This is a genomic window from Burkholderia sp. JP2-270 (assembly GCF_003233675.1).
GTDB classification, from domain to species: Bacteria; Pseudomonadota; Gammaproteobacteria; order Burkholderiales; family Burkholderiaceae; genus Burkholderia; species Burkholderia pyrrocinia_C.
Map to the genome: position 1 here is coordinate 625,418 of NZ_CP029824.1, position 115,343 is coordinate 740,760.

General features: G+C 67.4%; 94 protein-coding genes, 1 tRNA gene, 1 pseudogene and 2 riboswitches (2 of these 98 running past the window's edge). Of the genes and pseudogenes, 37 read left to right on the forward strand and 59 right to left on the reverse strand.

Features of this window, described 5'->3' with window-relative positions:
- The 8 genes from DM992_RS02995 to flhD form a co-directional block, all read right to left on the reverse strand.
- A protein-coding gene (locus DM992_RS02995) for a methyl-accepting chemotaxis protein (protein WP_111015583.1) crosses the window boundary here: on the reverse strand, window positions 1–370 show its start. It extends 1,613 nt beyond the left edge of the window; 370 of the gene's 1,983 nt are visible here — the first part of the coding sequence; the start codon lies at window positions 368–370; its stop codon lies beyond the left edge, outside the window.
- A gap of 37 nt (window positions 371–407) precedes the next feature.
- On the reverse strand, window positions 408–923 hold the full coding sequence (gene cheW / locus DM992_RS03000) for a chemotaxis protein CheW (RefSeq protein ID WP_072443103.1): 516 nt from the start codon (window positions 921–923) through the stop codon (window positions 408–410).
- 48 nt (window positions 924–971) lie between these two features.
- Window positions 972–3,224 carry a chemotaxis protein CheA gene (gene cheA / locus DM992_RS03005; protein WP_111015584.1) on the reverse strand — a complete coding sequence of 751 codons (2,253 nt, stop codon included), beginning with the start codon at window positions 3,222–3,224 and terminating at the stop codon, window positions 972–974.
- 33 nt (window positions 3,225–3,257) lie between these two features.
- Entirely contained in the window at window positions 3,258–3,635 is a 378-nt protein-coding gene (locus DM992_RS03010) for a response regulator (protein WP_111015585.1), read from the reverse strand.
- Between the two features lie 24 nt (window positions 3,636–3,659).
- Window positions 3,660–4,679, reverse strand: coding sequence for a flagellar motor protein MotB (gene motB, locus DM992_RS03015; RefSeq protein ID WP_111015586.1), 1,020 nt, complete (start codon window positions 4,677–4,679; stop codon window positions 3,660–3,662).
- A gap of 13 nt (window positions 4,680–4,692) precedes the next feature.
- Window positions 4,693–5,553 carry a flagellar motor stator protein MotA gene (gene motA / locus DM992_RS03020; RefSeq protein ID WP_072443097.1) on the reverse strand — a complete coding sequence of 287 codons (861 nt, stop codon included), beginning with the start codon at window positions 5,551–5,553 and terminating at the stop codon, window positions 4,693–4,695.
- A 170-nt stretch (window positions 5,554–5,723) separates the two neighbouring features.
- Window positions 5,724–6,278, reverse strand: a complete 555-nt coding sequence (gene flhC, locus DM992_RS03025; protein ID WP_111015587.1) for a flagellar transcriptional regulator FlhC — start codon at window positions 6,276–6,278, stop codon at window positions 5,724–5,726.
- A 92-nt stretch (window positions 6,279–6,370) separates the two neighbouring features.
- Window positions 6,371–6,691 carry a flagellar transcriptional regulator FlhD gene (gene flhD, locus DM992_RS03030; protein WP_111015588.1) on the reverse strand — a complete coding sequence of 107 codons (321 nt, stop codon included), beginning with the start codon at window positions 6,689–6,691 and terminating at the stop codon, window positions 6,371–6,373.
- A gap of 668 nt (window positions 6,692–7,359) precedes the next feature.
- Between flhD and DM992_RS03040 the strand changes: the two genes are divergently transcribed.
- Complete coding sequence (locus DM992_RS03040) at window positions 7,360–8,424, forward strand: glycosyltransferase family 4 protein (protein ID WP_034183895.1); 1,065 nt, start codon at window positions 7,360–7,362, stop codon at window positions 8,422–8,424.
- Window positions 8,425–8,535: 111 nt separating this feature from the next.
- Here the strand turns inward: DM992_RS03040 and DM992_RS03045 are convergent, their stop codons facing one another.
- On the reverse strand, window positions 8,536–8,832 hold the full coding sequence (locus DM992_RS03045; RefSeq protein WP_006489320.1) for an H-NS histone family protein: 297 nt from the start codon (window positions 8,830–8,832) through the stop codon (window positions 8,536–8,538).
- Between the two features lie 300 nt (window positions 8,833–9,132).
- Here DM992_RS03045 and aqpZ point away from each other — a divergent pair, with 300 nt between their 5' ends.
- Window positions 9,133–9,873 (forward strand): aquaporin Z, encoded by a 741-nt coding sequence (gene aqpZ / locus DM992_RS03050; protein WP_111015589.1) that lies wholly within the window; start codon window positions 9,133–9,135, stop codon window positions 9,871–9,873.
- A gap of 131 nt (window positions 9,874–10,004) precedes the next feature.
- Here aqpZ and DM992_RS03055 read toward each other — a convergent pair whose 3' ends face one another.
- On the reverse strand, window positions 10,005–10,829 hold the full coding sequence (locus tag DM992_RS03055; RefSeq protein WP_096472190.1) for a Cof-type HAD-IIB family hydrolase: 825 nt from the start codon (window positions 10,827–10,829) through the stop codon (window positions 10,005–10,007).
- 126 nt (window positions 10,830–10,955) lie between these two features.
- Window positions 10,956–11,837 (reverse strand): BadF/BadG/BcrA/BcrD ATPase family protein, encoded by an 882-nt coding sequence (locus tag DM992_RS03060; protein WP_111015590.1) that lies wholly within the window; start codon window positions 11,835–11,837, stop codon window positions 10,956–10,958.
- Between the two features lie 142 nt (window positions 11,838–11,979).
- Between DM992_RS03060 and DM992_RS03065 the strand changes: the two genes are divergently transcribed.
- Entirely contained in the window at window positions 11,980–12,582 is a 603-nt protein-coding gene (locus DM992_RS03065; RefSeq protein ID WP_111015591.1) for a DNA-3-methyladenine glycosylase I, read from the forward strand.
- 331 nt (window positions 12,583–12,913) lie between these two features.
- Here DM992_RS03065 and rpsU read toward each other — a convergent pair whose 3' ends face one another.
- On the reverse strand, window positions 12,914–13,126 hold the full coding sequence (rpsU, locus tag DM992_RS03070; RefSeq protein ID WP_006401410.1) for a 30S ribosomal protein S21: 213 nt from the start codon (window positions 13,124–13,126) through the stop codon (window positions 12,914–12,916).
- A gap of 547 nt (window positions 13,127–13,673) precedes the next feature.
- On the opposite strand from rpsU, the gene DM992_RS03075 reads away from it, so the two are divergent.
- The 3 genes from DM992_RS03075 (at window position 13,674) to DM992_RS03085 (ending at window position 16,422) form a co-directional block, all read left to right on the forward strand.
- Window positions 13,674–14,492 (forward strand): flagellin domain-containing protein, encoded by an 819-nt coding sequence (locus DM992_RS03075; protein ID WP_111015592.1) that lies wholly within the window; start codon window positions 13,674–13,676, stop codon window positions 14,490–14,492.
- 183 nt (window positions 14,493–14,675) lie between these two features.
- On the forward strand, window positions 14,676–16,094 hold the full coding sequence (gene fliD / locus DM992_RS03080) for a flagellar filament capping protein FliD (RefSeq protein WP_111015593.1): 1,419 nt from the start codon (window positions 14,676–14,678) through the stop codon (window positions 16,092–16,094).
- Between the two features lie 31 nt (window positions 16,095–16,125).
- Entirely contained in the window at window positions 16,126–16,422 is a 297-nt protein-coding gene (locus DM992_RS03085; protein WP_111015594.1) for a flagellar protein FliT, read from the forward strand.
- A gap of 242 nt (window positions 16,423–16,664) precedes the next feature.
- Here DM992_RS03085 and DM992_RS03090 read toward each other — a convergent pair whose 3' ends face one another.
- From DM992_RS03090 to DM992_RS03105, 3 genes are all read right to left on the reverse strand, one after another.
- Window positions 16,665–19,151: a tetratricopeptide repeat protein gene (locus DM992_RS03090; RefSeq protein WP_111015595.1), complete on the reverse strand. Its 2,487-nt coding sequence runs from the start codon at window positions 19,149–19,151 to the stop codon at window positions 16,665–16,667.
- Window positions 19,148–21,346, reverse strand: coding sequence for a glycosyltransferase family 41 protein (locus DM992_RS03095; protein WP_111015596.1), 2,199 nt, complete (start codon window positions 21,344–21,346; stop codon window positions 19,148–19,150). Before DM992_RS03095 ends, DM992_RS03090 begins: the two co-directional genes overlap by 4 nt.
- Before the next feature lie 240 nt (window positions 21,347–21,586).
- A complete protein-coding gene (locus DM992_RS03105) occupies window positions 21,587–23,374 on the reverse strand; it encodes a tetratricopeptide repeat protein (protein ID WP_111015597.1) in 1,788 nt (595 codons plus the stop codon).
- On the opposite strand from DM992_RS03105, the gene DM992_RS41455 reads away from it, so the two are divergent.
- From DM992_RS41455 to DM992_RS03135, 7 genes are all read left to right on the forward strand, one after another.
- Window positions 23,373–23,636 carry a hypothetical protein gene (locus DM992_RS41455; RefSeq protein ID WP_162631578.1) on the forward strand — a complete coding sequence of 88 codons (264 nt, stop codon included), beginning with the start codon at window positions 23,373–23,375 and terminating at the stop codon, window positions 23,634–23,636. The genes DM992_RS03105 and DM992_RS41455 overlap by 2 nt on opposite strands.
- A 144-nt stretch (window positions 23,637–23,780) precedes the next feature.
- Window positions 23,781–24,566, forward strand: coding sequence for a class I SAM-dependent methyltransferase (locus tag DM992_RS03110; RefSeq protein WP_111015598.1), 786 nt, complete (start codon window positions 23,781–23,783; stop codon window positions 24,564–24,566).
- Window positions 24,563–25,948, forward strand: a complete 1,386-nt coding sequence (locus DM992_RS03115; protein WP_111015599.1) for an FAD-binding oxidoreductase — start codon at window positions 24,563–24,565, stop codon at window positions 25,946–25,948. The genes DM992_RS03110 and DM992_RS03115 overlap by 4 nt, the downstream gene beginning before the upstream one ends.
- Entirely contained in the window at window positions 25,945–26,667 is a 723-nt protein-coding gene (locus tag DM992_RS03120; protein WP_089434369.1) for a WbqC family protein, read from the forward strand. Before DM992_RS03115 ends, DM992_RS03120 begins: the two co-directional genes overlap by 4 nt.
- 10 nt (window positions 26,668–26,677) lie before the next feature.
- Window positions 26,678–27,325: a class I SAM-dependent methyltransferase gene (locus tag DM992_RS03125; RefSeq protein WP_111015600.1), complete on the forward strand. Its 648-nt coding sequence runs from the start codon at window positions 26,678–26,680 to the stop codon at window positions 27,323–27,325.
- Window positions 27,326–27,382: 57 nt separating this feature from the next.
- Window positions 27,383–28,540 carry a dTDP-4-amino-4,6-dideoxygalactose transaminase gene (gene rffA, locus DM992_RS03130; protein ID WP_111015601.1) on the forward strand — a complete coding sequence of 386 codons (1,158 nt, stop codon included), beginning with the start codon at window positions 27,383–27,385 and terminating at the stop codon, window positions 28,538–28,540.
- Between the two features lie 119 nt (window positions 28,541–28,659).
- Window positions 28,660–31,911, forward strand: coding sequence for a glycosyltransferase (locus tag DM992_RS03135; RefSeq protein ID WP_239511305.1), 3,252 nt, complete (start codon window positions 28,660–28,662; stop codon window positions 31,909–31,911).
- A gap of 70 nt (window positions 31,912–31,981) precedes the next feature.
- Here DM992_RS03135 and DM992_RS03140 read toward each other — a convergent pair whose 3' ends face one another.
- Complete coding sequence (locus tag DM992_RS03140) at window positions 31,982–33,529, reverse strand: TIGR04222 domain-containing membrane protein (protein WP_111017776.1); 1,548 nt, start codon at window positions 33,527–33,529, stop codon at window positions 31,982–31,984.
- Between the two features lie 178 nt (window positions 33,530–33,707).
- Here DM992_RS03140 and DM992_RS03145 point away from each other — a divergent pair.
- Window positions 33,708–34,240 (forward strand): annotated as a pseudogene (locus DM992_RS03145) (DUF523 domain-containing protein).
- Between the two features lie 328 nt (window positions 34,241–34,568).
- Here the strand turns inward: DM992_RS03145 and DM992_RS03150 are convergent.
- Window positions 34,569–34,644 (reverse strand) — tRNA-Arg (locus DM992_RS03150).
- A gap of 252 nt (window positions 34,645–34,896) precedes the next feature.
- Between DM992_RS03150 and DM992_RS03155 the strand changes: the two genes are divergently transcribed.
- Window positions 34,897–35,790 carry a c-type cytochrome gene (locus tag DM992_RS03155; RefSeq protein WP_111015603.1) on the forward strand — a complete coding sequence of 298 codons (894 nt, stop codon included), beginning with the start codon at window positions 34,897–34,899 and terminating at the stop codon, window positions 35,788–35,790.
- A 99-nt stretch (window positions 35,791–35,889) separates the two neighbouring features.
- Here DM992_RS03155 and DM992_RS03160 read toward each other — a convergent pair whose 3' ends face one another.
- Window positions 35,890–37,977, reverse strand: a complete 2,088-nt coding sequence (locus DM992_RS03160) for a UvrD-helicase domain-containing protein (protein WP_047899495.1) — start codon at window positions 37,975–37,977, stop codon at window positions 35,890–35,892.
- A gap of 287 nt (window positions 37,978–38,264) precedes the next feature.
- Here DM992_RS03160 and DM992_RS03165 point away from each other — a divergent pair, with 287 nt between their 5' ends.
- The 10 genes from DM992_RS03165 to DM992_RS03215 all read left to right on the forward strand — a co-directional run bounded on the left by DM992_RS03165 (window position 38,265) and on the right by DM992_RS03215 (window position 51,551).
- Window positions 38,265–38,972, forward strand: coding sequence for an SGNH/GDSL hydrolase family protein (locus tag DM992_RS03165; RefSeq protein ID WP_111017777.1), 708 nt, complete (start codon window positions 38,265–38,267; stop codon window positions 38,970–38,972).
- A gap of 232 nt (window positions 38,973–39,204) precedes the next feature.
- Entirely contained in the window at window positions 39,205–40,257 is a 1,053-nt protein-coding gene (locus tag DM992_RS03170) for an oxidoreductase (RefSeq protein WP_111015604.1), read from the forward strand.
- A gap of 204 nt (window positions 40,258–40,461) precedes the next feature.
- Window positions 40,462–40,830, forward strand: a complete 369-nt coding sequence (locus DM992_RS03175) for a hypothetical protein (RefSeq protein WP_111015605.1) — start codon at window positions 40,462–40,464, stop codon at window positions 40,828–40,830.
- Window positions 40,831–40,952: 122 nt separating this feature from the next.
- A riboswitch (glycine riboswitch) is annotated at window positions 40,953–41,056 on the forward strand.
- A gap of 31 nt (window positions 41,057–41,087) precedes the next feature.
- A riboswitch (glycine riboswitch) is annotated at window positions 41,088–41,221 on the forward strand.
- A gap of 84 nt (window positions 41,222–41,305) precedes the next feature.
- The gene (gene gcvT, locus DM992_RS03180; protein ID WP_111015606.1) at window positions 41,306–42,424 is read left to right on the forward strand and encodes a glycine cleavage system aminomethyltransferase GcvT; all 1,119 of its coding nucleotides are present in this window, start codon (window positions 41,306–41,308) and stop codon (window positions 42,422–42,424) included.
- Window positions 42,425–42,541: 117 nt separating this feature from the next.
- Entirely contained in the window at window positions 42,542–42,922 is a 381-nt protein-coding gene (gene gcvH, locus DM992_RS03185) for a glycine cleavage system protein GcvH (protein ID WP_111015607.1), read from the forward strand.
- A 65-nt stretch (window positions 42,923–42,987) separates the two neighbouring features.
- Complete coding sequence (gene gcvP / locus DM992_RS03190) at window positions 42,988–45,915, forward strand: aminomethyl-transferring glycine dehydrogenase (protein WP_111015608.1); 2,928 nt, start codon at window positions 42,988–42,990, stop codon at window positions 45,913–45,915.
- A 151-nt stretch (window positions 45,916–46,066) separates the two neighbouring features.
- A complete protein-coding gene (locus DM992_RS03195) occupies window positions 46,067–47,203 on the forward strand; it encodes an alginate lyase family protein (protein WP_111017778.1) in 1,137 nt (378 codons plus the stop codon).
- 31 nt (window positions 47,204–47,234) lie between these two features.
- Entirely contained in the window at window positions 47,235–48,623 is a 1,389-nt protein-coding gene (locus DM992_RS03200; protein ID WP_111015609.1) for an L-serine ammonia-lyase, read from the forward strand.
- Between the two features lie 133 nt (window positions 48,624–48,756).
- Window positions 48,757–50,460: a thiamine pyrophosphate-binding protein gene (locus DM992_RS03210; RefSeq protein WP_111015611.1), complete on the forward strand. Its 1,704-nt coding sequence runs from the start codon at window positions 48,757–48,759 to the stop codon at window positions 50,458–50,460.
- A complete protein-coding gene (locus tag DM992_RS03215; protein WP_111015612.1) occupies window positions 50,457–51,551 on the forward strand; it encodes an ADP-heptose--LPS heptosyltransferase in 1,095 nt (364 codons plus the stop codon). Before DM992_RS03210 ends, DM992_RS03215 begins: the two co-directional genes overlap by 4 nt.
- 48 nt (window positions 51,552–51,599) lie before the next feature.
- Here DM992_RS03215 and DM992_RS03220 read toward each other — a convergent pair whose 3' ends face one another.
- The 3 genes from DM992_RS03220 to DM992_RS03230 all read right to left on the reverse strand — a co-directional run bounded on the left by DM992_RS03220 (window position 51,600) and on the right by DM992_RS03230 (window position 55,256).
- Window positions 51,600–52,634: a helix-turn-helix domain-containing protein gene (locus DM992_RS03220; RefSeq protein WP_111015613.1), complete on the reverse strand. Its 1,035-nt coding sequence runs from the start codon at window positions 52,632–52,634 to the stop codon at window positions 51,600–51,602.
- Between the two features lie 210 nt (window positions 52,635–52,844).
- Entirely contained in the window at window positions 52,845–53,384 is a 540-nt protein-coding gene (locus DM992_RS03225) for a hypothetical protein (RefSeq protein WP_111017779.1), read from the reverse strand.
- Between the two features lie 345 nt (window positions 53,385–53,729).
- Window positions 53,730–55,256, reverse strand: a complete 1,527-nt coding sequence (locus tag DM992_RS03230) for an aldehyde dehydrogenase family protein (RefSeq protein WP_111015614.1) — start codon at window positions 55,254–55,256, stop codon at window positions 53,730–53,732.
- A 335-nt stretch (window positions 55,257–55,591) separates the two neighbouring features.
- Here DM992_RS03230 and DM992_RS03235 point away from each other — a divergent pair, with 335 nt between their 5' ends.
- Complete coding sequence (locus DM992_RS03235) at window positions 55,592–56,020, forward strand: pyridoxamine 5'-phosphate oxidase family protein (RefSeq protein WP_111015615.1); 429 nt, start codon at window positions 55,592–55,594, stop codon at window positions 56,018–56,020.
- A gap of 104 nt (window positions 56,021–56,124) precedes the next feature.
- Here the strand turns inward: DM992_RS03235 and DM992_RS03240 are convergent, their stop codons facing one another.
- Complete coding sequence (locus tag DM992_RS03240; RefSeq protein WP_111015616.1) at window positions 56,125–57,735, reverse strand: MFS transporter; 1,611 nt, start codon at window positions 57,733–57,735, stop codon at window positions 56,125–56,127.
- A 157-nt stretch (window positions 57,736–57,892) separates the two neighbouring features.
- On the opposite strand from DM992_RS03240, the gene DM992_RS03245 reads away from it, so the two are divergent.
- On the forward strand, window positions 57,893–58,777 hold the full coding sequence (locus DM992_RS03245) for a LysR family transcriptional regulator (protein WP_111017780.1): 885 nt from the start codon (window positions 57,893–57,895) through the stop codon (window positions 58,775–58,777).
- A gap of 30 nt (window positions 58,778–58,807) precedes the next feature.
- On the opposite strand, the gene eutC is transcribed toward DM992_RS03245, so the two are convergent.
- From eutC to DM992_RS03265, 4 genes are all read right to left on the reverse strand, one after another.
- Window positions 58,808–59,602: an ethanolamine ammonia-lyase subunit EutC gene (gene eutC / locus DM992_RS03250; RefSeq protein ID WP_111015617.1), complete on the reverse strand. Its 795-nt coding sequence runs from the start codon at window positions 59,600–59,602 to the stop codon at window positions 58,808–58,810.
- Window positions 59,599–60,996: an ethanolamine ammonia-lyase subunit EutB gene (locus DM992_RS03255; RefSeq protein WP_111015618.1), complete on the reverse strand. Its 1,398-nt coding sequence runs from the start codon at window positions 60,994–60,996 to the stop codon at window positions 59,599–59,601. The genes eutC and DM992_RS03255 overlap by 4 nt, the downstream gene beginning before the upstream one ends.
- Window positions 60,997–61,091: 95 nt before the next feature.
- Window positions 61,092–62,504: an ethanolamine permease gene (eat, locus tag DM992_RS03260; RefSeq protein ID WP_111015619.1), complete on the reverse strand. Its 1,413-nt coding sequence runs from the start codon at window positions 62,502–62,504 to the stop codon at window positions 61,092–61,094.
- 158 nt (window positions 62,505–62,662) lie between these two features.
- A complete protein-coding gene (locus DM992_RS03265) occupies window positions 62,663–64,126 on the reverse strand; it encodes a mechanosensitive ion channel (RefSeq protein ID WP_111015620.1) in 1,464 nt (487 codons plus the stop codon).
- 274 nt (window positions 64,127–64,400) lie between these two features.
- Between DM992_RS03265 and DM992_RS03270 the strand changes: the two genes are divergently transcribed.
- Window positions 64,401–65,279, forward strand: coding sequence for an AraC family transcriptional regulator (locus DM992_RS03270; RefSeq protein ID WP_111015621.1), 879 nt, complete (start codon window positions 64,401–64,403; stop codon window positions 65,277–65,279).
- A gap of 103 nt (window positions 65,280–65,382) precedes the next feature.
- On the opposite strand, the gene DM992_RS03275 is transcribed toward DM992_RS03270, so the two are convergent.
- Together DM992_RS03275 and DM992_RS03280 are read right to left on the reverse strand one after the other, a co-directional pair.
- Window positions 65,383–65,742: a zinc ribbon domain-containing protein gene (locus tag DM992_RS03275; RefSeq protein ID WP_111015622.1), complete on the reverse strand. Its 360-nt coding sequence runs from the start codon at window positions 65,740–65,742 to the stop codon at window positions 65,383–65,385.
- A 10-nt stretch (window positions 65,743–65,752) separates the two neighbouring features.
- Window positions 65,753–68,344 carry a heavy metal translocating P-type ATPase gene (locus DM992_RS03280; protein ID WP_111015623.1) on the reverse strand — a complete coding sequence of 864 codons (2,592 nt, stop codon included), beginning with the start codon at window positions 68,342–68,344 and terminating at the stop codon, window positions 65,753–65,755.
- 81 nt (window positions 68,345–68,425) lie between these two features.
- Between DM992_RS03280 and cadR the strand changes: the two genes are divergently transcribed.
- Both cadR and DM992_RS03290 read left to right on the forward strand, forming a co-directional pair.
- Window positions 68,426–68,857, forward strand: coding sequence for a Cd(II)/Pb(II)-responsive transcriptional regulator (gene cadR / locus DM992_RS03285; RefSeq protein ID WP_034183852.1), 432 nt, complete (start codon window positions 68,426–68,428; stop codon window positions 68,855–68,857).
- Window positions 68,858–68,925: 68 nt separating this feature from the next.
- On the forward strand, window positions 68,926–69,498 hold the full coding sequence (locus tag DM992_RS03290) for a PadR family transcriptional regulator (RefSeq protein ID WP_111015624.1): 573 nt from the start codon (window positions 68,926–68,928) through the stop codon (window positions 69,496–69,498).
- Window positions 69,499–69,545: 47 nt separating this feature from the next.
- On the opposite strand, the gene DM992_RS03295 is transcribed toward DM992_RS03290, so the two are convergent.
- The 4 genes from DM992_RS03295 to DM992_RS03310 form a co-directional block, all read right to left on the reverse strand.
- Window positions 69,546–70,976, reverse strand: a complete 1,431-nt coding sequence (locus DM992_RS03295) for an FAD-binding oxidoreductase (RefSeq protein ID WP_111015626.1) — start codon at window positions 70,974–70,976, stop codon at window positions 69,546–69,548.
- Between the two features lie 15 nt (window positions 70,977–70,991).
- Window positions 70,992–71,780, reverse strand: coding sequence for an ABC transporter substrate-binding protein (locus DM992_RS03300; protein ID WP_034183849.1), 789 nt, complete (start codon window positions 71,778–71,780; stop codon window positions 70,992–70,994).
- Between the two features lie 52 nt (window positions 71,781–71,832).
- Window positions 71,833–72,987 carry a pyridoxal phosphate-dependent aminotransferase gene (locus tag DM992_RS03305; protein WP_111015628.1) on the reverse strand — a complete coding sequence of 385 codons (1,155 nt, stop codon included), beginning with the start codon at window positions 72,985–72,987 and terminating at the stop codon, window positions 71,833–71,835.
- A gap of 211 nt (window positions 72,988–73,198) precedes the next feature.
- The gene (locus DM992_RS03310) at window positions 73,199–73,867 is read right to left on the reverse strand and encodes a TetR/AcrR family transcriptional regulator (protein WP_111015630.1); all 669 of its coding nucleotides are present in this window, start codon (window positions 73,865–73,867) and stop codon (window positions 73,199–73,201) included.
- Window positions 73,868–73,987: 120 nt separating this feature from the next.
- On the opposite strand from DM992_RS03310, the gene DM992_RS03315 reads away from it, so the two are divergent.
- Complete coding sequence (locus DM992_RS03315; protein ID WP_111015632.1) at window positions 73,988–75,640, forward strand: acyl-CoA dehydrogenase family protein; 1,653 nt, start codon at window positions 73,988–73,990, stop codon at window positions 75,638–75,640.
- Window positions 75,641–75,681: 41 nt separating this feature from the next.
- Entirely contained in the window at window positions 75,682–77,190 is a 1,509-nt protein-coding gene (locus tag DM992_RS03320) for an AMP-binding protein (RefSeq protein ID WP_111015634.1), read from the forward strand.
- Between the two features lie 183 nt (window positions 77,191–77,373).
- Here the strand turns inward: DM992_RS03320 and DM992_RS03325 are convergent, their stop codons facing one another.
- Window positions 77,374–77,949, reverse strand: coding sequence for a TetR/AcrR family transcriptional regulator (locus tag DM992_RS03325; protein WP_111017781.1), 576 nt, complete (start codon window positions 77,947–77,949; stop codon window positions 77,374–77,376).
- Between the two features lie 146 nt (window positions 77,950–78,095).
- On the opposite strand from DM992_RS03325, the gene DM992_RS03330 reads away from it, so the two are divergent.
- Together DM992_RS03330 and DM992_RS41460 are read left to right on the forward strand one after the other, a co-directional pair.
- Complete coding sequence (locus DM992_RS03330) at window positions 78,096–78,779, forward strand: glutathione S-transferase (protein ID WP_111015636.1); 684 nt, start codon at window positions 78,096–78,098, stop codon at window positions 78,777–78,779.
- Between the two features lie 2 nt (window positions 78,780–78,781).
- Window positions 78,782–79,027, forward strand: coding sequence for a hypothetical protein (locus tag DM992_RS41460; RefSeq protein WP_162631579.1), 246 nt, complete (start codon window positions 78,782–78,784; stop codon window positions 79,025–79,027).
- Window positions 79,028–79,173: 146 nt separating this feature from the next.
- Here the strand turns inward: DM992_RS41460 and DM992_RS03335 are convergent, their stop codons facing one another.
- The 4 genes from DM992_RS03335 to hemE form a co-directional block, all read right to left on the reverse strand.
- The gene (locus DM992_RS03335; RefSeq protein WP_111015638.1) at window positions 79,174–80,313 is read right to left on the reverse strand and encodes a branched-chain amino acid ABC transporter substrate-binding protein; all 1,140 of its coding nucleotides are present in this window, start codon (window positions 80,311–80,313) and stop codon (window positions 79,174–79,176) included.
- An 83-nt stretch (window positions 80,314–80,396) separates the two neighbouring features.
- Window positions 80,397–84,329, reverse strand: coding sequence for a trifunctional transcriptional regulator/proline dehydrogenase/L-glutamate gamma-semialdehyde dehydrogenase (putA, locus tag DM992_RS03340; protein WP_111015640.1), 3,933 nt, complete (start codon window positions 84,327–84,329; stop codon window positions 80,397–80,399).
- Between the two features lie 378 nt (window positions 84,330–84,707).
- On the reverse strand, window positions 84,708–86,969 hold the full coding sequence (locus tag DM992_RS03345; protein ID WP_111015642.1) for a primosomal protein N': 2,262 nt from the start codon (window positions 86,967–86,969) through the stop codon (window positions 84,708–84,710).
- 447 nt (window positions 86,970–87,416) lie between these two features.
- Window positions 87,417–88,511: a uroporphyrinogen decarboxylase gene (gene hemE / locus DM992_RS03355; RefSeq protein WP_231944009.1), complete on the reverse strand. Its 1,095-nt coding sequence runs from the start codon at window positions 88,509–88,511 to the stop codon at window positions 87,417–87,419.
- A 149-nt stretch (window positions 88,512–88,660) separates the two neighbouring features.
- Here hemE and DM992_RS03360 point away from each other — a divergent pair, with 149 nt between their 5' ends.
- Both DM992_RS03360 and DM992_RS41465 read left to right on the forward strand, forming a co-directional pair.
- The gene (locus DM992_RS03360; protein WP_111015644.1) at window positions 88,661–89,461 is read left to right on the forward strand and encodes a transporter substrate-binding domain-containing protein; all 801 of its coding nucleotides are present in this window, start codon (window positions 88,661–88,663) and stop codon (window positions 89,459–89,461) included.
- 22 nt (window positions 89,462–89,483) lie between these two features.
- Window positions 89,484–89,666: a hypothetical protein gene (locus DM992_RS41465; RefSeq protein ID WP_162631580.1), complete on the forward strand. Its 183-nt coding sequence runs from the start codon at window positions 89,484–89,486 to the stop codon at window positions 89,664–89,666.
- Between the two features lie 516 nt (window positions 89,667–90,182).
- Here the strand turns inward: DM992_RS41465 and DM992_RS03375 are convergent.
- The 19 genes from DM992_RS03375 to DM992_RS03470 all read right to left on the reverse strand — a co-directional run bounded on the left by DM992_RS03375 (window position 90,183) and on the right by DM992_RS03470 (window position 111,380).
- Window positions 90,183–91,910: an AMP-binding protein gene (locus DM992_RS03375; RefSeq protein WP_111015648.1), complete on the reverse strand. Its 1,728-nt coding sequence runs from the start codon at window positions 91,908–91,910 to the stop codon at window positions 90,183–90,185.
- A gap of 241 nt (window positions 91,911–92,151) precedes the next feature.
- Complete coding sequence (locus DM992_RS03380; protein WP_006477288.1) at window positions 92,152–92,577, reverse strand: F0F1 ATP synthase subunit epsilon; 426 nt, start codon at window positions 92,575–92,577, stop codon at window positions 92,152–92,154.
- A gap of 161 nt (window positions 92,578–92,738) precedes the next feature.
- Complete coding sequence (gene atpD, locus DM992_RS03385) at window positions 92,739–94,133, reverse strand: F0F1 ATP synthase subunit beta (protein ID WP_034183838.1); 1,395 nt, start codon at window positions 94,131–94,133, stop codon at window positions 92,739–92,741.
- A gap of 65 nt (window positions 94,134–94,198) precedes the next feature.
- Window positions 94,199–95,074, reverse strand: coding sequence for a F0F1 ATP synthase subunit gamma (gene atpG / locus DM992_RS03390; RefSeq protein WP_034183837.1), 876 nt, complete (start codon window positions 95,072–95,074; stop codon window positions 94,199–94,201).
- Between the two features lie 69 nt (window positions 95,075–95,143).
- Entirely contained in the window at window positions 95,144–96,685 is a 1,542-nt protein-coding gene (atpA, locus tag DM992_RS03395) for a F0F1 ATP synthase subunit alpha (RefSeq protein WP_034183836.1), read from the reverse strand.
- 44 nt (window positions 96,686–96,729) lie between these two features.
- Window positions 96,730–97,269 carry a F0F1 ATP synthase subunit delta gene (locus tag DM992_RS03400; RefSeq protein ID WP_040142773.1) on the reverse strand — a complete coding sequence of 180 codons (540 nt, stop codon included), beginning with the start codon at window positions 97,267–97,269 and terminating at the stop codon, window positions 96,730–96,732.
- A gap of 2 nt (window positions 97,270–97,271) precedes the next feature.
- On the reverse strand, window positions 97,272–97,742 hold the full coding sequence (locus DM992_RS03405; protein ID WP_006751767.1) for a F0F1 ATP synthase subunit B: 471 nt from the start codon (window positions 97,740–97,742) through the stop codon (window positions 97,272–97,274).
- Window positions 97,743–97,871: 129 nt separating this feature from the next.
- On the reverse strand, window positions 97,872–98,141 hold the full coding sequence (gene atpE / locus DM992_RS03410) for a F0F1 ATP synthase subunit C (RefSeq protein ID WP_006482730.1): 270 nt from the start codon (window positions 98,139–98,141) through the stop codon (window positions 97,872–97,874).
- A 75-nt stretch (window positions 98,142–98,216) separates the two neighbouring features.
- The gene (atpB, locus tag DM992_RS03415; protein ID WP_039351439.1) at window positions 98,217–99,068 is read right to left on the reverse strand and encodes a F0F1 ATP synthase subunit A; all 852 of its coding nucleotides are present in this window, start codon (window positions 99,066–99,068) and stop codon (window positions 98,217–98,219) included.
- Between the two features lie 109 nt (window positions 99,069–99,177).
- Window positions 99,178–99,702, reverse strand: coding sequence for an ATP synthase subunit I (locus tag DM992_RS03420; protein WP_111017783.1), 525 nt, complete (start codon window positions 99,700–99,702; stop codon window positions 99,178–99,180).
- Window positions 99,703–100,256: 554 nt separating this feature from the next.
- Window positions 100,257–101,387 (reverse strand): SLC13 family permease, encoded by a 1,131-nt coding sequence (locus DM992_RS03430; protein ID WP_111015650.1) that lies wholly within the window; start codon window positions 101,385–101,387, stop codon window positions 100,257–100,259.
- A gap of 10 nt (window positions 101,388–101,397) precedes the next feature.
- Complete coding sequence (locus tag DM992_RS03435) at window positions 101,398–102,291, reverse strand: ParB/RepB/Spo0J family partition protein (protein WP_034183983.1); 894 nt, start codon at window positions 102,289–102,291, stop codon at window positions 101,398–101,400.
- Between the two features lie 31 nt (window positions 102,292–102,322).
- Window positions 102,323–103,102 (reverse strand): ParA family protein, encoded by a 780-nt coding sequence (locus tag DM992_RS03440; RefSeq protein ID WP_034183831.1) that lies wholly within the window; start codon window positions 103,100–103,102, stop codon window positions 102,323–102,325.
- A gap of 50 nt (window positions 103,103–103,152) precedes the next feature.
- Window positions 103,153–103,839, reverse strand: coding sequence for a 16S rRNA (guanine(527)-N(7))-methyltransferase RsmG (rsmG, locus tag DM992_RS03445; RefSeq protein WP_111015652.1), 687 nt, complete (start codon window positions 103,837–103,839; stop codon window positions 103,153–103,155).
- A complete protein-coding gene (gene mnmG, locus DM992_RS03450) occupies window positions 103,836–105,806 on the reverse strand; it encodes a tRNA uridine-5-carboxymethylaminomethyl(34) synthesis enzyme MnmG (RefSeq protein ID WP_111015654.1) in 1,971 nt (656 codons plus the stop codon). Before mnmG ends, rsmG begins: the two co-directional genes overlap by 4 nt.
- Before the next feature lie 616 nt (window positions 105,807–106,422).
- A complete protein-coding gene (locus DM992_RS03455; RefSeq protein ID WP_111015656.1) occupies window positions 106,423–107,178 on the reverse strand; it encodes an ABC transporter ATP-binding protein in 756 nt (251 codons plus the stop codon).
- Complete coding sequence (locus tag DM992_RS03460; protein WP_111015658.1) at window positions 107,178–108,962, reverse strand: branched-chain amino acid ABC transporter ATP-binding protein/permease; 1,785 nt, start codon at window positions 108,960–108,962, stop codon at window positions 107,178–107,180. The genes DM992_RS03455 and DM992_RS03460 overlap by 1 nt, the downstream gene beginning before the upstream one ends.
- Before the next feature lie 4 nt (window positions 108,963–108,966).
- The gene (locus DM992_RS03465; RefSeq protein ID WP_111015660.1) at window positions 108,967–110,022 is read right to left on the reverse strand and encodes a branched-chain amino acid ABC transporter permease; all 1,056 of its coding nucleotides are present in this window, start codon (window positions 110,020–110,022) and stop codon (window positions 108,967–108,969) included.
- A gap of 200 nt (window positions 110,023–110,222) precedes the next feature.
- Window positions 110,223–111,380, reverse strand: a complete 1,158-nt coding sequence (locus DM992_RS03470) for an ABC transporter substrate-binding protein (RefSeq protein WP_111015662.1) — start codon at window positions 111,378–111,380, stop codon at window positions 110,223–110,225.
- Window positions 111,381–111,610: 230 nt separating this feature from the next.
- On the opposite strand from DM992_RS03470, the gene DM992_RS03475 reads away from it, so the two are divergent.
- Window positions 111,611–112,009 (forward strand): hypothetical protein, encoded by a 399-nt coding sequence (locus tag DM992_RS03475; RefSeq protein ID WP_162631558.1) that lies wholly within the window; start codon window positions 111,611–111,613, stop codon window positions 112,007–112,009.
- Between the two features lie 492 nt (window positions 112,010–112,501).
- Here DM992_RS03475 and DM992_RS03480 read toward each other — a convergent pair whose 3' ends face one another.
- The 3 genes from DM992_RS03480 to DM992_RS03490 form a co-directional block, all read right to left on the reverse strand.
- Window positions 112,502–113,476, reverse strand: coding sequence for a branched-chain amino acid ABC transporter permease (locus tag DM992_RS03480; protein ID WP_162631671.1), 975 nt, complete (start codon window positions 113,474–113,476; stop codon window positions 112,502–112,504).
- On the reverse strand, window positions 113,476–114,360 hold the full coding sequence (locus tag DM992_RS03485) for a branched-chain amino acid ABC transporter permease (RefSeq protein WP_034183825.1): 885 nt from the start codon (window positions 114,358–114,360) through the stop codon (window positions 113,476–113,478). Before DM992_RS03485 ends, DM992_RS03480 begins: the two co-directional genes overlap by 1 nt.
- Before the next feature lie 147 nt (window positions 114,361–114,507).
- Window positions 114,508–115,343, reverse strand: partial view of an ABC transporter substrate-binding protein gene (locus tag DM992_RS03490; protein ID WP_111015667.1) — the 3' portion only. The gene runs 364 nt beyond the window's last position; the window shows 836 of its 1,200 coding nt (coding positions 365–1,200); its start codon lies beyond the right edge, outside the window; it ends in the stop codon at window positions 114,508–114,510.

The window sequence follows — 115,343 nt, forward strand, 5'->3', positions numbered from 1 at the left end:
AGCGGGCGGTGAGCTCGTCGAGGAGCGCCTGCTCGACACCGAGCTTCGGCATCGACTGGAACGCCTGCCAGTTCTGGTTCGACTTCGTATACAGCTCCTGCGCCCGGTCGAGCACCTTCGCCGCCTCGGCCGCATTGCCGGCTTCGGTCAGCGTACGGAAGCGGTCGAGCGCAACGCGCGAGCGCAGCAGGTGCGCGGCCGTGTCGTCCAGCGTGTGGATCGCCGGCAGGTCGACGTGCGCGATCTCGTCGAGCGAACGGCTCGCGTGATTGAGCGCGTAGAGGCCGAGCCCGCCGACCGCCGCGGCCAGGCACACGAGGATGAGTCCGACCGCCGTGAGCGTCGTGCGGATCGACCAGTTATGCAACATTGCAGATTCTCCCGAAATTCCTGCGCGCGCGGCGCGCTTAACCGCCGAGTGTCTCGATCAGCGCCATTTCACGGCTCGACATCAGCTTCTCGATATCCATCAGGATCAGCATCCGGCCGTCGACCGTGCCGAGGCCCGTCAGGTACTCGGTCGTCAGCGTCGCGCCGAATTCCGGCGCCGGCATGATCTGGTCGGTCTGCAGCGTCAGCACGTCCGACACGCCGTCGACCACCATCCCGACCACGCGATGCGCGACGTTCAGGATGATCACGACGGTCTGGTGGTCGTACTCGACGCGGCCGAGATGGAACTTGATCCGCATGTCGACGATCGGCACGATGATTCCGCGCAGGTTGATCACGCCCTTGATGAAGTCCGGCGCGTTCGCGATGCGCGTGACGCTGTCGTAGCCGCGGATTTCCTGCACCTTCAGGATGTCGATCCCGTATTCCTCGTCGCCGAGCGTGAACACGAGGAATTCCTGGCCCGTCGCGTCGCCTTGCGCCGCGTCGCGGCGGCTCGTCGCCGCGTTCGCCGCGGCCGGATTGATCATTTGGACTTCAGCAGACACGTTTGCCCCCAATCGGTTGAATGGCGAGAGTCAGAACATCGCGAGCTCGGCGCCGGCTCGGGCGCCGTGCGTCGCACGGGTTTCTCGGTTCAGCGCCGCGACGTCGACGATCAGCGCGACGCTGCCGTCGCCGAGGATGGTCGCCGCCGAGATGCCGTGCACCTTGCGATAATTGGTTTCGAGGTTCTTCACGACCACCTGCTGCTGGCCGACCAGCTCGTCGATCAGCATTGCGAAGCGGCGCCCCTCGGTTTGCATGATCGTGACGATCCCCTGCGTCGGGTCGGTGCGTGCATCCTCGACCGAGAACACCTCGTGCAGCGCGACCAGCGGCAGGTATTCGCCGCGCACGCGCACCACGCGCTCGCCGTTGCCGACCGTGTAGATGTCGTCGATCGACGGCTGCAGCGACTCCATCACGAAGTTCAGCGGCAGGATGAAGATCTCGCTGCCGACCTTCACCGACATCCCGTCGAGGATCGCGAGCGTCAGCGGCAGCACGATCCGCGTGGTCGTGCCGCGGCCAGCCTGCGACGTGATCTCGACGTGGCCGCCCATCGACTGGATGTTGCGCTTCACGACGTCCATCCCGACGCCGCGGCCCGACACGTCGGTCACCGTCTCGGCGGTCGAGAAGCCCGGCGCGAAGATCAGGTTCCACACCTCTTCGTCGCTGACGTTGTCGGGCACCTGCATGCCCTGCTTCGCGGCCTTCGCGAGGATCCGCTCCCGGTTCAGGCCCGCGCCGTCGTCGCTGACCTCGATCACGATGTTGCCGCCGTGATGCGCGGCCGACAGCACGAGCTGGCCGACCGCGTCCTTGCCGGCGGCGATGCGCTTGTCGACCGTCTCGATCCCGTGGTCGAGGCTGTTGCGCACGAGGTGCGTGAGCGGATCGATGATCCGCTCGATCAGGCTCTTGTCGAGTTCGGTCGCCTGGCCGAACGTGACGAGCTCGACCTGCTTGCCGAGCTTGCCGGCGAGGTCGCGCACGAGCCGCGGGAAGCGGCTGAACACGTAGTCCATCGGCATCATGCGGATCGACATCACGGCTTCCTGCAGGTCGCGCGCGTTGCGCTCGAGCTGCGCCATCCCGTTGAACAGGCGGTCATGCAGCGCCGGATCGAACGCGCTCGCGGTTTCCGCGAGCATCGCCTGCGTGATCACGAGCTCGCCGACGAGGTTGATCAGCTGGTCGACCTTCTCGACGCCGACGCGGATCGAGCTGCCTTCGGCGCCCGATGCGGCCGCGGCGGCCGGACGCGCGCGCTTGTCGTCGTGATGCGCGGCGGCCTGCGCCGCGTGTTCGGCCTGCGGTCGTTGGGGTTGCTGCTGCGGTTGCGTTGCCGCAGCCGGCTCGACGGTTGCGGGAGCCGGCGCGGCCGGTTGCGGCGCGGCGGCCTGCGGCGCGAATACCTCGACCCGCGCGGGTTGCGCGGCGGCGGCCGGTTCGGCGGCCGGTGCAGCGGCGTCCTGCGCGGCAGCCGGTGCCGCCGGCGCGGCCGGTGCCGTGCCGCGCGCGATGCGGATCTGGCTTTCGTCGATCACGAAGCAGCACACGGCGACGATGTCGTCGGACGGCACGTCCGATTCGAGCCACAGCGTCAGGTCGCCGCCCGCTTCCTCGCGGCCGACGATCCGGCCGAGGTTGCCGAGTTCTTCGCTGAGCAGTTCCCGGTCCTTCGCGTCGACGCCCGCCAGCGTGATCTTCAGGTGCGGGCCGTCTTCGCCCGCATCGGCCGCCGGATGCGCGGCCGCGACGGCCTGCTCGACCACATGATCGGGCGCGCGATCGCCGCCGGCGGCGGGCTCCGCGGCCGGTGCGGCCGGTGCAGCAGCAGCGGCGACCGGCGCGACCGGCGCGGCCGCAGCGGCCGCCGGCGCGCCCGCGCCGCTCTCGGCCTTCAGCCGTTCGAGCTTTGCGCAGATCGTCGCGGCGGCTGCCGCGTCCGGTTCGGCGCTCGCGCGGTAGTCGACGAGCTGGTCGGACAGCACGTCCTTGGTCTCGAGGAACGCGTCGATCATCTCCTTGGTCAGCGTCAGCTCATGGTTGCGCGCGCGGTCGAGCAGCGATTCCAGGATGTGCGTCGTATCGGTCAGCGCGGAAAAGCCGAACGTCGCCGCGCCGCCCTTGATCGAATGCGCGGCGCGGAAGATCGCGGCCAGGTCTTCGGGGTCGGGCGAGTCGACGTCGAGGTTCAGCAGAAGCTGCTCCATCTGCGCGAGCAGCTCGTCCGCTTCGTCGAAAAAGGTCTGGTAGAACTGCGTGATATCGAGAGTCATGCCCGGTCACCGGTTGGATTCGTCGCGTTCATTTCAGGAGGCAGCCGGCGCGGACAGCGTCGCGACCAGGTCGACCAGCACGACCGGGTCGATCGGCTTCTCGATCCAGCCGGTCGCGCCCGCGTCGCGCGCGGCGTCCTTGAAGGCATCGCTGCCTTCGGTCGTCAGCACGAGGATCGGCGTGTCCGCATACGCGGTCAGCTTGCGCAGCGCGGCGATCACCTCGAGCCCGCTCTTGCGCGGCATGTTCTGGTCGGTCAGCACCAGGTCGTACGGCGCGGTCGCGGCCATGTCGAAGCCGGCTTCGCCGTCCGGCGCCACCGTCACGTCGTAGCCGGCCTGCGCAAGCGTTGCCTGCAGCAGCGCACGCATGGTCGCGGAGTCGTCGATGGCGAGAATGGTTCGGATCATGTCTGTCTCGGAATCTCGGGAACGTCAGGGTTTCGGCGCCGCGGCGGCGGCGCTCGCGACGGCCGGACGCGCGGCCGGCGCCGGGCCGGCGAGCTGCTGCGCGAGCAGCTTCGAGCCCGCCGCGTCGGCCGACAGCGTCGTGGTCGTCGCGTCGTCGCGCATCAGCGCTTCTTCGGATTTGCGGTTCAGCACGATCACGCTGATCCGGCGGTTTTCCGGGTCGAGCGGATCGGCCTTGTTCAGGTTCTGCGTCGACGCGAGGCCGAGCACGCGCAGCACTTTCGCCTCGTCCATGCCGCCGGAAATCAACTCGCGGCGCGACGCGTTCGCACGGTCGGCCGACAGCTCCCAGTTGCTGTAGCCGCCCTCGCCGCCCGCGTACGGCACGGCGTCGGTGTGGCCCTGGACGATGATCCGGTTCGGCACGTCGTTCAGCGTCTTGCCGATCTCGCGCAGGATGTCGCGCATGTACGGCTCGACGTGGTCGCTCGACATCGCGAACATCGGCCGCTTCTGCGTATCGACGATCTCGATGCGCAGCCCCATCAGCGTCGAATCGATGCGGATCTGCTGCTTGAACTGGCGCAGCGTCGGGTTGGCCTCTATCGCGGCCATCAGCTTGATCTGCAGATCGTGCAGGCGCGCCTGCTCGAGCCGCTCGATCGACCCCTGCGCCTGCGACCGCGAATTCTCGTCGGCCGGCTTCGCGACGCGCTCGGCGAGCGACGTCGTGCCGTCGGTGCGGCGCAGCGTGCCGGCGTCGGCGCTCGACAGATCGCGGCCGCCGCCGTTGATGATGCTGGAGTCCTGCGAGCTGCGGTCGCCGTTGCCGAACAGCGCGGCCTTCAGCGGCGTGTTGAAGTATTCGGCGATCCCCTTCAGCTGCACCGGCGTGACCGAGCTCAGCAGCCACATCAGCAGGAAGAACGCCATCATCGCGGTCATGAAGTCCGCGTACGCAAGCTTCCATGCGCCGCCGTGGTGGCCCTTCTTCGCCGGGGCCACCCGCTTGACGACGATCGCGCGATCCTTGCTCTTGCTCATCGGTCGCTCCGCGTCACTTCGCCTTCACGCGGCGCACGTGCTCTTCGAGCTCGGAAAACGACGGCCGCTCGGTCGAGAACAGCACCTTGCGGCCGAACTCGACCGCGATCGCCGGCGCATAGCCGTTCAGCGTCGCGAGGATCGTCACCTTGATGCACTGGAACATCTTGGTCGACTCGGCGACGCGCTGCTCCGCGAGGCTCGCGAGCGGCCCGATCAGCCCATACGACAGCAGGATCCCGAGGAACGTGCCGACCAGCGCCTGCGCGATCATTGCGCCGAGCACCGCGGGCGGCTTGTCCGCGGACGCCATCGTGTGCACGACGCCCATCACGGCCGCGACGATGCCGAACGCCGGCATCGCGTCGCCGACGCGCATCAGCGCGTGCGCGGGGCCTTCGCCTTCCGAATGGTGCGTCTCGATCTCCTCGTCCATCAGGCTCTCGATCTCGAACGCGTTCATGTTGCCGCCCACCATCAGGCGCAGGTAGTCGGTCAGGAATTCGACGATATGGTGATCGGCGAGGATCTTCGGGTATTGCGTGAAGATCGGGCTCTTTTCCGGATCGTCGATGTCGGCCTCGAGCGTCAGCGTGCCTTCCTTGCGCGCCTTCGCGAGCAGCACGTACAGGAGCGCCATCAGCTCCATATAGACGTCCTTCGTGTATTTCGAGCCCTTGAAGAGCGTCGGCAGCACGCGCAGCGTGGCCTTGATGGTCTTGCCACCGTTGCCGAGGATGAATGCCCCGACGCCGGCGCCCACGATCATCAGGATCTCGATGGGCTGGATCAAGGCGCCCAGATGCCCGCCTGCCAGCGCATAACCGCCGAAGACCGACAACAGCGTCACGAGTGTTCCCACGATAATCAGCACTGCCTGTCCCTCATGAAAGACCGGCGGGAAGATCGCCGTTAAACAGGTTTACGGCAGTCGGCAGGAAAACTTTCGCGGCCGCCCGGCGGCGGCCCGACGGTGTTTACCAGCAGTCGGCAGACGGTTCGCGCGGGCCGCGGCAGCCGCTCGCGCCCCGCCCGGCCCGGCGCTCAAGCCGCGGCGGCGGCCAGTTCGGCGCGCGCGGCGGCGGCCTTGCGGGTCTTGCCCGCGCGCGACGGCGGCTGGCACAGGCCGCAGACGAAACCTTGATGCGGATCATGCGCATGCGCGACGAAGTGGCCGCCGCAGCGCGTGCACGGGGTCATCTGCAGCATCCCCGAATCGAAGAAGCGCACGAGCGTCCACGCGCGCGTGAGGCTCAGCGCGACCTCGTCGCCGGACAGGTTCACGTGCTCCTGATAGAGCCGGTACGCTTTCACGATCGACTGGATCGGCTCGCAGCGGCCGTGGTCCTGCATGAACCGGTAGATGTTGTAGAACAGCGACGAGTGGATGTTCGGCTGCCACGTCATGAACCAGTCGGTCGAGAACGGCAGCATCCCCTTCGGCGGCGACACGCCCTTCAGTTCCTTGTACAGCTTGATCAGACGGTCCCGCGACAGGCTCGTCTCCGCCTCCAGCAACTGCAGTCTGGCGCCCAGTTCGATCAGTTCGATGGCGAGGGTGATTTCCTTCACCTCGATCACGACGCTTTTGCTTGCCATGGTGATAATCGTCCGCTTGACGTGGTTCGGATGGATGGCCAATACGCTGCCGGCCGGCGCGGCGCGCCGGGACAAACGCAAGGCGGGATGGATCAGCGGACGCCTTCGACCTGCTGCCCGGCCATCAGGATGGCCGAGTGGGCATGCGCGACGACATCGCTGCGGCCTTTGTCGGCGAGCGACGACAGCAGCGCGTGATCGTCGAAGCGGAAGCGGCACAGCATCTGGTTCGACGCGGCGAGCTTCACGGTCTGTGCGAGCGTGAGGTTCGCGAGCACGTCGGCCAGTTCCCGGGAAATTCCCATGCGGAACATGCCCATCGCCTTGTCTTCCCGCAACAGGCGTTGCGCGAGGAGGAGGTACGACAGGTTGACCTCTTTGATCTCACTGAGCATTTCGCTGGTACCGCTCATGATTCCCCCGTTAAAAAAGCTTTGCTTTGGCCATTCGTGTTATGACAACGTTTGCTCGATCGGGGCGCGCCTGGCGCTCAGTCGGCTCGTTTATAGTCTTACAGGGCGAATTTTGGCCAAACGGCATTTATGTCGGTATCAGCGAAGTGGCGTATGCCGCGCAGGATTTGTCTGTAAACCGTGTAGGAATTTTTCCGACAAGGCGAATTGAAAGGGGGCAATCGGAAAAGCGGGTGACCGCGCGAATTCGGCGAGATGAGCCCGATGGCCGCCGCGCAATGGCGGAAGGCGTGCCGGCAAGGCTGCCGACAATCGGATCGGTAAAAAATTATAGTGGTTTTTCACGATGGCGCAACAATAGTTGAGTCTGCCTCGATTTATGTTTTCCCGCCCTTTTTCTCGGGGTTTTCTCGTATTTCATCGTGTAACAAGCCTTAAGTGTTTGAAAAAACACTCGAACCCCTCAGGGCGATATCGATAATGGACTCCAATGGGCGGCGGCGCGAGCCGTGCCGGCCCGCCCCGCAGCTTGCCGTCCGGCGCCCCGCGCACCCCGCCCAGGGCCCGGCCACGTACCGCCAACAGCGTGCGTCGGCGAGTTCCGCAACCTTGTAGGGGATCCGCATCGGCGCCGCAGCGCTCACACGGATCGACATCGGAGAACATCCATGCGAATTGCCCAGATCGCGCCGCTTTACGAAGCCGTCCCGCCGAAACTCTACGGCGGCACCGAGCGTGTCGTGTCCTACCTCACCGAGGCGCTCGTCGAACTCGGGCACGACGTGACGCTGTTCGCCAGCGGCGACTCCGTCACGTCGGCCCGCCTCGAGGCTGCCTGGCCGCGCGCACTACGGCTCGACCCGTCGATCCGCGATTCGATGGCGCCCCATATGCGGCTCCTGGAGCAGGTCGCCCGTGTCGCGCACGAATTCGACGTGCTGCACTTCCACCTCGACTACCTGCCGTTCCCGCTGATGTCGCGCCTCGACACGCCGTACGTGACGACGCTGCACGGCCGCCTCGACCTGCCGGAACTGCAGCCCGTGTTCGACTCGTTCCCGGACGCGCCGGTCGTGTCGATCTCGAACAACCAGCGCAAGCCGCTGCCGCAGGCCGCGTGGGCCGGCACCGTGTATCACGGGCTGCCCGACACGCTGCTCACGCCGCAGCCGGGCGTGAAGCCCGAATACCTCGCGTTCCTCGGCCGGATCTGTCCCGAAAAGCGCGTCGACACGGCGATCCGGATCGCCGCGCAAAGCGGGCTGCCGCTGAAGATTGCCGCGAAGGTCGACAAGGCGGACGCCGACTACTTCAAGGAAGTGATCGAGCCGCTGCTCGGCCAGGCGCACGTCGAATTCATCGGCGAGATCAACGAAGCGCAGAAGCCCGCTTTCCTGTCAGGCGCGAAGGCGCTGCTGTTCCCGATCGACTGGCCGGAACCGTTCGGCCTCGTGATGATCGAGGCGATGGCGTGCGGCACGCCGGTCGTCGCGTTCAATCGCGGCTCGGTGCCGGAAGTGATCGAGGACGGCGTGACCGGCTTCATCGTCGAGGACGTGCAGGGCGCGGTCGGCGCATTGCACCGGATCGACAGCCTGTCGCGCACCGCGATCCGCGAACGTTTCGACACGCGTTTCAGCTCGAAGGCCATGGCGCAGCGTTATGTCGAAACTTACGAATCGCTTTGCACGGCGACCAGGCAACCGGCATTGCGCCGGGTCGCAGGCGCCTGACGCGTAAATCCGCACGGAAATATTCCGTAAAGTCCGCGCCGAAATCGGCGCGCAAAACCGCAAAGCAAAAGAGCCGCATCGACGATGCGGCTCTTTCTTTTTGGCTTTCAGTCATTCGATCAGGAATCGATCGCGGTTTTTCCCGACGATCCAATTCGGCGGCTTGCCGCGCCCGCTCCAGGTCGCACCCGACTTCGGATCACGGTATTTCGGGGGCAGCGGCGCCTTCTTCGGCGGGCGGCCGCGTCGCGCTCGCTCCGCGAAGCCCAGGTCCTGGGCCGTCAGGCCGTATTCGGCAATCATTCGCTGGACGTCGGCAATCACCGCCGCCACTTCCTGGCGGCGTACGTCGTCCGCCTGGGCCTGCAGATCGGCGATCTGCGCCTTGAGTTTCGCGTATTGAGACATTTTTTCGACTCCCTTTTCGATGATGCGGCCCCGGCGAATCCGGCCGGGACACAAACATCCGTTACGCCATCAGCACTGCCACCCTGCCCTTCGAAATAAATACTGTCATCTTTAACCGATTCGGCTATATCGAGAATGCGGGCTTATTCTAATAAAAGGCATTTGTCAGCCATTCAAATTTAACAATCGTTGACCCTCCCCGACCCGATTCATTTCCTATAATCCAGACCAATTCCGGACGACGGAATAAATCCATCGTGTCGCCCGGTTGTCTTCAACCCACTTGGACGAGATCCTTACATGAATCTTTCTCAGCGTCTCGCTGCAGAGGTATTCGGCACGTTCTGGCTGGTGCTCGGCGGGTGCGGAAGCGCCGTGCTGGCCGCCGCCTTTCCGGGCCTCGGCATCGGCTTTGCCGGCGTCGCACTTGCCTTTGGCCTGACCGTGCTGACGATGGCATTCGCAATCGGCCACATTTCGGGTTGCCACCTGAATCCGGCGGTGAGCGTCGGCCTGACGGTCGCCGGGCGCTTCCCGGCACGCGATCTCGCGCCGTACATCGTCGCGCAGGTTGTCGGCGCAACGCTCGGCGCGTTCGTGCTGTACCTGATCGCGACCGGCAAGCCGGGCTTCGACGTCGTCGGCAGCGGCTTTGCGACGAACGGCTTCGGCGAGCGCTCGCCCGGCCACTACTCGTTGGCCGCAGCGTTCATCTGCGAAGTCGTGATGACGGGCTTCTTCCTGTTCGTGATCCTCGGCGCTACCGACAAGCGCGCGCCGGCCGGCTTCGCGCCGATCGCGATCGGCCTGTGCCTGACGCTGATTCACCTGATCTCGATTCCGGTCACCAACACGTCGGTGAACCCGGCGCGCTCGACCGGCCCCGCGCTGTTCGTGGGCGGCGAGGCGATCGGCCAGCTGTGGCTGTTCTGGGTGGCACCGCTGATCGGCGCGGTACTCGCCGGGATCATCTACCCGCTGGTCGCGGGGCGTGACAACGCCATCGACCTGCTGCCGGCATCGGCTCGCACAAGCGAATAAAACACTACGGGGTCACGCGAGCAGAGCAGCGAGCCTCACGCTGTCGAACAACATCGAGGCAGGTAATTTCGACGGGCGCCATTGGCGCCCGTTTTTCATTGCCGCCCGGAAAGCACGCTCGGGCAGCTCGCTCAGGAGGCGGCGACGTTGTCCTCGAGCGAGAACAGCGTGCGCAGGTGGCGGGCGACGCCCGCGTCGAAGTTGTTGCCGATCCGCGGAATGTGCGGCAGCCGCGCGACCAGGTCGGGGTTCGCGTTGTTCATCATGAACCCGTGACCGGCGGTTTCGAGCAGGTCGATGTCGTTCATGTTGTCGCCGAACGCGATGCAGTGGCCGGTATCGACGCCGAGCCGCGCGAGCACCGTACGCAGCGCGCGGCCCTTCGACACGTTCGCGGTCATCACTTCCAGACAGTCGGGCAGCGAATACGTGACATACAGCGCATCGCCGAACCGCACGCGCATCTGCTCGGCGACGACCGCCAGATCGGCCGGTTCGCCGATATACAGCACCTTCGCGATATCCGCGCCGTCGTGCGCGGGCATGTCGATCACGTCGTACCGGAAGCCCGAATCCTGGTGGAATTCGAGCAGGTGCGGCGCATCGCGGTCGATCAGCCAGCCCTGGTCGGTAAACAGGTTGACGATCACGCGGCCGTGCGCGCCGACGACGTCCGGCTGCACGAGACCGCGGACGATCGCGGGATCGATGTCCTGCGCGTGGATCGTCGTGTCGTCCGGCGCATGCACGCGTGCCCCGTTCGACGTGATCAGGTACGGCCGGATGCCGAGCACGTCGCGAATGCCCGCGACGTCCGCGTAATGGCGCCCCGTGGCGATCACGAACTGCAGGCCGTCGCGCTCGAGCCGGCGGACGGTGTCGATCGTGTACGGGTCGAGCTGGTGGTCGCTGTTCAGCAGGGTACCGTCGAGATCGGTGGCGATGACTTTGTACATGGGACGGAAGAATGGCGCTCAGGGCTCTGCGGAACGGCCATTCTAACGTCGTGCCCGGCCGCGCGCCGGACGGTTCCCGGTCAAGCGCCGCCTTCGGCGCTGCTGCGGCGCGCCTTCAACCCGCCGTCAACCGCCTTCCGCCGCCCGCAGCGCCTGCAGCGCAAGCCGCAGCGCGCCGTGCGCGGAATCGTCGAGCGGCGCGCGCAGCCGCGCGGCGTGGCGCGCCGGCACGGCCGGCGCAAGCGCGTCCGCGAGCCCGCCGCACAGCGCGACCGGCAGCGCCTGCTGCGGGTCGAGCGCATCGATCATCTTGCCGATCTCGTCGCCGGCCTGCGCGATCAGCGCGCCCGCGACCGGGTGCGACCGGTGCGCGAACACGATCGGCGCGAGCCGCGCGTAGATCGTCTGATTCGCATCGCACGACCACTGGACGAGCGCGTCGCGATCCTGCGCGCCCGTTTCCGCGAGCAGCGCGTCGGCGAACGCGTCGCGCGGCACGCGGCCGTCGAGCGCCTGTTGCGCGTAAGCGAGCGCACGCACGCCGAGCCACGCGCCGCTCGCCTCGTCGCCGGACGGAAAGCCGAAGCCGCCCGCGATCCGGCACGCGCCGCCCGCATCGAGCGCCGCCGCGATGCTGCCGGTGCCGAGCGCGACGATGAGCCCCGGCGCGCCGCCGTGCGCGCCGACGACCGTCGTATACGCGTCGCTCTCGATCGCGAGCACATCGAGCGGCGCCTGCGCGCGGAACGCGGCAAGCCACGCCGCGTTGTTGACGCCCGCGAGCCCGCAGCCGAGCGCGCACTGCGACCACTCGAACGCGAAACCGGCCTGCGTGAACGCGCCAGCGCAGGCCGCGCCGATCGACGCCCACGCGCGCTCGATGCCGAGACCGAGCCCCGACGGGCCGCCGCGCCCCTGCGCGAGCTCGCGCCCGTGCCGGTCAGCCAGCACCGCGCGCGTGCCGGTGCCGCCGCCGTCGATGCCGATCGCAAAAAGTAATGCCGCCATGCCTTCATCCCGCTGATTCGAACAGGCGCCAAGCTTAACCGGATCGGCGCCGCGCGCCCATCTGCCGTTCGACCGGCTATCCCGCGAAAAGGGCTTCCGCTATGCTGGCGCGATCGAACCGACACTGAAAACGAGGCAGACGATGTCGCAGCGGTGCAACTGGGTGAAGACGGAAGCGGATGCTCACTACCACGATACCGAGTGGGGCGTGCCGTCGCACGACGATCGCCACCTGTTCGAAATGCTGATCCTGGAAGGCGCGCAGGCCGGGCTGTCGTGGTCGACGATCCTGAACAAGCGTGCGGGCTATCGCGAAGCGTTCGCCGATTTCGACGTCGACGCCGTCGCGCGCTTCACGCCGAAGCGCATCGAGAAACTGCTGGAGAACCCCGGCATCGTGCGCAACCGCGCGAAGGTCGAATCGGCGGTGACCAACGCGCGCGCCGTGCAGCGCATCCGAGACGAGCACGGGTCGCTCGCCGCCTTCCTGTGGTCGTTCGTCGGCAACTCGCCGGTCCAGAACGCGTGGCAGTCGTACCGCGACGCCCCCGCGTCCACCGAGCAGTCCGACGCGCTCAGCAAGGCGCTGAAGGCGTACGGCTGCAAGTTCGTCGGCTCGACGATCTGCTATGCGCTGATGCAGGCGACCGGCATGGTCAACGATCACGAGTCCGGCTGCCCGTGCCACGCGCAATGTGCGGCGCTCGGCGGCAAGCAGCCGGCACGCCGGCGCAAGGCGGGCTGACGGCGACGAAGCCCGCCCGGCGAACCGGGTTGGCGCATCGATACGTTATCGCGTCGTGCGTGGCCCGCACGCACGCGCTGCGCTTGTTCAAACAGATGCCGATCCCCGTCGCGCCGACGCTGAGCGTCGCGATGACGACTTCGGAACGAGCCCGGTGGCGGCCCCGAAGCCGCCGGCAATCCGTCGAACCCGCCGCGCCGCCGTCAGGCGGCCGCCCCGCCAAGGTTTGAAACCCGAGATCGAAGCCCTTTTTCCGGCCCCGAAAAGCGAAACGGCGGAGCGGCTTCTTTCGAAGCACGCTCCGCCGTTTCGCGGCGAACCGTAGATGCTCTTAGTGGAGCTTCTTCGGCAGCATCTGGCTGCGCAGGCGCTTGTGCAGGCGCTTGACGGCTGCTGCCTTCTTGCGCTTGCGGACTGCGGTCGGCTTTTCGTAAGACTGGCGCTCACGCAGTTCAGCGATCAGGCCATTTTTTTCGATAGCGCGACGAAAGCGGCGAATCGCCACTTCGAACGGCTCGTTTTCTTTCAGAAGAATCGTCGTCATGTCGTTCCTAAATTGCTTAAACGGTCAAAAACGTAGCGGCCAAGCGCCACGCACCGGCCATCCGGGCGTCCCCACAACAGGCGAAACGAGCGGAAATACGGCCTCGGAGGCCGGAAAAGAGAGGCACAAAGCACCGCGAGTACGCTTCACAAGCCGCGTGCAGCGCCGCGTTTGACTGCCAGCAAGAATGCCGAGACGGCACAGGCTTGACAGAAAATCTCAATTCAGCCCGCCATCATATCAGGGAATCACAGACAAAACCATCCTTTTGTCGATTCCGGTTCGCCGCCCCACGCGGCGCGGCCGCATACACCGTCCAACAAGACCATTGCGCAACCCCGCCGAAATCGCTGCCAGCCATACCGGGCGCGGACTTCGCGGCAGCGGCATGCTTCCGTCCCGATTTTCCTCACACATCCCTCTAAAGTTTTCGCCGGGTGCCGCCGTCAACCAGGAAAGGCGGGCAGCGCCACTCGCGATAAAGCGCAACGCCGAAAACGACCCTGATCCTGTCTGTACTCAGGCATTTTCCAAAACGAGGAAGCAAATGCTGAACATCAACACCAACATCCTTTCGCTGACGACGCAGACGAATCTGTCGGGCTCGCAAAGCGCACTGTCGCAAGCAATCAACCGCCTGTCGTCGGGCAAGCGCATCAACACCGCTGCTGACGATGCAGCAGGCCTGGCGATCTCGACGTCGCAAACGGCGGCAATCAATGCGCTGACGCAAGGTGTTGCAAACGCGAACAACGGCATCTCGATGATCCAGACCGCCAACGGCGCGCTGCAATCGACGGTCGACAACCTGCAGCGTATCCGTACGCTGGCGCAACAAGCGGGCGACGGCTCGCTGGATTCGAGCGCTCGCGCGAACCTGCAAGCTGAAGTGACGACGCGTCTCGGCGAAATCGACCGTGTCGCATCGCAAACGACGTTCAACAGCCAGACCATCCTGGGCGGTGCCGGCAGCGTCACGTTCCAGATCGGCGCAGCAGCGAACCAGGTCGTTACCGTCGACTTCGGCACGGCGAACTGGAACAGCACGGGCATGAGCGTGAACACCCTGAGCGTCGCCACCCAGTCGGGCGCGCAATCGGCGATCACGGCGATCGACGCGGCACTGAAGCAAGTCAACACGTTCCAGGCAACGCTGGGCGCAGCACAGAACACGTTCCAGGCTGCGATCTCGACGACGCAAACCCAGGCAACCAACATGAGCGCTGCTCGCGCGCAGATCACCGACGCGGACTTCGCGACGGAAACGGCGAACCTGAGCAAGGCGCAAGTGCTGCAACAAGCTGGTATCTCGGTTCTGGCGCAAGCGAACTCGCTGCCGCAGCAAGTCCTGAAGCTCCTCGGCTAATCGAGCAGCACCCGCGGCGGGCCACGTGCCCGCCCGCCTCCGGGCACGGCGGCGTCGCCATGCGACGCCGCCGAAACCGCCCAGACCGGAATTCTCCAGGGAGGCACGCCTCCCTCTTTGCATTGAACCGCGGCGCCCCGCCGCATCGCGCACGTTGATTGCGCGGACGACCGGAGCAACGGCATGGCCACCACGACCCCCGTCAGCAGCACGGACATCAGCACCATCCTGGCGAATGCAGGTCAATCGATCATCAGCGGCGCGACCAATTCGTCGCTCGACGTCAATACGCTCGTCACGACGCTGGTGAACGCGAAGACGACCGGGCAATTGCAGGCCCTGCAGACCCGGCAGACGAACGACAATACGCAGCTGTCCGCGATCGGCCAACTGAAGAGCGCGCTGTCCGCGCTGCAGACCGCGCTCACCGGCCTCTCGAACGGCACCACGCTCAGCAGCCTGGCCGCGACGGCGAGCGGCACGGGCATCGCGACGACGGTCAAGAGCGGCAGCGGCGCGGTGGCCGGTTCGTATTCGGTCAATGTCACGCAGCTCGCGACCGCCAACAAGCTGTCGTCGGCCGGCGTGACGTCGGCGGACACGATCTCGGCCGGCTCGCTGAGCATCACCTTCGGCAGCAACCCCGCGTTCAACGTCAACGTGGCGGCCGGCGCATCGCTGTCCGACATCGCGTCGTCGATCAATTCCGCATCCGGCAATGCCGGCGTCACCGCGTCGGTCATCACCGGTTCTGACGGCCAGCATCTCGTGATGCAGTCGAACGCCACCGGCGCTGCCAATACGATCTCGATCTCGGGTACGGGCGTCAATTCGAAACTGACGTCGGGCTACTCGACGGTCACCCCGGCCGCCGATGCGCAGCTGACGATCGACGGAACGCCGGTGTCGAGCGCGTCGAACAACGTGTCGGGCGCGCTGACGGGCGTCACCCTGGCGCTGTCGCAGGCCGCCGTCGGCACGACGCAAACCGTCACGCTGTCGCAGGACACGGCCGCGGCGACGACCGCGATCAACAATTTCGCGACCGCATACAGCAACTTCGTGAGCACGGCGAAATCGCTGTCGTCCTACGACCCGACGGCGAAGACCGCCGGCCCGCTGCTCGGCGACGCGATGCTGAACACGATCAGGAACACGCTCGCGACGACGCTCAGCAGCGGCGTCACGACGGGCGGCACGACCTATGCGCTCGGCAGCATCGGCATCAACGTGGACTCGACCGGCGCGATGTCGGTCGACACCGCCGCGCTGACCACCGCGCTCAAGTCGAACAGCTCCGCGGTGGCGGCGATATTCAACCAGACGAACGGCATCGCCCAGGCGCTCAATGCGAACATCAACTCGTACACGCAGACGTCCGGCCTGATCGACCAGCGCACCAACGCGGTCAACGCCGATCTGACGAGCGTGCAGGGTCAGGCGACGCAGCTGCAGAGCTACTCGGACCAGTTGACCAAGCAATACAGTGCGCAGTTCACCGCGCTGAACACGCTGATGGCGACGATGGCGAACAACACCCGCTACCTGACCCAGCTGTTCGGCGGCCAGAACAGCGCCGGCGCGATGGCCAACAACAAGTAAGCCTTGGCCGCCCCCCCTTCGGAGCAGAACCATGACGCACGACACCCTGTCCCGCGCCTTCGACCTGACCCGTGCCATGCAGTCGGCGGCCGATGCGCGCGACTGGGTGCGCGTCGCGGCCCTCGCCGACGAACGCTCGCCGCTGCTGATGAACCTGTCCGGCGAGCAGACCCCGGACGTGCTGGACCAGGTGCGGCAGATCATGGCGATCGACGCGTCGATCACGGAGCATGCGCAGATGGACCGTGACCGCCTGGCTGCGGAATTTGCGCAGTCCCAGGAGCGGATCAAGGCCGCGAGCCAGTACCAGAAAGCCGGCATGCTGTGACCGGCCGGGCATCTCGCCCGCCGCGCATTTCGAATTAAAAGACGCCGCCAGTCGAGCGATCCGTTGTCGCCGTACCGTCGAGCCGCTTCAATGCGGCTTTTTTTTTCGCCTGCAGGCGGGAGCGCGAGCCGGATCGCGCCGGCTACGCCCGCGTCGCCCGCTCGACGGCCGCGTCGATCATCTCGGGCGGCCGGCCCGACGATGCGCGAGCGCGGCTTCCAGCCGTGGCGCGATCCCGCTCGTCACGCGTCCCGGAGCGCCGTCTCGCCGGCCGCGTAGCTGGTCCACATGCCGTGCAGCGCGTCCTCGAGGTTGCGTGCGAAGCGCGACGCATCGCACAGCGGCGACGCCAGCGCGCGCTCGCGCAGCGTTGCACGCAGCGTCGCCAGCCCGTCGCGGTCGCGCGCGAACGCGACGGCCTTCGCGAGGTACGCATCCTCGTCTTCCGCGATCCAGTCGCCCATGCCCGCCGCGTGCAGCAGGCTTTCGCAAATGTGCGTGACGAACCGGCTGCCCTTCATCCCGAGCACCGGCACGCCCATCCACAGCGCTTCGGCCGTGGTCGTGCCGCCCGGGTACGGGAACGGGCTCAGCGCGATGTCGATGCGGTTATACGCGGCGAAGTACTCCGCACGCGGCGAACCGCCTTCGAGAATCAGCCGATCCGCGCCGATGCCGTGCCGCGCGAAGCGGTCGAGCGTCGCCTGGTTCACGTCGCCGGCGCCGAGCTCATGGGCCTTCAGCAGCAGGCGTGCGTCCGGCAGTGCGTGCAGGATGCGCGACCACAGCGCGACGACCTCGTCGCTGATCTTGATCAGCTTGCCGAAGCAGCCGAACGTGACGCCGCCATGAGCCACCATCGGCAGCGGGCCGACCGCGACATCGTACGGCGGCGGCGTGAAGCACAGGTAGCTGTCCGGCAGCCGCCACGGCCGCTCGGTGAAGTGATGCGCCTCGTCGGCTGGTAGCGTATGCGCATCGCCGATGAAATAGTCGATCGCGCGGCAACCGGTCGTCGCGAAGAAACCGAGCCAGCTCGCCTGCACCGGCGCGGGCTTGTGCCCGAAGATCGGCAGGCCGCTCCAGTTGGTATGACCGGCCATATCGATCAGAATGTCGATGCCGTCGTCGCGAATCAGTTGCGCGGCCTCCTCGCGGCCCAGGCTGACCACCTTCTTCCAGCTCGCGAAGTTCGGCCTGAGCCGCGCGGTCACGTCGTCCTCGCCGACGAAGGTCACATAGGCATGCGGCTCGATGCGCGACCGGTCGATCCGCGCGAGCACGCTTTCAAGGAAGATGCCGACCGGGTGCTGCCGCAGGTCGCCCGACACGAAGCCGACGCGCAGCGGCCGCCCCTGCGCCCGCGCGACGCGCTGCGCGCGGTCGTGCTCGAACGGATGCGCGTCGCGCTCGAGATGCTCGCCGTAGCGGCGCGCTTCAGCGACCCACTCCTGCGGCTCGAACGCGGGCGAACTCGACATGTTGAACAGCATCCGCGAGTACGCGCGATGCAGGTCGTGCCGGATCGCCGAGCGGAACGCATCCAGCGCGCCGGCGAGATCCCCTTTCGCCCACAGGATGTCGCCGAGCGTCATCTGGACCTTCAGCGGATCGATGCCGAGCTCCCGCGCGATCTCGGTGTGCTTCATCGCCTCGTCGAGCTTCTCGAGCCGAAACAGCGCGGCGGCGAGGTTGTGATGCGCGTCGGCATCGTCCGGGTTCAGGTCGATCGCATGCCGGTGGCTCAACTCCGCGGCGGCCAGCAAGTTGAGGTTGTGATACGCGAAGCCGAGGAAGTTGTATGCGTCGGCCAGCTCGGGATCAAGCTCGATCGCACGCCGGCACACCTGCACCGCCTGCCCGTATTCGCCCTGCTGGTTGCGCAAATCGCCGAGCCACGCCCATGCCTGTGCATGCGCGGGGTCGATCGCGACCGCCTGCTCGAGCAGTTCGAGCGCCTTGTCGAAATCGCCGATGCGCTGCAGCAACCTTGCCAGCACGCAGTGCGCGTCTGCGTCGCCCGGATCGAGCCCCTCGCGCGCATGGTCGATCGCGCCTTGCAGATCGCCGGCCGCGCGCAGCGTCGCGCTCAGCCCCCGGTGCGCGACACGGAAGCCCGGTTGCAGCGCGATGGCGCGACGATAGGCATCCGCAGCATCGTCGAATTTCTCCTGCGCATGCAGCGCGTTGCCGAGATTGCAGTACGCATCCGCGTACTGCGGCTGGTGCGCGACGGCCTTGGCGTAGCTCGCGGCCGCCGCTTCGTGCTCGCCCAGGTCCTGCAGCGCGTTGCCGAGATTGTTGTACGCCTCCGCGTAACCGGGCCGCAGCTCGATCGCGCGCGCGCAGCTCTCCATGGCAGCCGTCGGCTCGCGCGCGTCGCGCAACGCATTGCCGAGGTTGTTGTGCGCCTCCGGATAGTCCGGTCGCAGCCCCACCGCGCGCCGGTAGTGCGCGATCGCGTCGTCGAGCCGGCCGCTTTCGCGCAGCATGTTGCCCAGGTTGTTGAAGTACGACGCGTCCGGCCGCTCGACGAGCGATTGCTCCATCAGCGCGATGCCCGCGTCGTACTGCTTCAGCTGGCACGCCAGCAGTCCGAGAAAATGCAGCGCATCCGGCTGGCCCGGCTGCGCGGCGAGGATCGCGTCGTACAGCGTCTTCGCTTCCGCGAGACGCCCCGCCTGATGATGCGCCAGCGCGGACTGCAGCGGGTCGTGGATATCGTTCATGCTTCCTGCTCCGAGTTCGTATAGCGTTGCCACATGGCGAGGAACGCCGCTTCGAAATGCGCCGCGAACCGGCGCGCGTCGCACAACGGCGACGCGAGCAGCTGCGCACGCAGGCTCGCGCGCAGCGCCGCGAGGCGCTCGCGATCGCGCACCGCCGCGATCGCCTTCGCGACATAGCTGTCCTCCCCGTCAGCGACCCATTCGCCCATGCCCGCCGCGTGCAGCACGCTTTCGCAGATGTGCGTGACAAAGCGCCCGCCCTTCATGCCGAGCACCGGCACACCCATCCACAGCGCTTCGGCCGTGGTCGTGCCGCCCGGGTACGGGAACGGGCTCAGCGCGACGTCGATGCGGTTATATGCGCCGAAGTATTCCGCGCGCGGCGAACCGCCCTCGAGGATCAGCCGGTCCGCGTCGATGCCATGCCGCGCGAAGCGCGCGGCGGTCGCGTCGCGCACGCCCTCGCGACCGAGCTCGTGCGCCTTGAGCAGCAGCCGCGCGTTCGGCAGCGCGTGCAGGATGCGCGACCACGCGCGCACGACGTCGTCGCCGATCTTCACGAGCTGGCCGAAGCAACCTAACGTCGCATGGCCGCTCGCCGCCATCGGCAGCGGGCCGACCTCGACGTCGCAGGCCGGCGGCGTGAAGCACAGGAAGCTGTCCGGCAGCCGCCACGGCTTCTCAACGAAGTGATGCGCTTCGGCGTCCGGCAGCGTGTAGCGGTCGCCGATGAAGTAGTCGATCGCGTCGCAGCCGGTCGACGCGAAGAAACCGAGCCAGCTCGCCTGCACCGGCGCGGGTTTCCAGCCGAACACGGGGAGCCCGCTCGACTGCGTATGGCCCGCGAGGTCGACGAGAACGTCGATTTCGTCGTCGTGAATCATCCGCGCGGCCACGTCCGGACCCAGCGCGGCGATCGAGCGCCAGCCGTTCGCGTGCGGCTTCAGTTTCGCGGTGATCGCGTCCTCCTCGTCCGTGGTCACGTACACGCGCAGGTCGATGCGCGTGCGCTCGAGGTGCGCGAGCACGCTTTCCAGGAAGATCCCGACTGGGTGCAGGCGCAGGTCGCCGGACACGAAGCCGACGCGCAGCGGCCGCCCTTGCGCGCGCGCGTCCCGCTCGCGCGGATCGTGCGCGTAGCGCGTCGAACGCGCGGCCAGGTGCCGGCCGTAGCGCCGCGCGTCGGCCAGGTAGTCGGCGGGGCTCACGCAAGCGGATGCCGCCGCGCTGAACAGCAGCCGGTTCAGCACGGTCGCCGCGACGTCGTCGGCGTCGTCGCGCACCAGCGCAAGCGCATCGCGATACGCGTGGACCGCGGCATCGACGTTGCCCTGCGCGCGCAGGATGTCGCCGAGATTGACGTGCATCAACACGGCCGGCGGGCCGGCCTGCAACGCCTGCCGGCAATACACGAGCGCCTCGTCGAGCCGCTGCAGCTTCAGCAGCACGACGGACAGGTTGTGGCACGCGCCGGCGTCCGCCGGATTCAGCGAGACAGCCGTGCGATGGCTGGCCTGCGCCGCGTCGAGCCGGTCCAGTCCGTGATACGCGTTGCCCGCGTGGTTGTGCGCGTCAGCGAGGTTCGGCGCGAGCCGGATCGCGTCCTGCGCATGCGCGAGCGCTTCCGCGCAGCGCAGTTGCCGGTGACGCACCGCGCTCAAGTTCGCGTGGGCCATCGCCATCGACGGGTCCAGCTCGATCGCGCGGCCGTAGTGCGACGCGGCGCGATCAAAGTCGCCCAGATCCTGCAACGCGTTGCCGAGATTGTTGTACGCCTCCGCGTAACCGGGGCGCAACTCGATCGCGCGCGCGCAGCTCTGCATCGCGGCCGCCGGCTCGCGTGCGTCGCGCAACGCGTTGCCGAGGTTGTTGTGCGCCTCCGGATAGTCCGGTCGCAGCCCCACCGCGCGCCGGTAGTGCGCGATCGCGTCGTCGAGCCGGCCGCTTTCGCGCAGCATGTTGCCCAGGTTGTTGAAGTACGACGCGTCCGGCCGCTCGACGAGCGATTGCTCCATCAGCGCGATGCCCGCGTCGTACTGCTTCAGCTGGCACGCCAGCAGTCCGAGAAAATGCAGCGCATCCGGCTGGCCCGGCCGCGCGGCGAGGATCGCGTCGTACAGCGACTTCGCTTCCGCGAGACGCCCCGCCTGATGATGCGCCAGCGCTGCCTGCAATGCCTGTCCTGTTCCGTCCATCTCGTCTGCTCTGCTCAATAGGGATGCGGTTCGCGTCGGAAGTCGATCAGCCTGCCGCCGTGCCCGATCATCACGGCCGGCGCCGCAATCCCATCGCGTGCCATCCCGACGACGGTGTCGCGCACGCGCCACCGGTCGGAATGACGATCACGTCGGCCGGCGCGGTGTTCAGCGCGAGGGGCGCCATGTTCCGCTTGCGGCCTACGTGGAAAGCCCACGCACGTCAAGTCGTGAGCGGCCTCACACGGATGCGACCGGCGCGGCTTCGACGTGCTGCGCCCACATCCCGTGCAGTGCGTCCTCGAAGTGGCGCGCGAAGCGGGGCGCGTCGCACAGCGGCGACGCGAGCACCTGCGCGCGCAGCGTCGTGCGCAGCGCCGCCAGCTCGGCGGGCTGGCCGACCTGCGCGACGGCCTTCGCGACATACGCGTCGTCGTCGTCCGCGATCCACTCGGGCAGCCGCGCCGAATGCAGCAGGCTCTCGGCGATGTGCGACAGGAAGCGCTCGCCGCGCCGGCACAGCACGGGCACGCCCATCCACAGCGCTTCGGCGGTCGTGGTGCCGCCCGGATACGGGAACGGGCTCAGCATCAGGTCGACACGCCGGTACGCGGCCAGGTATTCGGCGCGCGGCGAGCGGCCTTCGAGGATCAGGCGCTGCGCGTCGATGCCGTGCGCCGCGAAGCGCGCGGCAAGCGCCTGCTGCTCGCGCGGATCGTCGAGATGCTCCGCCTTCACGAACAGCTTCGCGCCCGTGACTGATTGCAGCACGCGCGACCAGACCGCGACGACGTGATCGGTAATCTTCGCGAGCTTGCCGAAATAGCCGAAGGTCGGATGGCCGTTCGCGAGCATCGGCAGCGCACCGACGTCGACAGGCTCGGCCGGCGGCGTGAAGCACAGATAGCTGTCCGGCAGATGCCACGGCCGCTCGGTGAAATGCGCGGCCTCGGCGGGCGGCAGCACGTGACGGTCGCCGATCACGTAGTCGATCGCGCGCACGCCGGTGCTCGCGAAATAACCGGGCCAGCTCGCCTGCAGCGGCGCCGGCTTCCACGCGAACAGCGGCAGGCGGTTGTAGACCGTATGGCCCGCCGCGTCGAGCAGCACGTCGATGCGGTCCGCGCGGACACGCGCAGCCGCCGCTTCGTCGCTCAGGCCGGCAATGCTGGTCCATGTCGAGAAGGCCGGCTTGATGCGGGCGGTCACGTCGTCCTCGACGTCGCGCGTCGGGTACGCATGCATCTCGATCCGGTTCGCGTCGAGATGCTTCAGCATGCCCTCGATGAAATAGCCGACCGGATGCGACTTCAGGTCGCCCGACACGATGCCGACCTTCAGCGGCCGCCCGACCCGGGGAGCCAGGTCGACGAGCCAGTCCGTCCACGGCTTCGCGCGCCGCGTGACGAGTTCGTCGTAGCGCGCGGCCTCGGCGAGATATGCGTCGTGGTCGAACGCTTCGCTGCAGTGGCTCGCGAACAGCAGGTTGCTGCGCGGCTCCGGCAGTTCGGGGCGCAGCGCGACCGCGTGCCGGTAAGCCTCGAGCGCGGCCGGAATCTCGTTCAGGTCGAACAGCGCATTCGCAAGGTTGTTGTAGGCCTGGCCGTTGTCCGGCTTCAGCGCAATGGCCTGGCAGAACGCATCGACGGCCGCGCGGGCGTCGCCGGCGAGCCGCAGCGCGTTGCCGAGGTTGTTGTACGCATCGACGTAGTCGGGTCGCAGCTCGATTGCGAGACGGAAGCACTCGGCGGCGGCGGCGTGACGGTTGTCCGCCTGCATCACGTTGCCGAGGTTGTAGTAGTACATCGCGTCCGGCCGGATCTCGATCGCCGCCATGATCAGGTCGGATGCCTCCTGATAGCGCCCGTACTGATGGCCGATCAGGCCGAGGAGGTGAAGCGCGTCCGCGTGCCGGGGATCGGTGTCAAGGATCTGCCGGTACAGCGTCTCGGCCTCTTCCAGCCGTTCGGCCTGATGGTGCGCCAGCGCCTGTTCGATCGTGGCGGCGGCGGGGGAGGTGGGCATCATGAGCTATGTCGTCCTGGTAGCCAATACGGGATTCGAATCGCGGCCGGCGCCGCTGCGTCGGCACACGCCTTCGCCCGCGGACGCACGCACCGACGGTCTCCGACGTGTCCGAATTCTCCTCGCGCACGCCGCGTTCCAATTTGGCGAGCAGGTGCTGGAATTGGTCGCTATTCCCGCGACTGCAAGCCGCACCTGCGGGTGCCCCGAATTCGCGCCGGACACCCGCGCATCCATCGAAATGCGGGGTGAAACCACCCGCTAATCCGACATTCGATCCTGGCGGCGCTCGCTAGACTTGATCGTAGAAAGATGTCCGGCCTGCGACGCTCGGACGGTTGCGCATTCCGATGCCACCGCGCCGACACGCGCTCGTCCGGTCACACCCTTTGTGCCTGGAGCCCTGTGTATGCACGAATCAGCGATCATCACCAACGCAGATGGCGATCAGCTCGCGGCGCGCCGCGAACTGTTCGACCTGATGCAGACCTACCCCGCGACGCGCGAGGAACTGGAACGGTCGCTCGGCCTGTTCGTGCGCGGCTCGCTCCTCGCACGCATTCTCGCGACCTTTGAGATTTATCAAAAAATCGTGCCGCTGCCGGGCGCGATCCTCGATCTCGGCACGTGGCGCGGGCAGACCGCCGTGCTGTGCGAGAACTTCCGCGCGATTCTCGAGCCGCTGAACTTCCAGCGCCGCATCCACGCATTCGATACGTTCACGGGCTACACGGGCTTCGCCGAGCACGACACGCGCGACCGCAAGCTGTTCTCCGACGGCACGTACTCGCTGTCCGGCGAGTACGCCGACCTGCTGCGCAAGCTGCTGAACCTGCACGAGCGCAGCAACGCGATGGGACACGTGCATGACAAGCACCACGTGTGGGAAGGCGACTGCCGCGACACGCTGGCGGCGTTCGACGAAGCGCATCCCGGCGAGATGGTCGCGCTCGCGTGGTTCGACCTGAACGTGATCGAGCCGACCCGGCACGCGTTCGGCGCGGTGATGGAGCGGCTGGTGCCCGGCGGCGTCGTCGCGTTCTGGCAGCTCACCCGCGGCGGCCAGCTGCCCGCGGAAGGCGTCCATTACCTGCGCGACCTGCTCGGCAACCGTCCGCACCAGATACACAAGGCTGCGGCATATCCGTCGCTCTGCTACCTGTCACTCCCCGAAGGTGGGGGCACACGCAAATGAAGATCGCAATCCTCGGCAACGGCATTCTCGGCCTGATGACGGCCCGCGCATGGCAGCAGGCCGAGCCGGGCGTCGAGCTCGTGATCGTCGGCCACGCGCATCGGCCCGGCTCGGCCACGCGCGCTGCGGCGGCGATGCTCAATTCGTTCACCGAGCTGGAAGGCGATTCGCTCGGCACGCCGATCGACCGCTTCAAGTTCGAGCTGAGCCGCGGCGCGACGGCGGCCTGGCCCGCCGTATTCGCTGAAATCTGCACACTGGAGCGCGCGGTCGCGCACGGCTTCGGCACCTTCGTGCTGAACAACGCGGCGACCGACGCGCTCGACGACGAGAACTTCGCGGCCATGCAGCGGTTCTGCCGCGAATTCGAGGAGCCCTGCGAGGCGGTCGATCCGTCAGGCATCCCGAACTATTATCCGGACCCGCGCTATCGCGCGCTGAAGGCGGTCTTCCTGAAGCGCGAAGGCTGGGTCAATCCGAAACAGTTTCTCGACGCGCTGACCGCGTCGGTAACGCAAGCCGGCAACGTGCGCTTCATCGACGCCGAGGTCGAGCGGCTCGACACCGCGGCCGGACGCGTCACCGGGGCGCGCCTGTCCGATGGCAGCGTGCTCGGCGCGGACCGCTTCATCCTCTGCAACGGCGCCAACGTGACGCGCGTGCTGCAGGCGAGCCTGCCCGAGCTGCCGGTGCAGCGAATGTTCTACGGCATCGGCATGTCGATCGAACTGCAGAGCGCGGAGAACGTGCACACGCACTGCGTGCGCACGACCAACCGCGGCCTCGCGTGCGGTGTGTATTCGGCGCCGCACGGGCCTGACCGGACCCTCGTCGGCGCCAGCAACTACATCAGCCCGGTGCCGCACGAGCACGGCCACGCCGGCAGCGCGTACACGCTGCTCAAGTCCGCGATGGACCAGATCAACACCCGTTTCTCGCGCGCGAACCTGGTCAACGTCAACGTCGGCTGGCGACCGACGACGTCCGACCTGTATCCGCTGTTCGGCGAAACCAGCGTGCGCGACCTGTGGATTCTCGGTGGCACCAAGCGCGACGGCTTCCACCTGTCGCCGGTGCTGTGCCGCGATCTCGTCGCGGCGATGCGCGGCGAGCCGATCGATCCGCGCTACGCGGAACTCGCGCCCGAACGCCCGCTGATCCGCAACATGACGCGCGAGGCCGCGATCGCGAAGACGGTACGCCATCAGATCAATGCCGCGTACCAGCACGACTTCGTGCCGGCGCGCAACCGCATGGTCGAACAGCTTCGGAACGCGATGCGCGCGGATCTGGAGGCGCTGCACGACAAGCTGGGCGCAACGGACTGGGGCATTCCGCCCGAGCTCGTCGACATGTACCGGTACGGCCACATTCCGGCATGAGCGGTGCGACCATGAACCGCGACGCGAAGCGGGTAGCGATCGTCCAGTCCAACTACATTCCGTGGAAGGGCTACTTCGACCTGATCGCCGCCAGCGACGAGTTCATCCTCTACGATGACGCGCAGTACACGCGCCGCGACTGGCGCAACCGCAACCAGATCAAGACGCCGCAGGGCGTGCAATGGCTGAGCGTGCCGGTAAAGGTGAAGGGCAAGTATCACCAGTCGATCCGCGAAACCGAGATCGACGGCGCCGACTGGGCGCCGCTGCACTGGAAGGCCCTGCAGCAGAACTACGCGCGCGCGCCGCACTTCGCGCGCTATGCGGACGAGCTCGAAGCGCTCTACACCGGTCGCACCTACGGGATGCTGAGCGAGCTGAATTTCGCGATGCTGACGTGGGTCCTGCGGCAACTGGAGATCGGCACGCGCGTGTCGTCGACGTCGGACTATGCGCTCCACGGCGACCGCACCGAGAAGCTGCTGAACCTGTGCGTGCAGGCGGGCGCGTCCGAGTACCTGTCCGGCCCGGCCGCGCGCAGCTACCTCGACGAGAACCTGTTCGCCGATGCCGGCGTCGCGGTGCGCTGGTTCGACTATCCGAGCTATCCCGAGTATCCGCAGCAGTGGGGCGACTTCGTCCACGGCGTGACAGTGCTCGACGTGCTGTTCAACTGCGGTCCCGAAGCGCGTCGGTACGCGCTGACCTCGAAAGACTGAGGCGATGTCCATGAGCGAATCCCGGCATGCGAGCCTGCTGGAAGAAGTGGCCGCGTACTACAGCGCGCGGCTGGCGGAGCACGGCGCGACCGCGCGCGGCGTCGACTGGAACGGCGAAACCAGCCAGTTCCTGCGCTTCGAACAACTGACGAAGATCCTGCCCGCGTCCGGCGGCCACTCGGTGAACGACATCGGCTGCGGCTACGGCGCGCTGGTCGATTTCCTGAAGGCGCGTGCGCTGCCAGACGGCTTCGCGTATGCGGGCTACGACATCTCGTCCGATATGGTCGACGCCGCGCGGCAGCGCTATCGCGACGACCCGAACGTCGCGTTTCATGTCGGCGCGACGCCGCAGGCCGCGTCGGACTACGGAATCGCGTCCGGCATCTTCAACGTCAGGCGCGGTCACGGCGACGACGCGTGGCTCGACTACATCCACGCGACGCTCGACACGCTGCACGAGACGAGCCGCCGGGGCTTCGCGTTCAACTGCCTGACGTCGTATTCCGATCCGCCGTTCATGCGTCCGGACCTCCTGTATTACGCGGACCCGTGCGCGCTGTTCGATCGCTGCAAGCGCCGCTATTCGCGCCAGGTCGCGCTGCTGCACGACTACGGCCTGTACGAATTCACGATCCTCGTCCGCAAGGACGCCTGAGCGCGCCGCGCGCGCACCGCGCGGCCGATCGTCCCCCCCTTACCGCGGAGCCTGACCATGTTCGGCCCACCCAATCTCGACAGCATTCCGTTCGGCCGCCCGTTCGTGGTCGGCAAGGAGCTCTACTACATCGCGAAAGCGGTCGAGCAGGGCGGCCTCGCCGGCGACCAGGCGTTCACGAAGCTCTGCCACCGCTGGCTGGAGGCGCGCATCGGCTGCCGGCGCGCGCTGCTCACGCACTCGTGCACGGCCGCGCTCGAGATGGCCGCGCTCCTCGCCGACGTGCAGCCCGGCGACGAAGTGATCATGCCGTCCTACACGTTCGTGTCGACCGCCAACGCGTTCGTGCTGCGCGGCGCGACGCCGGTGTTCGTCGACATCCGCCGCGACACGCTGAACCTTGACGAGACGCAGATCGCCGCCGCGATCACCAAGCGCACGCGCGCGATCGTGCCGGTGCACTACGCGGGCGTCGCATGCGACATGGACGTGATCGGGCAGCTCGCGGCGGACCACGACCTGTGGGTGATCGAGGACGCCGCTCAGGCGCTGCAGTCGTCGTGGAACGGCAAGCCGCTCGGCAGCCTCGGCCACCTCGCGTGCCTCAGCTTCCACGAGACCAAGAACGTGATCTCGGGCGAAGGCGGCGCACTGCTGGTCAACGACCCGCGCCTCGTCGAGCGCGCGGAGATCATCCGCGAGAAGGGCACCAACCGCAGTCAGTTCTTCCGCGGGCAGGTGGACAAGTACACATGGGTCGACGTCGGCTCGTCGTTCCTGCCGGGCGAGCTGATCGCGGCGTTCCTGTACGCGCAGTTCGAGCACGCGGACGTGATCACCGCGCAGCGGCGCGCGACCGTGCAGCGCTACCAGGACGCACTGCAGCCGCTGCACGCGGACGGGCTGATCGACCTGCCCGCGATTTCGCTCGCCGAGCGCGGCAACGGCCACATGTTCTATTTCCTCGCACGCGACCTCGCCGAACGCACCGAGCTGCTGCAGCAGATCCGCGCGGTGGGCGTGAACGCGGTGTTCCACTACGTGCCGCTGCACAGTTCGCCGGCCGGCCAGCGCTACGGGCGCTGCGGGTCCGGCATGGCAGTGACGGACCTCGTCGCCGACCGGCTCGTCCGGCTGCCGCTGTACCACGACATGACCGAAGCCGAACAGGATCGCATCCTCGACGTGGTCTTCGATTTCTACCGCACCCGATAACGATGAAGACTCCCAAACCTGGCTTGGCGCACGGCGGTTCGCGCATCTTTACGCGACTCGGCCACCCATACTACATACTCGCCCCGAATTTCCGGCAAACCTCCGGCGGGATCCGCGCGATGCACTACCTGTGCCACGTGCTGAACCTGCTCGGCCACGAAGCGTACGTCTGCACGCCGGTCGTGCATCCTGACCTGCGCACGCCGCCGCTGACCAACGACATCGTGCAGGCGCACGCCCGCGCGAATCGCAGCCCGATCGTCGTCTACCCGGATGTCGTCACCGGCAATCCGTTCAACGCGCGCTGCGTCGTGCGCTACCTGCTGGCCGAGCCCGGTCGCATCAACGGCGAACCGATCACCCTGCAGCCGAACGACCTCATCTTCACGTTCGGGCCGTCGCTGGTGCCCGAAGAATGGAAGGCGGACCTGCTGCGCATACCGCTGGTCGACACGCGCATCTTCAACAGCGACGGTGTCGACGACGCCCGCCGCAACGGCACGGCCGTCTTCATCAATCGCCACCTACGGCGCGGCGGCACGCTGCATCCGGTCACCGCCGAGTCGATCGAAATCTCGACCCGCGTGCCGGAACGTTCGGCGCACGAACTCGCGGCGCTGTTCCGACAGGTCGAGTGCGTGTACATGTACGAATGGTCCACCGCCGTGTTCGAAGCGCTGCTGTGCGGATGCCCGGTCGTGTGCATCATGAATGACGCGTCGCTGTCGGAGCCGACCCGGTGGGTGATGGACGGCAAGGGCATCGCGTGGGGGCTCGACGAACACGAGATTGCCCACGCGAAGGCCACCGTTCACGAAGCGCGCAGCGTCTACCTGAAGGAAGAGGAGGCGTTCTGGCAGCAGTTGCAGAACTTCGTCGAGCGGACCCAGGCACACGCGGACGAGCTGGATGCGCAGGCCGTCGCGACGGGCGCCGCCGCCCAGGGACAGCCCGCGTCCGCGCCGCGCTCGTGCATCGCGGTCGTCACCGCCGAACCGGCCGACCACGCGCGCACCAGCCTGCGCTTCGCGCACCCGTTCGCGCGGCTGGACCGCGAATGGGCACTGACTTTCCCTGTCACGCAAGCCGGCATCGATCCCGACGCGCTGCAGCGCGCTGACCTGATCGTGCTGCAGGGCGACACGCCGGGCCTGCTGTCCCCCGCCACGCTGGAACACCTGTTCTCGCTCGGCAAGCCGGTCGTCCTCGAGATCGACGCGCCGCTCGACACGCTGCTCGCCGACATCCCCGGCGCGGCCGACAACGCGCGCCGCAAGGCGGGCATCCGCAGCGCCGTGCAGCGCGCGCATGCGCTCGTCGTGCCGTCGGAAGCGCTGGTGCGGCAGTACCGTCATGTCAACGCATCGGTCCACGTGCTGCCGACCGGCGTCGATCTCGAGCGTCTGCACCGCGCGGCGCCCGGCGTGCGCGACCACGTGAACCTCGCGGTTTCCGGCACCGGTCTCGACGGCGTGCGTCTCGAGCAGGTCCGCCAGGCGCTGGCCGAGCTCCGCCGCCGGTTTCCGGGGAAGCTCCGGGTGTCGTTTGTCGGCGCGGCGCTGCCGGCCGGCTGGGACCGCGAACCGGACGTCACGCTGATCGCTGAGTCTGCCCCTTACGACAGTTACGCCGACGCGCTGAAGCGCGCGGACCTCGACATCGCGCTGGTCGCGGCGCCGGTCACGTTGCGCGACGATGCGCCGCCGCGCGCATGGCTCGAATGCTCGGCGGCCGGCGCGGCCACGGTGCTCGTCGCCACGTCGGCGGAAGGCTGCTCGGTTGTCCACGGCCGCACGGGCTGGCTCGTCGCCGACACCGCCGACGCGTGGGTCGACGCGATCGCGCACCTGATCGAGCATCCGCAAACCCGTGCGCAACTCGCCGCGGCCGCGCAGGATGCGATCCGTGCGCAGCACGACATCGGCCGCAACGCCGCGCGCCACGGCGCGCTGTACGCGCGGCTGCTCACGGAGAACCGGACGCTGGCGCCCGTCGCCGCGACTGCGGACGCCGCACCGCGCCGCAAGCGCCTGATCGTGTATTCGATCGATCCGGACGCGTGCGCGTCGTCGCGAATTCGCCTCACGCTGCCGTTCGGTCTGCTGAACGACGAATGGGAACTCGTCCCGGGCATCCGGGACGGCCAGATCGACAGCAGCGTGCTGGCCACGGCCGACGCCATCCTGCTGCACCGGCTGACGCCCGGCATCCTGACGGGCAACGACCTGTATACGATCTTCAAGCATGAAAAGCCGGTGATCTACGAGACCGACGACCTGCTGACCGACCTGCCGGCCGCGCACCCGCTCGCCGCGCAAGGCGGGATGGCCCGCGCGGGGATCGAGCTCGTGCTGCGCAACGCGGACGCCGTGATCGTATCCACGCCGTTCATCGCCAGCCGCTACCGGCTGTCGCACCCGCGCGTTCACGTGCTGCCCGACAGCGTGGACTTCGACCGGTTCTACCGCCCCGTGACGGCGCGCGGCGACGACTGCGTGACGATCGGCATCGCCGGCGCGTCGCTGCGCGCCGACAACTTCGCGCTCGTCGACGCGGCGCTGCAGGCGATCCGCGCGCGCCATCCCGGCAAGGTCAAGGTGAGTTTCGTCGGCGCGGACGTCCCGCCAGGCTGGGCCGGCCACCCGGACGCCGGGTGCGAGCCCGAGCTTCACGACTACGACGCGCACGCACAACGCCTGCCGGAACGGTGCTGGGACATCGCGCTGCTGCCGCTCGCCGACCACGACTACAACGCCGGCACGAGCACGATCCAGTGGCAGGAATACGCGGCGGCCGGCATCGCCTCGATCGTCAGCGACCGGCCAGCCTATCGCCTCGCGCTGAACGACGGCTGCGACGGCCTGCTGGTCCCGGATGCGCCGCAGGCCTGGGTCGACGCGCTCGACTGGCTGATCTCGAACCCGGCGCTGCGCCGCGGGCTCGCGCGCACGGCGCAGGCGAAGGTCCGCAAGCATTACGCGCTACAGCAGGCGCTGCCGCGCTATCGCCATGTGTATCAGCAGTGCATCGGCAAAGGCGCTGTCGGCAACCAGCCCGGCCGGCTGGATGCGCCGATCCCCGGCGCGCTGATCCTGGACGCCGAGGGCGACCTCGACAAGGTCCGGCTGAGCCTGCAGGAAATCGCAAGGCGGCCGGAACAGGATCTGCTGGCGGTCGTGCTGACCACGTCGCAGGCGACGCTGCCCGAATGGACCGACAAGGTGCGCTACCTGCACGCGCCCGCGCACGAGTACACGGCCACCGTCGAGCAGCTCTGCGCACTGCCGGCGTTCGACTGGACGCTGATCGTCGAGGCGGGCGACGGGCGTGCTGCGCAGGCACGAACGCCCGCCGATGCCGCGATCGCGTAGTTCGGCGCGCGCCGTGCCGCTTGCCTGACGCTGGCGGCCCGGCGCGCTATCCCGGCAGCGTGCCCTGTGCTCAGTTGCTCGAACAGCCGCCGCAACTGCTTGAGCTGCATGAGCTCGACGAACTGCACGAACTCGAACTGCTGCCGTCCCCGGTGTAGGAGTCGGACGAACCGCTCGACCCGCCGGAGTTCACGGCGACGGGCGGCGGCGCCATCAGCACTTTCGAATGCGCGGCCCACACGGTGCCGGCGAGCGCGCCGGCGCCGAACAGCGCGGCCGTCCACAAGAGCCCGTCCGGAGTCGCGCGCTCGCCCCGGCGTTCGTCGCGGTGCGCGTCGAGCGCCGCCTCGCCGCCGCGCGTCATGCCGCCGCGCCCCAAGCCGGGCAGGCGTCCGACCATGAAGTGGTACGCGACCATGAACGCCGTCATGAAAATCATCAGCAGCAGCACGGGACGGCCGCGGGTTAGGCCGACCGCGAGCTTCGCCGCGCCCGCACCGAACACGAGCAGCAGGATCGCGCGCGCGGCCATCCGCGTCGCCCGCATCTCGCCCGGCGCCCAGAGCCAGCCTTTGCGCTGCAACGCTGCGGCACAGTCGGCTTCGCGCCACGCGAGACGCTGACGAAACGCGTGGCAGCTCGTTTCGCCGCCGGGTTGCCTCCTCAGCCATTCCCAGTCGGCGCCATAAGCGCCTGCGTGTCGCGGATCGTCGATCCGCACCCGCGCGCCGTGGACCTTGCTCATCCGCAGCTCGATCGCACCGGCATGCGCGAGCGACAGCATCGCGACCTGCGCCATCCGCGCACCGCCGCCCGCGAGATACGCCGCTTCCTCCGCGCTCAGGTCGGGCGACGATTCGGGGGCGCGCGTTCCCCACGCACGGTGGCGGTATTCGATCCACTGCAGGCCGGCGATCAGCAGCAGCGCGGCGATGCAGAGCGGCACGTAGAACAACCCGAGAAAGTCCGGCCCCGAGAAGTCCAGCACATTGAAATCGCTCGCGCTCGCGCAGGTCGCCGCGACGCTGATCGCCACCGTTGGCCACGCGAACTTCGCGAAGCGCCGCCAGCGTCGCGGACGCGCGGCGGGCGCACTCGAAGGGCCGTCGCGCAGTTCCGCGCGCTGCACCGGGGCGTCGGCGGGCACGGCCGGCTCGGCCACGGGGCGCGGCCATATCGCTTCGGGCGGCTCGCAGCCGAACAGCCTGCGGTAGCTGTCGAGCGTCTGCCGGTAGTGCCGCGCGTACCGCGCGGCCTCGTCGGGCGCGCCCGCGCCCGGCACGTGATGCAGCGGCGCGCGCAGCACGTCGGCGCAGAACACGTCCCAGTATTCGCGCGTGTATTGCAGGTGCAGGTGCCATGCGGCGTCCACCGCGTGCGACGGCGTGACCGGATGGCCGGCTACCCGCGCGAGGAACGCGAAGCGCTTGTATTCGTCGATCACGGCCAGCGCATGCGCGTAGGGCCAGCGCTCCGCTTCGGCGAGACGGCGGCTGTACGGCAGCGGCGCATCGGGCGCGTCGGGCGCATAGGCCTGCAGGCGCGCGAGCAGCGCGCGCTGCGGTTCGGTCAGCGCCCCTGCATCGGCTGCGGCGGCGGAAGGCGGGAATGGAGCCATCGGAAGTCGGCGCGATGCGGACGGCCGCCGCGATCGACGCTTGCAGTTGTTGTTGCAGGGGATTCTCGCATGACGGTGCAGCGGCAGCAGCACGCTGCGCATCGGCGACGCTTGCCGCAGAATTTCCGGTCACTCCATCATCCCGAGCGAGGAACCGGCGTTACAGACGAAACAGAAGATGCTGGTCAGCATGTGCGTGCTCGGCCAGCCGCTCCGCTACAACGGCTCGGCCAAGACGGCCGCGCATCAGGCGCTCGACCAATGGCGGCGCGACGTCTCGTGCCGATCTGTCCCGAGCTGACGGCGGGATTCGGCGTGCCGCGGCCGCCGGCCGAAATCGTCGACGGCGATTCCGGGCAGCGGGTGCTCGCGGGCGCCGCCCGCGTCGTCGAGGTGACCGGAGCGGACCTCACGGCGCCGTTCATCGCCGGCGCGCAGGCGGCGATGACGCTGGCGCGCGAGCGTGACTGCGGTTTCGCGCGGCTGGCCGACGGCAGCCCGTCACGCGGCAGCAGCTTCATCTACGACGGGAGCTTTGCGGGTAACAGGCACGCCGGCGCGGGCGTCACCGCCGCGCTGCTACGACAGCACGGCATCGAGGTGTTCGCGGATACGGAGATCGACGCGCTGCGCAAGCGGCTGGCGCAGCAGGGGCGTGCGGCGCACCAACCCCTTCCTCCGGAGTTTTACCGATGCGAAAAATTATTTTAAATCAATGATTTACATAACTCGCAAACTGCAAAACCAAGGCTGCACAAGGTCAATCAAGAGCAATCCAACTCATCCAAGCTGCAATTTGGCTGCACAGTTTGTGCTCTCCTGAACGCCTCTGCATACTTGCCGCCGAGTGCTCCCGTCCTCCAACGGAGAACGGTGAGGAACAATGCGATCGCGTAAGTCGTCAGGCAGGAATCTGGCCCATATATCGATATCGCTGCCAGGCCGTGGCTCCGAAGATCCAGATTTCGTTCGTTGTCGATACGTGGTCAGGGGCAACGATGAAGTAACGAAACCGCTGGAAGCCTGAACAGGCATGTTTTGGCGCGCCCGGCTGGGATCGAACCAGCAACCCCTGCCTTCGGAGGGCAGTACTCTATCCATTGAGCTACGGGCGCGTGTGACAGTGAAGCGACCCCAATATACAGGCCGCCCACAATTGGCAAGACGGCAAGGATACCCGGTTTCCCATGACGCGTCCACCTTACCCGCCGAATCGCCGCCGGGCCCCGCTGCGTGCGGGTAAACACGCGCCATCGTGCCGCTCGCCGTGATGTAAACGTTCCGTCTATAATCGTCCGGGCTTCATTGGACTGCCATTTTGCCGTTGCACCGCGCTCACAATTCCTATTCACGGAGACGAGGCAAGCATGAGCGAAGCACCCCACGAATCTCCCGTCAAAACCCCCGGGCAACTGATTGCCGTCATCATCGCGTCGTTCGCGATCCCGATCGTCCTGATCGTCCTGTTCGCCACCTATGCGAACCATGCGTTCCGTTCCGGCGCCGGCACGGACGCGCTATCCGACGAGCAGGTTGCGGCGCGCATCGCACCGCTTGCAAAGGTCGACGTGAAGGACGCCAACGCGCCCCGCACGTACAAGACCGGCGAGGCAGTCTACAAGGCCGTCTGCGTGACCTGCCACGGCACGGGCGCCGCTGGCGCGCCGAAGTTCGGCAACAAGGACGACTGGGCGCCGCGCATCTCGCAAGGCTTCGACACGCTGCTGAAGACGGCCCTCGCTGGCAAGGGCGCGATGCCGGCGCGCGGCGGCACGAGCCCCGACGACGTCAGCGACTATGAAATCGCCCGTGCGATCGTCTACATGGCGAACAACGACGGCGCGAACTTCCCCGAACCGGCCGCGCCGGCCGCCAACGCGGCGCAGCCCGCCAGCGGCGCGGCAGGCGCGTCGGGCGCGGCCGACGCCGCGAGTGCGCAAATCGCCGCGGCGCAGGCCGCGATCGCCGCGATCCCGAAGGCCGGCGAACAGCCCGCGGCCGCACCGGCCAGCGCCGATGCAGCAACCGCCGGCAAGGCACTGTACACGTCGACCTGCCAGGCCTGCCACGCGGCCGGCGTGCTCGGCGCGCCGAAGTTCGGCAGCAAGGAAGACTGGGCGCCGCGCCTGAAGGACTCGATGGATACGGTCTACAACTACGCACTGCACGGCAAGGGCGCGATGCCGCCGAAGGGCGGGGCAAACGCGTCGGACGCCGACGTGAAGGCGGCCGTCGACTACATGGTCAACGCGTCGAAGTAACCACGCCGGACCACCAGTAAAAACCCCCGCGGTGCACGCGCATCGCGGGGGTTTTGTTTGCCGGGGCCGGGTCGCCTTGCGCCCGACGGCGCCGCCGCATCACTTCTGCAGCAACGCCTTCAGGCTCGCGAGCCGGTCCTTCGGCGACATCGGCGCTTCTTCCGGCGTGGGCGGCGGCGCTTCGTCGAGGCCCATCTCGGGGATGAAGCGCGACGGCTCGCACACGACCGTCTCGCGCGCCCGCTTGCGCTTCTTGCACCAGTTCAGGTGCAGGCTGCGCTGCGCGCGCGTGATCGCGACGTACATCAGCCGGCGCTCTTCCTCGATCCGCTCGCTGTCGATCGGGCCGTCGTCCTCGCTGCCGCCGCGGTGCGGCATGATGCCCTCCTCGACGCCGACCAGGAACACGTGCGGGTACTCGAGCCCCTTCGACGCATGGACGGTCGACAGCCGCACGGCGTCGGGATCTTCGTCCTTGCCCTCGAGCATCGACATCAGCGCGACGGTCTGGATCAGGCCGAGCAGGTTCTTGCCCGTATCGGCAAGCCCGTCCGCGTTGTGGAAACCTTCCGCCTCGCCGTCGACGGCCTCCGTCTCGGGCTTCGTGCCCTTGCGCTTCAGCCATTCGAGGAATTCGAGCACGTTCTGCCACTTCGACTGCGCCTGCCGCTCGTCGAACGCGTCGTACAGGTACGCCTCGTAGTGGATCGCCTCCATCATGTCGTCGAGCACGACGGTCGCGGGCTCCTTGTCCGCGCGCTCGGTCAGGCGCTGGATGAAGTCGCAGAACATCCTGAGCGGCTCGACCTGGCGCGCGGACAGCCGCGCCTCGATGCCGCCCATGTACACGGCCTCGAACAGCGACACCTTCGCCTGCCCCGCGAACGAGCCGAGCGCTTCGAGCGTGGTGTTGCCGATCCCGCGGCGCGGCGTCGTGACCGCGCGGATGAACGCGGGATCGTCGTCGGCGTTCGCGATCAGCCGCAGGTACGCGCACAGGTCCTTGATCTCGGCCTTGTCGAAGAACGACTGGCCGCCGGACAGCACGTACGGGATCCGCTCGCGCCGCAGCACCTGCTCGAAGATCCGCGCCTGGAAATTGCCGCGATACAGGATCGCGTAGTCGCGGAACTGCGCGCGCCGCTCGAACTTGTGCGCGGACAGCCGGAACACGACCGATTCGGCCTCGTGCTCCTCGTCGTTGCACGGCGTGACGGTGATCGAATCGCCCATCCCGTGCTCGGACCACAGCTTCTTCTCGAACAGCTTCGGGTTGTTCGCGATCACGTTGTTCGCGGCGGTCAGGATCCGCACCGTCGACCGGTAGTTCTGCTCGAGCTTGACCAGGTGCAGCTTCGGGAAATCCTTGCCGAGCTGCGCGAGGTTCTCGAGCGTCGCGCCACGCCAGCCGTAGATCGCCTGGTCGTCGTCGCCGACCGCCGTGAACGCGGCGCGCGGGCCCGCGAGCAGCTTCAGCAGCTCGTACTGGCACGCGTTGGTGTCCTGGTACTCGTCGATCAGCAGGTAGCGCAGCTTGTTCTGCCAGCGGTCGCGCACCTGCTCGTTCTTCGCGAACAGCTCGGCGGGCAGGCGGATCAGGTCGTCGAAGTCGACCGCCTGGTACGCATGCAGCGTCGCGACGTAGTTGCGATAGACCAGCGCGGCCTGGTGCTCGTCCTCGTTGGCCGCGATCGCCATCGCCTCGTCGGGCATGATCAGGCCGTTCTTCCACAGCGAGATGATGCTCTGGATCTTGCGGATCAGCCCCTTGTCGGTGGTGCCGAGCTGCTCCTGGATCATCCCGAAGCAATCGTCCGAATCCATGATCGAGAACTGCGGCTTCAGGCCGACGTGCTCGGCCTCCTGGCGCAGGATCTGCACGCCGAGCGAGTGGAACGTGCAGACGGTGAGCTGGTTGACGGGTACCTTGCGGCCTTCCTTGCCGGGCGTGGTGAGCGTCTTGCCCTCGAGCAGCTTCCCCACGCGCTCGCGCATTTCGGCGGCCGCCTTGTTCGTGAACGTGACGGCGGCAATGTGGCGCGGCTCGAAGCCTTTCGCTTCGATCAGGTGCGCGATCTTCTGCGTGATCACGCGGGTCTTGCCGCTGCCCGCGCCGGCGAGCACGAGACAGGGACCGTCGAGATAGCGCACCGCTTCGTTCTGGGCGGGATTGAGGCCTGCGGACATGATGGCGGATGGTGTTGCGGTTGACGGCGGAACGCCGGGAGGATGCCGTGCGCGGCAGGCTGGCAAAGCAGGCGGACACGCGGGCAGGACGCGCATGTTAACACGTCGGCGGCGCGTATTTCGGGAGCGCCGCCGGACGGGGCCGCGCGGGCCGATCGCCCTGCTGCACCCTGTCCGTCCGGCCAATCCGGCCCCGTTCGCGCACCGATCGGCCACAATATGCGCACACCGGCGCCGCCCCGCGCCGGGCTCGCATGAACCGCCTGAAACGCCACCGGATCGACATCATGGGATACCCGCTCGCCACCGCCGCCCTCGGCCCGCTGCTGTTCGCGCAGGGGCGCTACGTGCGGCGCGTCACGCCGCGACTGCCCGAGGCGGCCGGCCCGCGCGACGGCGTTGCCGGCGACGGCCCGCCGCTGCGCGTGCTGGTGGTCGGCGATTCCGCCGCCGCGGGCGTCGGCGTCGCGACGCAGCGCGACGCGCTGTCCGGGCAACTGGCGCGCGCGCTGGCGGCCACGCACCGCGTCAGTTGGAAGCTGCTCGCGCGCACGGGCCTGACCACCCGGGATCTCGTCGACTGGCTCGCCGCCGAGCCGGCCGAGCCGTTCGACGTGGCCGTGACGTCGCTCGGCGTCAACGACGTGACGGGCGGCGTGCCGCCGGCGCGCTGGCAGGCGGCACAGGCCGAACTCGTCCGGACGCTCGCCGCGCGCTTCCGGGTCGGGCACGTGATCCTGTCGGCGGTGCCGCCGATGGAACGCTTTCCGGCGCTGCCGCAGCCGCTCGCGTGGTATCTCGGGCTGCGCGCGAGGCGGCTCAACGCGGCACTCGCCGGCTGGGTCGCCGCGCAGCAGCACTGCACGTTCCTGCGGGTCGCGCTGCCGCTCGAGCGCCACCTGATGGCCGCGGACGGCTTCCACCCCGGCGAAGCCGCATGCGCCGCGTGGGCCGCACAGGTCGCTGCCGCCGTGCGGCGGCGGGCGGCCGCGTGATGTGGCACAACGCCCGCGCGACGCGCCGTTTATCGCGAAGCCGGGCGGCAACCACGCGCGCGCGGTGCGCGGTCTCGCGCAAATGCCGGCCTCCTTTGCGCATGCGCCGCGTCTCACCGCGCATTTCGCCCAACGCGCCAGTACAAGCGGCGGCGCCGTGCCAAAATAGCCGGTCGTCCTCGCGCCGCCTCGGCGCGCCATCCTTTAATTTCCTTCGCAGCCAGGAATTGCCATGTCGTCATTGCTCAGGATTGGTTTGATGGGTTTCGGTTTCGCCGGCGCGACGTTCCATGCGCCCGTGATCGCCACGAGCGGCCGCACTGAAGTCGCCGCGATCGCGACGGGCCAGCCCGATCGCGCACAGGCCGCGTATCCGGGCGCACGCGTCGTCCCCGATCTCGACGCGCTGCTCGGCCTCGACGACATCGACTGCGTGGTGATCGCCACGCCGAACGACACGCACTTCACGCTCGCCCGCCAGGTGCTCGAAGCCGGCCGCCACGTCGTCGTCGACAAGCCCGTCACGCTCACGGCCGACGAAGCGCTCGCGCTCGCGCGGCTCGCGAACGCGCGCAGCCGCCTGTTCGCGCCGTTCCACAACCGCCGCTGGGACGGCGACTTCCTCACCGTGCGGCGCATCGTCGAATCCCGTGAACTCGGCCGGCTCACGTATTTCGCGTCGCACTTCGACCGCTTCCGGCCGACCCCGCGCACGCGCTGGCGCGAGGAGCCCGCACGCGGCGGCGGCCTGTTGCTCGACCTCGGCCCGCACCTGGTCGACCAGGCGCTCGCGCTGTTCGGGCTACCGGAAACGGTCAGCGCCACGGTCAAGACGCGCCGCGACAACGGCACGGCGCCCGATTTCGTGCACCTGCTGCTCGGCTATCCGGACAAGGACGTCGCGCTGCATGCGAGCGCGCTGTCGGCGATCGAGCCCGCGCGCTTCACGCTGCACGGCACGCGCGGCAGCTACCAGAAGTTCGGGCTCGATACGCAGGAAGACCAGTTGAAGGCCGGCCTGACGCCGGACCACGTCGAGTTCGGCGGCGGCAACCCGCCTGGCGTGCTGCGCGTGCTCGACGGCGAAGTCGAGGTCGAGCGGCCGGTGCCGACGCTCGACGGCCAGTACGCGGACTTCTACCGCGCGCTCGCCGCGTCGGTCCACGACGGCGCGCCGTTCCCGGTCACGCCGCAGGACGCCGTCGACGTGATGACGATCATCGAGCTAGCCGCGCAAAGCGAGCACGAAGGCCGCCGGGTACCGTTCGTGCGCCGCACCGTCTGACCGCTGCCGGCCGGGTCGATGCCGTCCCGGCCTCGGCCGCCACCCCGCGCCACGCCGTCCCCGGCAGCGGCCACGCGTCAGCCGCCGCGACGGCGCGGTCCCGAACATTCCGTTACAAATCGTGCGGGAACGAAAGTCAGCGGTCGCCCGGTCTGATGCGTTTCTCAAAAAGTCGATCCGACACCAAACCGTCAGGAGAATGTGATGCAACGGTTGATTCGCGCAGCGGCATGCTGCGTCCTGGTTTCCTCGCTCGCGGCCTGCATCGTGCAGCCGCAGCGGCCGGCCCGACAGGCGCCCCCGCCCCCGCCGCGGCCGAATCCGCAGGTCGTCGCGAACGATCGCCTGCTGGAGGTCCAGGGCCGGATCGACAACCTGCACCGCCGGATCGACGCGCGCGTCAACGGCGGCTACTACCCGCCGCCGTACGGCGCGCAGTTGCACCACCGGCTCGACGTGATCCGCCAGGAAGCGAGCGACATGTCGACCCAGCACAACGGCGGCCTGTCCGGCGACGAGCAGCGCGTGCTGAACCAGGAACTCGACACGGCCGCGCGCGCGATCGGCGAGTAATACCGGCCATGCCGGCGTCCGCCGGTGCCGGCAAAAGCGGCGGCGCTCCCGCACCGCCGCTTGTCGCGAAGCGACATTCTTTTGCTCAAATTGACAAGGCCCACCCGCTCGCGTACAGTCGCCCGCACGCGTCGGGAGAGCGTGTGACCGCGTTGCTGCAACGCCGGTCGCGCCGCCGAAGGGGCACACCCGCAAACTCTCAGGCAAAAGGACCGACCGCGTCGGGGAATCCCGTCCGCGCATTGCGCGGGCCGCACTCCCCGCACTCTGGAGAGCGGCAGTAGCCCGCTGCGCACATGCTGCGCGGGCAAGCTGCCCACCGAAGGGGCGCGCGCTCGCCGGGCTTTGCCCGCAGTGCAATCTCTCAGGTATCGAGGACAGAGGGGCATGTATCGGATCGCTCGCAGCCCGTCGGCCGCGGCGGTCGGCACATGGCCGTTCTGATCCGCGCGCAAGCGCCTTGCCTGAGGCCTCGATGACTGCACTGAATCACACCCCGCTCAACGCCGCGCACCGCGCGCTCAATGCCCGCATGGTCGATTTCGGCGGCTGGGACATGCCCGTCAACTACGGCTCGCAGATCGAAGAACACGAAGCCGTGCGCACCGACGCCGGCATGTTCGACGTGTCGCACATGTGCGTCGTCGATTTCACCGGCAGCCGCGTGCGCGCATTCTTCGAGCACGCGATCGCAAACAACGTCGGCAAGCTCAAGACGCCCGGCAAGGCGCTCTACTCGTGCCTGCTCAATCCGCAGGGCGGGGTCATCGACGACCTGATCGTCTATTACTTCACCGAAGAATTCTTCCGCGTCGTCGTCAACGCCGGCACCGCCGAGAAAGACATCGCGTGGTTCAACAAGCTCAACGAGCAAGGCGGCTACGGCCTCACGATCGCGCCGCGCCGCGATTTCGCGATCGTCGCCGTACAGGGCCCGAACGCCCGCGAAAAGGTCTGGACGACCGTGCCCGCCGCGCGTGCCGCGACGAGCGAGCTGAAGCCGTTCAACGCCGCGCAGGTCGCCGGCACGCCGTTCGGCGATCTCACCGTCGCGCGCACCGGCTATACCGGTGAAGACGGCTTCGAGGTGATCGTCCCGGCCGTGCACGTCGAAGCGCTGTGGAACGCACTGCAGCAAAACGGCGTGCGCCCGTGCGGGCTCGGCGCGCGCGACACGCTGCGCCTCGAGGCCGGCATGAACCTGTACGGCCAGGACATGGACGACACCGTCTCGCCGCTCGACGCGGGCCTCGCGTGGACGGTCGACCTCACCGCACCGCGCGACTTCGTCGGCCGCGCCGCGCTCGAGCGCGACGGCTCGCGCGCCGCGTTCGTCGGCCTGATCCTGCAGAAGGAAAACGGCAAGGCGGGCGGCGTGCTGCGCGCGCACCAGAAGGTCGTCACGCCGCACGGCGAAGGCGAGATCACGAGCGGCACGTTCTCGCCGTCGATGCAGGAATCGATCGCGTTCGCGCGCGTGCCGGCGGCCGTGCAGGTCGGCGACACGATCCAGGTGCAGATTCGCGACAAGCAACTGCCCGCGCGCGTGGTAAAACTGCCGTTCGTGCGCAACGGCAAGGTCCTCGCTGCGTAACGGCCGGGGGGCCTCCTCCCGGGAAGCCGGGAGATGGCGCCCGGCGCAAACCACATCCGGCGCGCCCCGGCGGCGCGCCAGCAGAACGAATCACACCCTTTTATCCAGGAGCATCCGATGAGCAACGTCCCGGCCGATCTGAAATACACCGAAGAACACGAGTGGATCCGCACCGAGGCAGACGGCACGCTGACGGTCGGCATCACCGATCACGCGCAGAGCACGCTCGGCGACATCGTCTTCCTCGAATTGCCCGAAGTCGGCAAGACCGTTTCGGCGGGCGACGCCGTCGGCGTCGTCGAATCGGTGAAGGCGGCATCCGACATCTACTCGCCGGTGTCCGGCGAGGTCGTCGCCGTCAATACGGAAGCTACCGACGCGCCGGAAGAAGTGAACAGCGACGCGTACGGCGTGTGGCTCTTCAAGATCAAGCTCGCGGCCGGCGCATCGACCGACAAGCTGATCGACGCTGCCGCCTACACCAAGCTGATCGACTAATTTCCTTACCCGAACCGCGCGGGGCCGGCCTGCCGCCCCGTCCCGCGCGGGACCAGAGTCACGCCATGAAGCTCGAACACCCGGACCGCCTGATGAACCGCACGCCCCTCTCGCTCGCCGCGCTCGAAACGCACGACGCGTTCGCCGAACGCCATATCGGCCCCGACGCCGCCAGCCAGCAGGCCATGCTCGACACGCTCGGCTTTGCGTCGCGCGCCGCCCTGATGGACGCCGTGATCCCGGCCTCGATCCGCCGCGCCGAAACGCTGCCGCTCGGCCCGTTCGCGCAGCCGAAGAGCGAGGCCGAAGCCCTCGCCGCGCTGCGGGTTCTCGCGGACAAGAACCAGGTGTTCCGCTCGTATATCGGCCAGGGTTACCACGACACGCACACGCCGGCGGTAATCCTGCGCAACGTGCTCGAAAACCCGGCGTGGTACACGGCCTACACGCCGTACCAGCCCGAAATTTCCCAGGGCCGCCTCGAGGCGCTCCTGAACTTCCAGCAGATGGTGGCCGACCTCACGGGCCTCGCGATCTCGAACGCGTCGCTGCTCGATGAAGCAACCGCCGCGGCCGAAGCGATGACGCTGCTGCAGCGCACCGGCAAGCCGGCATCGAACGTGTTCTACGTCGCCGACGACGTGCTGCCGCAGACGCTCGAAGTGATCCGCACGCGCGCGCTGCCGATCGGCATCGAGATCAAGACGGGCCCGGCCGCCGACGCGGCACAATCGAACGCGTTCGGCGTGCTGCTGCAATACCCGGGCGTGAACGGCGACGTGCGCGACTACCGCGCACTCACGGAAGCGATCCACGCGGCCGGCGGCCACGTGGTCGTCGCGGCGGACCTGCTTGCACTCACCGTGCTGACGCCGCCCGGCGAATGGGGCGCGGACGTCGCGATCGGCAACACGCAGCGCTTCGGCGTGCCGATGGGCTTCGGCGGCCCGCACGCCGCGTATCTCGCGGTGCGCGACGAATTCAAGCGCCAGATGCCGGGCCGCCTCGTCGGCGTGACGGTCGACGCGCAGGGCAAGCCCGCGCTGCGCCTTGCGCTGCAGACGCGCGAACAGCACATCCGCCGCGAGAAGGCGACGTCGAACGTGTGTACCGCGCAGGCGCTGCTCGCGATCATGGCCAGCATGTATGCGGTCTACCACGGCCCGCACGGGCTGAAGACGATCGCGCTGCGCGTGAACCGCATCGCGGCGCTGTTCGCCGCCGGCGTGAAGCAGCTCGGCTTCGCGACCGTCAACGACACGTTCTTCGACACGCTGACGATCGACACCGGCGCGCGCACCGCGCAGGTTCACGAATTCGCGAAGGGCAAGCGCATCAATCTGCGCCGCGTGAGCGACACGCAAGTCGGCGTGTCGGTCGACGAAACGACGACGCGCGACGACCTCGCCGATCTGCTCGACGTGTTCGCACAGGCCGCGGGCGGCACCGCGCCGGCCGTCGACGCGCTCGACGCAGGCCTCGCCGGCGTCGCCGCGCTGCCGGCCGGCCTCGAGCGCACGAGCGCGTACCTGACGCACCACGTGTTCAACCGCCACCATTCCGAAACCGAAATGCTGCGCTACCTGCGCAGCCTGTCGGACAAGGATCTCGCGCTCGACCGCTCGATGATCCCGCTCGGCTCGTGCACGATGAAGCTGAACGCGACGTCGGAAATGCTGCCCGTCACGTGGCCCGAGTTCGGCGGCATCCACCCGTTCGCGCCGGCCGACCAGACCGTCGGCTACCGCGAGATGATCGACCAGCTCGAGCAGATGCTCGTCGCGGCCACCGGCTACGCGGCCGTGTCGCTGCAGCCGAACGCGGGCTCGCAGGGCGAGTACGCGGGCCTGCTGATCATCCACGCCTACCACGCGTCGCGCGGCGAAGCCCACCGCGACGTGTGCCTGATCCCGGCGTCCGCGCACGGCACGAACCCGGCATCCGCGCACATGGCCGGCATGAAGGTCGTGGTCGTCGCGTGCGACGCGCAGGGCAACGTCGACATCGCCGACCTGAAGGCGAAGGCCGAGCAGCACTCGAAGGACCTCGCGGCGATCATGATCACGTATCCGTCGACGCACGGCGTGTTCGAGCAGAACGTCCGCGAGATCTGCGAGATCGTGCATGCGCACGGCGGCCAGGTGTACGTCGACGGCGCGAACATGAACGCGATGGTCGGCCTGACCGCGCCGGGCCAGTTCGGCGGCGACGTGTCGCACCTGAACCTGCACAAGACCTTCTGCATCCCGCACGGCGGCGGCGGCCCGGGCGTCGGCCCGGTCGCGGTCGGCGCGCACCTCGCGAAGTTCCTGCCGAACCAGCGTTCGACCGGCTACGCGCGCGACGAAAACGGCATCGGCGCGGTGTCGGCCGCCCCGTACGGCTCGGCGTCGATCCTGCCGATCTCGTGGATGTACATCGCGATGATGGGCGCGAAGAACCTGACCGCCGCGACGGAAACCGCGATCCTCAACGCGAACTACATCGCGAAGCGCCTCGCGCCGCACTACCCGGTGCTGTACTCGGGCCCGGGCGGGCTGGTCGCGCACGAATGCATTCTCGACCTGCGTCCGATCAAGGATTCGAGCGGCATCAGCGTCGACGACGTCGCGAAGCGCCTGATGGACTACGGCTTCCACGCGCCGACGATGAGCTTCCCGGTGCCGGGCACGCTGATGGTCGAGCCGACCGAATCGGAATCGCAGGAAGAACTCGACCGCTTCATCGCCGCGATGATCGCGATCCGCGAGGAAATCCGCGCGGTCGAGGAAGGCCGCGCCGACCGCGAGGACAACCCGCTGCGTCACGCACCGCACACGGCGGCCGTCGTCACCGCGAACGAATGGACGCACGCGTACTCGCGCGAGCAGGCTGCGTACCCGGTCGCGTCACTCGGCACGAACAAGTACTGGCCGCCGGTCGGCCGCGCGGACAACGCGTACGGCGACCGCAACCTGTTCTGCTCGTGCGTGCCGATGTCGGAGTACGCATAACGCGCGCCAGGCCCCGAGCCGTCCGATGGTGATCGCACCGCACGCAACTCCGTGTTGCGTGCGGTTTTTGCGTTCGCCGCCCGGACCGGTGCGCGTTCGTCCGCCAATCCGGCTAACATCACACGCGATCCAGCCAATGAAGGAGTTCCGCATGGTGCGTCCGATGTTTCCGGGCCATGGTGAAATGCAGAGCCGGCCGCGCGCGCGCCGGTTCGTGCCGATGCTCGTCGCGTCGCTGTCGTTTGCCGCCGCCGGTCTCGGCGCGGCCGGCAGCGCGCACGCGGCGATGAATTTCTGCGCGGCGCCGGCACTGCAGGCGAGCGAGACGACGCAGGCCGAGCCGGGCGTGCAGGCGCTGATCCGCAGCGTCGACGCGCGCATCGGCGAGCAGCCGAAGGCGATGCCGCGCGTGCACACCGAGGGCACGCTGCCGCACGAAGGCATCTACGACCAGAGCGCCGCCGCGCTGAAGGACATGGACCTGATGCGCGACGCGGCGCTCGCGTGGCGCGTGACGAACGCGCCGCGCTACCTGCAGCTCGTCGACCGCTTCCTGTCCGCGTGGGTCGCGACCTACCAGCCGAGCTTCAACCCGATCGACGAGACGCGCTTCGAAAGCCTGATCGTCGCGTACGACATGACCGCGAGCGCGCTGCCGGTGAAGACCCGCAACGCGACGGCCGCGTTCATCGCGAAGCTCGGCGCCGGCTATGTCGCACAGATCGACGCGCAGAAGCGCCCGCTCACCGGCACCTGGCGCAACAACTGGCAGAGCCATCGGATCAAGCTGATCGCGCTGTCCGCGTTCACGCTCGGCGACCGCAGGATGATGAACGCCGCGCAGCGGCTGTTCGTCGAGCACCTCGCCGACAACATCGGCCCGGACGGCAAGACGTGGGACTTCGAGGAACGCGATGCGCTGCACTATGCGGTGTACGACCTGCAGCCGCTGGTGACGGCCGCGCTCGCCGCGCGCCGCTTCAACCGCAACTGGCTGCGCGAGCGCGGCGCGAACGGCGCGACGCTCGCGGCCGCGCTCGACTGGCTCGTGCCGTACGCGCTCGGCGAGAAGACCCACGAGGAATTCGTGAATTCGCCGGTGCCGTTCGACGCGAAGCGCCGCGAGGCCGGCCTGCCGGGCTACACGGGGCAGTGGGACCCGAAAAACGCCACCGAACTCTTTCATCTGGCCGCGCGGCTGGACGGGCGCTATGCCCGCGTCGCGCAGCAGCTTTCCCCGACACCGCCCGCATGGCTCGCCGCGTGCCTGCCATTGCAGGCGCGCTAGCACTACTCTTATAAGCAAGGCAGGTATCGAAATGGCAGTCAGCGTGTTTGACCTCTTCAAGATCGGCATCGGTCCGTCCAGTTCGCATACGGTCGGACCGATGCGTGCGGCGCTGATGTTCGTCCAGGGCCTCGAGCGCGACGGGCAGCTCGATGCGACGGCCCACGTGAAGGTCGAGCTGTACGGCTCGCTCGGCGCCACCGGCAAGGGCCACGGCACCGACCGCGGCGTGATGCTCGGCTTGCTCGGCGACGCGCCCGACACCGTCGATCCCGACACGATCGACGCGCGGCTGGAAGACGTCCGCAAGTCGAAGAAGCTCGCGCTGCTCGGCACGCATCCGGTGCCGTTCGTGCTGAAGGAGAACATCGCGTTCTACCGCCAGGCGCTGCCCGAGCACCCGAACGGGATGAAGCTGCGCGCGTCCGACGCGAACGGCGCGGTGCTGGTCGAGCGCACGTACCTGTCGGTCGGCGGCGGCTTCGTCGTGACGGCCGGTGCGCCGAACACGAAGGTGCTGAGCGCGGCCGAGCAGATGACGCACCCGTTCCGCACCGGCGCGGAGCTGCTCGCGCTGACCGAATCGACCGGCAAGTCGATCGCGCAGCTGATGTGGGAAAACGAGCGCGCGTGGCACACCGGGGAAGAAACGCGCGACGGGCTGCTGAAGATCTGGGCCGTGATGCAGTCGTGCGTGTCGCGCGGCTGCGGGATTGGCAACCCCGATGCCGACGGCAACCTGCCCGGCCCGTTCCAGGTCAAGCGCCGCGCGCCGCAGCTGTACCGCACGCTGACGGGAAGCCCGGAGCGCGCGCTGCAGGACCCGCTGTCGATGATCGACTGGATCAACCTGTACGCGATCGCGGTCAACGAGGAAAACGCGGCCGGCGGCCGTGTCGTCACCGCGCCGACCAACGGCGCGGCCGGCATCATCCCGGCCGTCCTTCACTACTACACGCGCTTCACGCCCGGTGCGAACGAACAGGGCGTGATCGACTTCCTGCTGACCGCCGCCGCGATCGGCATTCTCTACAAGCTCAACGCGTCGATCTCGGGCGCGGAAGTCGGCTGCCAGGGTGAAGTGGGCGTTGCATGCTCGATGGCGGCCGGCGCGCTCGCGGCCGTGCTCGGCGGCACGCCGCAGCAGGTCGAGAACGCGGCCGAGATCGGCATGGAGCACAACCTCGGCCTCACCTGCGATCCGGTCGGCGGGATGGTGCAGATCCCGTGCATCGAGCGCAACGCGATGGCGTCGGTGAAGGCCGTCAACGCGGCGCGCATGGCGCTGCGCGGCGACGGCTCGCACTACGTGTCGCTCGACTCGGTGATCAAGACGATGCGCGAGACGGGCGCCGACATGAAGACGAAGTACAAGGAAACGTCGCGCGGCGGGCTCGCGGTGAACATCGTCGAGTGCTGATGCGGTAACGGTGGCGCGTGCACTGCGGCGCGCCGCCACCCTGTTCGCACCGACACTTTTCATCGGCCGGCGTACCGGCGCCCCGCCGACAGGCGTAAGCTGTACGTCCCGCTACCCAGGGAGACGGCAGCCCATGTCGCATTCCAAGGATCTCGAGCCGCGCGCCACCACCGGTGCTCGACTGCTCGTCGATGCGTTGCTCGCCAATCACGTCGAACGCGTGTTCTGCGTGCCGGGCGAGAGTTTCCTCGCCGTACTCGATGCGCTGGCGGACGACACCGCGCGCATCCAGACGGTCGTCTGCCGCCACGAGGCGGCCGCCGCGAACATGGCCGAGGCCGTCGGCAAGCTGACCGGCCGCCCCGGCATCGCGTTCGTCACGCGCGGGCCCGGCGCGACGCATGCGTCGATCGGCGTGCACACCGCATTCCAGGATTCGACGCCGATGATCCTGTTCGTCGGCCAGTGCGCGCGCGAGCACCTCGACCGCGAAGCCTTCCAGGAAATCGACTACCGCCGGATGTTCGGCCAGATGGCGAAATGGGTCGCGCAGATCGACGACCCGCGCCGCATCCCCGAATACCTGAGCCATGCATTCCACGTCGCGATGTCGGGCCGGCCCGGCCCGGTCGTGCTCGCGCTGCCGGAAGACGTGCTGTCCGAAGCGTGCGCGCCGCAGCCCGTCGTGCCGGCCGCGAAACGCGTCGCCGCCGCGCCGTCGGCCGCGCAGATCGACGAGCTGCGCGAGCGGCTCGCGCGCGCGGAACGGCCGTTCGCGATCGTCGGCGGCAGCGGCTGGACGCCCGACGCGTGCGCGAACCTGCGCAGCTTCGTCGAGCGCTGGCAGCTGCCGGTCGCGTGCGCGTTCCGCTACCAGGACACGATCGACAACGCGCACCCGAACTACGCGGGCGATGTCGGGCTCGGGATCAATCCCGCGCTCGCGAAGCGCATCCGCGACGCCGACCTGCTGCTCGTGATCGGGCCGCGCCTCGGCGAAGCGACGACCGGCGGCTACACGCTGCTCGACATCCCGAAGACGCGCCAGACGCTGATCCACGTGCACCAGGGCGCGGACGAGCTTGGCCGCGTATATGCGGCCGACCTGCCGATCGTGTCGGGGATGCCCGAGATCGCCGCGCCGCTCGCCGCGCTCGAACCGCCCGAGCACCCCGTATGGGCCGGCGCGGCCGCCGATGCGCATCGCGCGTACCGCGAATGGCACGCGCCGCTGCCGATGCCCGGCGACGTCCAGCTCGGCGACGTGATGGTGCAGTTGCGCGAGCGCCTGCCGCACGACGCGATCCTGACCAACGGCGCCGGCAACTATGCGATCTGGCTGCATCGCCACTTCGCGTACCGGCACTTCCGCTCGCAGCTCGCGCCGACGAGCGGCGCGATGGGCTACGGCATCCCGGCCGCGCTCGCCGCGAAGTCGCTGTACCCGTCGCGGGCCGTCGTCGCGCTCGCGGGCGACGGCTGCTTCATGATGGCCGGCAACGAGCTTGCCACCGCGATGCAGTACGGGCTGAACATCGTCGCGATCGTCGTCAACAACGGGCATTTCGGCACGATCCGCATGCATCAGGAGCGCAACTACCCGGGCCGTGTGCACGGCACGGGGCTCACGAATCCCGATTTCGCCGCGTATGCGCGCGCATTCGGCGCACATGGCGAGACGGTCGAGCGCACCGCCGATTTCGCGCCCGCGCTCGAGCGCGCGCTGACCTGCGGGCTGCCTGCGCTGATCGAGATCCGCATCCCGCAGGACGCCAGCACGCCGGCCGCGACGCTCGAACAGATCCGCGAGCAGGGCCGCCGCGCGCGCGGCGGATGACGGTGGAAACGCGCACCGCGCCGCCCGTCGTCGCGCTGTCGCACGACGACGCGCTCGTGTTCCCCGGCACGCTGCTCGCGCCGGACGGCACGCTCGTCGCGCCTTACGACGTCGAGCATGGCCATGCCCGCGCCGTCGGCCACGTGCCGGCTGCGGCGGCGCTCGGCCTGCTGCATGCCGCGCATCGGCCATTCCGGCTCGACTACGACGGCGTACGGCATGTGCACGTGATCAACGGGATGGGTGTCACGCTCGGCGATTCGGTGATCGGGCTGACCGCGCTCACCGCACTGCGCGCGGCGCACGCGGGCCTGCGTTTCACGCTGTACCGGCCGGCCCGCGCCCCGCGCTACGTCGACGCGCTGTATGCGCTCGCGGCCGACGTCGTCGCGCCGTCGCGCACGCTGCCGTGCCCCGTCGAAGCGCTGCCCGCGGACGCGCCGCGCATCGACATCGGCAATCACCTGTACTGGCCCGCATTCGCGCGGCTGCCGATGATCGATTTCTTCCTCGACGCGCTCGGCGCCGACCCTGCCGCCGTACCGGCCGCCGCGAAGCGCAACCGCTGGCTCGCGCGGCTGCCGCTGCCCGCGCTGCCGGCCGCATGGCAGCGGCCGTACGTGCTGTTCTGTCCGAATGCGAGCACCGCGGTGCGCAGCGTGCCGCCCGCGCTGCGCGCGGCGTTCGTGGAACGGCTCGCGCAACGCTACGGGCTGCCGGTGGCCGGGTTCGGCCCCGTCGCGCATCCGGCCTACACCGACGTGAGCGGCGACGCGACCGATACCGCGCGCTTCATCGCATGGGTCAAGGGGGCAAGCCTGCTGTTCGCGCCGGACACGGCCGCGCTGCATCTCGCCGACGGCTTCGACGTGCCGACGCTCGCATGTTTCACGACGATCGGGCCGGCGCTGCGCGTGCGCGACTATCCGCATTGCGTGCCGGTCGAACTCGACGTGCCGGCCGAATTGCGCGGGCTGCATCGCAGCGAGCGGCCGGACGATCTCGCGGCGGTCGAAGCCGCGTATCGCGCGATCGACTGGGATGCACGCGCGTGGCCGACGCCGCGCGAAGCGGCGACCACCACCGGATAAGGAAACAGGACGCGACAGCCAGCCGGAACGACGGCGGTGCCGCCGCGATCACCCCGCCGCGACCATCGCTGCGCGATCGCGCAGCGTCTCCGACGGACGCTTGCCGAACAGCCTTCGGTAATCGGTCGCGAACTGGCTGAGATGCCAGAAGCCCCACGCCTCCGCGACGTCCTGCACCGAGCCTGCCGCGCGCCCGCACAGATCGCGCCGCGCGCCGTTCAGCCGCAGCGTGCGCAGATAGGTCGCGGGCGCCATCCCGAGCACGTCCTGGAAGCAGTACTGCAGCGTGCGCCGGCTCACGTGCAACTGTTCGCACAGCTCGGGCACGCCGACCGGGCGCGTGCGGTGCGCAAGCACGTAGTCGCGCGCCTGGTCGACGATCCAGCGGCGCGTCGACGGCGCGCGGCCGGCGCCGTCGTCGGCCGGTTGCGCGCACGCATCGAACAGCGCGGCCAGCACCTCGGCCTGCAGGTCGTCGCGCTGCGCATCGGGCAGCGGGCCGGCCACGGCCACCGCGCCGTCGAGCCGGCGGCCGAGCAGCGCGCACAGGCGCGCGAGCCGCGCATCGCCGACCTGCATCACGCGCCGCGTGAACAGCCGCTCGTCGAGCGCGCAGCGTTCGACCTCCTCCGCATAGCGGCGCAGCACATCGCCGCGCACGACGACGCCGTAGATCGAGAACTGCGCAGGCGTCAGCAGTTCGAATTCGACGTTGCCGGGCCGGAACGCGAGCGCGCCGGGCCCGATACGGCATGCATCGACGCGGGCCGTGCCGTCGCACACGAGCGGGATGCCGAACCAGTACGCATCGCCGCGCACCTCGCATGCCTGGCGCAGCAGATGACTGGTCGATTCTCGAAACAGCTTCATCGTGTCGAGCGGCAGCTCGGTCAGCGTGCCGACGAAGCGGCCGGCCGCGAGCTGGTCGTAGGTCTGCCGCCAGCCGATCAGGTTGCGCGCCTGCTCGTCAGCGTCGTGCGCAACGCTGACGACCGCCTGCCCGGCCAGCGCGTCGTCGCCTTGCGCATTGCGACGCGTGTCTTCGGCCGTCGGCTCTTCGATACTCGCCACGTGTTGATCCATCGTGTTCTCCCTCACCTGCCCGGAACCGCATCTGTCACGCAAGTCCCGTGCCGAACCGTGCGGCCCGGCGCACAACCCGTCATTTCACGCTGTCCGGCCGTTGCGCGCGATACGGGCGCACCCGAAGGCGGCATGCCGCGCACGTCGCCGGTGCGATCCGCGCTGCGACCGCGCATGTCCGCCGCCGGCTACCGAATACCGAATATCGACTTACCCGGCCGGCTTCAGCCGCACGACCCGCGTGCCGCAGTTGCCGTACGCCTGCGCGACCGCCAGCTCGACGATCGCGCTGCCGGCCGGCCAGGGCGCCGCGTCCGCTTCGGGCAAATCGGCACGCAGCGTCGCGCGGCCGTTGATCCGGTAGCGGATGCCGCGCACGAAATCGACGAACAGCAACCCGACCCCGCTGCCGTCGCACGTTGTCGCGTCGATCCGGCCATCGCCGTGCGCGGGCAACACGAACCGCAGCGTCTTCGTGTCGATCACGCGAACGACGGGCAGCAGGTCGCCGTTCGCGTCGCGCAGGCTCTGCACGATGTCGCAGGTCATGGGTGCGCGTCCTCCGCATGCAGTGCCGACGAACATGAACGGCTGCGTTTCGACGAACTGCCGCACGCCGATGCTCACGCGCGTCGTGACGGCGTCGCTCATCCGCTCGGCTTCGTCCGCGGCGCCGAAGCGGTGCTGCGCATCGAGTTCGCCCGCGTGGAATACGGGGTGGCGCGGAAAGGATCGGAGAAGCTCTGCCATGCCGGTTTCCGTTACACGCATCGGCGCACCGGACCGCAGCGAACACGCGGCGGCCGGTATCGTTTCCGGCGTTGGCCGCAACGGTGCGTGGCCAACACCAGGGGTCGGATGTCGAAGTCGAAAAATGGCGAAGTGCCGGGTGACCGGATAGCCGGATAGCCGGCAGTCAGCACATCGCACCCGTGCGTGCGCCGCTCGACGGTCGGGCAAACGTCGCCCAACCGTCGAACGTTCTATGCAGCCCGCGCATCACGCGTGTCACCGCCGAACACCGGCAACCGTACGGCCGGCGCTGCTTTGCCGACCGGCCGGCCCCGGCGCTTCGCCCCTGCCTTGACGATCAGGTCAGAAGAACCCGAGCGCCTCGGCCTGGTAGCTGACCAGCAGGCACTTCGTCTGCTGATAGTTCGACAGCGCCATCTTGTGCGTCTCGCGACCGATCCCCGACTGCTTGTAGCCGCCGAACGCCGCGTGCGCCGGGTACAGGTGGTAGCAGTTGGTCCACACGCGGCCAGCCTCGATCTCGCGGCCCATCCGGTACGCACGCGTGCCGTCGCGCGTCCACACGCCAGCGCCGAGCCCGTAGAACGTGTCGTTCGCGAGTTCGATCGCTTCCTGCTCGTCCTTGAACGTCATCACCGACGCGACCGGCCCGAAGATCTCTTCCTGGAACACGCGCATCTTGTTGTTGCCGAGCAGCATCGTCGGCTTCACGTAGTAGCCCGTGCCGAGTTCGGCCGCCGGCGCCGTGCGTTCGCCGCCCGTCAGGCATTGCGCGCCTTCGCCGCGGCCGATGTCGATGTACGACAGGATCTTGTCGAGCTGCTGCTGCGACGCCTGCGCGCCGATCATCGTCTGCAGGTCGAGCGGGTGGCCGGACTTGATGCGCTCGACGCGCGCGACGGCCTTCTCGATGAAGCGTTCGTAGATCGATTCCTGGATCAGGATGCGCGACGGGCACGTGCACACTTCGCCCTGGTTCAGCGCGAACATCGCGAGCCCTTCGAGCGCCTTGTCGAGGTACGCGTCTTCCCGATCGAGCACGTCGGCGAAGAAGATGTTCGGGCTCTTGCCGCCCAGCTCGACCGTCGACGGGATCAGGCTCTCGGCCGCCGCGCGCAGGATGTGCTTGCCGACCGGCGTCGAGCCCGTGAACGCGATCTTCGCGATCCGCTTGCTGGTCGCGAGCGCTTCGCCCGCTTCCTTGCCGAAGCCGTTCACGATGTTGATCGTGCCGGCCGGGAACAGGTCGCCGATCAGTTCCATCAGCACGAGCACCGACGCGGGCGTCTGCTCGGCCGGCTTCATCACGACGCAGCAGCCGGCCGCGAGCGCCGGCGCCAGCTTCCACGCGGCCATCAGCAGCGGGAAGTTCCACGGGATGATCTGGCCGACGACGCCGAGCGGCTCGTGGAAGTGGTACGCGACGGTGTTGTCGTCGATTTCGGAAATGCCGCCTTCCTGCGCGCGGATGCAGCCCGCGAAGTAGCGGAAGTGGTCGACCGCGAGCGGCAGGTCGGCCGCCATCGTCTCGCGCAGCGGCTTGCCGTTGTCGATCGTCTCGGCCACGGCCAGCAGCTTCAGGTTCTTTTCCATCCGGTCGGCGGCGGCGAGCAGCAGGTTCGCGCGCTCGGCCACGGACGTCTTGCCCCACTTGCGGCGCGCGGCATGCGCGGCGTCCAGCGCCAGCTCGATATCGTCGGCGCCCGAGCGCGGAATGCGGCAGAACGGCTGGCCGTTGATCGGCGACACGTTCTCGAAATACTCGCCGTTCACCGGCGCCACCCACTTGCCGCCGATGTAGTTGTCGTACTGCTGACGGTACGGGTATTCGACGTCGAGGCCCAGTTGTTTCAGGTCAAACGGGTTCATACATGTCTCCTGTTCATCGTGCTTGTGTGAATGCAGCGCCGGTTGGATCGCGCTGCATCGGTTTACGCAACATGCGTGCCAAACGGACGGGAGCAGAACGAATGCACGACGACCACGGCCGGCCCGCGTGCGCGCCGTGCGGTGTTCACGCACGCAGCGCGGCGGGTGTACCGATTCGGAACACCGCGATTGCGCAGCGGCGTGGCCGGTGTTCGGATTTTCCACAATGGCCGTGCCGGACCGCACAGGCATGTGGGCCGCGACGCGTGGCATGTCGTTTGCGTGCGAACCGCGCATCCCGTCCACACGCAGCGGCGTTCGCGCCGGCCGACACCATGAGCGACCCGGCCCCCCTGACCGACGACGCCGTCGCGTTCATCCGCGAGCAGGCGTTCCTGATCGTCGCGACCGCCGACGCGGCGGGCGACAGCGACTGCTCGTACCGCGGCCGCCAGCCGCGCGCCGACGGCTCGTTCGAGCCGCTCGTCGACATCCCCGACCGCCGCACGCTCGTGCTGCCCGACTTCGCGGGCAACAACCTGTTCAACACGATCGGCAACCTGCTCGTGAATCCGGCCATCGCGCTGCTGTTCGTCGATTTCATGCGCCAGACGACCTGGCTCGTGCAGGGCCGCGCGACGATCGACGAGGATGCGGGAAGCCGCGCGCATCTGTGGCCCGACGCGCGGCGCTATGTGGTGATTGAGGTGGAGTACGCGCAGGCGCGCGCTGATGCGGCGCTGCCGCCGCTGGTGCTGGCGTGATGTGATGCGTTTGGCGGATCGTCAGCGTGCGGATGCGATGATTCGGCAATGCACCGGCACCCCGGCTGCCATCGCCAAAACACCCATGCGCGACGACGCGACGCTCAACGCCCGCGGGTCTCCGCACAAGCCGGTTCGATCCGGCTGCGCGCGGGCGCGTCGGCAGGCGCATGCCCGTCCGCGTTGTCGTCCGCTTCAGCCGCCGGCCGCCCGCCGAGAAACACGAACACCACCACCGCGCACAGCACCGTGACGACGGCCAGCCCGGTCAGCAACCGGTCGAACGCATGCGTGTAACTCGCGAGCAGCGCCGCATGGCCGACACCCGGCAACGCAGCGGCCGCACCAGCAAGATCGCCGGTCGCGAGCCGCGCGGCCGCACGCAGCGTCGCGTCGGGCGTGCCGGCGGCACCGGCCGCCTGCCGCAGCCCCGTCTGCGCGAGCGCGGCCAGCACCGCGCCGACGATCGCGAGCGCGATCCCCTCGCCGGCCACGCGCGTCGTGCTGAAGATCCCAGTCGCCATCCCCGCGCGCTCCTTCGGCACGACGCTCACCGACAACCCGTCCATCAGCCCCCACGGCATCCCGGCGCCGACGCCGATCGCCAGCATCGGCGCGATCGCCGCCGGCCCCGCGCCGCCGCGCAGCGCTTCACCCAGCCACACGAGCCCGCCGGCCGCGACCAGCAGCCCGAGCGCCGAGATCACGCCGGCCGACAGCCAGCGCGTGAGCGTTGCCGCAACGAACGGCACGACGAGCATCGGCGCGGAGATCGCGAGCATCAGCCAGCCGGCGTCGATCTCGCTGAAGCCGTCGATGCCGATGAAGCGCAGCGGCAGCACGACGAGCAGCACGATGTAGCAGCAGCAGGTCGACACCGGCAGCACCTGCACGCCGACGAAGCGCGCGATGCGGAACAGCGACAGGTCGAGCATCGGCCGCGCGACGCGCGTCTCGATCGTCACGAACGCGCATGCGCCGAGCGCCGCGCCGGCCAGCAGCACGATCACGAGCGGGCTCGTCCAGCCGCGCGCGGGCGCCTCGATCACGCCGAACGTGAACAGTGTCAGCGCGACGGTGAACGCGGCCGTGCCGGGCCAGTCGAGCCCCGTCGCATGCGGGTCCCGCGACTCGTGCATGCGCGGCAGCCCGAACGCGAGCGACAGCACGCCGGCCACCGCGCTCGTCGCGAAGATCGCGCGCCAGCCGTAGTGCCCGATCAGGCCGCCGGCCAGCACGGGCCCGAACGCGAGCCCGATGCCGAAGGTCGTGCCGAGCAGGCTGAACGCGCGCGTGCGCGCCGCACCGTCGAACTCCTGCGCGAGCGCGGCCGTGCCGCCCGCGAGCGCCGCGGCGGCCGCGAGCCCTTGCGCGGCGCGCAGCAGGTCGACCGCCAGCATCGACGGCGCGAACGCGAGCGCAACCGACATCAGCGTGAAACCGCCGACGCCGAGCGCGAACAGCCGCTTGCGGCCGAACTGGTCGGCCAGCGCGCCGGCCGCCATCAGGAAACTGCCGAACGCAAGCATGAACGCGTTGGTGATCCAGTTCATCGCGACCGTGCCGCCGTGCAGGTCGCGGCCGATCGCCGGCGTCGCGACCGCGCCGCCCGAAAACGACAGCGGCAGCGCGACGGCGGCCATGCAGACGGCGGCCAGCACCCACGCACGCCGCCGCGCCGAAGCCGCTGATACGGCTGAAAACGGGTGATCCATCATCGCTCCTCGAAAAGCCGGCGCGGATGCGCCGCCAGAGCGACAGAAGATAAATCCGATTCAATCCGCGAAAAAACTACGCGAAATTCCATATATAACGGACTAGAATTCCGCAATTCACTCGGCCGCGCCCCGCCGGCGCATGCACCTCGATTCGATGGAAAACCTGACCGGCATCGTCGCCTTCGTCCGCACCGCCGAAGCGCTGAGCTTCGTCGCGGCCGGCCGCGCGCTTGGCATCTCGGCGTCGGCGGTCGGCAAGACGATCGCGAAACTCGAGCAGTCGCTCGGCGTGCGCCTGTTCAACCGCACGACACGGCGCGTCACGCTCACTGAAGAGGGGCGGCACTTCTACGAACGCTGCCAGCGAATCCTCGAGGATTTCCGCGATGCGGAAGCGACCGTGACGGCATCGGCGCAGCGCCCGCGCGGCAAGCTGCGCGTGAGCCTGCCGGTGATCGGCTACCGCTTCCTGCTGCCGGTGCTGCCCGAGTTCCGGCAGCGCTATCCGGAAGTCGAGCTCGATCTCGACTTCAACGACCGGATGGTCGACGTCGTCGAAGGCGGCTTCGATGCGGTGATCCGCAGCGGCCCGCTATCGGATTCGAGCCTGATGTCGCGGCGGCTCGGCCCGTTTGCATTCGTGCTGTGCGCGACGCCCGCGTATCTCGCGCGGGCCGGCACGCCGCACACGCCGCGCGATCTCGAAGCGCACGAGTGCGTGCGCTACTGCTTCCCGACCACCGGCAAGCTGCAGGACTGGGCACTCGCGGCCGACGACGGCACGCCGCTGAAGCTGCGCACCGCGATGACCTGCAACAACATGGAAGCGCTGCGCGGCACGGTGCTCGCGGGGCTCGGCATCGGCTACATGCCCGATTTCCTCGCACGCGACGCGCTCGAACACGGCGCGCTCGTCACCGTGCTCGACGACTACCGGATCGCGCCGGGGCAGTTCTCGATCGTGTGGCCGTCGAGCCGGCAGTTGTCGCCGAAGCTGCGCGTGTTCGTCGATTTCCTGTGCGAGCGGCTGTTCAGGTAGCCGCGGCGCACGCAGTCGCGCAGCGCGCTGTCACGCCGCGCCGATCCGCTCCGCTTGCGCCGGCGGCAGCAGCGCGTCGCTGTCGTCCTTCAGCCCGACGCCCGTCAGCTGGAGCCTGCGCGCATGCGTCATCAGGTAATGCAGCTTGTGCGCGGCGGCCGCGTGCGGCAGCCCTTCGGGCCGCACGTTCGAGATGCAGTTGCGCAGCGCGTCGTGGCAGCCGACCTTCGGCGCCCATGTCAGGTACACGCCGAGGCTGTCCGGCGAGCTGAGCCCCGGCCGTTCGCCGATCAGCATCGCGACGACCTTCGCGCGCAGCAGCTCGCCGATCTCGTCGCCGAGCGCGACGCGCGCCTGCTTCGCGACCACCACCGGGCCGATCCGCCAGCCGTCCGCGTCGAGCCTTGGGCGCACGGCCTGCAGCAGCGGCAGCGCCTGCTTCGCGGCCGCGAACGCCGACAGCCCGTCGCCGACCACGAACACGACGTCGGGCGCATCGTCGAGCGCCGCGCCGTAGCCGGCGAGCAGCCCGCGGCTGTCATCCGACAGCTTGCGACCGAGATCGGGCCGGCGCAGATAGTGGTCGCGGTCCGGCGCCGCGCTCTGCACACCGAGCGTCGGCAGCAGGCCGGCCGCCTCGATCTCGCGCCGCAGCGCATCGGCGTCGAGCGGCTGGTGCACGGCGTCGCGCGCCTGCGCATGCGACAGGTTGAAAGCCAGCAGCGGCGCGGTCGGCAGGCTGTTGCCCGCGCGGCCGAGCGCGATCCGCGCGTTCGTGAACGATTTCAGCTGGCCCCACGGATTCTTTTCGACGGCATCGCTCATGCTGACAACCCCATCCAGTCGTTCGCGCCGGCCAGAAGCGGCACGCGGGCCGACGCGGCGCGCAGCGCGCCATGCGCATCGGCGATCTCCATCGTCTCCAGCCACTCCTCGAACTCCGGCGCGCGGCGCAGGCCGAGCACCTCGCGCACGTAGAGCTGGTCGTGGAACGACGTGCTCTGGTAGTTCAGCATCACGTCGTCCGCGCCCGGAATCCCCATGATGAAGTTGATGCCGGCCGCGCCGAGCAGCGTCAGCAAGGTATCCATGTCGTCCTGGTCGGCTTCCGCGTGGTTCGTGTAGCAGATGTCGCAGCCCATCGGCACGCCGAGCAGCTTGCCGCAGAAGTGATCCTCGAGCCCCGCGCGGATGATCTGCTTGCCGTCGTACAGGTATTCGGGCCCGATGAAGCCGACCACCGTGTTCACGAGGAACGGCTCGAACTTGCGCGCAACCGCATACGCGCGCACTTCGCAGGTCTGCTGATCGACGCCGTGATGCGCGTTCGCCGACAACGCACTGCCCTGGCCCGTCTCGAAGTACATGAGATTGTTGCCCACGGTGCCGCGCTTCAGCGACAACGCGGCCTCGCGCGCCTCGCCGAGCAGCGCGAGCGAGATCCCGAAGCTCGCGTTCGCCTTCTCGGTGCCTGCGATCGACTGGAACACGAGATCGACCGGCGCGCCCTTCTCGATCGCCGCGATCGTGTTGGTCACGTGCGTGAGCACGCACGACTGCGTCGGCACGCCGTAGCGTTCGCGGAACCCGTCGATCATCGCGAGCAGCTTCACGATTGCTGCGAGGCTGTCGGTCGCAGGGTTGATGCCGATCATCGCGTCGCCGCAGCCGTACATCAGCCCGTCGAGCATCGACGCTGCGATCCCCTTCACGTCGTCGGTCGGGTGGTTCGGCTGCAGCCGCACCGACATCCGGCCGGCGAGCCCGACCGTGTTGCGAAAGCGCGTGACCACGCGGCGCTTGCGCGCGGCCGCGATCAGGTCCTGGTTGCGCATCAGCTTCGACACGGCCGCGACCATCTCCGGTGTGAGGCCCGGCGCGATCCGTTCGAGGGCCGCACCGTCGGCCGCGGGCGACAGCAGCCAGTTGCGGAAGTCGCCGACGGTCAGATGCGAGATTTCCGCGAACGCGGCAGCGTCGTGAGCGTCGACGATCAGGCGCGTGACCTCGTCGTCTTCATACGGGATCACCGCTTCGTTCAGGAACGCCTTCAGCGGCACGCCCGCGAGCGCGATCTTCGCGGCGACGCGCTCCTCCTCGCTTGCCGCCGCGACGCCGGCGAGCTGGTCGCCGGAACGCAGCGGGCTCGCCTTCGCGAGCAGCGTCTTCAGGTCCGCGAAGCGGTACGTGCGCGGACCGATCGTCTCCGTATAGGACATCGTGCGAGTCTCCTTCCTTGCCTAAAGCCGACGGCGCGCCCGTTCGACGGGGCGCGCCGGATGCCGTCAGGAACGGCCGTTCACCTTCGCCACGCTCACTCCTCCAGCAGCGCGTCGCCGGGCGCGCTCGCGCGCTGCGAACGGGTCGCGAGGAAGTACGCGTAGCCCACCGCGAGGAAGCCGACGAACACCAGCGCGACCAGCCCGTTGAAGTACACCATCGTACCGAGACAGACGAGCGCCGCAAGAATCGCGAATGCCGGGAAGATCGGGTACAGCGGCGCGCGGAACGGCCGCGCCATGTTCGGCTGCGAGCGGCGCAGCTTGAACAGCGACGCCATGCTGACGATATACATCACGATCGCGCCGAATACCGACATCGTCACGATATTCGCGGTCAGCGTCTGCCCGCCGAACTGGATCAGCTCGTCGCTGTAGATCGCCGCGATGCCGACCACGCCGCCCGCGAGAATTGCGCGATGCGGGGTCTTGAAGCGCGGATGCACCTTCCCGAGCCACTCCGGCAGGTAGCCTTCGCGGGCCAGCGCGAAGATCTGGCGCGAATAGCCGAGGATGATCCCGTGGAACGACGCGACCAGACCGAACAGCCCCAGCCACACGAGCATGTGCATCCAGCCGCTGTTCGCGCCGACGATGTACTTCATCGCCTGCGGCAGCGGGTCGTTGATGTTCGCGAGCTTGGTCCAGTCGCCCGCGCCGCCGGCGAACACCATCACGCCGATCGCGAGCGCGACGAGGGTCAGGATCCCGGCGACATACGCGATCGGAATCGAGCGCTTCGGGTTCTTCGCTTCCTCGGCGGCCATCGCGACGCCTTCGATCGCGAGGAAGAACCAGATCGCGAACGGGATCGCCGCGAACATTCCGTGGAATGCCCCGACGCTGAAATGATCGGCGCCCGACCAGCCGCCCTTCGTGAAGTTGCTCCACGCGAAGCCCGGCGACACGACGCCCATGAATACCAGCAGCTCGAAGATCGCGAGCAGCGTGACGACGAGTTCGAACGTCGCGGCGATCTGCACGCCGACGATGTTCAGCGCCATGAACACGAGATACGCGCCCATCGCCGCGTGTTTCGGTTCGAGCCCCGGAAACTGCACGTGCAGGTACGCGCCGATCGCCAGCGCGATCGCGGGCGGAGCGAACACGAACTCGACGAGCGTCGCCGCACCGGCGAGATAACCGCCCGTCGGGCCGAATGCGCGGCGCGCATACGCGAACGGGCCGCCCGCGTGCGGAATCGACGTCGTCAGCTCGGTGAAGCTGAAGATGAAGGTCGTGTACATCGCCGCGACGAACAGCGCGGTGATGACGAAGCCCAGCGTACCGGCGCTCGCCCACCCGTAGCTCCAGCCGAAGTATTCGCCGGAAATCACGAGGCCGACCGCGATGCCCCACAGTTGCCAGGTCCCGAGCGTCTGCTGCAGCGCGGGCTGGCCGGACGACTTGGCGCCGGCGGCGGGCCGGCCATTCGACTCTGCTTTCATCGGACTCTCTCCTCAAATGCGCCGGGCCTGCCGGCCTGCGCGACTGAGAATCGATGCTAGAGAGTCATTAAACGACGTGTTATCGAAATTCGGCAAAGATCGCGGCTGACATTTCGCTGACGGAAACGCCAACCGCGGTCATCGTGAGTGCCGCCCGCTTACTGGCCGCCGCTGCGCTGGTTGAACCAGCGGTCGAGCAGCTTGCCGGCCGCTTCGCGGCCGCCGAGGCCGAACGACAGCGCGACGGCCACCGCGATCGCGCCGAGCACGAGGCCGAACGCGAGCTGGACGATCTCGTTCGCGATGCCCATCGCGCGCAGCCCCATCGCGAACACGAGGCCGAGGATCGCGAATTGCGCGATGCGCGCGAACAGCACGCTGTGCTCGCGATCGGCCTGTTCGATCACGCGGCGCGCGAGGCCCGCGAGCCACACGCCGATCACGAGGATCACGCCGCCCATCAGCACATGGCCGCCGAATTCGATGAACAGCGTGACGACGTCGCGCACCTGCGAGAAGCCGAGCCGGTTCGCGGCTTCGACCGACGCGAACAGCATCGCGAAGAACACGATCAGCCGCGCGACCAGCACCGACGGCTGCAGGATCCCCGAGAACACGCGCTCGACGCCGAGCACCGCCGGCAGCCCGTCGGCGCCGGCGGCTTCCAGCAGCTTCTGCGCGAGCGACGCGACGAAGCGCGCGAAATAGAACGTGACGAGCACGATCACGATCGCCGCGACGATGTCCGGCACCGCGCCGAGGAACTGGTTCAGCATGTTGGTCGCGGGGCCCGAGATCGCGTCGATCTTCAGCGCGTCGAGCGCGGAGATCAGCGTCGGCACGAACACGAATACGTAGACGATCGTGCCGATCAGGCTCGACACGCGCACCGGCGTCGGGCTGTCGATACGCTGCGTGAGGCGGTCGGCGCCGGCGGCGACGAGCAGGTTCGTCACGAGGCCGCGCAGCACGCGCGCGACGACCCAGCCGACGAAGCCGATCACCGCGGCCGCGAACAGGTTCGGCACGATCGCGAGCAGCTTGTCGACCATCCCCTGCACCGGCGACAGCAGCCCCGACAGCGCGAACGACGCGAGGATCGCCGGCAGGAACATCAGGATCACGAGCCAGAACAGCACGTCGCCGAGATAACCGCTCATCGGCTGCATGCCCGCGCCTTCGGACAGCTTGTCGTCGATCTTGCTGGCCTTCAGCGCGCGGTTCGCGAGGCTGCGCAGCAGCGACGCGATGAGCCACGCGATCAGCGTCAGCGCCGCGCCGCCGATCAGGTTCGGCAGGTAGTTGACGATGTGCGTGACGAGCAGCGAGAACGGATTGGAAACCGCGTACAGGTTGAGCACGTTGAAGATGCCCACCGCGGTGACGAGCAGCACGAGCCAGAACAGGCCGCCGGCGATGATCCGCTCGACGTACGCGCCCTGGCCGGTGCTTTCGTTGATCCGCTGATCGACCTTCAGCGCGCCGAGCAGGCGCAGCGCGCCGGCCCGCGCCACCACCGCGATCAGCCAGCCGATCACCAGGATGCCGATCGCGCCGGCGATCTTCGGCAGATATCCGCCTAGCGTGGTCTGCAGCGACGTGATGAAGCTGGAAGCATCCATTTCTTGTTCTCCCGAAAACGTGGCGTTGCGATTGAACATCGACGAACTACCTGCGTACTTCGAATGGCGGGCGTTGCCGCTTGAGCAACTTACCCGAGAAAAATGACGCCTTCACCCGATCTCACCGTCTTTAACTTTAGTCATAGATCGCAGGGGGACAAGACCCCATTTCGGCAAATAAAAAGGGGCGGATTTGTCGGCCGCTACGCATTTCCGCAAGATTTATCCATTCGGGCCGTGCTACCGTGGCTTCGGTTCTTGCCGGGACACGCCGATGACAGTCGAAACGAAAACCGAAAAGCCCGCGTGGATCCGCTATGCGGCCAGCGTGGCCCGCGTCCACGAGTTCATCCGTGCGCATCTCGACGGCCCGCTCGACCTGAACCGGCTTGCCGAAGTCGCGTGCCTGTCGCCGTATCACTGGCAGCGCGTCTACCGGGCGCTGTACGGCGAGTCGATCGTGCTGACGGTGCGGCGGATGCGGATCGTGCGTGCGTCCGAGGATCTCGTCTGCACCGCGCGGCCGCTCGACGAGATCGCGCGGCGCGCGGGCTACGGTTCGACGCACGCGTTCGCCCGCGCGTTTCGCGACGCATACGGCGTGCCGCCCGCGCAGCACCGGCGCACGGGCGTCCACCGGCCCATCTATCCGCTACAGAGAGGAGAGGAAGACATGTTCAAGCATGAAGTCGAGATCCGGCGCCTGCCGGAACTGCGCGGCTACGCGGTGGCGCACACCGGCGCGTACCTGAAGATCGGCGACGCGTTCGCGCGGATCGGCGCGTGGGCCGGACAACGCGGGCTGATCGGCCCGGGCGCGAAGATGATCGGGATTTTCTACGACGATCCGGACACGACGCCGGAAGCGCAGTTGCGCGCGAAGGCCTGCTTCATGCCGGCCGACGGCACGCCCGACGTCGAGCCGGTACCGCCCGTCGAGCGTGCGACGGTAGCGGGCGGCGAATACGCGGTGCTGCTGCATACGGGGCCGTATGCGGACCTGAAGACGGCCTACCAATGGCTCTACGGCGACTGGCTGCGTCACTCGGGCCGCGAAGCCGCCGACGCGCCGCCGTTCGAGCTGTACCTCAATACGCCGATGGACGCGGCGCCGGCCGACCTGCGCACCGAGATTTACCTGCCGCTGCGCTGATCGAAGGGCCGGGGCGCCGGGGCGAGCCGGCGCACTGTTCCAGGGCGACGCCCGCTGCGTCGGCGGCGGTTCTGATGCCGGCAATCGGGCCGGCGATTGCGCGTTAGCCGGCCTGCGTCCCGCAGCCCGGGCAGAAGCGCGCGTCGGCCGCCAGCGCCGCGTGACAGCGGCTGCATGCCTTGGCGCGCTGCGACGTGCCGCACTGCGCGCAGAAACGCGCATCCGCTGCGTTGAGCGCGCCGCAGCCCGCGCACGCAAGCTGGCTCAGCGGCACGTTGCCGCCCTGACCACCATTACCATCGGCCCGCGCCTGCCAGCCCCAGCCGTGACTATCGCGGCCGCGCGCATCGTCGCCGCCGTGCCCGTCCCGGCGCTGCCCGCCGTGATACCCGCCACCGCTATTGCCGTGCCCGCTGCCATGGCCACCGCCGTGGCCGCCCAGTAACCGTTTCAGGAAACTCATCGCACGCCCCTCAACGCGTGGCCTGCGCGCCGCCGAACGCCCCGGAGGACGACAGCAGCCGCAAGCCGTTGGCGACGACGATCAGGCTCGCGCCCGCGTCAGCGAATACCGCCATCCACATCGTGCCGAGCCCCGCGACCGTGAGGCCGAGGAACACGATCTTCACGCCGAGCGCGAAGCCGATGTTCTGCACCAGCACGCGGTGCGTCGCGCGCGACAGCCGCACGAACGCGGGAATCTTGCGCAGGTCGTCGTCCATCAGCGCGACGTCGGCCGTCTCGATCGCCGTATCGGTGCCCATCGCGCCCATCGCGAAGCCGATGTCGGCACGCGCAAGCGCCGGCGCGTCGTTGATCCCGTCGCCGACCATCCCGACCGCGCCCGCGCCGCCGGCCGACAGCTCCTCGACCGCCGCGAGCTTGTCTTCGGGCAGCTGGTTGCCGCGCGCGTCGTCGATGCCGGCCTGCTGCGCGATGGCTTGCGCGGTGTGCGGGTTGTCGCCCGTCAGCATCGCGGTGCGGATGCCGAGCGCGTGCAGGTCGGCGATCGCATCGCGGCTCGTGTCCTTGATCGTGTCGGCCACCGCGAAGATCCCGAGCACGCGCGTGTCGTCGACCAGCACCACGACGCTCTTGCCCTGCCGTTCGAGCGCATCGAGCTTCGTTTCGAGAGCCGGCGAGCAGCGCCCGAGTTCCTCGACGAGCCGGTGGTTGCCGAGCCAGTAGCGCGCGCCGTCGATCGTGCCGCGCACGCCGCGCCCGACCAGCGCTTCGAAGTCCTGCACATCGGCGAACGCCGCCGTTCCGGCGTCGCGCGCCGCGGCCGCGATCGCCTGCGACACCGGGTGATCCGAGCGCGCGGCGAGGCTCGCGCCAAGGTGCCGGATACGCTCGACATCGACGTCGGTCGCATGCGCGTCGAAATCGGTCTGCGCCGGCTTGCCGTGCGTGATCGTGCCGGTCTTGTCGAGCGCGAGCCACGCGAGCTTGCGCCCTTCTTCCAGATAGACGCCGCCCTTCACGAGAATTCCGCGCCGCGCGGCGGCCGCGAGCCCCGACACGATCGTCACGGGCGTCGAGATCACCAGTGCGCACGGGCACGCGATCACGAGCAGCACCAGCGCGCGGTAGATCCAGTCGTGCCACGCACCGCCCGTCACGAGCGGCGGCACCACCGCGACCAGCAGCGCGACCGCGAACACGATCGGCGTGTAGACGCGCGCGAACTGGTCGACGAAGCGCTGCGTCGGCGCCTTCGCGCCCTGCGCCTCCTCGACCGCGTGGATGATCCGCGCGAGCGTCGAGTTGGCCGCGACGGCCGTCACGCGGTATTCGAACGAACCCGCTTCGTTGATGGTGCCCGCGTACACGGCATCGCCTGCCGTCTTTTCGACAGGCAGGCTCTCGCCGGTGATCGGCGCCTGGTTGACCGTCGAGCGGCCCGCGACGACTTCGCCGTCCAGCCCGATCCGCTCGCCCGGCTTCACGCGCACGACCGCGCCGAGCGCGACCTGCGCGGCCTCGATGGTGCGCCACGACCCGTCGGCATCCTGCACGGTCGCAGTGTCCGGCGCGAGCTGCATCAGGCCCTGGATCGCATTGCGCGCGCGGTCGAGCGACTTCGCCTCGATCAGCTCGGCGATCGTGAACAGCACCATCACCATTGCGGCTTCCGGCCACTGGCCGATCGCCATCGCGCCCGTCACCGCGATGCTCATCAGTGCGTTGATGTTCAGGTTGCCGTTGCGAATCGCGATCCAGCCCTTCTTGTACGTGGTGAGCCCGCACGCGAGCACCGCCGCGAGCGCGAGCGCCGCCGACAGCCACACGGGCAGGCCGGCCCAGGTCGCCCCCTCGGACGCGATCGCAGCGACGCCCGCCAGCGCCAGCGGCCACCACGGCTTCGCGGGCGCGTCGGCGACACGCGCCGCCGGCGCGCCGGCCGACGCGGCCTCGGGCGTCATCCCGAGCGTGCGGATCGCGCTTTCGATCGCCGGCTGGGCGCCCTGCACGTGCTCGACGGTCAGCATCCGCTGCATCAGGTTGAATTCGAGCGCCGACACTTCGCTCATCCCGCCGAGCTTCTTGCGGATCAGCGTTTCCTCGGTCGGGCAGTCCATCTGCATGATCCGGAACGCGGAGCGCACGTGGCCCGACGCGGTCGCCTGCGCGACCGGCAGCGGCGCGAGCGTCAGCGCGGCAGGCGCGCAGCAGTCGCCGGCCGCGTGGTCGTGGTCGTGGTCGTGGTCGTGGTCATGCGCGGCGTGGTCGTGCGAGCACGCCGCGCCGTGTACATGCGCGTCGCCGTGCGCATGATCGCGATCGTTGTCATGGCCCGCATCGCCGTGACCGGCGTGGTCGTGCGAGCACTCTACGCCGTGCTGATGCGTGTCCCCGTGTGCAGGATCGTGATCGTGCCCCTTACCGCAGCCGTGGCCATGGTCGTGACCGCGCGACGCGGTGTCGCCGTGCGCGTGCTCGCCGGCCGCAGGCGCCGCGTTGCCAACAGTCGCCACGTGCGTGTCGCGCGCGTCGGCGCAGCACGTATCGGCGCCGCCGGCATGGCGGTGTCGTGGGTCGTGGGTACGCTGGGCGTCGGTCATGACAACCTCCTTTATGGCTTGACGGTGTAGAGTTAACACCCTGAAGCCACTACAAGGTCAACCCTTACACGGGAGAAAGGCATGAAGATTGGCGAACTGGCCAAAGCGGCCCGCTGCACCCCCGAGACGATCCGTTTCTACGAAAAAGAGGGGCTGATGCCGGACGCGGAGCGCACCGACGCGAACTACCGCAACTACACCGACGTGCACGTGGAACGGCTGCGCTTCATTCGCAACTGCCGCGCGCTCGACATGGCGCACGACGAGATCCGCGCGCTGCTGCGGCTCACCGACACGCCGGCCGACCGCTGTGACTCGATCAATTCGCTGCTCGACGACCACATCGGACACGTCGACGCGCGCCTCGCGGAACTCACGCATCTGCGCGACCAGCTCACCGAATTGCGCCGCCAATGCGTCGGCGAGCATTCGGTCGAGGACTGCGGGATCGTGCATGGTCTCGCGACGATGGAAACCGTCGCGCCGGCCGCGAAACGCTCGCATCTCGGCTGAAGCCCTTGTGAAATAAGATAGTCTGGTTGAGAATAGTCATATTCTCACTAGCTTAATTATAACTATTTATGTCTACGAGCCGCCCGTCTCCGCTTGCACTCGCGGTCCTCGCGACGCTCACCGAAGCGCCGATGCATCCGTACGGGATGCTGCAGCAACTGAAGGCCCGCGGGTACGACGAAGTCGTCAACGTGCGGCAGCGCACGAGCCTCTACCAGACGATCGACCGGCTGCTGCGCGACGGTCTGATCGCCGTGCACGACACCGAGCGCGACGGCGCGTTTCCGGAGCGCACGCTGTATGCGCTGACCGAGGCCGGGCATACGGCCGGCCAGGCGTGGCTGCATGCGCTGCTCGCGGAGCCCGCGCGTGAATATCCGGTGTTTGGCGCCGGCCTCGCGTTCCTGCCGCTGCTCGATGCCGACGATGCACGGCACCAGCTCGAACTCCGGATTGCCCGGCTCGACGCCGAGCGCGAGCGTCTGGAAGCGCTGCGCAACGCCGCGCAGGCCGACCAGGTGCCGCGCCTGTTCCTGCTGCAGAACGAGCACGCGCTCGTGCTGCTCAATGCGGAACTCGACTGGGCGCGCAGCGTCGTCGAACACCTGAAGATCGGCGCGCTGCGCTGGGTGGATGGCTGACAAGTAACGAAGGCCGAGACTCCCGCCAGCAACGGGAATCGCCCCGGTCAAAGCACCTTGCCGGGATTCAGGATGGCGCGCGGGTCCAGCGCGGCCTTCAGGCGCCGCATCAGCCCGATTTCCGCGTCGCTGCGCGTGTGCGCGAGATAGGGACGCTTGAGCGCGCCGATCCCGTGCTCGGCCGACACCGAGCCGCCCATGTCCCGCACCACCGCGTACACGCAACGATCGAGCGCGTCGGCGTCCGCGTCGGTCATCCCGGCCAGCGACACGCCGATATGCACGTTGCCGTCGCCGACATGGCCGAAGAACAGGCACGTGAGTTCCGGCCAGCGCGAGCGCAGCGCCGCCTCGCAGCGCTCGGCGAACGCACCGAGCTCGCCGGTCGGCAAACTCACGTCGAAGTTGACGAGCTGCGGCAGCGCATCGATCGCGAGCCCTTCGCGCAGCGCCCACAGGTCGCGCGCCTGCCGCTCCGACGTCGCGAGCACCGCGTCGTCCACGAGCCCTGCATCGATCCCCGCCGTGAGGCCGGTTTCCAGCGCGTGACGCGCATCGACGCCCGGCGCGCTCGTCGCGCACTCGATCAGCACCGCGAACCCGCCGTCGCCTGCGAATGGCGCAGCGACGCCCGGCGTGTGGCGCGCGACGTAGTCATAGAACGCCGGCCACATCGCCTCGAAGCTGACGACCTCGGGCAGCGTGCGCACGCGGTTCCACAATCCGACCACCGCGTCGTAATCGCGCACGCGGCAGAGTGCGGTGGCCGGCGCGGCGAGCAACGGATGGAGCCGCAGCACGGCGCGCGTGACGACGCCGAGCGTCCCCTCGCTGCCGATGAACAGCTGCTTCAGGTCGTAGCCCGCGTTGTTCTTCAGCATCCGGTTCATCGACGACACGACCGTGCCGTCCGCGAGCACGGCCTCGAGCCCGAGCACCTGCTCGCGCATCATCCCGTAGCGGATCGCGCGCGTGCCGCCCGCATTCGTCGCGAGCATGCCGCCGATCTGGCACGAGCCGCGCGCGCCGAGATCGACGCCGAACGTGAAGCCCGCCGCTTCAGCGGCTTCCTGCACCGTCTGCAGCGGCGTCCCGGCGCGCACGGTCATCGTGCCGGCCTCCGCATCGAGCGCTTCGATGCCCGTGAAGCGTTCCATCGACAGCACGAGCTCGCCGCCGAGCGCGACCGCGCCGCGCGCGAGCCCCGTCAGCCCGCCTTGCGGCACGATCGGCTGGCCGAGCCGCGTGCACAGCGCGAGCGTGCGCGACACGTCGTCGACGCTGCGCGGGCGCACCAGCGCACGCGGCCTCACGCCGGCCGGCTCGTTGTATGCGGTGAAGTAGCGCGGATCGATGTCGGCCGCGCGTGTGACGAGCGCGTCGCCCAGTTCGGCAACGAGCAGGGCATCGAGCACATCGTCCGACAACGGCGCGCCGCCCTGTTCGCCGCCCGCGGCGGCCGGGTTCGGGTTCTGCATCGCGCGCGGCCCCGCTTACTTCGTCGAGATGTCGATATCGCCGAAATACTTCAGGCCGAGCGACTTCACCGTGCCGTCCGCCTTCAGCTTGTCGATCGCCGCGTCGAGCTTCGCCTTCAGCGCGTCGTCGCCCTTGCGCAGGCCGAATGCGATGCCGCTGCCGAGGATCCGGTCGTCGTGCACGGGCTGGCCGACGAACGAGAAGCCCTTGCCGTCCGGGCGCGACAGGAAGCCGCGCTGGCCGGACGGTGCGAGCACCAGCGTCGCATCGAGGCGGCCCGCCACGAGGTCCGCATACGCCTGGTTCTGGTCCTGGTACGCAACGACCGCGACGCCGGCCGGTTCCCAGTGCGCCTTCGCAAAGGTTTCCTGGATCGACGCCTGCAGCACGCCGACGCGCTTGCCCTTCAGCGATTCGGGCGTCGGCAGCAGGCCGCTGCCGGTGCGCGCGATCAGCTGGGTCGGCACGCGATAGATGATCGTCGTGAAGTCGATCGCCTGGCGCCGCTGCTCGGTCGCGTTCATCGCCGAATTGATCGCGTCGAACTTGCGGCCCTTCAGCGCGGGAATCAGGCCGTCGAACGACGTCTCGACCCATTTGCACGACAGCTTCGCCGTCTGGCAGACGGCATTGCCGACGTCGATGTCGAAGCCCTGCAGGTCGCCGTTCGGCGCCTTCGATTCGAACGGCGGGTATTGCGCCTCGAGGCCGAAGCGCAGCGTCTGCGTATCGGCGAGCGCCGCGCCGGAGCCGATTGCGCACGCGAGTGCGAATGCGAGTTTCAGGGTTGCCGTGTGCTTCATCGTGATCTCCTGGGTCTGGTCGATGCGACGTCCCCGTCGCCGGTTTCCTTACTTACAGCGAACGCAGCCGCCGCGCGCCTTCGACCAGCGTCGCGTCGTCCTTCGAAAAACTGAGCCGGATCACGCCGGCGTCGGTGCCGTCGGTATAGAACGCCGACAGCGGAATCGTCGCGACGCGCGCGTCGCGGATCAGGCGCAGCACGAATTCGCTGTCGCTTTCGTCCGAGAAGTGCCGGAAGCGCGCGAGCATGAAGAACGAGCCTTCGCTCGGCAGCAGCTCGAAACGCGAATCGGCCAGCTCGCGTGCGAGCAGGTCGCGCTTGGCCTGGTAGAACGCGGACAGGCCGAGATAGCTGTCCGGCCGCGCGAGGATCTCCGCGAACGCGACCTGCATCGGCGTGTCGGCCGCGAACACCATGAACTGGTGCACCTTGCGGATCTCGTCCATCAGCTCGGCCGGCGCCAGGCAATGACCGACCCGCCAGCCGGTCACGTGGAACGACTTGCCGAACGACGACACGATCACGCTGCGCTCGGCCAGCTCGCGGTGGCGCGCCACGCTCTGGTGCTGCGCGCCGTCGAATACCACATGCTCGTAGACCTCGTCGGACAGGATCACGATGCCGGTGTCGCGCGTGAGCTGCGCGAGCCGCTCGAGATCGTCGGCGGAGAACACGGTCGCGGTCGGGTTGTGCGGCGTGTTCACGATGATCATCCGCGTGCGCGGCGTGATCGCTGCGGCCACCTCGTCCCAGTTCACGCGGAAATGCTCGGGCGACAGCTTGATCGCCACCGGCGTCGCGCCCTGCAGCCGCACGATCGGCGCATAGCTGTCGAACGACGGCTCGAAATAGATCACCTCGTCGCCCGGATGCACGAGCGCGCTGATCGCCGCGTACAGCCCTTCGCTCGCGCTCGCGATCACCGTGATCTCGGTCGCCGGGTCGTAGCGCGCGCCGTACAGCGCCTCGGTCTTCTCGGCGAGCCGCTCGCGCAGCGCCATCACGCCGGCCATCGGCGAGTACTGGTTGTGGCCATCGCGCATCGCGCGCGCGACGCCTTCTACGAGCGCCGGATCGGGCGCGAAATTCGGCGCGCCCTGCGACAGGTTCAACGCATCGTGTTGCGCGGCCAGCTGGCCGATCACCGTGAAGATCGTCGTGCCGACGTCGGGCAGTTTCGAACGGGGCGCAGTGGCGCTTCGCATGACTCCTCCTTCTGATGTCCTTCGGGCTGGCCCGCGCGACACGCGCGGCCCCGCATCTGCCGCATGATTTAGCCCCAGCCAATATCGGCGGACAATCGAAAGTTCGTCATGGCGGCCATGCATTTTTCTCATGGCTCAAGGCATAAAGCACGCAGCGGCAAGGCCAGCCTGCCGGCCTGACATGCGAATCAGGCATTACCCGTAAGGGATGCTACGCGCCCGCCGCCGCCAGATACGCGAGCAGCACGGCCCGCAGCTCGCCGCGCAGCACGGCGAAGTCGAGCGCGGGCCCGAGCGTCAGCAACGCCTGCGAGAGGCCGCCGTAGCAGACGGTATGCGCCATCCGCGCGAGCCCGTCGAGCCGCGCGGCCGGCGGCGGATCGGCCGCGTGCGCGAGCGCGTCGCGCCACAGTGCGACATACGCGTCGTAATGCCGGCGGTATGCGGCGAGCGGCGACACCTGCCGCTCCAGCGCGAAGAACGCGCTCCACAGCGCCGCGTCGGCGCCGATCGCGTCGACCTGCAGGTCGACGAGCGCCACGGCGAGTTCGGCCCGCGGCGCGCCGCGCAGCCGCCCTGCCGCATCGCGCAGCCGGTCGGCCATTGCCAGCACGTGCCGGTGGATGCAGAGCGCCGCGAGGCTCTGCTTGTCGCCGAAATACTCGTAGAAGGTGCCGATGCTGACGCCCGCGACGGCCGCGATCTCGCGAATCGTCGCCTTTGCGTAGCCGCGTTCGAGCAAAAGCTGAACGAACGCCTGCTGCAGCGCGTCGGAGCTCGCCTGCGCGCGCGACTGGCGCGGCCGGCGGCGCAACGCGGGCGCGGGTTGCGCCGCCGGCTGGCCGGGCGGCGCCGGAACCTGAACATGTCGCGGCGGCATATTTGCTACTCTGGAATTCAGCACGGAATGCGTTTACCGGGAGCCGGAACCAGCGCCGCAGCGCCACCTGTGTTGCATGACGCCGACCGCCCGCGAAGCATGAGACCGGAGACAACTTCGATGACCGAATCGACTCACGCCGTCACGAACCAGTTCGACGAACTGGTCGACTATAACCTCTTCGCGACGGACGTCGCGCTGCGCGACGCGCTCGCCCGCGCCGGCGCCGACTGGGCCATGCAGCAGCTCGACGCGTACGGCGCGCGGCTCGGCAGCGCCGACACCGCGCGGCTCGCCGACGAAGCGAACCAGCACCCGCCGGAGTTGAACACGTTCGACCGGCGCGGCCGGCGCATCGACCGCGTCGATTTCCACCCGGCGTGGCACGCGCTGCTCGGCCGGTACCGCCACGAAGGCTTCGTATCGCTCGCGTTCCGCGACACCCGCCGCGGCCGCTGGGCCGCGACCGCGGCCGGCTTCTACCTGCACGGCCAGATCGAGGCCGGCACGCTGTGCCCGGCGACGATGACGCAGGCCGCGATTCCCGTGCTGCAGAAGGAGCCCGCGCTGTGGAACCTGCTGCGCGACAAGCTCTACAGCGACGACTACGATCCGCGCGACGTGCCGGTCGCCGACAAGCGCTCGATCTGGTTCGGCATGGGGATGACCGAGAAACAGGGCGGCTCCGACGTGCGCGCGAACACGACGCTCGCCACGCCCGTCGGCGCGGGCGGGCGCGGCGGCGAATACCTGCTGCGCGGCCACAAGTGGTTCTTCTCCGCGCCGATGTGCGATGCGCACCTCGTCGTCGCGCACACCGAAGGCGGCAGCCCGTCGTGCTTCTACGTGCCGCGCTGGCGGCCGGACGGCACGAAGAACGCGGTCGAGATCCAGCGGCTGAAGAACAAGGTCGGCAACCGCAGCAATTCGAGCAGCGAGATCGAGCTGAACGACGCGTGGGGGATCATGCTCGGCGACGAAGGCCGCGGCATTCCGACCATCATCGAGATGGCCACCTACACGCGGCTGAATTGCGTGCTCGGCAGCGCGGCGATGCTGCGCCAGGGCGTCGTGCAGGCGATCGCGTACACGCGCCAGCGCCACGCGTTCGGCCGCGCGCTCGCCGAGCAGCCGCTGATGCGCACCGTGCTCGCCGATCTCGCGCTCGAAAGCGAAGCAGCGCTCGCGCTCGCGATGCGCCTTGCCGACGCGTTCGAGCGCGACGACTCGCCGCGCGAACGCGCATGGAAGCGCATCGTCACGCCCGCCGCGAAATTCTGGGTCTGCAAGCGCGCGGTCGAGCTGACCGGCGAGGTGATGGAAGTGTTCGGCGGCAACGGCTACGTCGACGACGGCCCGATCGCGCGGCTGTTCCGCGAAGCGCCGGTCAACTCGATCTGGGAAGGCTCGGGCAACGTGATGTGCCTCGACGTGCTGCGCGCGGTGTCGCGCGAGCCCGACGCGGCTGCCGCGCTGTTCGCCGAACTCGCCGACCTCGGCGCGGGCGAGCCGCGCATCCGCACGGCGCTCGACGCGCTGCGCGCGATGCTCACCGCGCCGGTCGACACGCTCGAGGCATCGGGCCGCGTGTTCGCGCAGCGGCTCGCGCTCGTCGCGCAGGCGTGCCTGCTGCGCCGCGATGCGCCGGCCACCGTCGCCGACGCGTTCGTCGCGACGCGGCTCGCCGCGCCCGACTGGGGCCGTATCGCAGGCGGCTTCGATCCGCACGCGATCGACGTCGCCGCGCTGCTGCAGCGCGCGTACCCGGCCTGACGCACCGTCGTTCGCTTTCGTTCGCCCCGCCCGGAGCCCCGATGAACCTCGTCGCCGCCCTCGACCGCGCTGCCCGCGCGACGCCCGACAAGCCGTTCCTCGTCAGCGAATCCGCGACGATTACCTATGCCGCCGCGCGCGAGCGCTCGCATCGCGCAACGGCCGTGCTGAGCGCGCTCGGCATCGCGGCCGGCGACCGCGTCGCCGCGATGTGCTTCAACACGCCGGCCTTCGTCGACCTGATGTTCGGCGTGTGGCGGCTCGGCGCGACGTTCGTGCCGGTCAACCACAAGCTGCAGGCGCCGGAAGTCGACTACGTGCTCGAACACAGCGGCAGCAAGGCGCTCCTGTTCGACGTGGCGCTCGCGCCGGTGGTCGAACGCATCGTTCATCCGGCGCCGCGGCTCGTGACCGAAGGCGAGCTCGACGGCGTGCCGTGCTTCGACACGATGTGCGCGACGATGGACGGCCTCGCCGGCATCGAACCGGCCGACGGCGACATCGCGCAGATCCTCTATACGTCCGGCACGACCGGCCGCCCGAAAGGCTGCGTGCACAGCCACCGCACCGTGACGCTCGCCGCGATGTCGGCGGCGCTCGCGACCGGCATCGGCCGCAACGAGCGCACGCTGATGGCGATGCCGATCTGGCATTCATCGCCGCTCAACAACTGGTTCGGCGGCACGCTGTACGCGGGCGGCACCGTCGTGCTGCTGCGCGAATACCATCCGCTGCGCTTCCTGCAGGCCGTCGAGCGCGAGCGCGTGACGCTGTATTTCGGCGCGCCGGTGTCGTACATGCTGCCGCTCGATACGATCGACGGTTTCGCGGCATTCGACCTGTCGAGCGTGCGCGCGTGGCTGTATGGCGGCGGCCCGATCGGCGCCGCGCAGGCCGAACGGCTCGCGCGCGCATATCGCAGCGACGCGTTCTTCCACGTGTACGGGATGACGGAAACGGGGCCTGCCGGCACGACGCTGTATCCGGACGAGCAGATCGCGAAGGCCGGCTCGATCGGCCGCCACGGCGGCCCGGGCGTCGACCTGCGCGTCGTGCGGATGGACGGCATCGATGCGCAGCCCGGCGAGACCGGCGAGATCTGGCTGAAGACCGACAGCATGATGCTCGGTTATCTCGACGACGCGGCCGCGACGCGCGCCGCGTTCGCATCGGGCGGCTGGTATCGCACCGGCGACGTCGCGCGGATCGATCAGGATGGCTACCTGTTCATCGTCGACCGGCTGAAGGACATGATCGTGACGGGCGGCGAGAACGTCTATTCGAAGGAAGTGGAGGACGTGCTCGGCGCGCATCCGGACATCGCCGAGGCGGCCGTCGTCGGCGTCCCGCATCCCGACTGGGGCGAGACGGTCGTCGCGCACGTCGTGATCCGTGCGGGCGCGACGCAAGACGCGGACGCGCTGCGCGCATTCTGCGGCGAGCGGCTCGCCGCGTACAAGATCCCGCGCGAGTTCGTGTTCGCTCAGGCGCTGCCGCGCACGCCGACCGGCAAGCTGCAGAAATTCCTGCTGCGCGTGCGCAAGGAATAGCGCCCGCTCACGCCGATAAATAAGGTTCATCGCGGATTACCGGGGGGGAACACGGGGCCGACGCGTCGGCTTTCAGTCATGAAGCGACATTGAAGGTGACGCCTGATCCGACGTTCGTAGGTCCGTTCCCTGCGAAAAAGCGGCCGATACACGAGTCCGCATAGCCCGAGTTTCTCGCTACTGCTATGCCGGCAGAAGACCAGCAACGCGATAGCTTTCAATTAGCCCGTCATAGAGCGAAATATCCGAGCGACTCCTGGCAATGAGCTGAGCGCCGGCGACGGCCGCGAAGATGGCGCGAGCGCGCCGTTCGCTATCCTCGGCGCTGAACACGGCCGCGGCGGATAGCACCCGGCTCAGCCACGCAACATTCACGTCGGCAAAGGTCTGGACCTCTTTCGTCACCGATTCCGGCAGGTCATCGGATTCCGCGGCCATGAAGCTGCAGAGGCATATGCGATTGCCACTCTCAAGCGCCTTGCGAAACGTATCGGGATAGCGGCGCAGGCAGTCGATCGGATCCGCGGATTCGGCCAAAAGCGCATCCAGGGTAGCTGCCGAGTTCTCCCAGTAGCGCCTCGCCACCGCTGCGCCGAGATCGGCCTTGCTTGCGAAGTGATGGTAGATGCTGGCAGCCTTGATGCCGACATCCTCAGCGAGATCACGATAATTCAAGCCGCTGTAGCCGTGCGCCTGCGCAATCTTTGTGGCAGCCACCAGGATTCGCTCCCTGGAGTTCAAGCCTGAATCGTTCTTCACTACTGCCGCCTCCACAAACTGGAATGACTGTTTGACACCGCAGAGTATAGCCTCTATCGTAAACCTAACGAACGTTAGGTAGCCGTCGGGGCAATACCTCCCCATTTTGTCCGATCCCACGTAACAGAACGCACAGCGGGGCAAGCATGACTTCCAGCACCATTAATGTTGACGTAACCACGCTCCCGATCATGACGATTTACGATTTTCCCAAAGGGCCTTATCCGACACGCGTCCGTATCGCCCTGGCCGAGAAAAATCTGCAATCGCACGTCGAGTTCGTGATGGTCGATCTTTACAAGGGGGAGCACAAAAGGCCCGAGTTCATCGCCGAGAAAAACTACTCGGGCACGCTGCCGGTCCTCGAACTCAACGACGGAACCTGCATCGCCGAATGCACCGCCATTACCGAATACCTCGATACGCTCGATGGCGCACCCACGCTGACCGGCAGGACACCGCTCGAAAAGGGCGTGATCCACATGATGAGCAAGCGCGCCGAACTGGAGTTGCTCGATGCCATCAGTGTCTATTTCCACCATGCGACGCCAGGGCTTGGGCCCAACGTCGAGCTCTATCAGAACCCCGAATGGGGGTTTCGTCAGCGCGATAAAGCGCTGAGGGGCATGCACTACTTCAATGGCGTTCTGGAAAAGCAACTGTTTGTCGCCGGGGATGCCTTCTCGATGGCCGACATCACCCTCATTGGCGGCCTGGTCTTTGCGTCGATCGTGAAGCTGCCCGTGCCTGCAGAGTGCGAAGCCCTTCTTGCTTGGTACACGCGAATTCGGGAACGCCCGAGCGTCAAGAACCAGCCGGCGTTCGCCTGAAATTGCAGCCGCGGCCAACCGTCATCAATGATCGACCGATCTTTGGTTGCAAAGCCAAGGCGACCTGTCTGCTCGACTTCGACGACTGGTTTGCGCAATCGATGCAGGATAGCCAGACGACGCCGGCTCTTCACCCATCCGAAGGCCATGTTGATCCGGAAGTCGATCCGGTCAACGCTGATCCCTGGCAGGTTTTCGGCTCCCAATTGTTCGTTGAACTACAAGAAACCGTCGCTCGGCCGCCGTGAAGGTCAACGGCCGCTTCGGGTCGGCAATCGACATCCCCGGTAATCCACGAAGAACCATAAAAAAGCCACCGGGCCCGACGGCCCGGTGGCTTTTTCATGATCGGCCGGGCAGCGACCTTCGCCGCCGCCCGCGACTCACAGGCTGCTTACTTGCCGCCGATGCTCTTCAGCGGCTTCCACTCGCCCTTCTCGACCTTGTACATCGTGATGCCGCCGTTCTTCAGGTCGCCCTTCGCGTCATACGCGACGTGCGTCGACGTGACGCCCGCCATGTCGCTCTTCGCCAGCACCGGCAGGTACTTCGCCGGATCGGTCGAATCGGCCTTCTTCATCGCGTTGAGCATCGCCATCGCGCCGTCGTATGCGTACGGCGAGTAGGTCTGCACTTCTTCGCCGAAACGCTTCTTGTACTTGTCGGCGTAGGCCTTGCCGCCAGGCATCTCTTCGAGCGGGAGGCCCGCCAGCGAAGCGATCGTGCCTTCCGACGCGTTGCCCGCGATCTTCAGGAACGTCGGCGTCTTCACCATTTCGCCGCTCATCAGCGGAGCCGAGATGCCGAGCGCCTTCATCTGCTTGACCATCGGCGCTGCCTGCGAATCCGCGCCGCCGTAGTAGACGAGGTCCGGCTTCGCCGCCTTCAGCTTGGTCAGGATCGCCTTGAAGTCGACCGCCTTGTCGTTCGTGAACTCGCGGTCGACGATCGTCGCGCCGCCGGCCTTCGCGGCTTTCTCGAACTGGTCGGCGAGACCCTGGCCGTAGGCCGTGCGGTCGTCGACGATCGCGATCTTCTTCATGCCGAGATCCTTCGACGCGAACGTGCCGGCCACCGAGCCCTGCTGCGTGTCGGACGTCATCATGCGGAAGGTCGTCTTGTAGCCTTGCTGCGTGTATTCCGGCGCGGTCGCCATCGCGATTTCCGGAATGCCCGCGTTCGCGTAGATGCGCGAAGCCGGGATCGTCGTGCCCGAGTTGAAGTGGCCGAGCATGCCCTTGATGCCGTCGTCGACGAGCTTCTGCGCCACCGTCGTGCCCGTGCGCGGGTCAGCCTGGTCGTCCTGCGTGCTGAGCACGAACTTCACCGGCTTGCCGCCGATCTTCGGGTTCGTCGCGTTGAAGTCTTCCAGCGCGAGCACGATCCCGTTCTGCATATCCTTGCCGTAGTGCGCCTGCGCGCCCGTCATCGGCCCTGCGTAACCGATCTTCACGTCATCCGCATGGGCCGTCCCCGCCAGCGACATGACCGCGACGAACGTCGCGCCTGCCACCTTTTTCATCGTGTGTTGCATAGCATCTCCTTGGTACCAGGGTAAATGAAGCGGCCTCGGGATCGCCTTGCCGCTTCTTTGTTTGATCCGAACGGCAAGGATGATCAGCCGATCGTCATCAAATTCGCATTGCCGCCCGCCGCGGCCGTATTCACGCTGACCGAGCGCTCGGTCAGCAGCCGCTCCAGCGCGTAGTCTTCCGCGTCGCCGTTCTCGAACGCACCCACCGACACGCCCTGCACCGACACGATCGGGCCCGGCCGCTGCGCGACGTCCTTCACCAGCGTCTGCAGTTCGTCGCTGTCGCCTTCGAACAGCACCGCGTCGAATGCCGCGTCGGCCTGCTTGCGCACGGCCGCGTGCGACTTCAGCGACGCCGGCAGCGCGGCGACGAGCGCCTCGCCGGCCGCGCCGGCGAACAACGCACGGTTGCCGGTGGCGAGCACCGCCGCGAACTGCGCGCGCGCGCCGCCCGGCGTCGCCGCGACACACAGCACCGTGCCGCGCGGGCCGAGTGTATACGTGTTTCGCTCGCCCGTCGGGCCGGTCAGCACCGCGGTCGCGCCGGCCGGCACCTGCGCGAGATAACCGTCGCAACGTGCGGCCAGCGCCGGTTCGCGCTGCTCGATCAGCCAGTCGCGCAGCGTCGTCAGCGCCGCCGCCGGGTTGCCGCGCGCGTCGCCTTCGACCGCGCCGTCCGCCACCAGCGTCTGCGCGAGCGAGCGCGGCAGGCCCGACGGACGCGTCGCGAGCAGGCGCTGCAGGTACAACGCGCCGCCGGCCTTCGGGCCAGTGCCCGACAGCCCTTCGCCGCCGAACGGCTGCACGCCGACCACCGCGCCGATCACGTTGCGGTTCACGTAGATGTTGCCGACGTGCGCGTTCGAGATCACGTGCGCGATCGTCTCGTCGATCCGGGTGTGGATGCCGAGCGTCAGGCCGTAACCCGTCGCGCGGATCTGCTCGAGCAGCTTGTCGAGCTGGTTGCGGCGATAGCGCACGACGTGCAGCACGGGGCCGAACACTTCACGCTTGAGCTCGTCGATGCTGCCGATCTCGATCAGCGTCGGCGGCACGAACGTGCCGTGCGCGCACGCATCGGGCGCCGGCAGTTGCGTGACCGCGTGACCCTTGTCCTTCATCGCCGCGACGTGCGTGTCGATCGTCTGCTTCGCTTCGCCGTCGATCACCGGGCCGACGTCCGTCGACAGCCGGTCGGGGTTGCCGAGCGCGAGCTCGTGCATCGCGCCCTTCAGCATCGTCAGCGTGCGGTCCGCGACATCGTCCTGCAGACACAGAACGCGCAGCGCCGAACACCGTTGACCGGCCGAGTCGAACGACGACTGCATCACGTCCGCGACGACCTGCTCCGCGAGCGCCGACGAATCGACGATCATCGCGTTCTGGCCGCCCGTTTCCGCGATCAGCGGAATCGGCTTGCCGTCCGGGTCGAGGCGCGCGGCGAGCGTCTTGTTGATCAGGCGCGCGACTTCGGTCGAGCCCGTGAACATCACCGCGCGCGTGCGCGGATCGGCGACCAGCGCCGCGCCGACGGTCTCGCCGTCGCCCGGCAAAAGCTGCACCGCGCCGGCCGGCACGCCGGCCTCGCGCAGCAGGCGCACGGCTTGCGCGGCGATCAGCGGCGTCTGTTCGGCCGGCTTCGCGAGCACCGTGTTGCCGGCAGCGAGCGCCGCTGCCACCTGGCCCATGAAGATCGCGAGCGGGAAGTTCCACGGGCTGATACAGACCACGGGGCCGAGCGGGCGGTGCGTGTCGTTCGAGAATTCGTTGCGGATCTGCGCGGCGTAGTAGCGCAGGAAGTCGACCGCTTCGCGGATCTCGGCGATCGCGTTCGGCAGCGACTTGCCGGCTTCGCGCACGATCAGGCCCATCAGCGTGTGCATCTGCGCTTCGAGCAGGTCGGCTGCACGCACCAGGCAATCGGCACGCGCATCGACCGGCGTTGCCTGCCAGATCGGCGCGGCGGCCACCGCGTGCGCGAGCGCCGCGCTCACGTGTTCGGCCGTCGCTTCGCTGACCGTGCCGACCGTGTCGCGCTGGTCGGCCGGGTTGCGCACGTCGCGGGCCGGCGCATCGGCGAGCGCGTCGTCGGCGAGCATCGGCGCCGCGCGCCACGGGAAATGCGCGCTCGCGAGCAGCGCGGACGACAGCGACGCGAGACGGTGTTCGTTCGACAGGTCGAGACCCATCGAGTTGGGACGCTCGTCGCCGTACAGGTTGCGCGGCAGCGGAATCTTCGCGTGCGGTGCGCCGAGCGGCACGACCTTCATCGCTTCATCGACCGGATCGGCGACCAGCTCCTTCACCGACACGGTTTTATCGGCGATGCGGTTCACGAACGACGTGTTCGCGCCGTTCTCGAGCAGGCGGCGCACCAGGTACGCGAGCAGCGTCTCGTGCGTGCCGACCGGTGCGTACACGCGGCACGGACGGTTCAGCTTGTCGCGGCCCGTGACTTCCTCGTACAGCGGCTCGCCCATCCCGTGCAGGCACTGGAATTCATACTGGCCCGGGTAGTAGTTCTGGCCCGCGAGCTGGTAGATCGCGGCCAGCGTGTATGCGTTGTGCGTCGCGAACTGCGGGTAGACGGCGTCGGGCGCCGCGAGCAGCTTCTTCGCGCACGCGAGGTACGACACGTCGGTGTAGATCTTGCGCGTATAGACCGGATAGCCTTCGAGGCCGTCGACCTGCGCACGCTTGATCTCGCTATCCCAGTACGCGCCCTTCACGAGGCGGATCATCAGGCGGTGACGGCTGCGGCGCGCGAGATCGATCAGGTAGTCGATCACGAACGGGCAGCGCTTCTGATAGCCCTGCACGACGAAGCCGATGCCGTTCCAGCCCGCGAGATCCGGATCGAAGCACAGCGCCTCGAGCAGGTCGAGCGACAGTTCGAGCCGGTCGGCTTCTTCCGCGTCGATGTTCAGGCCGATGTCGTAGCGGCGCGCGAGCAGCGCGAGCGAGCGCACGCGCGGCAGCAGCTCGCTCATCGTGCGGTCCTGCTGCGAGCGCGAATAGCGCGCGTGCAGCGCCGACAGCTTGATCGAGATGCCCGGGCCTTCGTAGATGCCGCGGCCGCCGGCCGCCTTGCCGATCGCGTGGATCGCCTGTTCGTACGACGCGTAGTAGCGCTGCGCGTCCTCTTCGGTCGTCGCCGCTTCGCCGAGCATGTCGTACGAGTAGCGGAAGCCGCGCGCTTCGTACTTGCGGCTGTTGGCCAGCGCTTCGGAGATCGTTTCGCCGGTGACGAACTGCTCGCCCATCAGGCGCATCGCCATGTCGACGCCCTTGCGGATCAGCGGCTCGCCGCCGCGGCCGATCAGGCGCGTGAGCGCCGACGACAGGCCCGCTTCGCTGTTGGTCGTCACGAGCTTGCCGGTGATCATCAGCCCCCAGGTCGCAGCGTTGACGAACAGCGACGGCGCGTGGCCGACGTGCGAGCGCCAGTCGCCCTTGCTGATCTTGTCGCGGATCAGCGCATCGCGCGTCGCGCGATCGGGAATGCGCAGCAGCGCTTCGGCGAGGCACATCAGCGCGACGCCTTCCTGGCTCGACAGCGAGAACTCGTGGATCAGCCCTTCGACGCCGCCGCCCGAGCTCTTCTCGCGCAGCGCCTCGACGAGCTTCGTCGCGAGCGCCTGCGCGTCCGCCTGCAGGTTCGCGGGCAGGCGCGCCTGGCCGAGCAGGAACGGCACGCATTCCGGCTCGGGGCGGCGGTACGCGGCCGTGATCGCCGCGCGCAGCACCGACTGCGGCTGCACGTTCTGCGCGAACTCGAGGAACGGATGCGGCGAGTTGTCGTCGTCGCCGTCCGCAGCCTGACCGTCGGCGAGCTCCGTGACACCGCTGTGGCCCGACAGCTCGGGCGGCAGCTGGCCGTGCTCGATCCGCTCGAGATACGCGAAGATCGCCTGCTTGATCAGCCAGTGGGGAGTGCGCTCCAGACGCGCGGCTGCGTCCTTGAGGCGCGAACGGAGAATGTCGTCGACTTTGACGCCGAGAGTCGTGCTTGCCATGGTGGGTTCGTGCGCCGGTGCGAGCCCGGCAATATGGTGTGAGAGGATGCGCGAAATCCTACGGCACGCAATAAAAAGGTGCAACCAAATTGAGAGGCAGGTTGCACCCTTTAGTTAGTCAATATAATCAGCCACTTAGAAGGTTGCAACCTAGGAGTTGCCCGCGGTCCGGGGATCGGTGTTTTCCCTGATCGAGCCGATTCGACATGCGCGTGCAACCTCCGGCGCGCACGGCGGCGGACGAAAACGGGTTGCACTGGGTATGGCGGAGAGTATGCCGCCTGGTATGAGCGCGCGACGAGAGGCAGTTCGGAGGGGCCCGGCGGCCCGGGCTTCAACGCGGAAGCGCACCGCAGCGACGGCTGCGCGGGGCGCCGCTCAGATATCCAGCGGATCGACTTCGACGCTCCACCGCAGCACGCCCTTCAGCGCACGCAGCTCCGGCTGCCATGCGCGCAGCGCATGCTGCAGCGCCGCCCGCGACGCACTTTCGAGCAGCAGCTGCGCGCGGTGGACGTTCGCGACCTTGACGATCGTCATCGGCACCGCGTCGTACACGGTCACGCGATCGGCGCCCGGCAGCCCCGGCAACGCGGCCGCGGCCTGCAGCAGGAACGCGAGCGCCGCGTCGAGCGTGCGCCCTTCGGCGCGCAGCAGCGCCTGGTAGACGAACGGCGGCAGGTGCGCGTCGCGGCGCTCGCCGAGCGTCGAATTCGCGAAACCGACGTAATCCTGCCGCCCGAGCGCGTGGTACAGCGCGTGACGCGGGTAGCGCGTCTGCACCATCACCTCGCCCCGCAGCCCGGCGCGGCCCGCGCGGCCGCTCACCTGCATCAGCTGCGCGAACAGCCGTTCGCTCGCGCGGAAGTCGTGCGAGAACAGCGCGGTGTCGGCGTTGAGCACGCCGACGAGCGACACGCGCTGGAAATCGTGCCCCTTCGCGATCATCTGCGTGCCGACCAGGATGTCGACCTCGCCCGCGTGCACGTCGGAAAAGAGCGCCTGCGCGCTGCCCTTGCGGCGCGTGCTGTCCGCGTCGATCCGCAGCACGCGTGCGCCCGGCACGGCCTCGGCGAGCGCCTCCTCGATGCGCTGCGTGCCGCGCCCGAGCGGCGCGATGTCGACGTTGCCGCACTCGGGGCACGACCGCGGAATGCGCGCTTCCCAGCCGCAGTGATGGCAGCGCAGCGCATGCTCGGGCTTGTGCAGCACGACGTACGCGCTGCAGCGCGGGCAGCCCGCGACCCAGCCGCAGGCGTCGCACGCGAGCTGCGGCGCGTAGCCGCGCCGGTTCAGGAACACGAGGCTTTGCTCGCCGCGCTCGAGCCGCGCCTTCAGCGCGCCGACGAGCGGCCCCGACAGCCCGCCCATCGACGCGCGCCCGCGCCGCCGCTCCTCTTCGAGATCGATCAGCCGCACGGTCGGCAGCGTCGCGTCGGCCACCGCGCGGCGCGACAGCGTGAGCCGCGTGTAGCGGCCCTGCTCGGCTTGCCACCAGGTTTCGAGCGACGGCGTCGCCGAGCCCAGCACGACCGTGATGCCGAGCTGCTTCGCACGCCACACGGCGAGATCGCGCGCCGAGTAGCGCAGCCCTTCCTGCTGCTTGTACGCGGGCTCGTGCTCTTCGTCGACGACGATCAGCGCGAGCGTCGGCATCGATGCGAGCACCGCGAGGCGCGTGCCGAGCACGATCCGCGCGCGGCCCGTGTGCGCGGCGAGCCAGTTGCGCGCGCGCTCGCCCTCGGCGAGCCCGCTGTGCAGCGTGACGATCGCGTCGTCGACGAGCGCGCCTGCGAAGCGCGCGCGAAACGCGGCCTCGAACTGCGGGGTCAGGTTGATTTCGGGGACGAGCACGAGCGCCTGCGCGTCCGGCCGCGCGTCGAGCAGCGACGCGAGCGCATGCAGATAGACCTCGGTCTTGCCGCTGCCCGTCACGCCGTGCAGCAGGAAGGGCGCGAAACCCTGCGCGGCGCGGATCGCGTCGAGTGCCTCGGACTGCTGGTCGGTGAGCGCCGGCGGCACAGCTCGTCCACCGGTTGTCGACAGGTTATCCACAGCTTTGGGCACAAGCGTGTCGGCCCAGCCGATCTCCTCGACGTCGACCCAGCCGCGCGCAGCCCAGTCGTCGAGCGTCGCGGCCGCCTTCGGATGCAGCGCGCGCGCGTCGGGCAGCCCCAGCGAGCCGGTGTCGACGAGCGCCTGCGCGAGCCGCCGCAGCGCGGCCCCGCGAGCCGGCAACGCATCGGGCAGTGCCGCACGGCCGGCTTCCGTCGGCCGGTAGCGCACCTCGGGCGCCAGCAGCCGCCCCCAGCGCCCGGCATCGCGCAGCGCCTGCGGCAACGCCGGCAACGCGACCTCGCCGCGCCCGCGCTGATAGTAGTCGGCCGCGAACGACACGAGCGCGAGCCAGTCCGCCGACAGCGGCGGCAAGTCGGTGCAGATCGCATCGATCGCGCGCAGCCGGGACGGCGGCACGTCGGTGTGAGTCGTCACTTCGCAGACGAGCCCGACGGCCTGCCGCTTGCCGAACGGCACTTGCACAAGCGTGCCGGGCCCGGGTGCAGGTTGCGCATTGCAGCGGTAGTCGAACAGGGTCGCAAGCGGATGGTCGAGCGCGACGCGCAGGTAGGCGCCGTCCATCACGGCGCTCCGACGACGGTACGCGCCGCGCGGACGGCTTGCATCCGCGCCCGCATCGCGGCAGCGAACTTAAAGTAAAACTTCAGATTCGGCGCTAAGTTTTGGATTCGCATTAGGAATCGCCGTATACCCTGCCCAGCCTGTGGATAACTTTGTTGAGAACTCGCCGCTCAATGGCCGCAATGCGCGCCGGGCCGAGCTTTCCGCGGTTTTCCGCCGTTTGCGGCGGTGCCCGCGGAGCCTTATTCCATAAGGCTGCTATTCAAATTACCAAACCATAGCGAGACAATTTGACCGACACGGGGCTCTACCGCGCTGCAACGTGGAAAATGTGCATAAGTCAAGTCTTGACAAGCAACGAATCGGCAACCGGTACGGGGTTGCGCCCTGTTTAGCGCCGGCAGCGAAACGCTGTCACCCCGCAGCGCAGCATGACAGCGCTTGCGTTCAGCCGGCGGCTCCGCTACGGATCGCGCGGCTGTGGTTATGTACCTCGTCGACGAGTTCGGCGACGTGATCGGGCGACGTGAATTGCGAGATGCCGTGCCCGAGGTTGAACACGTGGCCCGGGTGGTTGCCATAGCTGTCGAGCACCGCGCGCGCCTGTTCGCGCACCGCGGCCGGCGGCGCAAACAGGATCGTCGGGTCGAGGTTGCCCTGCAGCGCGACGCGCCCCGCGACGCGCTCGCGCGCGGCGCCGAGGTTGACCGTCCAGTCGAGCCCGACCGCGTCGACGCCGGTCGCCGCGATTTCCTCCAGCCACAGGCCGCCGCCCTTCGTGAACGTGATCACCGGCACGCGCTCGCCGTCGTGCTCGCGCTTGAGCTGCGCGACCACGCGGCGGATGTAGTCCAGCGAAAAGCGCTGGTACGCGCCGTCCGCCAGCGCGCCGCCCCACGTGTCGAAAATCATCACGGCCTGCGCGCCTGCTTCGATCTGCGCGTTCAGGTACGCGGCCACCGCCTGCGCGTTCACGTCGAGAATCCGGTGCATCAGGTCGGGGCGCGAATACGCCATCGATTTCACCGTGCGGAAATCGTCCGACCCGCCGCCTTCGACCATGTAGCACGCGAGCGTCCACGGGCTGCCCGAGAAGCCGATCAGCGGCACGCGCTGGCGGCCCTGGCCGTCGGTCAGCGCGCGGCGGATCTCGCGCACGGCGCCGGTCACGTAGCCGAGCGTGGCTTCGATGTCCGGCACCGCGAGCTTCGCGACGTCGGCTTCGGTGCGCACCGGATGCGCGAACTTCGGGCCTTCGCCGACCTGGAAGTCGAGGCCGAGGCCCATCGCGTCCGGAATCGTCAGGATGTCCGAGAACAGGATCGCGGCGTCGAGCGGAAAGCGCTCGAGCGGCTGCAGCGTCACCTCGGTCGCGTAGTCGGGATTCTTCGCGAGACCGAGGAAGCTGCCGGCGCGCGCACGCGTCGCATTGTATTCGGGCAGATAGCGGCCGGCCTGGCGCATCAGCCAGATCGGCGTGTAGTCGGTCGGCTCGCGCAGAAGCGCACGCAGGAAGGTGTCGTTGAGCAGGTTATGGGCCACGGTAGGAGCGACGATGCGAAGGCAAAGCGGCATTTTACCGGACAGCCGGCGTCAGGCTGCGCATGCCGATGCGATGGCGGCCATATGACGCGCGCGATGGCTCCGTTATGATCGGACGCTCATATCGAACCGAACGAAGGAGGAGACCGATGAAGACATTCGCCACGCTCGCCGCGGCCGCATTGCTCTGCTGCGCCGCCGCGCACGCGCAGACCGGCGCGGGCAGCGCCCCCGCCGCCCCGGGCGCCGGCTCGCGGCTCGACGACGTGCTCGCGCGCGGCACGCTGCGCGTCTGCACGACGGGCGACTACAAGCCGTATTCGTACTACCGCGCGGACGGCCGCTTCGAGGGCATCGACATCGACATGGTCGAATCGCTCGCGAAGTCGCTCGGCGTGAAGGCCGACTACGTGAAGACGAGCTGGTCGAACCTGACCGGCGATTTCGTCGCGAAATGCGATATCGCGGTGGGCGGCGTATCGACGACGCTCGAGCGCCAGAAGCGCGTGTTCTTCACGCAGCCGTACGTCGTCGACGGCAAGACGCCGATCGTGCGCTGCGCGGACGCCGACAAATACCAGACCGTCGCGCAGATCGACCGGCCCGAAACACGCGTGATCGTGAACCCGGGCGGCACCAACGAACGTTTCGCGAAGCAGTACTTCACGCACGCGAACCTGACCGTCTATCCGGACAACGTGACGATCTTCAAGCAGATCCTCGCGGGCAAGGCGGACGTGATGGTGACGGACGCGTCCGAGACGCAGCTGCAGCAAAAGCTGAATCCGGGGCTGTGCTCGGTCCATCCGGACAAGCCGTTCCAGTTCGGCGAGAAGGCGTACATGGTGCCGCGCGGCGATGTCGCGTTCCAGCAGTACGTCGACCAGTGGCTGCATCTCGCACTGTCGACCGGCGAATACCAGGCGATTTCGGACAAATGGCTGAAGTAAGCGCGCATGTTTGCGGCGGCCGATGACGGGCACCGACCCCGTGGCCGCGGCGCGCCAGAATCGCTGCGCGGCGGCGGCCGGCCTGCCGCAGTTACACATCGCCACCTTGCCCTGGCGACCGCTGCCGCGCGAAATCACCCCGAATCGGCCGAACGGTCGACTTCCGCACATCCCGATCACGTTTCAAAATCTTTCTGACGAATGAATCGTCATGCGCGGTATCTGCCGCACGGTGCGTTTTCTCACGTGTAAATCGGCAATTCATCGCGCCCGATACGCGTGAAAAACGCGTCGTATGCATATGATGAAAACGCCGCGGAAAATATGGGTAAAAATGACCTTTTTCAGGACCCCGAAAACAGCAAAAAATCCCGGGAAGCCTTATCTGGCGGGCGTTACAACCTGAAACACTTTGTTACCGCGATGGGTCGGTAATTCGCCCACAATGGCCTCAACGGTTTCAACACGGATGCGGTCTCGTGTGCCAAGTGTGAGCGGACGCGAAGCGCTGCGAGCCAGTCGGTCACGTACCGAAGCCCTTCCGAGGGGCATCCCTGTTGGAGTCGTTTCCGGCTCCCCGCCGGACTCGGTTTCATCTTTGGTCTCCTCGCGCTAACCCCGTAGCGTGTGGTTTTTAGCGGGCTAATAAGCCCGCTTTTTTTCGTCCATCGAAAACGCAACGGCCCGCAGGCCGCCGCGTTTTTCCCGCCGCCGAGCCGCGTTATGCGGTCTTCTGCACGTCGAGCTTCAGCTCCTCGATCATCCGGTCGCGCATCACGAACTTCTGCACCTTGCCCGTCACCGTCATCGGCAGCTCGTCGACGAAGCGGATATAGCGCGGAATCTTGTAGTGCGCGATCTGCCCGTTGCAGAACGCGCGCACGTCGTCCTCGGTCATCTGCTCGTCCGCGCGCAGCACGATCCACGCGCACAGCTCCTCGCCGTATTTTGCATCGGGCACGCCGAACACCTGCGCGCTCCGGATCTTCGGATGCCGAAACAGGAATTCCTCGATCTCGCGCGGATAGACGTTCTCGCCGCCGCGAATCACCATGTCCTTCAGGCGGCCGACGATGTTGCAGTAGCCGTCCGCGTCGAGCGTCGCGAGATCGCCCGTATGCATCCAGCCGTCGACCAGCACCTCGCGCGTCTTCGTGTCGTCGTCCCAGTACCCGAGCATCACCGAGTAGCCCTTCGTGCACAGCTCGCCCGTCGCGCCGACCGGCACGATGTCGCCGTTCGGATCGACGATCTTCACTTCGAGATGCGGCTGGATGCGCCCGACCGTCGTCGTGCGCTTCTCGAGCGGATCGTCGGTCGAGCTCTGGAACGACACGGGGCTCGTCTCCGTCATCCCGTATGCGATCGTGATCTCCGACAGGTGCATCTGCGATACGACGCGCTTCATCGTCTCGATCGGGCACGGCGAGCCGGCCATGATCCCGGTGCGCAGCGTCGACAGGTCGAATGTCGGAAACTCGGGATGATCGAGCTCCGCGATGAACATCGTCGGCACGCCGTGCAGCGCGGTGCAGCGTTCGTCGGCCACGGCCGCGAGCGTTGCGACCGGGTCGAATGCTTCACCCGGGAACACCATCGCCGCGCCCTTCGATACGCACGCGAGTACCGCGAGCACCATCCCGAAGCAGTGATACAGCGGCACGGGGATGCAAAGCGAATCCTGCTCGGTGAAGCGCATCGCCATCGCGATCGAGCGCGCATTGTTGACGACGTTGCGATGCGTGAGCGTCGCGCCCTTCGGGCTGCCCGTCGTGCCGCTCGTGAACTGGATGTTGATCGCGTCGGTGGACTCGAGCGTCGCGCCGATCGCATCGAGCAGCGCGGGGTCGACGGCCTGGCGGCCGCGCGTCATCACGTCCGCGAAGCGGAACATGCCGGCCGGCGCGACGTCGCCCATCGACACGACCGTGCGCAGGCTCGGCACGCGCGCCGCATGCAGGTCGCCCGGCGTCGCGGTTGCGAGCTCCGGCGCGATGGTCTGCAGCATCTCGACATACGCCGACGACTTGAAGCGCTCGGCCGCGATCACGGCCTTGCAGCCGACCTTGTTCAGCGCGTATTCGAGTTCCGACAGCCGGTAGGCCGGGTTGATGTTGACGAGTATCGCGCCGATACGCGCGGTCGCGAACTGCGTGAGCAGCCATTCGCTGCGGTTCGGCGACCAGATGCCGACACAGTCGCCCTTCACGATCCCGAGCGCGGCGAGGCCCGCCGCGAGCACGTCGACCTCGTCCGCGAATTCGCGCCAGGTCCAGCGGACCTGCTGCTCGCGGAACACGACCGCCGGGCGTTCGGGAAAGCGGCCGGCGGTATCGCGCAGGAACCGGCCGATCGTCGCTTCGGATAGCGGCACGTCGGTCGCGCCGCGCACGTACGACAGTCCGTTTTCGGGCGCGATCAGCGCCCCCACGCCAAGGTCTGCTGCCATGAATGTCTCCGTCTTTTTGTCTGATCGGACCGCGAGCGCTCGCTGCGCCCGCCTCCGTCGCCACACTCGCAACGGGCGGCCTGACTGCGGATGATGACGCGCTCCGCTGACGACACTCTGACATCAATTCGCGGCGGACGGATGAAATAGCACGACCGGACGAAACACCGCGGCACGCAAAGGACACCCGAAAAAAAAGCAGCCCGAAGGCTGCTTTCTTTCGCGGGATACGCGGCGCGGCTCAGTGCCGGCTGCGAATCTTCGCCAGACGCTGGATCGCCTCGAGCTGCGCCATCGCGGTCGCGAGCTCGGATTGCGCCTTCGCGAGGTCGAGATCCGACTTCGCGTTCTGCAGCGTTTCCTCGGCACGCTTGCGCGCTTCCTCGGCTTTCGCCGCGTCGAGGTCCTTGCCGCGGATCGCGGTATCGGCGAGCACCGTCACGGCGCCCGGCTGCACTTCGAGAATGCCGCCTGCGACAAACACGAATTCGTCGTTGCCGCCCTCGACTTCGATGCGCACCGCACCCGGACGAATCCGCGTGATCAGCGGCGTGTGGCCCGGCAGAATACCCAGCTCACCCGTTTCGCCCGGCAGCGCGACGAATTTCGCCTCGCCCGAGAAGATCTGCTCTTCCGCGCTGACGACGTCTACTTTGATGGTTGCCATATCGACTCCTGTCGACAGGAGTTAGCGCTTCAGCGCTTACTCCCGTCCCATGCACGGCGGTTGAGCGTGTTGCGGTCGACGCGACCGGCCGTGAAGCAAATCGACAACAGCGATTCACTGCACCGTGGCCGGATCGCGCCAGCTTGCTACCACTCAGACCTTTACTGGATCTTCTTGGCCTTTTCGAAGGCTTCGTCGATCGTGCCGACCATGTAGAACGCCTGTTCCGGCAGGTGGTCGCACTCGCCGTCGACGATCATCTTGAAACCGCGGATCGTTTCCTTCAGCGGCACGTACTTGCCCGGCGAGCCCGTGAACACTTCGGCAACGTGGAACGGCTGCGACAGGAAACGCTGGATCTTACGTGCGCGCGCGACCGACAGCTTGTCTTCCGGCGACAGTTCGTCCATGCCCAGAATCGCGATGATGTCGCGCAGTTCCTTGTAGCGCTGCAGCGTCTGCTGAACGCGACGCGTGATCGAGTAGTGCTCTTCACCGATCACGTTCGGGTCGATCTGGCGCGACGTCGAGTCGAGCGGGTCGACCGCCGGGTAGATACCCAGCGAAGCGATGTCACGCGACAGAACGACGGTTGCGTCAAGGTGGCCGAAGGTCGTAGCCGGCGACGGGTCGGTCAAGTCGTCCGCAGGGACGTACACGGCCTGGACCGACGTAATCGAGCCCTTCTTGGTCGACGTGATGCGCTCTTGCAGCTTGCCCATTTCTTCAGCCAGCGTCGGCTGATAGCCCACTGCCGACGGCATACGGCCGAGCAGTGCCGACACTTCGGTACCGGCCAGCGTGAAACGGTAGATGTTGTCGACGAAGAACAGCACGTCGAGGCCTTCGTCACGGAAGTGCTCGGCCATCGTCAGGCCGGTCAGCGCGACGCGCAGACGGTTGCCCGGCGGCTCGTTCATCTGGCCGTACACCAGCGCGACCTTGTCGAGAACGTTCGAGTCCTTCATTTCGTGGTAGAAGTCGTTCCCTTCACGGGTACGCTCGCCCACGCCCGCGAACACGGAGTAACCGCCGTGTTCCTTCGCGATGTTGTTGATGAGCTCCATCATGTTGACGGTCTTGCCCACGCCGGCACCGCCGAACAGGCCGACCTTGCCGCCCTTTGCGAACGGGCAGATCAGGTCGATGACCTTGATACCCGTTTCGAGCAGTTCGGTCGACGGCGACAGTTCGTCGAACGCCGGAGCCTTCTGGTGGATCGAGCGCGTGTGTTCGCTGACGATCGGGCCAGCCTCGTCGATCGGACGGCCGAGCACGTCCATGATCCGGCCGAGGGTCGGCTTGCCGACCGGCACCGAGATCGGATTTGCCGTGTTCTTCACGGTCAGACCGCGGCGCAGGCCGTCGGATGCACCCAGACAAATGGTGCGGACCACGCCGTCGCCCAGCTGCTGCTGGACTTCGAGCGTCAGTTCCGAGCCATCGAGAATGAGCGCGTCGTAGATCTTCGGCATGCTGTCGCGCGGGAATTCCACGTCGATAACGGCGCCGATGCACTGTACGATCTTGCCTTCTACCAAAGCAGCAGTACTCATCGCTTTTCCTTTAAATACCTGATTCTTTACTCGCGCAAAGGCGCAGTTGTCGTCCGGGCGCGCGCTTAAACAGCGGCTGCGCCGCCGACGATCTCCGACAGTTCTTTCGTAATCGCGGCCTGACGGCTCTTGTTGTACACGAGCTGCAGTTCGCTGATCACCGTCTTCGCGTTGTCGGACGCGGCCTTCATCGCGACCATCCGCGCCGATTGCTCGGACGCCATGTTTTCAGCGACGGCCTGGTACACCAGCGCCTCGACGTAACGCACGAGCAGTTCGTCGACGACTGCCTGCGCGTCCGGCTCGTAGATGTAGTCCCACGACGTGGCCGGCGTACCGTCATCGGCTTCGAAGTGTTCCGACGACAGCGGCAGCAGCTGCTCGATCACGGCTTCCTGCTTCATCGTGTTGACGAAGCGCGTGTAAGCGATATAAACCGCCGACAGCTTGCCTTCCGAGTACAGGTCGAGCTGCGTCTTCACCGCGCCGATCAGCTTGTCCAGATGCGGGGTGTCGCCGAGGTGCACGACCTGCGACATCACCTTCGCGCCGAAGCGGTTCAGGAATCCGAGGCCCTTGCTGCCGATCGCCGTGGCTTCGACCTTCTGGCCCTTCTCTTCCAGCTCCTTGAACTTCTGCACCGTCGCACGCAGCACGTTGGTGTTCAAACCACCGCACAGACCCTTGTCCGTCGTGACGAGGATGATGCCGGCCGTGTTCGTGCCGTCGTTTGCCACCATGAACGGGTGGCGGTACTCCGGGTTCGCGCGGCTCATGTGCGCGGCGATGGCACGGACCTTGTCCGCATACGGACGAGCAGCGCGCATGCGTTCCTGCGCGCGGCGCATCTTCGATGCGGCCACCATCTCCATCGCCTTCGTGATCTTGCGCGTGTTCTGCACGCTCTTGATCTTGCCGCGAATTTCCTTCATTCCAGCCATAGCTTGCTCCTTGACCGAAGCGGCGCGGGCGCATCAGCACCCGCGCGGCCTCAGTGTGTCACTCGCGGATCAATAGGCACCGGACTTCTTGAAGGATTCGATCGCCGAGCGCAGCGCGCCTTCGTCGTCCTTCGAGAGATCCTTGGTGTCTTCGATGCGCTTGATGAGGTCAGCGTTGCTGGTCTTCAGGCTTTCGCGCAGGCCCTTCTCGAACGGCAGCACTTGCTTCACGTCGAGGTCGTCGAGGTAGCCGTTGTTCGCGGCGTACAGCGACACGGCCAGTTCCCATACCTGCAGCGGCTGGTACTGCGGCTGCTTCAGCAGTTCCGTCACGCGGCGGCCGCGCTCGAGCTGCTTGCGGGTCGCTTCGTCGAGGTCGGATGCGAACTGCGCGAATGCGGCCAGTTCACGGTACTGCGCGAGGTCGGTACGGATACCGCCCGACAGCTTCTTCACGACCTTCGTCTGTGCGGCGCCACCGACTCGCGACACCGACACGCCGGCGTTGATTGCCGGGCGGATGCCTGCGTTGAACAGGTCGGTTTCCAGGAAGATCTGGCCGTCGGTAATCGAGATCACGTTCGTCGGAACGAACGCGGTCACGTCGCCTGCCTGCGTTTCGATGACCGGCAGTGCCGTCAGCGAACCGCTCTTGCCCTTCACTTCGCCGTTCGTGAACTTCTCGACGTACTCTTCCGACACGCGAGCCGCACGCTCCAGCAGACGCGAGTGCAGATAGAACACGTCGCCCGGGTACGCTTCACGGCCCGGCGGGCGGCGCAGCAGCAGCGAGATCTGACGGTATGCCCAAGCCTGCTTGGTCAAGTCGTCATAAATGATCAGCGCGTCCTGGCCGCGGTCGCGGAAGTATTCGCCCATCGTGCAGCCGGCGTACGGTGCCAGATACTGCATTGCTGCGGAATCCGATGCCGTGGCGGCGACGACGATCGTGTATTCCATCGCGCCCGTTTCTTCGAGCTTGCGAACCACGTTCATGATCGACGAAGCCTTCTGGCCGATCGCGACGTAGATACAGATCAGGTCCTTGCCCTTCTGGTTGATGATCGCGTCGAGCGCCACCGCGGTCTTGCCGCACTGACGGTCGCCGATGATCAGCTCACGCTGGCCACGGCCGATCGGCACCATCGCGTCGATCGACTTGATGCCCGTCTGCACCGGCTGCGACACCGACTTGCGCCAGATCACGCCCGGGGCGATCTTTTCGATCGCGTCGGTCAGCTTCGCGTTGACCGGGCCCTTGCCGTCGATCGGGTTGCCGAGCGCATCGACCACACGGCCGACGAGTTCCGGGCCGACCGGGACTTCCAGAATGCGACCCGTCGTCTTGACGACGTCGCCTTCCGAGATGTGTTCGTATTCGCCGAGAATCACCGCGCCGACCGAGTCGCGCTCGAGGTTCAGCGCGAGGCCGAACGTGTTGCCCGGAAACTCGAGCATTTCGCCCTGCATCACGTCCGACAGGCCGTGGATACGCACGATACCGTCGGTCACGGAGATCACGGTGCCCTGGTTGCGAACGTCTGCGCTCGCTTCAAGGCCCTGGATCCGGCTCTTGATCAGCTCGCTGATCTCAGAGGGATTGAGTTGCATTATTCGCTCCTGATAGTCAATTCTGTTGCGTGCCGGCGTGGCGCTCAGGCGGTCAAGGCAGCCTGCATCGATGCGAGGCGCGCGCGAACCGAGGTGTCGAGCACTTCGTCGCCGACCGTCACGCGCACGCCGCCGATCAGCGACGAATCGACTTCGACCGTCGGTTTCAGCTTGCGCTTGAACTTGCGTTCGAGGCCCGAGACGAGACTTTCGAGATCCGCGCCGTTCAGCGGGAACGCGCTCACGATCTCGGCGTCGGCAGCACCTTCACGTTCGTTCTTGAGCGCCTCGAACTGCTCGGCAATTTCCGGCAGCAGCGCGATGCGATGATTGTCGACCAGCATCTGCACGAAGTTCTTCGCTTCGGCGCCGGCCGCGAGCGGCGACTTCACCGCAGCAAGCAGCAGCTCGGCTACTTGCGTGCGCGTCACCTTCGGGCTCGACGCGACCGACAGTACTTCCGGCAGACGCGCAACCTGGGCCAGCTCTTGCACGAGCGTGGACCAGGCGGCGATGTCACCGCCCTCGGCCACGCGGAACAGCGCTTCTGCGTAAGGGCGGGCGATGGTTGCAAGTTCGGCCATGATCAGAGCTCGGCTTTCAGTTGATTCAGCAGTTGGGCGTGGGCCGTTTGATCGACTTCGCGCTTCAGGATCTGCTCGGCGCCCTTCACGGCCAGCGAGGCGACTTCGCCACGCAGCGCTTCGCGCGCCTTCACGATTTGCTGTTCTGCTTCCGCCTTCGCCTGGGCGACGATGCGGGCGGCTTCAGCCTGGGCGTTGGCCTTGATTTCCTCGGCGACCGCCTGTGCACGCTTTTCAGCGTCGGCGATGCGCTGCTGGCCGTCGTTGCGGGCCTGCGCGAGTTCCTGGTCCACGCGCTTGTGCGCTGCGTCGAGTTCCGCCTTGCCCTTCTCCGCGGCGGCGAGGCCGTCGGCGATCTTCTTCGAACGTTCGTCGAGGGCGTTGATCAACGGCGGCCACACGAACTTCATCGTGAACCACGCGAGGACCAGGAACACGACCATTTGCGCAAACAGAGTTGCGTTGAGATTCACGGTGTTTCCTTATCTGCTATTCCGGAAAAATGAAACGGTAAGGCGCTCATCGAGTTGCATTCGATCAGCGCCCCAAGTCTCCGTTCCGCCCTGCGCCGGCTCACGCCGGACGCATATTTCCGAGGAACCTTAGCCTGCGAGCTTCGACAGGAGCGGGTTCGCGAACGCGAACAGCATTGCGACACCAACGCCGATCAGGAATGCAGCGTCGATCAGACCAGCCAGCAGGAACATCTTCGTTTGCAGCGGGTTGATGAGTTCCGGCTGACGTGCGCAGGCTTCGATGTACTTGCCACCCATCAGCGCGATACCGATACAGGCGCCGATTGCACCCAGGCCGATGATGATGCCGATACCGATGGCGGTCAGACCCTGGATGTTGGCGATGTAAGCTTGCATGATCACTCCTTTGTGAAAAGACTTGGAACTGAGATTTAAAAAACTAAAACGAAGACTCTTTCTTGCACGCCGCGCTTAGTGCTTGTCGTGCGCCTGGCCGAGATACACCAGCGTCAGCATCATGAAAATGAATGCCTGCAACAGAACAATCAGGATGTGGAAGATTGCCCAGACGCTACCCGCGATCACGTGACCAACGAAGCCGAGGAACGTTGCGTCGCCACCGAAGCTCCACATGCTGCCGAGCAGGGCGATCAACAGGAACAACAGCTCACCCGCGTACATGTTGCCGAACAGCCGCATACCGAGGGAGACGGTCTTCGCGAGATATTCGACGATGTTGAGCGCGAGGTTCGGGATCCACAGCAGCGGGTGGGCACCAAACGGGGCCGACAGCAGCTCATGCACAAAACCGCCCGCGCCCTTGATCTTGATGCTGTAGTAGATCATCAGGACGAACACGCCGAGCGCGATGCCGAGCGTGCCGTTCAGGTCGGCCGTCGGGACGATGCGATGGTGGGAAATCACGTCCGACAGACCGAGCAGGCCGATGACGCGGCCCGGCAGGTCGACCGGGAGGAAGTCGAGGGAGTTCATCAGCGCGACCCACACGAACACCGTGAGGGCGAGCGGAGCGATGAAGGTGCGATTGCCGTGGACGATGGCCTTCGACTGGTCTTCGACCATTTCGACGAGCATCTCGATCGCGCACTGGAAACGGCCCGGCACGCCCGACGTCGCCTTGCGGGCGGCCAGACGCAGCAGGAGGATCGTCACGATGCCGCATACGATCGACCAGAACAGCGTGTCGAGATTCCAGACGTGGATGTCGAAAATCGACGTCTGATGCGAGGTGGAGAAATTCTGCAAGTGGTGCGCAATGTACTCGGACGGATCCGGACCGCGCGTGCCTTCGCTAGCTGCCATATCGTTAATGCCACCCAAATTGTCGAAAATCGTTTTGCCTGTTCCGCAACACGCTATTGCGGGAACGGGCCGGTGCGGTTCGTTGTCGAAACCGCACGCTGCTTGTTGCTTACCGCCAGGCCAGCGCGATCCAGTACGTCTTCAGCACGACGAGGTACGTGACGAGGAACGGCACCCAGTGCACGCCGGCCCAGCCGAACGCCACTGCTGCAAACATCCCGATCGTCAGACCGAGCTTCAGGGCTTCGCCCATCACCCAGCTCATCACGGTGGCCGAACCACCTGCCTTCAGTCGTGCCACGAACAGCGCACTTGGTACCCAGCCGATCGCTCCGCCCAGAAACGCGGATTGCGCAGCGGCGCCCGGCGACTTCGAAAACAGCCACCACGCCAGCGTTGCAACCAGGGACAAGACCACTTGCGCGAACACCACCTTGTAGGGGGTCACGCGCGAGGGCTTGCTCACGTCCGGACCGAACAGCCTCTCGGCCTCTGCCCGTGTGAGCGGAACGATATTGTTATCTTGCCGCTCGGCATCCCAGTCATCGTCGGATTCGCGCCGCTCGCCGGCCGCCGAAGCGGTGCGTTGCGTGCGCTGATCATCGTGCCTGTCGTCCGGCGCCTGACCCGCCATCGCAATCTTCCGCAAAATCCTTGAACCCGGCCCCAAGCTTTCCGAAAGCTTTCAGGGGTGCCTAGCTAACAAATCCGGGCGATTGTAAGCGATAGTTGCAAGTGATTCAAGGCTTTAGACGCGACAAAAACCTGCATGAAACGACGCCTCATCATGTGAAAAAACGCGCGATTCGACGATGTACGATGACAGTTGTAAGGTCGCATTTTTGCACCGGTACTTCTTGCTCGAAAAATGTCCGGTGCTAGTAGATGGCGTGGCAGCGATGCCCGATGCGGGATCGAACGAAGCGGCACGATCGCCGCCGAAGATCCGCGTGAAGCAGCCGCCCGGAACGACTCGGCACGACACCCCGGGACAAGCAAAACACTGTGGCCAGTCAGCCGCACCCGATGCACGAAATTCGATCGGACGCCGGTGCATCGAAGCATCCAGTCAGTTGTCACTCCACCACAGACGATCGACTGTGAATCGCCGCACTTATCAACAGCCCCGCAACTATCGCGAACGCTGTGCCTCCCCGCCTCTCGAACCGCGCACCTGTGCCGCAACGCTCAACCGTGCACGAGCAACCACGCGCCGAGTGCCGCGCTCACGAGCGCGAATGGAATCGAGACCAGATGGAACGGCAGCCACATGCGCGGCTCCTTCGCGAGACGCACCGCGATCAGGTTTGCGAGCGAACCGATCGCGAAACCGAAGCCGCCGACCGATACGCCGAACGCGAGCGCACGCCAGTCGTGCGTGAATTCCGATAGCAGGATCGCGGCCGGCACGTTGCTGATCCCCTGCGACAGGACGGCGCCGGCCGCAAATACGCGCAGCGGCGAATCGAGACGCGCATGCGCAATCGCGTCGTGCACGACGGGCAGTGCAGCCGCACTGCGCAGCACCACGAACATCAGTACGAAGATCAGCAGCAGCAGCCAGTCGATCTTCAGGACTGCGTCACGTTTTACGACGAACAGCACGATCGCGACCGCAACCAGACCCGGCAGCGGATGATGCGCGTCGGCGAGCAGCACGAATGCCGCGAACAGTGCCGCGGCGATCAGTGCGTGCATGCGCTGCACGGGCAATGCGACGACGTCGCCGGACAGGTCGAGCGGTTTCGCGCGAAACGCGCACGCGGTCAGCGCGAGCAGCAGCGCCATCAGCGCGATCGCGAGCGGCCCGAGCGTGACCACGAAGCGGCCGAATGACATGCCGCTCAATTGCCACAGGAAAAGATTCTGGGGATTGCCGAGCGGCGTCGCGACGGACCCCGCGTTGACGGCCAGCGCGACGACGATCACGAGCCGCCGGAACGGCAGCGGCGTCAGCGCACGCAGCGATACCATCAACGGCACGACGACGAACAGCGCGACGTCGTTGGTCAGCCACATCGACAGCACCGCCGCGAACACGACGAGCAGCATTGCGAGCCCGCGCTCGGAATGCACGTGATGCACGATGCGGTGCGCGAGCCACATCAGGCAGCCGGACAACTCGAGCGCCTTGGTCAGCATCAGCAGGCCCGCGAGCGTCGCGACCGTCTGCCAGTCGACGCGACCGGCGAGTACGGAAAATGGTTGCGGACGCACCCATTGCAACACGATCAGGCCAAGCACGAGTACCGATAGCACGGGCTCCTGCGCAAGCCATCCGAGCCAGCGGCGCGGCGCCGGTGCGCCCGTTTCCGTCATCGTCAATTCGTTACTCTTCGGTCGCTACGTTGCCGCGCAGCCGCGCGAGAATGCCCTCGAGCGCGTCGAGGTTGCCGAAATCGATCATCACCTGCCCTCGCCCGCGGCGGCCGAGCTTGATCTTCACCGTCGACGCGAGCAGGTCAGACAACTCCTCCTCGAGACGGCGCGTGTCGCGGCCGCCGTCGTCCTTCGCGCGCGCCTTCACGGCCGGCGCTTCCTTCGTCGTGTGCGCGACGAGCTTCTCGGTTTCGCGCACCGACATGCGCTTGTTGACGACCTGATGGGCGAGCGTGATCTGCGTTGCCGCATCGACCGCGAGCAGCGCGCGCGCGTGCCCCATGTCGAGGTCGCCGGCCAGCAGCATGGTCTGCACCGGCGAAGCGAGGTTCAGCAGGCGCAGCAGGTTCGACACCGCGCTGCGCGAACGGCCGACCGATTCGGCCGCCTGTTCGTGCGTGAAACCGAACTCGTCGAGCAGGCGCTGGATGCCGTGCGCCTCTTCAAGCGGGTTCAGATCCTCGCGCTGGATGTTCTCGATCAGCGCCATCGCCGCGGCGGCCTGATCGGACACGTCCTTCACGAGCACCGGCACTTCGTCGAGGCCTGCCAGACGCGCCGCGCGGAAACGCCGCTCGCCCGCGATGATCTCGTATTTGTCTGATGAAATGGGCCGTACCAGGATCGGCTGCATCACGCCCTGCGCGCGAATGCTTGCCGCGAGCTCCTGCAGGCTGCCTTCGTCCATCCGCGTCCGCGGCTGGTACTTGCCGGCCTGCAGCTTGCCGAGCGCGAGCGTGTTCGGCGCCCCTTCGATCTTCACCGCTTCGGTGATATCGGCGCTGCCGCCGAGCAGCGCTTCGAGGCCACGTCCCAAGCCCTTCTTCTTTGGTACCGCGTTCATGTCTTTCTTCCTCGCTTCGCTCATGTCCGGATCACGACACCTCGAACGCGCGAACGCGTTCGATCATCTCGGCACCGAACTGGAGATACGCTTGCGCTCCGCGCGAGCTGCGGTCGAACACGACGCCCGGCAGCCCGTAACTCGGCGCTTCCGCCAGGCGCACGTTACGCGGAATCACCGCGTCGAACACCTTGTCGCCGAAGTGCGCTTTCAATTGATCGGAGACTTGCTGCTGCAGCGTGATGCGCGGATCGAACATCACACGCAGCAAGCCGATGATCTTCAGGTCGCGGTTCATGTTCGCGTGAACCTGCTTGATCGTGTTGACGAGGTCCGACAACCCTTCCAGCGCGAAGTATTCGCACTGCATCGGGATCACGACGCCATGCGCCGCGCACAGCCCGTTCAGCGTCAGCAGCGACAGCGTCGGCGGGCAATCGATCAGCACGAAATCGTAGTCGTCGGCCACGTGCTCGAGCGCGGCCTTCAGCCGTCGCTCGCGGTTGTCGATGCTGATCAGTTCGATCTCCGCACCGGACAGCTCGCGGTTCGCGGGCAGCACGTCGTAGGTGACGCCTTCCGGACGCACGCGCGCATCGGTCACCGACACGCCGTCGACCAGGACCTCGTACACGGTCGATTCGCACGCGGCCTTGTCGATCCCGCTACCCATCGTCGCGTTGCCCTGCGGGTCGAGATCGATCAGCAGGACTCGTTGCTCCTGCGCTGCAAGGCTTGCGGCGAGATTGACCGATGTCGTCGTCTTGCCGACGCCCCCCTTCTGGTTCGCAACGCAGAAGATCTTTGCCATCGTTGGTGTGTTCCCTTTACCTTCAAACAAACGGCGCGTACCGCGCGCCTTCATTTCGCTTCGTCGACGGCCACTTCGATCAGATGCCGCTCGGCATCGAGCATCGGCACCGTCAGCCGCATCGTCTGCTTCAAGCGGCTGCCTTCCGGCAACCGTGCAATCTCGTCGTCCGGGTGTACGCCCTTCATTGCCCAGATCGATCCGCCCGGCGCGACCAGATGTCGAGCAAGTTTAACGAAGTCGGACAGATCAGCGAAGGCGCGGGATACGATCATGTCGAATTTTTCCGGCACTTCGACGCCCGGCCGTAGCGATTCGACCCGCCCGGTGACCACCGACAGGTTCGCGAGCTTCAGCTCCGCGCGCATCTGCGTCTGGAATGCCGACTTCTTCTGCACGATATCGTTCAACGTGACCTGCCAGTCCGGCTCGACGATCGCCAGCACGATCCCGGGCAACCCGCCACCCGAGCCGACGTCGAGCACGCGGGCCGACGCACGGCCACGCAGATACGGGACGATCGAAAGCGAATCGAGGATGTGCTGGATCAGCATCTGCTTCGGGTCGCGAATCGCGGTCAGGTTGTAGACCGCATTCCACTTGCCGAGCAGCGCGACATAGTCGAGCAACTGGTTGCGTTGTGCATCCGTGAGTGCGAGGTCGAGCGCCGTCGTGCCGTCGACGAGCATCTGTTCCAGTACGTCCCGATTAACCGCCGGCGCGCGACGCGCCGTCATTGTTGCGTCGGGACGGCGCCGTCCCCCTGCTCCGCTGCCTCTGCGGCAGTGCCATTACGGCGGCCCAGGCCGCGGCGCTTCAGGTGCACCATCAGTAGCGAGATCGCCGCCGGCGTGACGCCCGAAATGCGCGACGCCTGCCCGATCGTTTCCGGCCGGAACTCGTTGAGCTTCTGGCTCACCTCGAACGACAGGCCGCGAACTTCGCGGTAATCGATACCGTCCGGCAGACGCGTGTTCTCGTTCGCGTCGTTGCGTTCGATCTCGGATGCCTGGCGTTCGATATAACCCTGATACTTGATGCCGATCTCGACCTGCTCCTTGATCTGTTCCAGCAGCACCGAATCGTCGCTCAACGGCTCGGCCGGGCCGCATTCGCCGCCCTTCAGGCCGCACACGCCGTCGTAGCTGACACCGGGACGGCGCAGCAGCTCGGCGAGGCTGTATTCGTGATCGATTGCCTTGCCGAGCAGCGCGGTCGCCTCTTCCGGCGGCAGCGTCTTCGGCGTGACCCACGTCGACTTCAGGCGTTCTGTTTCACGTGAAACAGCGTCGCGTTTCCGGCTGAATGCGTCCCAACGCACGTCGTCGACGAGGCCCAGTTCGCGGCCGATCTCGGTCAGGCGCATGTCGGCGTTGTCTTCACGCAGGCTCAGGCGATACTCGGCACGGCTCGTGAACATCCGGTACGGCTCGGCCACACCGCGCGTCACGAGATCGTCGACCAGCACGCCAAGGTATGCCTGGTCGCGGCGCGGGCACCATGCGTCCTTCTCCTGCACGTAGCGGCCCGCATTGAGGCCGGCCAGCAGGCCTTGCGCGGCCGCTTCTTCATAGCCGGTCGTGCCGTTGATCTGGCCCGCAAAGAACAGCCCGTTGATCGCCTTCGTCTCGAGCGATGCCTTCAGCGCGCGCGGGTCGAAGTAGTCGTACTCGATCGCGTAGCCGGGGCGCAGGATATGCGCGTTCTCGAGGCCGCGCATCGAATGCACGAGCTCGAGCTGGACGTCGAACGGCAGGCTCGTCGAGATCCCGTTCGGGTAGAACTCGTTGGTCGTCAGCCCTTCCGGCTCGAGGAAGATCTGGTGCGATTCCTTCGATGCAAACCGGTGGATCTTGTCCTCGATCGACGGGCAATAACGCGGCCCGACGCCTTCGATCACGCCTGTATACATAGGCGAACGATCGAGACCGCCGCGAATGATGTCGTGCGTGCGCTCGTTCGTGTGCGTAACCCAGCACGGCAACTGCTGCGGATGCTGCTCTGCACGGCCCAGGAACGAGAATACGGGGATCGGATCGAGGTCGCCCGGCTGCTCGTCCAGCTTCGAGAAGTCGATCGTGCGGCCGTCGATACGCGGCGGCGTACCGGTCTTCAGGCGACCCTGCGGCAGCCTCAGCTCCTTCAGGCGCGACGACAGCGACACGGCCGCCGGATCGCCCGCGCGACCGCCCGTGTAGTTGTTCAGGCCGACGTGGATCTTGCCGTCGAGGAACGTACCGGCCGTCAGCACGACCGCGCGGGCGCGGAAGCGGATGCCGATCTGCGTGACGGCACCCACCACGCGATCGCCTTCGACCATCAGGTCGTCGACGGCCTGCTGGAACAGCCACAGGTTCGGCTGGTTCTCGAGCCGGTGGCGGATCGCGGCCTTGTACAGGATGCGGTCGGCCTGCGCACGCGTCGCACGCACGGCCGGGCCCTTCGACGAATTGAGGATCCGGAACTGAATACCGCTTTCGTCCGTCGCGGCGGCCATCGCGCCGCCCAGCGCGTCGACTTCCTTGACCAGATGGCCCTTGCCAATGCCGCCGATCGACGGATTGCAGCTCATCTGCCCGAGCGTTTCGATGTTGTGGGTCAGCAGCAGCGTCTTCGCGCCCATTCGGGCGGACGCCAGCGCCGCTTCCGTGCCGGCATGACCGCCACCGACGACGATGACGTCAAATTCTGTGGGAAAAAGCATGGTGGATTCCGTACGCAGGACTGCGCACGAACCTATCAGAGAAATGTATGGGCCGAATTATAGCGGGTTCGCTTTTCACCCGAAGGCCGTCCGAATGGTAGGGTCCGTTCATTTCGTCGTTTTTTCGACTGTGGATGGATGAATCCGTGAGGTCGTGCCTTCTCCAGCAAGGCTCCCGGCCGGGTTGTCATCGTTGTGGCTGTGCAAAAAACAGATCACCGGGGGAAATGGTCCGCAGAGACCAGACCGACGTCGATTCCTGTGGCCGGCACAACAACCTTGGCGCCAGATTCTGTGCCCCCCACAGACTTCCATGTTGTTGGTCCGGCACTTATCCCCGGAGATTCGACACATCGTCAGCCTGTGCAGAGATCCATGCACCAGGAATCCAGTCTGTGGACCAAGCCACTATCAACTGTCGAGCGAGACGACGGATCATCACACATGCGGTGAACAGCTTATCCCCCGCCGCCACACAGAACTTCCGACTATTCCCCAGACACTTATCCCCTGACCGCGAACCACCGACCATCGAGACACTGCTCCAACCCCACAAACAAAAACGGCGTGTTTCACGTGAAACACGCCGTCCGTTTCCCGCAAACAGCCACGACTATCAAGCCGTCTTCTTCGCCAACCCGAGGTACGTTTCGATCACGCGCGGATTCTGCGCAAGTTCGGCCGCCGGCCCTTCCAGCACAAACTCGCCCGTCTCCAGCACATAGCCGTAGTCGGAGATCTGCAACGCGGCTCGTGCGTTCTGCTCGATCAGCAGCGTCGCAACGCCCGTACCACGCAACGCACTGATGATATGAAAGATCTCCTTCACGATCAGCGGCGCGAGCCCGAGGCTCGGCTCGTCGAGCATCAGCAGATCGGGCTTGCCCATCAGTGCGCGGCCGACCGCGAGCATCTGCCGCTCGCCGCCTGACAGCGTGCCGGCCGCCTGTCTGCGCCGCTCCCTCAACCGCGGAAACAGCGCGAACACGTGATCGAGCTGGTCGAGGAAGTTCGATTCACCAGCCTGCTTGCGCCGATACGCGCCCAGCACGAGGTTGTCCTCGACCGTCATCGTGCTGAACAGCTCGCGCTTTTCCGGCACGAGGCACATCCCGCGCGCGACACGCTGCTCGACCGGCAGCGCGCCGACGTCGTTGCCGCGATACACGACCGTGCCCGACGCATGCCCGGTCACCGGCAGCGCGCCCATGACCGCGTTCAGCAGCGTCGATTTGCCTGCCCCGTTCGGGCCGATCACGCTGACGATCTGCCCCGCACCGACCTTGATCGCCGCGCCGTGCAGCGCCTCCACTTTCCCGTACCGGACTGCCAGCCCGCGCACGTCGAGAATCGGCATCGTCTTGTCCGTCATCACTCCACCCCGCCCAGATACGCTTCGAGCACCGCCGGATCCTGCTGCACGTCCTGCGGCAGACCTTCCGCGATCCGCGTGCCGAACTCCATCACCACCAGCCGGTCGGTGAGGTTCATCACGAAGTCCATGTCATGTTCCACGAGCAACACGCTCATGCCTTCCGCCTTCAACCGCCGCAGCAGGTCGGCGAGCTGCTGCTTCTCCTGGTAACGCAGCCCGGCGGCCGGCTCGTCGAGCAGCAGCAGCGTCGGGTCGCAGCACAGCGCGCGCGCGATTTCGAGAATCCGCTGCTGGCCGAGCGCGAGGCTGCCCGCTTCGTCGTACATGTGCTTTTCGAGCCCGACGCGGCGGATCTGGCGTGCGGCTTCGGCCAGCAACTGCGCTTCCTCGTGTGCATTGAGCCGCGCGACGCTGCGCCAGACACCGGTATGGCCGCGCAGATGCGCGCCGATCGCGACGTTCTCGAGCACCGTCATCGCCGGCAGCAGCTTCACGTGCTGGAACGTGCGACCGATGCCGCGCCGGACGATCTGGCGCGACGTGAGCCCGTCGATGCGCTCGCCGCGGAACGTGATCGCGCCGCCGGTCGGCTTCAGCACGCCCGTCACGAGGTTGAACGTGGTCGACTTGCCGGCGCCGTTCGGGCCGATCAGCCCGATGATCTGCCCTGCTTTCACGTCGAAGCTGACGTCGTTGACGGCCACGAGCCCGCCGAACTGCTTGCGTGCGTTGTCGACGACGAGCAGCGGCTCGCCGGCCGCTGGCTTCGCGCGCTGCGGCAACGAATCGGCATGCTCGGGCACATGCGCGCGCGGCCCGCGCGGGAACAGCCTCGCGACGAATGGCCAAACGCCCTGGCGCGCGTACTGCAGCAGCAGCACCATCAGCACGCCGAACACGATGATCTCGAAGTTGCCTTCCGAGCCGAGCAGCTTCGGCAGCAGCGTCTGCAGGTAGTCCTGCAGCACGGTGAGGATCGCTGCGCCGAGCACCGCGCCCCACACGTGCGACACGCCGCCGACCACGGCCATGAACAGGAATTCGATCCCGTGGTTCAGGCCGAACGGGGTCGGGTTCACTGCGCGCTGCAGGTGCGCGTACAGAAAGCCTGACACGGCTGCCAGCACGGCCGCATAGACGAAGATCACGACGCGCATCCACGCGGTGTTCACGCCCATCGCCTCGGCCATCACGCCGCCACCGCGCAGCGCGCGGATCGCACGACCCGGCCGGCTGTTCAGCAGGTTCTGCACCGACACGATCGCGGCCAGCACGACGGCCCAGATCAGGAAATACAGGCTGCGGCCGCTTTCGAGCGTGATGCCGAACAGGTTCAGCGCCGGAATCCCGTTGATCCCGTCGTACTTGCCCAGCAGTTCGAGGTTGCCGAACAGGTAGAACAGCGCGAGGCCCCAAGCGATCGTGCCGAGCGGCAGGAAGTGCCCGGACAGCCGCATCGTGACCGCGCCGAGCACGAGTGCGACGAGCGCCGTCAGCACGACGCCGACGATCAGCGCGAGCCACGGCGACACACCGTAGCGCGTCGTCAGGAACGCGGTCGCATATGCGCCGATGCCGACGAACGCGGCCTGCCCGAAGCTCGTCATCCCGCCGACGCCCGTCAGCAGCACGAGTCCGATCGCGACGATCGCATAGAGGCCGATGTAGTTGAGCAGCGTGATCCAGTACTCGGGCACCTGCAGCGCGCCGGGCAGCACCGGCAGCGCAAACAGCACCACGAGAAACATCCAGAAGGTCTTGTTGCGTACCATCGTCTTCATCGCGTCACTCCTCTTCCTCTTCTGCGTGCGGCGTCACGAAGCTCCGCCACAGCAGCACCGGAATGATCAGCGTGAACACGATCACCTCCTTGTATGCGCTCGCCCAGAACGACGAATACGATTCGAGCACGCCGACGAGCAGCGAGCCGGCGGCCGCGAGCGGATAGCTGACGAGCCCGCCGATGATCGCGCCGACGAAGCCCTTCAGGCCGATCAGGAAGCCCGAGTCGTAGTAGATCGTCGTCAGCGGGCCGACGAGGATCCCGGACAGCACGCCGAGCCCCGCCGCGAACGTGAACGCGAGCCGCCCTGCTTCGGTCGTGCCGATGCCGACGAGCCGCGCGCCGAGCCGGTTCACCGATGTCGCACGCAACGCCTTGCCGGCGATCGTGCGGCCGAAGTACACGTAGAGCGCACCGATCAGCACGAGCGCCGTGACGACGACCAGGATGCTCTGCACCGACACCGTCATGCTGCCGATCGACAGCGACGCATCCGAGAATCCGTTGGTGCGCGAGCCTTCCGCGCCGAACATCACCAGCCCGAGGCCGACCATCGCGAAATGGACGGCGACCGACACGATCAGCAGCAGCAGCGTCGTGCCTTCGGCGATCGGCTGGTACACGAGCCGGTAGACGAACGGCCCCATCGGCACGACGATCGCGAGCGTCAGTGCGATCTGCGCGAGCATCGGCATCGGCTGCGCGGCAAAACTGCGCGTGATCGCGAACACCGCGAGCGGCAGCAGGATGTAGCGGCTGCCGAGCGTCGCGAGCGTGCGGCCGAGCTGATGGCGGCGTTCGCGATGCCGGATCAGGCCGCCGACTTCGAGCAGGAAGCACGCGACGCCCATCACGAACAGCAGCCAGCAGGTGGCGGGAAATTTCTGCGCCTGCAACGCCGCAAGCGTCAGCGCACCGTAGGCGACGAATTCGCCCTGGGGAATGAAGATCACCCGCGTGACGGAAAACACCAGCACGAGCGCCAGCGACAGCAATGCATAAATGGCGCCGGTCGTGATGCCGTCTTGCGCGAGGATCGCCGCAATCGAGAGATCCATACGTGTCTTGTATCGAGAATGCTGCGGAAAAACGGCGACGGGAACGGCCGGGGCGCACGGACGGCAAGATCGGCGCGTCAGGCGCCACGCGGCGGGCCCCGGTGGTTCCATGCGGCACGGGCGCGGCCCGTCAGGCGCGGCGCCCTGCCGACGGCGGGCACGGCGCCGTTCGCGCCGCGCACGCCGGTTTCACGCGATGCTTACTCGGACTGCAGCTTCCACTTGCCGTCGACGATCTGCACCATCACGCGCGCACGCGTGTCGAAGCCGTTGTGATCGGTCGACGTCATGTTGATCACGCCGTGCGACACGGGCAGATCCTTGACGCTTTCGAGCGACGCGCGCAGCGCCTCGCGGAATGCCTCGCTGCCCGGCTGGCCCTTCTTCAGCGCGTCCGGAATCGCGCGCTGCAGCAGCAGCCCCGCATCCCACGCATGGCCGCCGAACGTCGCCAGCGAGCCCGCGCCGTAGGCCTTCTCGTATGCAGCCTTGTAACCGAGCGCCGCCTTCTTCACCGGGTTCGAATCCGGCAGCTGCTCGGTCACGAGCACCGGACCGGCCGGCAGGATCTCGCCTTCGCAATCCTTGCCGCACACGCGCAGGAAGTCGTTGTTCGCGACGCCGTGCGTCTGGTACACCTTGCCCTTGTAGCCGCGCTCCTTCAGCGTCTTGGCCGGCAGCGCGGCCGGCGTGCCGGAGCCGGCGATCAGCATCGCATCCGGATTCGAGCCCATCAGCTTCAGCACCTGCCCCATCACCGATGCATCGGTGCGGTTGAAGCGCTCGTTCGACACGATCTTGAGGCCGTTCTTCTCGGCCGCCGCGCTGAACGTCTTGTACCAGCTGTCGCCGTACGCATCGGCGAAGCCGATGAAGCCGACCGTCTTCACGCCGTGCTTCGCCATGTAGCCGGCGATCGCGTCGGCCATCAGCTGGTCGTTCTGCGGCACCTTGAACATCCACGCGCGCTTTGCATCCATCGGCGCGATGATCTGCGCGCTCGCCGCGAGCGAGATCGTCGGCGTCTTGCCCTGCGACACGGGGTCGAGCATCGCGAGCGAATTCGGCGTGACGGACGAACCGATGATCGCGTCGACGTGGTCTTCGTCGATCAGCTTGCGCACGTTCTGCACCGCGCGGCTCGTGTCGGACGCATCGTCGAGCACGATGTACTGCACGCTCTTGCCCGCGATTTCCTTCGGCAGCAGCGCGATCGTGTTCTTTTCCGGAATCCCGAGCGACGCGGCCGGCCCGGTGGCCGACAGCGTCACGCCGATCTTCACCTGCGCCGACGCCGTGGCCGCCGCGCACACGAGGCCCGCGGCAAGCACGGCCTCCATCCATCGATTCATCTTCATTTACGTTGTCTCCAAACGCTGCTCGAAAAATCCGCGGGTCGCTCGGGCGGCTCCCGTTTCCCAAACAAGTTAATAATTTAACTATCTCTAATTGCCGCGCCTACGCTCGTTTTCCCGTGAAACGCCGCCACCGTGGCAGGATCCCGACGACGCGGCGCATGCGCGTGCGCGTACATCGCGGCCGACACGTTTGTTCGACCGCCACGATGCGCAGCAGCAGTGTCGTCAGGATGAAGAAGGCGAAGAAATGCGGGAGCGTGCGGGTGATCGATGCGCGCGCAACGATTGCCGGAAGGTGCGCCGGCCAGGCTCGGCCCGGCCACGCGCGCCGGCGGCGAAAAATCGGAAAAGCGGCGGTTCATGCCGAAACGGGTGCGAGCGCAACGACCGGCGAAGGCACCATGCCGGCGAATCGCGCAGGAACGCGCGTACCGGCCGCAGGAGGGCTCGGCAAGGCCGGGAAGTACCGATGCGCACCCAATGACGAACGAGCGGCGCCAGCCGCCCTTCCTGCCCCGATCCATCGTCCTGCGCTGCTCATCCAACCGTACTCCCTCTTCTGCATTGTGCTTATAGGAGAACTGCCGACCGATTTTCCCGACCGCTCGGTCGGCGAAAGCCAAGTGTAACGGACGCGTTTCGCGCACGCCAACCGGGTAAGCCCGGACAGCCTGCGCATCGCAACGCGCCGTCTGCGACCGGATTGCGGGAAAGGGAAAAACGGGGGGACGCGGCGAAGTGCGGAAAAGGCGCGGTGCGAACGCAAGCGCGGAATACGGCAATTGCGCAGGCCGATGCACCATCGGTGGAAATCCGTGCACGCAAATGAAAAAGCGCTGTTGGATTCCGTCCAACAGCGCTTTGGGGTCCGGGCACTTTGTGCCTCGATTGTCTCCTCGTTCTCCACCTGCAAATTCGTTTCGCGGTGCATCAGAACTGAAGTGAATCTTAAAGAGGCTTAAGCACCACGGCAACTTAGCATTTACCCCTATGGTGCATCGCCGCACGAAAATGGGGCACCAGCCTGCCGCGCGGCACCGTCTCGAGCCCGCTGCGACGCCGTTCCGGAGCGCGCCGGATGGTGCTTCGCATCAACGTGCCGCGACGCGCGCGGCATGCGCTCAGGACGCCCTGAGCGGCTTGATCCGCGCGACCATCTCGCCGACGATGCCGCGCCGGAACGCGAGCACGCACGCGATGAAGATCAGCCCGGTGACGATCGTCGTCGATTCGCCGAGCGAATGGAACCACGCGACGCCCGTCGTCGACGCGAGCCATTCGCCGATATCGCCGAGCCGGTCTTCCAAAGCGACGATCAGCGCCGCGCCCAGGAGCGGCCCGAACAGCGTGCCCATCCCGCCGACGAGCGTCATCAGCACGACGAGGCCCGACATCGTCCAGTGCGCATCGGAGAGCGTCTCGAAGCCGAGCACGAGCACCTTCAGCGAGCCGGCCAGCCCCGCGAGCCCGGCCGACAGGATGAACGCGAGCAGCTTGAAGCGGTCGGTGTCGTAGCCCAGCGAGATCGCGCGTGCCTCGTTCTCCTTGATCGCGACGAGCACCTGCCCGAACGGCGAATGGACGACCCTCACGATGAACGCGCACGCGACGACGACCACCGCCAGCACGACGTAGTACAGCGCGACGTCGTTCGACAGGTCGAGCAGCCCGAACAGGTGGCCGCGCGGCACGCCCTGCAGGCCGTCCTCGCCGTGCGTGAACGGCGCCTGCAGGTAGATGAAGTAGACCATCTGCGCGAACGCGAGCGTGATCATCGCGAAGTAGATGCCCTGCCGGCGGATCGCGAACAGCCCGACGACGAGCCCGAGCAGCGTCGCGACGACGGTGCCGACGAGCACGCCGAGTTCCGGCGTGAAACCGAGCGTCTGCATCGAATAGCCGGTCGCGTAGCCGGCGGTCGCGAGGAACATCGCATGGCCGAACGACAGCAGCCCCGTATAGCCGATCAGCAGGTTGAACGCGGCCGCGAACAGTGCGAACGTGAGCACCTTCATCACGAAGACCGGATACGCGCCGATGAACGGCGCGACGAGCAGTGCGGCGAGCAGCACGCCGTAAAGCACTTTTCTCTGCATCATTTTTCCTTGCCGAAGAGGCCCGCCGGACGGAACAGCAGCACGATCGCCATGATCACGAACACGACGGTGGCCGATGCTTCGGGATAGAACACGCGCGTGAAACCTTCGATCACGCCGAGCATCAGGCCCGTGACGATCGAGCCGAGGATCGAGCCCATCCCGCCGATCACGACCACCGCGAACACGGTGATGATCATCGGCTGGCCCATCAGCGGCGACACCTGGATCACCGGCGCGGCCAGCACGCCCGCGAACGCGGCGAGCGCGACGCCGAAGCCGTAGGTGAGCGTGATCATCATCGGCACGTTCACGCCGAACGCCTCGACGAGCTTCGGGTTCTCGGTGCCCGCGCGCAGGTACGCGCCCAGGCGCGTCTTCTCGATCACGAACCACGTCGCGAGACACACTGCGAGCGACGCAACGACGACCCACGCGCGATAGTTCGGCAGGAACATGAAGCCGAGATTGGTCGCGCCGGAAAGCTGCGACGGCACGTCGTACGGCTGGCCCGACGCGCCGTAGATCGAACGGAACACGCCCTCGACGACGAGCGTCAGGCCGAATGTCAGCAGCAGCCCGTACAGGTGATCGAGCTTGTACAGCCAGCGCAGCATCGAGCGCTCGATCGCGATCCCGAACGCGCCGACGACCAGCGGCGCCAGCACGAGCATCGCCCAGTACGGCAGCCCGAGGTACGACAGCCCCATCCACGCGAGCATCGCTCCCAGCATGAACAGCGCGCCGTGCGCGAAGTTGATCACGTTGAGCAGCCCGAAGATCACCGCGAGCCCGAGGCTCAGGATCGCGTAGAACGAGCCGTTGACGAGCCCGAGCAGCAACTGGCTCAGCATCGCCGGCAACGGAATGCCAAAGATTTCCATCGAATCTGCCGCCTGTCAGAATGAGGTTCGTTGCGCGCGCAACCGTCAGGCGCTGCGCGCGCATGCGGCGCACGGCAGGTGCGTGCCCGGCGCACCGCTCGGCCCGCCGCCGTGGCACGCATCAGGCCGCGCGCCACGGCGCGGCGCTTACTTCCACATCGCGCAGCGCGTTTCCTGCTTGGTCGTGAACGCCTGTTCGCCCGGAATCGTCGCGAGCACCTTGTAGTAGTCCCACGGCTCCTTCGATTCGGACGGCTTCTTCACCTCCATCAGATACATGTCGTGGATCATGCTGCCGTCCGCGCGGATATAGCCCTTCGCGTAGAAGTCGCTGATCTTCGCCTTCTTCAGCTCGGCCATCACCTTGTCGGAGTCGGTCGTGCCGGCCGCCTGCACGGCCTTCAGGTAGGTCGTCACCGACGAATAGTCGGCCGCCTGCAGGCTCGACGGCATCTTCTTCATCTTGCCGAAGTAGCGCTGCGCCCACTGGCGCGATGCCGCATCGCGATTCCAGTACCAGCTGTCGGTCAGCACGAGGCCCTGCGTCGTCTCGAGGCCGAGGCTGTGTACGTCGTTGATGAACATCAGCAGCGCGGCGAGCTTCATCGTCTTCGTGATGCCGAATTCCTTCGCGGCCTTGATCGCGTTGATCGTGTCGCCGCCCGCGTTCGCCAGGCCGAGAATCTGCGCCTTCGACGACTGCGCCTGCAGCAGGAACGACGAGAAGTCCGACGCGGACAGCGGGTGCCGCACGTAGCCGAGCACCTGGCCGCCGTTCGCCTTCACGACATCCGACGTGTTCTTCTCGAGCGCCTTGCCGAACGCGTAGTCGGCGGTCAGGAAGAACCACGACTTGCCGCCCTGCTTCACCACCGCCGAACCGGTGCCCTTCGCGAGCGCCATCGTGTCGTACGCGTAGTGGACCGTGTACGGCGTGCACTGCTCGTTGGTCAGCGTGTCGGCGCCCGCGCCGATGTTGATGT

Coding starts and splice junctions, on each gene's coding strand:
- cheW (WP_072443103.1), bottom strand. CDS start 923: ATGATCAATCCGGCCGCGGCGAACGCGGCGACGAGCCGCCGCGACGCG.
- cheA (WP_111015584.1), bottom strand. CDS start 3,224: ATGACTCTCGATATCACGCAGTTCTACCAGACCTTTTTCGACGAAGCG.
- DM992_RS03010 (WP_111015585.1), bottom strand. CDS start 3,635: ATGATCCGAACCATTCTCGCCATCGACGACTCCGCGACCATGCGTGCG.
- motB (WP_111015586.1), bottom strand. CDS start 4,679: ATGAGCAAGAGCAAGGATCGCGCGATCGTCGTCAAGCGGGTGGCCCCG.
- flhC (WP_111015587.1), bottom strand. CDS start 6,278: ATGGCAAGCAAAAGCGTCGTGATCGAGGTGAAGGAAATCACCCTCGCC.
- flhD (WP_111015588.1), bottom strand. CDS start 6,691: ATGAGCGGTACCAGCGAAATGCTCAGTGAGATCAAAGAGGTCAACCTG.
- DM992_RS03040 (WP_034183895.1), top strand. CDS start 7,360: ATGCGAATTGCCCAGATCGCGCCGCTTTACGAAGCCGTCCCGCCGAAA.
- DM992_RS03045 (WP_006489320.1), bottom strand. CDS start 8,832: ATGTCTCAATACGCGAAACTCAAGGCGCAGATCGCCGATCTGCAGGCC.
- aqpZ (WP_111015589.1), top strand. CDS start 9,133: ATGAATCTTTCTCAGCGTCTCGCTGCAGAGGTATTCGGCACGTTCTGG.
- DM992_RS03055 (WP_096472190.1), bottom strand. CDS start 10,829: ATGTACAAAGTCATCGCCACCGATCTCGACGGTACCCTGCTGAACAGC.
- DM992_RS03060 (WP_111015590.1), bottom strand. CDS start 11,837: ATGGCGGCATTACTTTTTGCGATCGGCATCGACGGCGGCGGCACCGGC.
- DM992_RS03065 (WP_111015591.1), top strand. CDS start 11,980: ATGTCGCAGCGGTGCAACTGGGTGAAGACGGAAGCGGATGCTCACTAC.
- rpsU (WP_006401410.1), bottom strand. CDS start 13,126: ATGACGACGATTCTTCTGAAAGAAAACGAGCCGTTCGAAGTGGCGATT.
- DM992_RS03075 (WP_111015592.1), top strand. CDS start 13,674: ATGCTGAACATCAACACCAACATCCTTTCGCTGACGACGCAGACGAAT.
- fliD (WP_111015593.1), top strand. CDS start 14,676: ATGGCCACCACGACCCCCGTCAGCAGCACGGACATCAGCACCATCCTG.
- DM992_RS03085 (WP_111015594.1), top strand. CDS start 16,126: ATGACGCACGACACCCTGTCCCGCGCCTTCGACCTGACCCGTGCCATG.
- DM992_RS03090 (WP_111015595.1), bottom strand. CDS start 19,151: ATGAACGATATCCACGACCCGCTGCAGTCCGCGCTGGCGCATCATCAG.
- DM992_RS03095 (WP_111015596.1), bottom strand. CDS start 21,346: ATGGACGGAACAGGACAGGCATTGCAGGCAGCGCTGGCGCATCATCAG.
- DM992_RS41455 (WP_162631578.1), top strand. CDS start 23,373: ATGAGCTATGTCGTCCTGGTAGCCAATACGGGATTCGAATCGCGGCCG.
- DM992_RS03105 (WP_111015597.1), bottom strand. CDS start 23,374: ATGATGCCCACCTCCCCCGCCGCCGCCACGATCGAACAGGCGCTGGCG.
- DM992_RS03110 (WP_111015598.1), top strand. CDS start 23,781: ATGCACGAATCAGCGATCATCACCAACGCAGATGGCGATCAGCTCGCG.
- DM992_RS03115 (WP_111015599.1), top strand. CDS start 24,563: ATGAAGATCGCAATCCTCGGCAACGGCATTCTCGGCCTGATGACGGCC.
- DM992_RS03120 (WP_089434369.1), top strand. CDS start 25,945: ATGAGCGGTGCGACCATGAACCGCGACGCGAAGCGGGTAGCGATCGTC.
- DM992_RS03125 (WP_111015600.1), top strand. CDS start 26,678: ATGAGCGAATCCCGGCATGCGAGCCTGCTGGAAGAAGTGGCCGCGTAC.
- rffA (WP_111015601.1), top strand. CDS start 27,383: ATGTTCGGCCCACCCAATCTCGACAGCATTCCGTTCGGCCGCCCGTTC.
- DM992_RS03135 (WP_239511305.1), top strand. CDS start 28,660: ATGCACTACCTGTGCCACGTGCTGAACCTGCTCGGCCACGAAGCGTAC.
- DM992_RS03140 (WP_111017776.1), bottom strand. CDS start 33,529: ATGGCTCCATTCCCGCCTTCCGCCGCCGCAGCCGATGCAGGGGCGCTG.
- DM992_RS03155 (WP_111015603.1), top strand. CDS start 34,897: ATGAGCGAAGCACCCCACGAATCTCCCGTCAAAACCCCCGGGCAACTG.
- DM992_RS03160 (WP_047899495.1), bottom strand. CDS start 37,977: ATGTCCGCAGGCCTCAATCCCGCCCAGAACGAAGCGGTGCGCTATCTC.
- DM992_RS03165 (WP_111017777.1), top strand. CDS start 38,265: ATGGGATACCCGCTCGCCACCGCCGCCCTCGGCCCGCTGCTGTTCGCG.
- DM992_RS03170 (WP_111015604.1), top strand. CDS start 39,205: ATGTCGTCATTGCTCAGGATTGGTTTGATGGGTTTCGGTTTCGCCGGC.
- DM992_RS03175 (WP_111015605.1), top strand. CDS start 40,462: ATGCAACGGTTGATTCGCGCAGCGGCATGCTGCGTCCTGGTTTCCTCG.
- gcvT (WP_111015606.1), top strand. CDS start 41,306: ATGACTGCACTGAATCACACCCCGCTCAACGCCGCGCACCGCGCGCTC.
- gcvH (WP_111015607.1), top strand. CDS start 42,542: ATGAGCAACGTCCCGGCCGATCTGAAATACACCGAAGAACACGAGTGG.
- gcvP (WP_111015608.1), top strand. CDS start 42,988: ATGAAGCTCGAACACCCGGACCGCCTGATGAACCGCACGCCCCTCTCG.
- DM992_RS03195 (WP_111017778.1), top strand. CDS start 46,067: ATGGTGCGTCCGATGTTTCCGGGCCATGGTGAAATGCAGAGCCGGCCG.
- DM992_RS03200 (WP_111015609.1), top strand. CDS start 47,235: ATGGCAGTCAGCGTGTTTGACCTCTTCAAGATCGGCATCGGTCCGTCC.
- DM992_RS03210 (WP_111015611.1), top strand. CDS start 48,757: ATGTCGCATTCCAAGGATCTCGAGCCGCGCGCCACCACCGGTGCTCGA.
- DM992_RS03215 (WP_111015612.1), top strand. CDS start 50,457: ATGACGGTGGAAACGCGCACCGCGCCGCCCGTCGTCGCGCTGTCGCAC.
- DM992_RS03220 (WP_111015613.1), bottom strand. CDS start 52,634: ATGGATCAACACGTGGCGAGTATCGAAGAGCCGACGGCCGAAGACACG.
- DM992_RS03225 (WP_111017779.1), bottom strand. CDS start 53,384: ATGGCAGAGCTTCTCCGATCCTTTCCGCGCCACCCCGTATTCCACGCG.
- DM992_RS03230 (WP_111015614.1), bottom strand. CDS start 55,256: ATGAACCCGTTTGACCTGAAACAACTGGGCCTCGACGTCGAATACCCG.
- DM992_RS03235 (WP_111015615.1), top strand. CDS start 55,592: ATGAGCGACCCGGCCCCCCTGACCGACGACGCCGTCGCGTTCATCCGC.
- DM992_RS03240 (WP_111015616.1), bottom strand. CDS start 57,735: ATGGATCACCCGTTTTCAGCCGTATCAGCGGCTTCGGCGCGGCGGCGT.
- DM992_RS03245 (WP_111017780.1), top strand. CDS start 57,893: ATGGAAAACCTGACCGGCATCGTCGCCTTCGTCCGCACCGCCGAAGCG.
- eutC (WP_111015617.1), bottom strand. CDS start 59,602: ATGAGCGATGCCGTCGAAAAGAATCCGTGGGGCCAGCTGAAATCGTTC.
- DM992_RS03255 (WP_111015618.1), bottom strand. CDS start 60,996: ATGTCCTATACGGAGACGATCGGTCCGCGCACGTACCGCTTCGCGGAC.
- eat (WP_111015619.1), bottom strand. CDS start 62,504: ATGAAAGCAGAGTCGAATGGCCGGCCCGCCGCCGGCGCCAAGTCGTCC.
- DM992_RS03265 (WP_111015620.1), bottom strand. CDS start 64,126: ATGGATGCTTCCAGCTTCATCACGTCGCTGCAGACCACGCTAGGCGGA.
- DM992_RS03270 (WP_111015621.1), top strand. CDS start 64,401: ATGACAGTCGAAACGAAAACCGAAAAGCCCGCGTGGATCCGCTATGCG.
- DM992_RS03275 (WP_111015622.1), bottom strand. CDS start 65,742: ATGAGTTTCCTGAAACGGTTACTGGGCGGCCACGGCGGTGGCCATGGC.
- DM992_RS03280 (WP_111015623.1), bottom strand. CDS start 68,344: ATGACCGACGCCCAGCGTACCCACGACCCACGACACCGCCATGCCGGC.
- cadR (WP_034183852.1), top strand. CDS start 68,426: ATGAAGATTGGCGAACTGGCCAAAGCGGCCCGCTGCACCCCCGAGACG.
- DM992_RS03290 (WP_111015624.1), top strand. CDS start 68,926: ATGTCTACGAGCCGCCCGTCTCCGCTTGCACTCGCGGTCCTCGCGACG.
- DM992_RS03295 (WP_111015626.1), bottom strand. CDS start 70,976: ATGCAGAACCCGAACCCGGCCGCCGCGGGCGGCGAACAGGGCGGCGCG.
- DM992_RS03300 (WP_034183849.1), bottom strand. CDS start 71,780: ATGAAGCACACGGCAACCCTGAAACTCGCATTCGCACTCGCGTGCGCA.
- DM992_RS03305 (WP_111015628.1), bottom strand. CDS start 72,987: ATGCGAAGCGCCACTGCGCCCCGTTCGAAACTGCCCGACGTCGGCACG.
- DM992_RS03310 (WP_111015630.1), bottom strand. CDS start 73,867: ATGCCGCCGCGACATGTTCAGGTTCCGGCGCCGCCCGGCCAGCCGGCG.
- DM992_RS03315 (WP_111015632.1), top strand. CDS start 73,988: ATGACCGAATCGACTCACGCCGTCACGAACCAGTTCGACGAACTGGTC.
- DM992_RS03320 (WP_111015634.1), top strand. CDS start 75,682: ATGAACCTCGTCGCCGCCCTCGACCGCGCTGCCCGCGCGACGCCCGAC.
- DM992_RS03330 (WP_111015636.1), top strand. CDS start 78,096: ATGACTTCCAGCACCATTAATGTTGACGTAACCACGCTCCCGATCATG.
- DM992_RS03335 (WP_111015638.1), bottom strand. CDS start 80,313: ATGCAACACACGATGAAAAAGGTGGCAGGCGCGACGTTCGTCGCGGTC.
- putA (WP_111015640.1), bottom strand. CDS start 84,329: ATGGCAAGCACGACTCTCGGCGTCAAAGTCGACGACATTCTCCGTTCG.
- DM992_RS03345 (WP_111015642.1), bottom strand. CDS start 86,969: ATGGACGGCGCCTACCTGCGCGTCGCGCTCGACCATCCGCTTGCGACC.
- DM992_RS03360 (WP_111015644.1), top strand. CDS start 88,661: ATGAAGACATTCGCCACGCTCGCCGCGGCCGCATTGCTCTGCTGCGCC.
- DM992_RS41465 (WP_162631580.1), top strand. CDS start 89,484: ATGACGGGCACCGACCCCGTGGCCGCGGCGCGCCAGAATCGCTGCGCG.
- DM992_RS03375 (WP_111015648.1), bottom strand. CDS start 91,910: ATGGCAGCAGACCTTGGCGTGGGGGCGCTGATCGCGCCCGAAAACGGA.
- DM992_RS03380 (WP_006477288.1), bottom strand. CDS start 92,577: ATGGCAACCATCAAAGTAGACGTCGTCAGCGCGGAAGAGCAGATCTTC.
- atpD (WP_034183838.1), bottom strand. CDS start 94,133: ATGAGTACTGCTGCTTTGGTAGAAGGCAAGATCGTACAGTGCATCGGC.
- atpG (WP_034183837.1), bottom strand. CDS start 95,074: ATGGCTGGAATGAAGGAAATTCGCGGCAAGATCAAGAGCGTGCAGAAC.
- atpA (WP_034183836.1), bottom strand. CDS start 96,685: ATGCAACTCAATCCCTCTGAGATCAGCGAGCTGATCAAGAGCCGGATC.
- DM992_RS03400 (WP_040142773.1), bottom strand. CDS start 97,269: ATGGCCGAACTTGCAACCATCGCCCGCCCTTACGCAGAAGCGCTGTTC.
- atpE (WP_006482730.1), bottom strand. CDS start 98,141: ATGCAAGCTTACATCGCCAACATCCAGGGTCTGACCGCCATCGGTATC.
- atpB (WP_039351439.1), bottom strand. CDS start 99,068: ATGGCAGCTAGCGAAGGCACGCGCGGTCCGGATCCGTCCGAGTACATT.
- DM992_RS03420 (WP_111017783.1), bottom strand. CDS start 99,702: ATGGCGGGTCAGGCGCCGGACGACAGGCACGATGATCAGCGCACGCAA.
- DM992_RS03430 (WP_111015650.1), bottom strand. CDS start 101,387: ATGACGGAAACGGGCGCACCGGCGCCGCGCCGCTGGCTCGGATGGCTT.
- DM992_RS03435 (WP_034183983.1), bottom strand. CDS start 102,291: ATGAACGCGGTACCAAAGAAGAAGGGCTTGGGACGTGGCCTCGAAGCG.
- DM992_RS03440 (WP_034183831.1), bottom strand. CDS start 103,102: ATGGCAAAGATCTTCTGCGTTGCGAACCAGAAGGGGGGCGTCGGCAAG.
- rsmG (WP_111015652.1), bottom strand. CDS start 103,839: ATGACGGCGCGTCGCGCGCCGGCGGTTAATCGGGACGTACTGGAACAG.
- mnmG (WP_111015654.1), bottom strand. CDS start 105,806: ATGCTTTTTCCCACAGAATTTGACGTCATCGTCGTCGGTGGCGGTCAT.
- DM992_RS03455 (WP_111015656.1), bottom strand. CDS start 107,178: ATGACGGACAAGACGATGCCGATTCTCGACGTGCGCGGGCTGGCAGTC.
- DM992_RS03460 (WP_111015658.1), bottom strand. CDS start 108,962: ATGAAGACGATGGTACGCAACAAGACCTTCTGGATGTTTCTCGTGGTG.
- DM992_RS03465 (WP_111015660.1), bottom strand. CDS start 110,022: ATGGATCTCTCGATTGCGGCGATCCTCGCGCAAGACGGCATCACGACC.
- DM992_RS03470 (WP_111015662.1), bottom strand. CDS start 111,380: ATGAAGATGAATCGATGGATGGAGGCCGTGCTTGCCGCGGGCCTCGTG.
- DM992_RS03475 (WP_162631558.1), top strand. CDS start 111,611: ATGAAGAAGGCGAAGAAATGCGGGAGCGTGCGGGTGATCGATGCGCGC.
- DM992_RS03480 (WP_162631671.1), bottom strand. CDS start 113,476: ATGCAGAGAAAAGTGCTTTACGGCGTGCTGCTCGCCGCACTGCTCGTC.
- DM992_RS03485 (WP_034183825.1), bottom strand. CDS start 114,360: ATGGAAATCTTTGGCATTCCGTTGCCGGCGATGCTGAGCCAGTTGCTG.